Source organism: Variovorax sp. LjRoot175, assembly GCF_964253805.1.
GTDB lineage: Bacteria > Pseudomonadota > Gammaproteobacteria > Burkholderiales > Burkholderiaceae_C > Variovorax.
The window spans coordinates 5,566,718-5,678,030 of sequence record NZ_CAXURY020000001.1 but is presented as its reverse complement, the minus strand read 5'-3'; the positions used below and the strand labels follow the sequence as shown (position 1 = coordinate 5,678,030).

The 111,313-nt window shown below is 67.9% G+C and carries 105 protein-coding genes and 1 pseudogene (2 of these 106 cut by a window edge); 65 read left to right on the top strand and 41 right to left on the bottom strand.

The window, feature by feature from the left end:
• The 3 genes in view from ACSQ89_RS28135 to ACSQ89_RS28125 are tightly spaced (at most 46 nt apart) and all read left to right on the top strand, a layout consistent with a single transcriptional unit that may run on beyond the window.
• Positions 1–154, top strand: the final stretch of a protein-coding gene (locus tag ACSQ89_RS28135; RefSeq protein WP_436292065.1) for a cytochrome c oxidase subunit 3. Its footprint begins 461 nt before the window's first position; only the last 154 of its 615 coding nucleotides appear in the window; its start codon lies off the left edge, out of view; the stop codon is at positions 152–154.
• A 46-nt stretch (positions 155–200) separates the two neighbouring features.
• Complete coding sequence (locus ACSQ89_RS28130; protein ID WP_436296635.1) at positions 201–902, top strand: heme-copper oxidase subunit III family protein; 702 nt, start codon at positions 201–203, stop codon at positions 900–902.
• Positions 903–913: 11 nt separating this feature from the next.
• A complete protein-coding gene (locus tag ACSQ89_RS28125; protein ID WP_093108644.1) occupies positions 914–1,228 on the top strand; it encodes a cytochrome C oxidase subunit IV family protein in 315 nt (104 codons plus the stop codon).
• A 10-nt stretch (positions 1,229–1,238) separates the two neighbouring features.
• On the opposite strand, the gene ACSQ89_RS28120 is transcribed toward ACSQ89_RS28125, so the two are convergent.
• Both ACSQ89_RS28120 and ACSQ89_RS28115 read right to left on the bottom strand, forming a co-directional pair.
• Positions 1,239–2,870, bottom strand: a complete 1,632-nt coding sequence (locus tag ACSQ89_RS28120) for an MFS transporter (RefSeq protein ID WP_436292067.1) — start codon at positions 2,868–2,870, stop codon at positions 1,239–1,241.
• A 6-nt stretch (positions 2,871–2,876) separates the two neighbouring features.
• Positions 2,877–3,389, bottom strand: a complete 513-nt coding sequence (locus ACSQ89_RS28115) for an Lrp/AsnC family transcriptional regulator (protein ID WP_093108646.1) — start codon at positions 3,387–3,389, stop codon at positions 2,877–2,879.
• 178 nt (positions 3,390–3,567) lie between these two features.
• On the opposite strand from ACSQ89_RS28115, the gene ACSQ89_RS28110 reads away from it, so the two are divergent.
• The 5 genes from ACSQ89_RS28110 to ACSQ89_RS28090 all read left to right on the top strand — a co-directional run bounded on the left by ACSQ89_RS28110 (position 3,568) and on the right by ACSQ89_RS28090 (position 13,187).
• Complete coding sequence (locus ACSQ89_RS28110) at positions 3,568–7,173, top strand: indolepyruvate ferredoxin oxidoreductase family protein (protein WP_436292068.1); 3,606 nt, start codon at positions 3,568–3,570, stop codon at positions 7,171–7,173.
• A 208-nt stretch (positions 7,174–7,381) separates the two neighbouring features.
• Entirely contained in the window at positions 7,382–7,714 is a 333-nt protein-coding gene (gene yajC / locus ACSQ89_RS28105) for a preprotein translocase subunit YajC (protein WP_126835916.1), read from the top strand.
• Between the two features lie 92 nt (positions 7,715–7,806).
• Complete coding sequence (secD, locus tag ACSQ89_RS28100; protein ID WP_436292069.1) at positions 7,807–9,687, top strand: protein translocase subunit SecD; 1,881 nt, start codon at positions 7,807–7,809, stop codon at positions 9,685–9,687.
• A 12-nt stretch (positions 9,688–9,699) separates the two neighbouring features.
• Complete coding sequence (gene secF, locus ACSQ89_RS28095) at positions 9,700–10,653, top strand: protein translocase subunit SecF (protein ID WP_093108650.1); 954 nt, start codon at positions 9,700–9,702, stop codon at positions 10,651–10,653.
• Positions 10,654–10,781: 128 nt separating this feature from the next.
• Complete coding sequence (locus ACSQ89_RS28090) at positions 10,782–13,187, top strand: DUF1631 family protein (RefSeq protein WP_436292070.1); 2,406 nt, start codon at positions 10,782–10,784, stop codon at positions 13,185–13,187.
• Positions 13,188–13,193: 6 nt separating this feature from the next.
• Here ACSQ89_RS28090 and ACSQ89_RS28085 read toward each other — a convergent pair whose 3' ends face one another.
• The 3 genes and pseudogenes from ACSQ89_RS28085 to ACSQ89_RS28075 all read right to left on the bottom strand — a co-directional run bounded on the left by ACSQ89_RS28085 (position 13,194) and on the right by ACSQ89_RS28075 (position 16,145).
• Positions 13,194–13,709, bottom strand: a complete 516-nt coding sequence (locus ACSQ89_RS28085; RefSeq protein ID WP_093108652.1) for a DUF494 family protein — start codon at positions 13,707–13,709, stop codon at positions 13,194–13,196.
• A 68-nt stretch (positions 13,710–13,777) separates the two neighbouring features.
• Positions 13,778–14,931: pseudogene (dprA, locus tag ACSQ89_RS28080) on the bottom strand (DNA-processing protein DprA); the annotation flags it as partial.
• Positions 14,928–16,145: a LysM peptidoglycan-binding domain-containing protein gene (locus ACSQ89_RS28075; RefSeq protein WP_093108653.1), complete on the bottom strand. Its 1,218-nt coding sequence runs from the start codon at positions 16,143–16,145 to the stop codon at positions 14,928–14,930. The gene ACSQ89_RS28075 and the pseudogene dprA, both read right to left, overlap by 4 nt.
• Before the next feature lie 162 nt (positions 16,146–16,307).
• On the opposite strand from ACSQ89_RS28075, the gene def reads away from it, so the two are divergent.
• From def to ACSQ89_RS28050, 5 genes are read left to right on the top strand one after another with little or no spacing between them, the layout of a single operon-like run.
• The gene (gene def / locus ACSQ89_RS28070) at positions 16,308–16,841 is read left to right on the top strand and encodes a peptide deformylase (protein ID WP_436292071.1); all 534 of its coding nucleotides are present in this window, start codon (positions 16,308–16,310) and stop codon (positions 16,839–16,841) included.
• Complete coding sequence (locus ACSQ89_RS28065; protein WP_436292072.1) at positions 16,838–17,347, top strand: hypothetical protein; 510 nt, start codon at positions 16,838–16,840, stop codon at positions 17,345–17,347. Before def ends, ACSQ89_RS28065 begins: the two co-directional genes overlap by 4 nt.
• A gap of 7 nt (positions 17,348–17,354) precedes the next feature.
• Entirely contained in the window at positions 17,355–18,305 is a 951-nt protein-coding gene (gene fmt / locus ACSQ89_RS28060) for a methionyl-tRNA formyltransferase (RefSeq protein WP_436292073.1), read from the top strand.
• Positions 18,305–19,045, top strand: a complete 741-nt coding sequence (locus ACSQ89_RS28055) for an AzlC family ABC transporter permease (protein WP_093108657.1) — start codon at positions 18,305–18,307, stop codon at positions 19,043–19,045. The genes fmt and ACSQ89_RS28055 overlap by 1 nt, the downstream gene beginning before the upstream one ends.
• Positions 19,042–19,392, top strand: coding sequence for an AzlD domain-containing protein (locus tag ACSQ89_RS28050; RefSeq protein WP_436292074.1), 351 nt, complete (start codon positions 19,042–19,044; stop codon positions 19,390–19,392). Before ACSQ89_RS28055 ends, ACSQ89_RS28050 begins: the two co-directional genes overlap by 4 nt.
• Here ACSQ89_RS28050 and ACSQ89_RS28045 read toward each other — a convergent pair whose 3' ends face one another.
• The 6 genes from ACSQ89_RS28045 to ACSQ89_RS28020 are packed head-to-tail and all read right to left on the bottom strand — an operon-like array spanning position 19,393 to position 24,827.
• Complete coding sequence (locus ACSQ89_RS28045; RefSeq protein ID WP_436292075.1) at positions 19,393–20,367, bottom strand: Bug family tripartite tricarboxylate transporter substrate binding protein; 975 nt, start codon at positions 20,365–20,367, stop codon at positions 19,393–19,395.
• Positions 20,368–20,395: 28 nt separating this feature from the next.
• On the bottom strand, positions 20,396–21,355 hold the full coding sequence (locus ACSQ89_RS28040) for an MBL fold metallo-hydrolase (protein WP_436292076.1): 960 nt from the start codon (positions 21,353–21,355) through the stop codon (positions 20,396–20,398).
• The gene (locus tag ACSQ89_RS28035) at positions 21,352–21,531 is read right to left on the bottom strand and encodes a DUF2783 domain-containing protein (RefSeq protein ID WP_093108660.1); all 180 of its coding nucleotides are present in this window, start codon (positions 21,529–21,531) and stop codon (positions 21,352–21,354) included. The genes ACSQ89_RS28040 and ACSQ89_RS28035 overlap by 4 nt, the downstream gene beginning before the upstream one ends.
• Complete coding sequence (locus ACSQ89_RS28030; RefSeq protein ID WP_436292077.1) at positions 21,528–23,171, bottom strand: FAD-dependent oxidoreductase; 1,644 nt, start codon at positions 23,169–23,171, stop codon at positions 21,528–21,530. The genes ACSQ89_RS28035 and ACSQ89_RS28030 overlap by 4 nt, the downstream gene beginning before the upstream one ends.
• A gap of 8 nt (positions 23,172–23,179) precedes the next feature.
• Entirely contained in the window at positions 23,180–24,301 is a 1,122-nt protein-coding gene (locus tag ACSQ89_RS28025; protein WP_436292078.1) for an alpha/beta hydrolase family protein, read from the bottom strand.
• Positions 24,294–24,827 (bottom strand): VOC family protein, encoded by a 534-nt coding sequence (locus ACSQ89_RS28020; protein ID WP_436292079.1) that lies wholly within the window; start codon positions 24,825–24,827, stop codon positions 24,294–24,296. The genes ACSQ89_RS28025 and ACSQ89_RS28020 overlap by 8 nt, the downstream gene beginning before the upstream one ends.
• 93 nt (positions 24,828–24,920) lie before the next feature.
• On the opposite strand from ACSQ89_RS28020, the gene ACSQ89_RS28015 reads away from it, so the two are divergent.
• The 7 genes from ACSQ89_RS28015 to ACSQ89_RS27985 all read left to right on the top strand — a co-directional run bounded on the left by ACSQ89_RS28015 (position 24,921) and on the right by ACSQ89_RS27985 (position 32,289).
• The gene (locus tag ACSQ89_RS28015) at positions 24,921–25,832 is read left to right on the top strand and encodes a LysR family transcriptional regulator (protein ID WP_436292080.1); all 912 of its coding nucleotides are present in this window, start codon (positions 24,921–24,923) and stop codon (positions 25,830–25,832) included.
• Positions 25,833–25,928: 96 nt separating this feature from the next.
• Positions 25,929–27,122, top strand: coding sequence for a phosphoglycerate kinase (locus ACSQ89_RS28010; protein WP_436292081.1), 1,194 nt, complete (start codon positions 25,929–25,931; stop codon positions 27,120–27,122).
• 61 nt (positions 27,123–27,183) lie between these two features.
• On the top strand, positions 27,184–28,632 hold the full coding sequence (pyk, locus tag ACSQ89_RS28005; protein ID WP_093108666.1) for a pyruvate kinase: 1,449 nt from the start codon (positions 27,184–27,186) through the stop codon (positions 28,630–28,632).
• 110 nt (positions 28,633–28,742) lie between these two features.
• Positions 28,743–29,807, top strand: coding sequence for a class II fructose-bisphosphate aldolase (gene fba, locus ACSQ89_RS28000; protein WP_436292082.1), 1,065 nt, complete (start codon positions 28,743–28,745; stop codon positions 29,805–29,807).
• Positions 29,808–29,903: 96 nt separating this feature from the next.
• Positions 29,904–30,809, top strand: a complete 906-nt coding sequence (locus ACSQ89_RS27995; RefSeq protein WP_436292083.1) for a phosphoribosylaminoimidazolesuccinocarboxamide synthase — start codon at positions 29,904–29,906, stop codon at positions 30,807–30,809.
• Between the two features lie 110 nt (positions 30,810–30,919).
• Positions 30,920–31,585 (top strand): helix-turn-helix transcriptional regulator, encoded by a 666-nt coding sequence (locus tag ACSQ89_RS27990; RefSeq protein ID WP_436292084.1) that lies wholly within the window; start codon positions 30,920–30,922, stop codon positions 31,583–31,585.
• A 41-nt stretch (positions 31,586–31,626) separates the two neighbouring features.
• Positions 31,627–32,289, top strand: coding sequence for a Crp/Fnr family transcriptional regulator (locus ACSQ89_RS27985; RefSeq protein WP_436292085.1), 663 nt, complete (start codon positions 31,627–31,629; stop codon positions 32,287–32,289).
• A gap of 11 nt (positions 32,290–32,300) precedes the next feature.
• Here the strand turns inward: ACSQ89_RS27985 and ACSQ89_RS27980 are convergent, their stop codons facing one another.
• The 7 genes from ACSQ89_RS27980 to ACSQ89_RS27950 form a co-directional block, all read right to left on the bottom strand.
• The gene (locus ACSQ89_RS27980; protein WP_436292086.1) at positions 32,301–34,460 is read right to left on the bottom strand and encodes a S8 family serine peptidase; all 2,160 of its coding nucleotides are present in this window, start codon (positions 34,458–34,460) and stop codon (positions 32,301–32,303) included.
• Between the two features lie 28 nt (positions 34,461–34,488).
• Complete coding sequence (locus ACSQ89_RS27975) at positions 34,489–35,613, bottom strand: phosphatase PAP2 family protein (RefSeq protein WP_436296590.1); 1,125 nt, start codon at positions 35,611–35,613, stop codon at positions 34,489–34,491.
• Between the two features lie 16 nt (positions 35,614–35,629).
• Positions 35,630–37,429 carry an adenylate/guanylate cyclase domain-containing protein gene (locus tag ACSQ89_RS27970; RefSeq protein WP_436296589.1) on the bottom strand — a complete coding sequence of 600 codons (1,800 nt, stop codon included), beginning with the start codon at positions 37,427–37,429 and terminating at the stop codon, positions 35,630–35,632.
• A 230-nt stretch (positions 37,430–37,659) separates the two neighbouring features.
• The gene (locus tag ACSQ89_RS27965; RefSeq protein ID WP_436292089.1) at positions 37,660–38,100 is read right to left on the bottom strand and encodes an META domain-containing protein; all 441 of its coding nucleotides are present in this window, start codon (positions 38,098–38,100) and stop codon (positions 37,660–37,662) included.
• Positions 38,101–38,157: 57 nt separating this feature from the next.
• A complete protein-coding gene (locus ACSQ89_RS27960) occupies positions 38,158–39,432 on the bottom strand; it encodes a type II toxin-antitoxin system HipA family toxin (RefSeq protein WP_436292205.1) in 1,275 nt (424 codons plus the stop codon).
• A 41-nt stretch (positions 39,433–39,473) separates the two neighbouring features.
• The gene (locus tag ACSQ89_RS27955) at positions 39,474–39,770 is read right to left on the bottom strand and encodes a helix-turn-helix domain-containing protein (RefSeq protein WP_436292090.1); all 297 of its coding nucleotides are present in this window, start codon (positions 39,768–39,770) and stop codon (positions 39,474–39,476) included.
• A gap of 133 nt (positions 39,771–39,903) precedes the next feature.
• Entirely contained in the window at positions 39,904–40,824 is a 921-nt protein-coding gene (locus ACSQ89_RS27950; RefSeq protein WP_436292091.1) for a tetratricopeptide repeat protein, read from the bottom strand.
• A gap of 36 nt (positions 40,825–40,860) precedes the next feature.
• Between ACSQ89_RS27950 and purE the strand changes: the two genes are divergently transcribed.
• The 3 genes from purE to ACSQ89_RS27935 are packed head-to-tail and all read left to right on the top strand — an operon-like array spanning position 40,861 to position 43,597.
• A complete protein-coding gene (gene purE / locus ACSQ89_RS27945; protein ID WP_436292092.1) occupies positions 40,861–41,403 on the top strand; it encodes a 5-(carboxyamino)imidazole ribonucleotide mutase in 543 nt (180 codons plus the stop codon).
• Entirely contained in the window at positions 41,400–42,590 is a 1,191-nt protein-coding gene (locus ACSQ89_RS27940; RefSeq protein WP_436292093.1) for a 5-(carboxyamino)imidazole ribonucleotide synthase, read from the top strand. The genes purE and ACSQ89_RS27940 overlap by 4 nt, the downstream gene beginning before the upstream one ends.
• Before the next feature lie 5 nt (positions 42,591–42,595).
• Positions 42,596–43,597, top strand: a complete 1,002-nt coding sequence (locus ACSQ89_RS27935) for an L-threonylcarbamoyladenylate synthase (protein ID WP_436292094.1) — start codon at positions 42,596–42,598, stop codon at positions 43,595–43,597.
• Positions 43,598–43,606: 9 nt separating this feature from the next.
• Here ACSQ89_RS27935 and ACSQ89_RS27930 read toward each other — a convergent pair whose 3' ends face one another.
• Both ACSQ89_RS27930 and dacB read right to left on the bottom strand, forming a co-directional pair.
• Positions 43,607–44,947, bottom strand: coding sequence for an alpha/beta hydrolase family protein (locus ACSQ89_RS27930; protein ID WP_436296588.1), 1,341 nt, complete (start codon positions 44,945–44,947; stop codon positions 43,607–43,609).
• 118 nt (positions 44,948–45,065) lie between these two features.
• The gene (gene dacB / locus ACSQ89_RS27925; protein WP_436292096.1) at positions 45,066–46,505 is read right to left on the bottom strand and encodes a D-alanyl-D-alanine carboxypeptidase/D-alanyl-D-alanine endopeptidase; all 1,440 of its coding nucleotides are present in this window, start codon (positions 46,503–46,505) and stop codon (positions 45,066–45,068) included.
• Positions 46,506–46,580: 75 nt separating this feature from the next.
• On the opposite strand from dacB, the gene ACSQ89_RS27920 reads away from it, so the two are divergent.
• The 11 genes from ACSQ89_RS27920 to ACSQ89_RS27870 all read left to right on the top strand — a co-directional run bounded on the left by ACSQ89_RS27920 (position 46,581) and on the right by ACSQ89_RS27870 (position 55,726).
• A complete protein-coding gene (locus ACSQ89_RS27920; protein WP_436292097.1) occupies positions 46,581–47,576 on the top strand; it encodes a DMT family transporter in 996 nt (331 codons plus the stop codon).
• 5 nt (positions 47,577–47,581) lie between these two features.
• On the top strand, positions 47,582–48,286 hold the full coding sequence (gene tsaB, locus ACSQ89_RS27915; RefSeq protein WP_436292098.1) for a tRNA (adenosine(37)-N6)-threonylcarbamoyltransferase complex dimerization subunit type 1 TsaB: 705 nt from the start codon (positions 47,582–47,584) through the stop codon (positions 48,284–48,286).
• Positions 48,283–48,870: a ribosomal protein S18-alanine N-acetyltransferase gene (gene rimI / locus ACSQ89_RS27910; protein ID WP_093108682.1), complete on the top strand. Its 588-nt coding sequence runs from the start codon at positions 48,283–48,285 to the stop codon at positions 48,868–48,870. The genes tsaB and rimI overlap by 4 nt, the downstream gene beginning before the upstream one ends.
• Entirely contained in the window at positions 48,867–49,610 is a 744-nt protein-coding gene (locus tag ACSQ89_RS27905) for a uracil-DNA glycosylase family protein (RefSeq protein WP_436292099.1), read from the top strand. Before rimI ends, ACSQ89_RS27905 begins: the two co-directional genes overlap by 4 nt.
• A 32-nt stretch (positions 49,611–49,642) precedes the next feature.
• Entirely contained in the window at positions 49,643–50,467 is an 825-nt protein-coding gene (gene pyrF / locus ACSQ89_RS27900) for an orotidine-5'-phosphate decarboxylase (RefSeq protein ID WP_093108684.1), read from the top strand.
• 187 nt (positions 50,468–50,654) lie between these two features.
• On the top strand, positions 50,655–52,487 hold the full coding sequence (locus tag ACSQ89_RS27895) for a DUF1800 domain-containing protein (protein WP_436292100.1): 1,833 nt from the start codon (positions 50,655–50,657) through the stop codon (positions 52,485–52,487).
• Positions 52,488–52,498: 11 nt separating this feature from the next.
• Positions 52,499–53,956 carry a DUF1501 domain-containing protein gene (locus ACSQ89_RS27890; RefSeq protein WP_436292101.1) on the top strand — a complete coding sequence of 486 codons (1,458 nt, stop codon included), beginning with the start codon at positions 52,499–52,501 and terminating at the stop codon, positions 53,954–53,956.
• 76 nt (positions 53,957–54,032) lie between these two features.
• Positions 54,033–54,380, top strand: coding sequence for a GFA family protein (locus tag ACSQ89_RS27885; protein WP_093108687.1), 348 nt, complete (start codon positions 54,033–54,035; stop codon positions 54,378–54,380).
• Positions 54,377–54,829 (top strand): thioesterase domain-containing protein, encoded by a 453-nt coding sequence (locus ACSQ89_RS27880; RefSeq protein ID WP_093108688.1) that lies wholly within the window; start codon positions 54,377–54,379, stop codon positions 54,827–54,829. The genes ACSQ89_RS27885 and ACSQ89_RS27880 overlap by 4 nt, the downstream gene beginning before the upstream one ends.
• A gap of 60 nt (positions 54,830–54,889) precedes the next feature.
• Positions 54,890–55,405, top strand: a complete 516-nt coding sequence (locus ACSQ89_RS27875; protein WP_436292206.1) for a GFA family protein — start codon at positions 54,890–54,892, stop codon at positions 55,403–55,405.
• 75 nt (positions 55,406–55,480) lie between these two features.
• On the top strand, positions 55,481–55,726 hold the full coding sequence (locus ACSQ89_RS27870) for a GlsB/YeaQ/YmgE family stress response membrane protein (RefSeq protein WP_093108690.1): 246 nt from the start codon (positions 55,481–55,483) through the stop codon (positions 55,724–55,726).
• A 13-nt stretch (positions 55,727–55,739) separates the two neighbouring features.
• Here ACSQ89_RS27870 and ACSQ89_RS27865 read toward each other — a convergent pair whose 3' ends face one another.
• Positions 55,740–56,564: an IclR family transcriptional regulator gene (locus ACSQ89_RS27865; protein WP_436292102.1), complete on the bottom strand. Its 825-nt coding sequence runs from the start codon at positions 56,562–56,564 to the stop codon at positions 55,740–55,742.
• 121 nt (positions 56,565–56,685) lie between these two features.
• Between ACSQ89_RS27865 and ACSQ89_RS27860 the strand changes: the two genes are divergently transcribed.
• From ACSQ89_RS27860 to ACSQ89_RS27825, 8 genes are all read left to right on the top strand, one after another.
• Entirely contained in the window at positions 56,686–57,645 is a 960-nt protein-coding gene (locus ACSQ89_RS27860) for an MBL fold metallo-hydrolase (protein WP_093108692.1), read from the top strand.
• Between the two features lie 37 nt (positions 57,646–57,682).
• Positions 57,683–59,350, top strand: a complete 1,668-nt coding sequence (locus ACSQ89_RS27855; RefSeq protein ID WP_436292103.1) for an FAD-dependent oxidoreductase — start codon at positions 57,683–57,685, stop codon at positions 59,348–59,350.
• Positions 59,351–59,370: 20 nt separating this feature from the next.
• Positions 59,371–59,565, top strand: a complete 195-nt coding sequence (locus tag ACSQ89_RS27850) for a DUF2783 domain-containing protein (protein WP_214695168.1) — start codon at positions 59,371–59,373, stop codon at positions 59,563–59,565.
• A 49-nt stretch (positions 59,566–59,614) separates the two neighbouring features.
• Positions 59,615–60,571 carry a Bug family tripartite tricarboxylate transporter substrate binding protein gene (locus ACSQ89_RS27845; RefSeq protein WP_436292104.1) on the top strand — a complete coding sequence of 319 codons (957 nt, stop codon included), beginning with the start codon at positions 59,615–59,617 and terminating at the stop codon, positions 60,569–60,571.
• Between the two features lie 10 nt (positions 60,572–60,581).
• Positions 60,582–61,886, top strand: a complete 1,305-nt coding sequence (gene hmgA, locus ACSQ89_RS27840; protein WP_436292105.1) for a homogentisate 1,2-dioxygenase — start codon at positions 60,582–60,584, stop codon at positions 61,884–61,886.
• Positions 61,883–63,163 (top strand): fumarylacetoacetase, encoded by a 1,281-nt coding sequence (gene fahA, locus ACSQ89_RS27835; protein ID WP_436292106.1) that lies wholly within the window; start codon positions 61,883–61,885, stop codon positions 63,161–63,163. Before hmgA ends, fahA begins: the two co-directional genes overlap by 4 nt.
• Positions 63,164–63,256: 93 nt before the next feature.
• A complete protein-coding gene (locus ACSQ89_RS27830; RefSeq protein WP_093109907.1) occupies positions 63,257–63,619 on the top strand; it encodes a response regulator in 363 nt (120 codons plus the stop codon).
• Entirely contained in the window at positions 63,616–64,299 is a 684-nt protein-coding gene (locus tag ACSQ89_RS27825) for a hypothetical protein (protein ID WP_436292107.1), read from the top strand. The genes ACSQ89_RS27830 and ACSQ89_RS27825 overlap by 4 nt, the downstream gene beginning before the upstream one ends.
• On the opposite strand, the gene ACSQ89_RS27820 is transcribed toward ACSQ89_RS27825, so the two are convergent.
• The 4 genes from ACSQ89_RS27820 to ACSQ89_RS27805 all read right to left on the bottom strand — a co-directional run bounded on the left by ACSQ89_RS27820 (position 64,236) and on the right by ACSQ89_RS27805 (position 72,978).
• A complete protein-coding gene (locus ACSQ89_RS27820) occupies positions 64,236–66,494 on the bottom strand; it encodes a response regulator (protein WP_436292108.1) in 2,259 nt (752 codons plus the stop codon). The genes ACSQ89_RS27825 and ACSQ89_RS27820 overlap by 64 nt on opposite strands.
• On the bottom strand, positions 66,479–71,452 hold the full coding sequence (locus ACSQ89_RS27815) for a HAMP domain-containing protein (protein ID WP_436292109.1): 4,974 nt from the start codon (positions 71,450–71,452) through the stop codon (positions 66,479–66,481). The genes ACSQ89_RS27820 and ACSQ89_RS27815 overlap by 16 nt, the downstream gene beginning before the upstream one ends.
• A gap of 116 nt (positions 71,453–71,568) precedes the next feature.
• Positions 71,569–72,018: an acyl-CoA thioesterase gene (locus tag ACSQ89_RS27810; RefSeq protein WP_436292110.1), complete on the bottom strand. Its 450-nt coding sequence runs from the start codon at positions 72,016–72,018 to the stop codon at positions 71,569–71,571.
• A 45-nt stretch (positions 72,019–72,063) separates the two neighbouring features.
• Complete coding sequence (locus ACSQ89_RS27805; RefSeq protein WP_093109912.1) at positions 72,064–72,978, bottom strand: LysR family transcriptional regulator; 915 nt, start codon at positions 72,976–72,978, stop codon at positions 72,064–72,066.
• A gap of 122 nt (positions 72,979–73,100) precedes the next feature.
• Between ACSQ89_RS27805 and gtdA the strand changes: the two genes are divergently transcribed.
• The 7 genes from gtdA (at position 73,101) to ACSQ89_RS27770 (ending at position 80,520) form a co-directional block, all read left to right on the top strand.
• The gene (gtdA, locus tag ACSQ89_RS27800; RefSeq protein WP_436292111.1) at positions 73,101–74,171 is read left to right on the top strand and encodes a gentisate 1,2-dioxygenase; all 1,071 of its coding nucleotides are present in this window, start codon (positions 73,101–73,103) and stop codon (positions 74,169–74,171) included.
• A gap of 66 nt (positions 74,172–74,237) precedes the next feature.
• Positions 74,238–74,942 (top strand): fumarylacetoacetate hydrolase family protein, encoded by a 705-nt coding sequence (locus ACSQ89_RS27795; protein ID WP_436292112.1) that lies wholly within the window; start codon positions 74,238–74,240, stop codon positions 74,940–74,942.
• Positions 74,939–76,159, top strand: coding sequence for a 3-hydroxybenzoate 6-monooxygenase (locus tag ACSQ89_RS27790; protein WP_436292113.1), 1,221 nt, complete (start codon positions 74,939–74,941; stop codon positions 76,157–76,159). The genes ACSQ89_RS27795 and ACSQ89_RS27790 overlap by 4 nt, the downstream gene beginning before the upstream one ends.
• Positions 76,160–76,203: 44 nt before the next feature.
• Entirely contained in the window at positions 76,204–77,178 is a 975-nt protein-coding gene (locus ACSQ89_RS27785) for a Bug family tripartite tricarboxylate transporter substrate binding protein (RefSeq protein ID WP_436292114.1), read from the top strand.
• A gap of 58 nt (positions 77,179–77,236) precedes the next feature.
• Positions 77,237–78,199, top strand: coding sequence for a Bug family tripartite tricarboxylate transporter substrate binding protein (locus tag ACSQ89_RS27780; protein ID WP_436292115.1), 963 nt, complete (start codon positions 77,237–77,239; stop codon positions 78,197–78,199).
• Positions 78,196–79,542 (top strand): FAD-dependent oxidoreductase, encoded by a 1,347-nt coding sequence (locus tag ACSQ89_RS27775; protein ID WP_436292116.1) that lies wholly within the window; start codon positions 78,196–78,198, stop codon positions 79,540–79,542. The genes ACSQ89_RS27780 and ACSQ89_RS27775 overlap by 4 nt, the downstream gene beginning before the upstream one ends.
• A 60-nt stretch (positions 79,543–79,602) precedes the next feature.
• Complete coding sequence (locus ACSQ89_RS27770; RefSeq protein WP_436292117.1) at positions 79,603–80,520, top strand: acyl-CoA thioesterase; 918 nt, start codon at positions 79,603–79,605, stop codon at positions 80,518–80,520.
• An 89-nt stretch (positions 80,521–80,609) separates the two neighbouring features.
• On the opposite strand, the gene ACSQ89_RS27765 is transcribed toward ACSQ89_RS27770, so the two are convergent.
• On the bottom strand, positions 80,610–81,536 hold the full coding sequence (locus tag ACSQ89_RS27765; protein WP_436292118.1) for a LysR family transcriptional regulator: 927 nt from the start codon (positions 81,534–81,536) through the stop codon (positions 80,610–80,612).
• Positions 81,537–81,652: 116 nt separating this feature from the next.
• Here ACSQ89_RS27765 and ACSQ89_RS27760 point away from each other — a divergent pair, with 116 nt between their 5' ends.
• The 4 genes from ACSQ89_RS27760 to ACSQ89_RS27745 are packed head-to-tail and all read left to right on the top strand — an operon-like array spanning position 81,653 to position 85,152.
• A complete protein-coding gene (locus tag ACSQ89_RS27760) occupies positions 81,653–82,834 on the top strand; it encodes a CaiB/BaiF CoA transferase family protein (protein ID WP_436292119.1) in 1,182 nt (393 codons plus the stop codon).
• A complete protein-coding gene (locus ACSQ89_RS27755; protein WP_436292120.1) occupies positions 82,831–83,334 on the top strand; it encodes a MaoC family dehydratase in 504 nt (167 codons plus the stop codon). Before ACSQ89_RS27760 ends, ACSQ89_RS27755 begins: the two co-directional genes overlap by 4 nt.
• Positions 83,331–84,116 (top strand): class II aldolase/adducin family protein, encoded by a 786-nt coding sequence (locus ACSQ89_RS27750; RefSeq protein WP_436292121.1) that lies wholly within the window; start codon positions 83,331–83,333, stop codon positions 84,114–84,116. The genes ACSQ89_RS27755 and ACSQ89_RS27750 overlap by 4 nt, the downstream gene beginning before the upstream one ends.
• A 55-nt stretch (positions 84,117–84,171) precedes the next feature.
• On the top strand, positions 84,172–85,152 hold the full coding sequence (locus ACSQ89_RS27745) for a tripartite tricarboxylate transporter substrate binding protein (RefSeq protein WP_436292122.1): 981 nt from the start codon (positions 84,172–84,174) through the stop codon (positions 85,150–85,152).
• Between the two features lie 9 nt (positions 85,153–85,161).
• Here the strand turns inward: ACSQ89_RS27745 and ACSQ89_RS27740 are convergent, their stop codons facing one another.
• Entirely contained in the window at positions 85,162–86,208 is a 1,047-nt protein-coding gene (locus ACSQ89_RS27740; RefSeq protein WP_436292123.1) for a GlxA family transcriptional regulator, read from the bottom strand.
• A 96-nt stretch (positions 86,209–86,304) separates the two neighbouring features.
• Between ACSQ89_RS27740 and ACSQ89_RS27735 the strand changes: the two genes are divergently transcribed.
• Positions 86,305–87,621 (top strand): tetratricopeptide repeat protein, encoded by a 1,317-nt coding sequence (locus ACSQ89_RS27735; RefSeq protein WP_436292124.1) that lies wholly within the window; start codon positions 86,305–86,307, stop codon positions 87,619–87,621.
• A 9-nt stretch (positions 87,622–87,630) separates the two neighbouring features.
• Here the strand turns inward: ACSQ89_RS27735 and atpE are convergent, their stop codons facing one another.
• From atpE to uvrA, 8 genes are all read right to left on the bottom strand, one after another.
• The gene (atpE, locus tag ACSQ89_RS27730) at positions 87,631–87,873 is read right to left on the bottom strand and encodes a F0F1 ATP synthase subunit C (RefSeq protein WP_093109922.1); all 243 of its coding nucleotides are present in this window, start codon (positions 87,871–87,873) and stop codon (positions 87,631–87,633) included.
• A 131-nt stretch (positions 87,874–88,004) separates the two neighbouring features.
• Positions 88,005–88,271 (bottom strand): DUF1488 family protein, encoded by a 267-nt coding sequence (locus tag ACSQ89_RS27725; protein ID WP_093109923.1) that lies wholly within the window; start codon positions 88,269–88,271, stop codon positions 88,005–88,007.
• Positions 88,246–88,464 (bottom strand): hypothetical protein, encoded by a 219-nt coding sequence (locus ACSQ89_RS27720; protein ID WP_436292125.1) that lies wholly within the window; start codon positions 88,462–88,464, stop codon positions 88,246–88,248. Before ACSQ89_RS27720 ends, ACSQ89_RS27725 begins: the two co-directional genes overlap by 26 nt.
• A 97-nt stretch (positions 88,465–88,561) precedes the next feature.
• A complete protein-coding gene (locus ACSQ89_RS27715) occupies positions 88,562–89,257 on the bottom strand; it encodes a Crp/Fnr family transcriptional regulator (RefSeq protein WP_436292126.1) in 696 nt (231 codons plus the stop codon).
• Positions 89,258–89,335: 78 nt separating this feature from the next.
• Entirely contained in the window at positions 89,336–90,055 is a 720-nt protein-coding gene (locus ACSQ89_RS27710; protein WP_436292127.1) for a Crp/Fnr family transcriptional regulator, read from the bottom strand.
• A 55-nt stretch (positions 90,056–90,110) separates the two neighbouring features.
• Positions 90,111–90,254 carry a hypothetical protein gene (locus ACSQ89_RS27705; RefSeq protein ID WP_436292128.1) on the bottom strand — a complete coding sequence of 48 codons (144 nt, stop codon included), beginning with the start codon at positions 90,252–90,254 and terminating at the stop codon, positions 90,111–90,113.
• A gap of 159 nt (positions 90,255–90,413) precedes the next feature.
• A complete protein-coding gene (locus tag ACSQ89_RS27700; RefSeq protein ID WP_436292129.1) occupies positions 90,414–90,566 on the bottom strand; it encodes a hypothetical protein in 153 nt (50 codons plus the stop codon).
• Positions 90,567–90,582: 16 nt separating this feature from the next.
• Entirely contained in the window at positions 90,583–93,603 is a 3,021-nt protein-coding gene (gene uvrA, locus ACSQ89_RS27695) for an excinuclease ABC subunit UvrA (RefSeq protein WP_093110034.1), read from the bottom strand.
• Positions 93,604–93,763: 160 nt separating this feature from the next.
• Between uvrA and ssb the strand changes: the two genes are divergently transcribed.
• The 3 genes from ssb (at position 93,764) to ACSQ89_RS27680 (ending at position 96,425) form a co-directional block, all read left to right on the top strand.
• A complete protein-coding gene (ssb, locus tag ACSQ89_RS27690; protein ID WP_093109927.1) occupies positions 93,764–94,276 on the top strand; it encodes a single-stranded DNA-binding protein in 513 nt (170 codons plus the stop codon).
• A 574-nt stretch (positions 94,277–94,850) separates the two neighbouring features.
• Complete coding sequence (locus tag ACSQ89_RS27685; protein ID WP_436292130.1) at positions 94,851–95,324, top strand: DUF7507 domain-containing protein; 474 nt, start codon at positions 94,851–94,853, stop codon at positions 95,322–95,324.
• 120 nt (positions 95,325–95,444) lie between these two features.
• Positions 95,445–96,425, top strand: a complete 981-nt coding sequence (locus tag ACSQ89_RS27680) for an LLM class flavin-dependent oxidoreductase (RefSeq protein WP_436292131.1) — start codon at positions 95,445–95,447, stop codon at positions 96,423–96,425.
• A gap of 8 nt (positions 96,426–96,433) precedes the next feature.
• Here ACSQ89_RS27680 and ACSQ89_RS27675 read toward each other — a convergent pair whose 3' ends face one another.
• Together ACSQ89_RS27675 and ACSQ89_RS27670 are read right to left on the bottom strand one after the other, a co-directional pair.
• Positions 96,434–98,014 carry a WS/DGAT/MGAT family O-acyltransferase gene (locus tag ACSQ89_RS27675; RefSeq protein ID WP_436292132.1) on the bottom strand — a complete coding sequence of 527 codons (1,581 nt, stop codon included), beginning with the start codon at positions 98,012–98,014 and terminating at the stop codon, positions 96,434–96,436.
• A 14-nt stretch (positions 98,015–98,028) separates the two neighbouring features.
• Entirely contained in the window at positions 98,029–99,042 is a 1,014-nt protein-coding gene (locus ACSQ89_RS27670) for a Bug family tripartite tricarboxylate transporter substrate binding protein (RefSeq protein WP_093109930.1), read from the bottom strand.
• Positions 99,043–99,162: 120 nt separating this feature from the next.
• Here ACSQ89_RS27670 and mnmA point away from each other — a divergent pair, with 120 nt between their 5' ends.
• Positions 99,163–100,272 carry a tRNA 2-thiouridine(34) synthase MnmA gene (gene mnmA / locus ACSQ89_RS27665; RefSeq protein ID WP_093109931.1) on the top strand — a complete coding sequence of 370 codons (1,110 nt, stop codon included), beginning with the start codon at positions 99,163–99,165 and terminating at the stop codon, positions 100,270–100,272.
• On the opposite strand, the gene ACSQ89_RS27660 is transcribed toward mnmA, so the two are convergent.
• Genes ACSQ89_RS27660 through ACSQ89_RS27650 form a run of 3 tightly spaced genes read right to left on the bottom strand, consistent with a single transcriptional unit; the run spans position 100,269 to position 101,895 of the window.
• Complete coding sequence (locus ACSQ89_RS27660; protein ID WP_436292133.1) at positions 100,269–100,754, bottom strand: NUDIX hydrolase; 486 nt, start codon at positions 100,752–100,754, stop codon at positions 100,269–100,271. The two genes, mnmA and ACSQ89_RS27660, sit on opposite strands and share 4 nt — an antisense overlap.
• Entirely contained in the window at positions 100,755–101,180 is a 426-nt protein-coding gene (locus tag ACSQ89_RS27655; protein WP_244503994.1) for a DUF4019 domain-containing protein, read from the bottom strand. It abuts the gene before it with no gap.
• A gap of 43 nt (positions 101,181–101,223) precedes the next feature.
• Positions 101,224–101,895, bottom strand: coding sequence for a response regulator transcription factor (locus tag ACSQ89_RS27650; RefSeq protein WP_436296634.1), 672 nt, complete (start codon positions 101,893–101,895; stop codon positions 101,224–101,226).
• Positions 101,896–102,108: 213 nt separating this feature from the next.
• Between ACSQ89_RS27650 and ACSQ89_RS27645 the strand changes: the two genes are divergently transcribed.
• The 5 genes from ACSQ89_RS27645 to ACSQ89_RS27625 all read left to right on the top strand — a co-directional run bounded on the left by ACSQ89_RS27645 (position 102,109) and on the right by ACSQ89_RS27625 (position 107,541).
• A complete protein-coding gene (locus ACSQ89_RS27645; protein ID WP_436292136.1) occupies positions 102,109–103,224 on the top strand; it encodes a Re/Si-specific NAD(P)(+) transhydrogenase subunit alpha in 1,116 nt (371 codons plus the stop codon).
• A 13-nt stretch (positions 103,225–103,237) separates the two neighbouring features.
• Positions 103,238–103,567, top strand: a complete 330-nt coding sequence (locus tag ACSQ89_RS27640; protein WP_093109934.1) for an NAD(P) transhydrogenase subunit alpha — start codon at positions 103,238–103,240, stop codon at positions 103,565–103,567.
• Complete coding sequence (locus tag ACSQ89_RS27635) at positions 103,564–104,988, top strand: NAD(P)(+) transhydrogenase (Re/Si-specific) subunit beta (RefSeq protein ID WP_436292137.1); 1,425 nt, start codon at positions 103,564–103,566, stop codon at positions 104,986–104,988. Before ACSQ89_RS27640 ends, ACSQ89_RS27635 begins: the two co-directional genes overlap by 4 nt.
• Positions 104,989–105,079: 91 nt before the next feature.
• Complete coding sequence (locus tag ACSQ89_RS27630) at positions 105,080–106,756, top strand: long-chain-fatty-acid--CoA ligase (RefSeq protein WP_436292138.1); 1,677 nt, start codon at positions 105,080–105,082, stop codon at positions 106,754–106,756.
• Between the two features lie 11 nt (positions 106,757–106,767).
• The gene (locus tag ACSQ89_RS27625; RefSeq protein WP_093109937.1) at positions 106,768–107,541 is read left to right on the top strand and encodes a 5'-methylthioadenosine/adenosylhomocysteine nucleosidase; all 774 of its coding nucleotides are present in this window, start codon (positions 106,768–106,770) and stop codon (positions 107,539–107,541) included.
• Here ACSQ89_RS27625 and corA read toward each other — a convergent pair.
• Positions 107,534–108,520: a magnesium/cobalt transporter CorA gene (corA, locus tag ACSQ89_RS27620; protein ID WP_093109938.1), complete on the bottom strand. Its 987-nt coding sequence runs from the start codon at positions 108,518–108,520 to the stop codon at positions 107,534–107,536. The genes ACSQ89_RS27625 and corA overlap by 8 nt on opposite strands.
• Positions 108,521–108,730: 210 nt before the next feature.
• Here corA and ACSQ89_RS27615 point away from each other — a divergent pair, with 210 nt between their 5' ends.
• Together ACSQ89_RS27615 and hpf are read left to right on the top strand one after the other, a co-directional pair.
• A complete protein-coding gene (locus ACSQ89_RS27615; protein WP_436292139.1) occupies positions 108,731–110,842 on the top strand; it encodes an ATP-dependent helicase in 2,112 nt (703 codons plus the stop codon).
• 247 nt (positions 110,843–111,089) lie between these two features.
• Positions 111,090–111,313: the 5' portion of a ribosome hibernation-promoting factor, HPF/YfiA family gene (gene hpf, locus ACSQ89_RS27610; RefSeq protein ID WP_093109940.1), read on the top strand. The gene runs 106 nt beyond the window's last position; the window shows 224 of its 330 coding nt (coding positions 1–224); its start codon is at positions 111,090–111,092; its stop codon lies off the right edge, out of view.

Sequence of the window (111,313 nt, the reverse complement as noted above, 5' to 3'; positions counted from 1 at the left end):
ATGGCGGCCGGCGGCGCGCCTTGCCGATCTCGCATGGCGCATCGGGCTCGTCGCGCGCTACTGGCACTTCATGCTGGCGGTGTGGCTATTGTTGTTCGCCATGCTGGGCTGGCTGACGCCGGAGGTGGCGCGCTTCATCTGCGGCACCGCCTGATCGATAGAGGAAGCTTGCCATGAACACTGCCGCATCGATCGCGCAAATGCCCGTTGTGCCCGTTGTGCCCGTTGTGCCCGTGACCCCCGCCGCCGCAGCCGAAGGCCTGCGCGGGCTGATCGCCGACTGGTCCTCCGACCGCGAAGCCTTCCACGTCTCGTGGGGCAAGGCGATGATGTGGATCTTCCTCTTGAGCGACACCTTCATCTTCAGCTGCTTCCTCGTCGGCTACATGACGGTGCGCGTCTCGACCGTCGTGCCCTGGCCCAACCCGAGCGAGGTGTTCGCGCTCCATGTGGCCGGTGCCGACGTTCCGCTGCTCCTGATCGCGATCATGACGTTCGTGCTCATCAGCAGCAGCGGCACGATGGCGATGGCCGTCAACTGCGCTTACCGCGGCGACAAGGTGAACGCCGCCACGCTGATGCTGGTGACCGCCACCTGCGGCGAGATCTTCGTCGGCATGCAGGCCTTCGAATGGTCGAAGCTGATCATGGAAGAGGGCGTGCGGCCCTGGGGCAACCCGATGGGCGCGGCGCAGTTCGGCTCGGCCTTCTTCATGATCACCGGCTTCCACGGACTGCACGTGTCGGGCGGCGTGGTGTTCCTGTTCATCATCGCCTTCAAGCTGCTGCGCGGCGACTACGACCGCGGCGGCAACTACCAGATCGTCGAGATCGTCGGCCTGTACTGGCACTTCGTCGATCTGGTGTGGGTGTTTATTTTTGCGCTCTTCTATCTCTGGTGAGGACTTCGACCATGAACCCCGGCACCGGCCAGCAACATCCGATCAGCCTCTACCTCAAGATCTGGGGGCTCCTGTTCGTGCTCAGCACGATGTCCTACCTGGTGGACTACCTCCATGTGCAGGGCTATCTGCGCTGGGGCCTGATCCTCACCTTCATGCTGCTGAAGGCAGGCCTGATCGTCGCGGTCTTCATGCACATGGCCTGGGAACGGCTGTCGCTGGTCTACGCCATCCTGCTGCCGCCGCTGGCCCTGCTGGTGCTGGTGGGCCTGATGGCGGCGGAGGCCGGCCACACCTTGCTGGCGCGGCTGCTCTTTTTCAATTGACGGCTTGCGCTCAGCGCCGCACCACGTAGCGCGTCACCACCGGCACCGTTTCGCCCTGGTGGAAGGCCAGGCGCCGCTCGCGCAGCGCCATGTCGGCCGCGGTCGCGCGGTGGAAGCGGCGCAGATGCTCGGTCCACGATTCGTCGACGATCTCCTCGACGTAGCGGCCCGGCTCGGCGATGTCGTGCAAGAGCTCCCAGCCGATCGCGCCCTGGCCGAGGCGCGCGCGGCGCGTCTGCTGCATCACGATGTGGAAGGCGGCGGCGCGCGCGGGGTCGATCATGTATTCGACGGTGATCACCACCCGCCCTTCCTCGCGCGGCGCCTCCGCCGGCGGGCCCGCGGCCCAGCCCTTGCGCGCGGGGCTGGTGTCATCTTCCTCGCCGACGCCGTCGGTCACGTAGCGCAGCGCGACCAGCATGCACGCCGTGCCGCTCACGGCCGCGATCCCGAGGCTGATGTAGAGCGAGGAGAGCTCGGCCACCTGGCCCCAGAGCGCGGCACCGAAGGCGCTCGCGCCCATGATGGCCATCTGGTACATCGACATGCCGCGCGCACGCACCCAGTCGGGCAGCGCGAGCTGGGCCGAGACCGAGAGCGAATTGGCGACCGTGATCCAGGCCATGCCGCCGAGGAACATCGCCGGTACCGCGATCCAGGCGTTGGGCGCCACCGCCATCACGGCCGTGGCGCCGGACTGCAGCATGGCGCCGCGGATCACCAGCTGGTCGCGCGCGAGCGCCTGGCGCAGCCGCGGCAGGAACAGCACCGCCACGATCGCGCCCGAGCCCATGGCCGCCAGCAGCAGCGTGAAGGTGCCGGCCCCGCCGCCTTGCAGGTTGCGCGCCAGAAGCGGCAGCAGCGCGAGCAGCGCGGTCGAGTGCAGGAAGAAGATCGAGATGCGCGTGAGCACCGCGCGCATGCGCTGCGACTGGCGCACGAACTGCACGCCGACGCGCATCGCGCTGATCAACCGTTCGCGGCCCAGCGGATTGGGCTTGTGCTCGCGCCGCCAGCGCAGCACGATGAAGCCCGAGGCCACGCACAGCACGGCGTTGAGCCCGAACACCCAGACGCTGCCGGCGCTCGCGATCAGCGTGCCGGCCAGCAGCGGCCCGACGATGCGCGAGGCGTTCATCGCCAGCCCGTTGAGCCCGAGCGCGGCCGGCAGGTGGGTGCGCGGCACCAGCTCGGGCACGATGGCGGAGAACACCGGCCAGCGCAGCGCCAGGCCGATGCCGTTGGCGAAGGTCAGAGCCAGCAGCAGCGGCGCGCTCATGAGGTCCAGCACCACGGCGCCGCACAGCACGATGGCGGCGCCGGCGAGCCAGAACTGGGTCGCGACCAGCCAGCGCCGCCGGTCCAGGATGTCGGCCAGCGCGCCGCTCGGCAGCCCGAGCAGGAACACCGGCAGCGTGGAGGCCGATTGCACCAGCGCAACCCAGATCGGCGAAGTGGTCAGCGAGGTCATCATCCAGGCCGCCGCCACGTCGTTCATCCACATGCAGATGTTGGCGACCAGCCAGGTGCTCCACAGCATGCGGAACACCGGCTGCTTGATGAGCGGTTCGAAGGGGCCGATGCGCGGCGGCTGCGCGCGCGTCGGGGCGACGGGGGTTTCCTCGGTCGAGATCGGTGGCATGAGCCGCTATTGTCCCGCGCCCGGCTTCCCGGACTTCGCCGGCTTCTTCGCCAGGTGGCCCAGCGGCAGCGCGCGGCTGGCCTTGACCTCGCCGAGAGAGAAGCTGGTGTGCAGGTCTTTCACGTTGGGCAGGTGCATCAGGCTGTTGAGCGCGAAGCGCGAGAAGCCATCCAGGTCCTCGGCCACCACCTGCAGTTCGAACATGCCGGTGCCGCTGATGTAGTGGCAGGCCACCACCTCGGGCAGCTTGCGGATCGCTTCCTCGATCTTGCGCGTGACCTCGCCGGTGGCGCGGTCGGTGTCCAGGCGCACGAAGGCGAGCACGCCCAGGCCGATCTTGTGGCGGTCGATCTCGGCGTGGTAGCCGCGGATGTAGCCGGCGGTTTCCAGCGCGCGCACGCGGCGCCAGCAGGGCGCCGCCGAGAGCCCCACGCGCTGCGCCAGTTCGGCGTTGGTGAGCCGGGCGTCGGCCTGCAGTTCTTGCAGGATCGCGAGGTCGAACTTGTCAATACTTTCCATTAAGGCCTAGTTTAAGCAAGATCCTTCCAAAAAGCCTGCTTGAACGGGCAAAGAACGCAAACACCTATCAAGGCGGCAGGCATACACTTTGCGAGCATGATGGCTGCGGGAAATGTTCTACCCGGACGCCTCGCCCACCCAATCGCCACGCCCACAAGGCACAGCCACGGAGACAACGATGAACGCACCGCTGCCGGAGCACATTCGCAAGGCCCTAGAAACGGTCACGCTCGACGACAAATACAGCCTGGACTACGGACGCGCTTTCATGAGCGGCGTGCAGGCCCTGGTCAAGCTGCCGATGCTGCAGCGCCTGCGTGACAAGCAGGCCGGCAAGAACACGGCCGGCTTCATCAGCGGCTACCGCGGCTCGCCGCTCGGCGGCTACGACCAGGCGCTCTGGAAGGCCAGCAAGTACCTGAAGGAACAGCACATCGTGTTCCAGCCGGGCGTGAACGAAGAGCTTGCGGCCACCGCGCTCTGGGGCACCCAGCAGCTCGGCTTCTCGCCCGCTGGAACCAACAAGTACGACGGCGTGTTCGGCATCTGGTACGGCAAGGGCCCGGGCGTGGACCGCTGCTCCGACGTCTTCAAGCACGCCAACATGGCCGGCACCACGCCCTGGGGCGGCGTGATCGCGGTGGCCGGCGACGACCACATCTCCAAGAGCTCGACCGCGGCGCACCAGAGCGATCACATCTTCAAGGCCTGCGGCACGCCGGTGTTCTTCCCGACCAACGTGCAGGAGATCCTGGACCTCGGCATCCATGCCTTTGCGATGAGCCGCTTCGCCGGCATTTGGTCGGGCATGAAGACGATCCAGGAGATCGTCGAGTCGAGCGCCACCGCGATGATCGACCCGGAGCGCGTCGAGATCGTGATGCCCACCGACTTCCAGATGCCGCCCGGCGGCCTGCACATCCGCTGGCCCGACCATGCGCTGGAGCAGGAAGCGCGGCTCATGCACTACAAGTGGTATGCCGCGCTGGCCTACATCCGCGCCAACCGGCTCAACCACAACGTGATCGAAGGCCCGAACGACCGCTTCGGCATCATGGCCAGCGGCAAGGCCTTCAACGACACGCGCCAGGCGCTGATCGACCTGGGCCTGGACGACGCGGCCTGCCGCCAGCTCGGCATCCGCCTGCACAAGGTGGCGGTGGTGTGGCCGCTGGAGGCGCAGCTCACGCGCGCCTTCGCCACCGGCCTGCAGGAAATCCTGGTGGTCGAGGAGAAGCGCCAGGTCATCGAATACCAGCTTAAGGAAGAGCTCTACAACTGGCGCGCCGACGTCCGGCCCAACGTGGTCGGCAAGTTCGACGAGGGCGAGGTGTACGAGGCCGAGGGCTACTCCGGCGGCGAATGGTCGATGCCCAATCCGACTTCGCACACGCTCTTGCGCTCCAACGCCGACCTGAACCCGGCACTGATCGCCAAGGCGATCGCCCAGCGCCTGAAGAAGAGCGGCCTCCTGGCTGCCGCCGGCGCCGATATGGCCGCGCGCATCGATGCGCAACTGGCCATCCTGGAGGCCAAGGAGCGCGCCATGGCCGCGCCACAGGCCACCGGCGTCTCGGACGCGGGCCGCCAGCCCTGGTTCTGCTCGGGTTGCCCGCACAACACCAGCACCGTGGTGCCCGAGGGCTCCCGCGCGATGGGCGGCATCGGCTGCCACTTCATGGCGACCTGGATGGACCGTTCCACCATCGGCTTCACGCAGATGGGCGGCGAGGGCGTGCCGTGGGTCGGCCAGCAGCCCTTCACGACCGACCAGCACATCTTCGCCAACCTGGGCGACGGCACCTACTTCCACAGCGGCCTGCTCGCCATCCGCCAGAGCATCGCGGCCGGCGTCAACATCACCTACAAGATCCTCTACAACGACGCGGTCGCCATGACCGGCGGCCAGCAGGTCGGCGAGCGGCCCGAGGGCCACTCGGTGCTGCAGATCGCCGAGAGCCTGCATGCCGAAGGCGCGGTCAAGGTGGTGATCGTCACCGACGAGCCGGAGAAATACGAAGGCGTGAACGTGCCCGGCCAGGACGTGAAGGTGCGGCATCGCGACGAGTTGGACGAGATCCAGCGCGAGTTCCGGGAGATCAAGGGCACCACGGCCATCATCTACGACCAGACCTGCGCCACCGAGAAGCGCCGCCGCCGCAAGCGCGGCACGGCCGTCGATCCGGCCAAGCGCGTGGTCATCAACGAGCTGGTCTGCGAAGGCTGCGGCGACTGCAGCGTGCAGAGCAACTGCCTGTCGGTGGAGCCGCTGGAGACCGAGTTCGGCCGCAAGCGCACCATCAACCAGAGCACCTGCAACAAGGACATGAGCTGCCTGAAGGGCTTCTGCCCGAGCTTCGTCACCGTCGAAGGCGGCCAGCTCAAGAAGAAGGCGAAGGACAAGTCCGCCACGCCCGCCGAGCTGGGCGCGCTGGCCGAGCCTGCATCGCCTTCGCTCGCCGGCGGCAAGGTCTGGGGCGTGGTGGTGGCGGGCGTCGGCGGCACCGGCGTCATCACCATCGGCCAGCTGCTGGGCATGGCGGCCCACATCGAGGGCAAGGGCATCGTCACGCAGGACGCGGCCGGCCTGGCGCAGAAGGGCGGCGCCACCTGGAGCCACGTGCTGATCGGCGACACGCAGGACGACATCCGCACCACGCGCGTGGGCACCGCGGCGGCCGACCTGGTGCTGGCCTGCGACCCGCTGGTCAGCGTCAATGCCGAAACCATGGCGCGCATGCGCGAAGGGCGCACCCATGTCGCGCTCAACAGCCACAGCACGCCGACGGCCGCCTTCGTGCGCAACGCCAACTGGCAGAACCCGCAGGAAGCCTGCGCCGCCGAGATCGCGCGCGCGGTGGGTGCCGAGGGCGTCGGCGCCTTCGACGCGGATGCGGCCGCGACTTCGCTGATGGGCGACACCATCTACGTCAACCCGATGATCCTGGGCTATGCCTGGCAGAAGGGCTGGATCCCGCTCGAGCATGCCTCGCTGATGCGCGCGATCGAGCTCAACGCGGTGGCGATCGAGAACAACAAGGCCGCCTTCGAATGGGGCCGCCAGGCCGCGCAGCGCCCCGAGGCGGTGCAGAAGCGCGTCTCGCCCGGCCAGGTCATCGAGTTCAAGAAGCGCGACACGGTCGAGAGCCTGGTCGCGCGCCGCGCCGAGTTCCTCACCGGTTACCAGAACGCGGCCTATGCCGGGCAATACAAGGCCTTCGTCGCCAAAGTGCAGCAGGCCGAGTCGGCCCTGGGCAAGACCAGCCTGACCGAAGCGGTGGCACGCTACCTGTTCAAGCTCATGGCCTACAAGGACGAGTACGAAGTGGCGCGCCTGCATACCGACCGCAGCTTCCTCGACCGCGTCGAGGGCATGTTCGAGGGCGACTTCAAGCTCAACTACCACCTGGCCCCGCCGATCATCGCCAGGCGCAACGCCAAGGGCGAACTGCAGAAGCAGAAGTTCGGCCCCGCGATGCTGACCGGCTTCCGGCTGCTCGCCAAGCTCAAGGGCCTGCGCGGCACGGCGCTCGACGTCTTCGGCCGCACCGAGGAACGCAAGACCGAGCGCGCGCTGATCGCCGAATACCGCGCCAGCATCGACGAGGTGCTGGCCGGGCTGAACGCCGGCAACCACGCGCTTGCCCTGGAGATCGCCAGCCTGCCCGAGCAGATCCGCGGCTACGGCCACGTCAAGGAGCGCAACCTGGCCGCGGCGCGCACGCGCTGGGCCGAGCTCGTGGCCAAGTGGCGCGACCCGCGGTCGCAGCGCGCCGCGGCCTGAGGCCGGCGCCGGCAGGTCGCCGGGCCTTGCCCTGAAAGCCCCGAACGCCCCGCCGGGTTAGCCCCGGCGGGGTGAACGCCGCCGAATACAATGTTCGATGCTGTGCGCGGCCAGGCCCCGCGCTGCGCGGCTGCGTCATGCGGCCGCGGAAGCGTGAACCCCGGCTGGGGTTTCACGCTCTTATCACTTCCCTCTGCTGGAGACTTCCTTGTTCATTTCCTCTGCTTTCGCCCAGACCGCGCCTGCTGCTGCCGGCGGCGGCGACATGATGTCCTCGCTCGGCAGCATGCTGCCGCTGGTGCTGATGTTCGTGGTGCTGTATTTCGTGATGATCCGCCCGCAGATGAAGCGCCAGAAGGAAGCCCGCGCCATGATCGACGCCCTGGCCAAGGGCGACGAGGTGGCGACCGCCGGCGGCCTGCTCGGCAAGATCACCCAGCTCGGCGACCAGTACCTGACGGTGGAGATCGCCAAGGGCGTCGAAGTGCAGCTGCAGCGCAGCGCGGTGGTCCAGGTGTTGCCCAAGGGCGCAATCAAGTAACCCATCCCCGTTCGCCCTGAGCTTGTCGAAGGGCCTCTCCCGGCTTCGACAAGCTCAGCCCGAACGGTTCGGCTCAATTTCCAAGCGCGATCATGAACCGTTACCCGGTCTGGAAGTACGCGATCATCGTGATCGTGCTGCTCGTGGGGCTGATCTACGCCCTGCCCAATTTCTTCGGCGAGGCGCCTGCGGTGCAGGTGTCCGCGGGCAAGTCGACCGTCAAGGTCGATGCCGGCACCCAGGCCCGCGTGGCCGAGGCGCTGAAGGCCGCCGGCCTTACGCCCGACCTGTTGACGCTGGACGCCACCTCGGTGCGCGCGCGCTTCGCCAGCACCGACGACCAGCTGAAGGCGCGCGACGTGCTGCAGCGCGCGCTGGTGCCGGATCCGAGCGACCCGCCCTACATCGTGGCGCTCAACCTGGTGTCGCGCTCGCCGGCCTGGCTCGCCGCGCTGCACGCCTACCCGATGTACCTGGGCCTGGACCTGCGCGGCGGCGTCGACTTTCTCCTGCAGGTCGACATGAAGGGTGCCATCGACAAGCGGGCCGAGTCCTTCGCCAATGACCTGCGCTCCGGCCTGCGCGACAAGAACGTCCGCGGCACCTCGGTCACCCGCAACGGCCAGACCATCGAGGTGCGCTTCCGCGATGCCGCCGGGCTGGAAGCGGCCAAGGCGCTGATCCAGGACCAGTTCACCGACCTCGCGACGACCGACAGCCAGGAAGGCAGCGAGTGGAAGCTCGTCGCCACCATCAAGCCCGAGGCCGCGCGCCGGCTGCAGGACGCGGCGCTCAAGCAGAACATCACGACCCTGCACAACCGGATCAACGAGCTCGGCGTGGCCGAGCCGGTGATCCAGCAGCAGGGCCTGGACCGCATCGTGGTGCAGCTGCCGGGCGTGCAGGACACGGCCAAGGCCAAGGACATCCTGGGCCGCACCGCCACGCTCGAGATGCGCCTGGTGGACGAGTCCGCCGAAGGCCGCGCGGCCGAAACCGGCAGCGGCCCGGTGCCCTTCGGCTCCGAGAAATTCCTCGACCGCGAAGGCCGCCCCGTCATCGTCAAGAAGCAGGTGCTGGTGACCGGCGAGAACCTTACCGATGCGCAACCCGGCTTCGATTCGCAGACCCAACAGCCCAAGGTCGACCTGACCATGGACGCCAAGGGCGGCCGCATCATGCGCGACGTGAGCCGCGAGAACTTCCGCAAGCGCATGGCGATGCTGATCTTCGAAAAGGGCAAGGGCGAGGTCCTGACCGCACCGTCGATCAACGGCGAGCTCGGCAACCGCTTCCAGATCTCGGGTTCGATGACCGTGGTCGAGGCCAACGACCTCGCGCTGCTGCTGCGTGCCGGCTCGCTGGCCGCGCCGATGGAAATCATCCAGGAACGCACCATCGGCCCGAGCCTGGGCGCCGACAACATCCAGAAGGGCTTCGACAGCGTGATGTACGGCTTCGCCGCGATCATGGTGTTCATGTGCCTCTACTACGCGCTGTTCGGCGTGTTCTCGTCGATCGCGCTGGCGGTCAACCTGCTGCTCCTGGTGGCGGTGCTGTCGATGCTGCAGGCCACGCTCACGCTGCCCGGCATCGCGGCCATGGCGCTCGCGATCGGCGTGGCCATCGACTCCAACGTGCTGATCAACGAGCGCGTGCGCGAGGAGCTGCGCGGCGGCGCCTCGCCGCAGGCGGCCATCCATGCGGGCTACGACCGCGCCTGGGGCACGATTCTCGATTCCAACGTGACCACCCTGATCGCGGGCATCGCGCTGCTGGCCTTCGGCTCGGGCCCGGTGCGCGGCTTCGCCGTGGTGCACTGCATCGGCATCGTCACCTCCATGTTCTCGGCGGTGTTCTTCTCGCGCGGCCTGGTGAACTTCTGGTACGGCAGCAAGAAGAAGCTCAAGAGCCTGTCGATCGGCACGGTCTGGAAGCCGGACGCCAGCAAGGCCACGGCCGACGCCAAGTAAGGGAACACAAAAATGGAGTTCTTCCGAATCCACCGGACCATCCCGTTCATGCGCCATGCGCTGGTGCTGAACGCGATCTCCGTCATCACCTTCCTGCTGGCGGTGTTCTTCCTGTTCCATCGCGGGCTGCACTTGTCGGTCGAGTTCACCGGCGGCACCGTGATGGAGGTCGCCTACCAGCAGTCGGTCGACGTCGGCAAGGTGCGCGAAACCATCGGCAAGCTCGGCTACCCCGACGTGCAGGTGCAGAACTTCGGCACCTCGCGCGACGTGCAGATCCGCCTGCCGGTGCAGAAAGGCCAGACCTCGGCCCAGCAGAGCGAGCAGGTGATGGCCGCCCTCAAGGCGGTCGACCCATCGGCCACCCTGCGCGGCAACGAATTCGTCGGCCCGCAGGTGGGCGAGGAGCTCACCACCAACGGCCTCAAGGCGCTGGGCATGGTGGTGGTCGGCATCATGATCTACCTGGCCTTCCGCTTCGAATGGAAGTTCGCGCTCGCCACCGTGCTGGCCAACCTGCACGACGTGGTGATCATCCTGGGCTTCTTCGCCTTCTTCCAGTGGGAGTTCTCGCTGGCGGTGCTGGCGGCGGTGCTGGCGGTGCTGGGATATTCGGTCAACGAGTCGGTGGTCATCTTCGACCGGGTGCGCGAGAACTTCCGGCGCTACCGCAAGATGACGACGCGCGAGGTCATCGACAACGCGATCACCTCGACCATCAGCCGCACCATCATCACGCACGGTTGCACCCAGCTGGTGGTGCTTTCGATGTTCTTCTTCGGCGGCCCGACGCTGCACTATTTCGCGCTGGCGCTGACCATCGGCATCCTGTTCGGCATCTACTCGTCGGCTTTCGTGGCGGCGGCGATCGCGATGTGGCTGGGCGTCAAGCGGGAGGACCTGGTCAAGGGGCCGATCAAGCGCGAGGGCGATCCGGACGATCCGAACGCAGGCGCCACCGTGTGAACGGCGCGCCCTCGGCCCCGACTTTCGTCTGTTGGGGTTGCTGCCGAGCGGGGTCTGCTCTTGTGCGGTTACGCTTCCCGAGGCAAGCTCGCGCCTGAAACGTTTTTAATTAGCCGTCGCTACTGTCCATGATCTCGCGGTCTCCAGCTTCCTCCCAGCAACTCGCTCGCGAGACGCGCGAACGCTTCGTCGCCGCCACCGAAGGTGCGATCCCGCCGGTCGCCCACGCGATCCGCGAGCGGCTGGCCGCCCTCGCCGGAATGACCGGCAACGTGCGCCAGATGCAGGAGAACCGCGACGACTACATCGCTTTCCAGGCCCAGGGGTCGAGCTGGGTGCCGCTGTCGCAGACTGCATGGCGCAAGGCGCTGATCGGCAGTACCGGCAGCGGGCCTTCGGTCAACTCGCTGTCGCGCCTCGAACTGATCGGCGACGAGGTGGTGGAGACCGGCATCCTGTACTCCCGCCTGGCCCAGGCGATTCAGGACAAGGCCAGCTTCGAGCTCAACGACCTGCGGCTGCGCATCCAGCATCTCGAAGGCACGGCCGAGCTCAACGCCAAGGACATCCTCAAGCCCGAGGCGCTGGCCAAAGTGCTGGTCGACCAGTGGCTGGCCGCCGGCCTGAGCCGCAGCCTCTGGACCAAGGTGCAGGACGTGGTGCAGCACCAGCTGGTCGACGTGATCGTCAAGGCCTACAAGGAATCCAATGCCTTCCTGATCGAAAAGGGCGTGATGCCCGAGATCGATCTCAAGAGCTTCGTCAAGCGCACGGGCAGCGTCAGCTCCGGGACGGCGACGCTCGGGACCAGTTTTGCCCATGCCGGCAGCGCGCCGATGGGCGTGGGCGGCCCGCCCGTTGCCTTCGGGGCGCCCCCGGGCAGCTTCGCGCCGGCGGCGATCGGCGTCGGCCGCGGACCGGGCACTGCCGGCGGCGACACGCTGGTCGCGACCGGCGGTTCGCCGCTGGTCCTTGCACGCCAGCGGGCGCAGGGCGTGCTGCTCAATCTCAAGCGCTTCGTGACCGCGCGCATCGGCGGCGATCTCTCCCAGCAGCGCGCAGCGGCGGCGGGCAGCATGGCAGCAGGCGGCGGTCACGGTGGTGGCGGGGGTGGCGGGGGTGGCGGGGGTGGCGGTGTGGGCCTCGGCGCACCAGCCTTCGCCGCCGCGATCGCCGATGCGGAAGCGGCCTACCAGATGATGTCCTCGCAGTACGTGGTCGGCGACGAGGCGACGGCGATTCACCAGACCGCGGCCGAAATGCGCCGGCGCACCAGCGAACTCAAGAAAAAGGCGCCGACCACCGCCGACAAGGCCACGGTCGAGATCGTGGCGCTGATGTTCCAGGCCATCCTCGCCGAGGAGCGCATCCCGTTCTCGGCGCGCGTGTGGTTCGCGCGGCTGCAGATGCCGGTGCTGCGCGTCGCGATCGCCGAGCCGGAATTCTTCGGCACGCTGCAGCACCCCGCGCGCATGCTGATCGACCGCATGGGTTCCTGCGTGATGGGCTTCGACGCCGCCGCCATTTCGGGCAGCGCACTGGAGGGCGAGATCCGCCGCGTGGTCCAGGTGATCGAGCAGTACCCCGAAACCGGCCAGCGCGTGTTCAAGCTGGTGTTCGACGAATTCGTCGCCTTCCTCAACAAGTACCTGACGCAGAGCGACGCCACCCAGCGCCTGATGAGCGTGGCGCAGCAGGTCGAGCAGAAGGAGACGATGGCGATCCAGTACACCATCGAGTTGCGCAAGATGCTCAATGACATGCCGGTGCGCGAGGAGATCCGTGAGTTCCTGTTCAAGGTCTGGGCCGAGGTGCTCGCGATCGCGGCGCTGCGCCACGGCGCCCAGGACGAGCAGACGGTGACGCTCAAGCGCGCCGCTTCCGACCTGGTGTGGGCTGCGAGCGCCAAGCCCAACCGCAACGACCGCGCCCGCGTGATCCAGGACCTGCCCCAGCTGCTGCAGCGCCTGCGCCAGGGCATGAGCCTGCTGGGCATCGTCGGCGATCCGCAGGAGGCGCACATCAAGACCATCGGCGCCACCTTGTCCGATGCCTTCCTGTCGAAGACCGAGGCCATTCCGCCGGCCAAGATCGAGGCCATGGCCAAGCGCCTGGCCAACCTCGAGGATTTCGTTTCCGACGACGACGGCGCGACCGACCTGCCGCTGGACGCCGCGAGCATCGAGCTGCTGCTCGGGGTCGATGCGGCATCGCTCGAGATCGTGCCCGACACCGGCACCAAGGTCGGCGAGGACATGCTCGCGTGGGCGCGCGAACTCCAGGTCGGCACCTGGTTCATGCTCGACCACAACGACCGCGTGAGCCAGGTGCAGTTCGTCTGGCGCAGCGAGCGCAAGCAGTTGCACCTGTTCGCGTCGAGCGACGGGCGCAGCTTCCTGGTCCAGGTCGGGCGCTTGGCGTCCTATCTGCAGGCGGGTCTTCTGGTGCCGGCCGAGGAGGAAACGCTCACGGTGCGGGCCACGCGCGAGGCGCTGGCCAAGCTGGATGCCAATCCGGAGCGGCTGCTGAACTAGCCGGCTTCAGTGCGCGACGCGGCCTGTCGTGTCGTCGCAAAGTTCGTCGAGCACCAGCGCATCAGGCTCGACGCCGGTGCTCCAGTGCACCATCAGCACGATGATCTTGAGCTCGTCGAGCGCCAGCGGGTCGCCCGATGTGGCCATGGCGCGATCGATCACGATCTCGCGCATGCCGGGGGGCAGCACGCTCGCGGACTCGAGGAAGCTGATGAAGCCCAGGCATTCGGCGCCCAGGTGTTCCTGCTCGGCGGTCGAATAGACGCGCATCGAACCCGGCGATTCGGGCAAGGCGGCATCGTTCGGGCTGCGCGCGCTCACCGTGGCGCTGGTCCCGTCGGCGTGCCGGGTCAGTTGCACGCCCTGGGTGGCGAGGCTCAGGCCGTCGAGCCAGCGCAGTGCGTCGCGGATCTCTTCCGCATCGAAGCCCTGCGCGCTGAGCTTGCGGCCCAGTTGCTCGGGCTCGGGACACGCATCGCCGCGCCAGTAGTTTTCGTAGACATACACGAGCACTTCGAACATGGGGCCAATATAGCCCACTCGGCGCGCCTGGCCCGCTGCATTGTTCGAACGCGACGCCGCCAGCCCTGCGCAACGCGCTGGAACAGGCCGCCGGGCAGGCGGGCGACGCTGACGGCGAGTTCGAGCTCGAGCAGTTGCGCCTGCAGCTCGGCGGCGCTGAAGCCGGTGCGTGCGCACAGCGCATCGAGGCTCACCGGGTCGTAGCCCATGTCGTGCAAGAGCCCGTGTTCCGCGTCGGCATCGGCGTCCTGCGCCGTCGGATTCGCAGCAGCAGAAGCCGTGGCGCCGTCCAGGCGCAACTCTTCGAGCACGTCGCCCACCGTCTCGACCAGCTTCGCACCCTGGCGGATCAAGGCATGGCAGCCGCGCGACAGCGGCGAGTGGATCGAGCCGGGAATGGCGAACACCTCCTTGCCCTGCTCGGTCGCGAGCCTGGCGGTGTGATTAGCGAGCCCGACTGCAGCGCGGCCTCCACCACCAGCGTGCCGCGCGAGAGGTCGGCAATGATGCGGTTGCGCTTGGGGAAGTTCTGGTTGAGCGGCGGCGTGCCGAGCGGGAACTCGCTCACGATCAGGCCGCAGGCTGCGATGCGGTGCGCCAGCTCGCGGTGCCTGGCCGGGTAGACGCGGTCCAGTCCCGTGCCGACCACGGCCACCGTCACCGGGCGGCCCGGGTCATCGGGTGCATCGAGCGCGCCCTCGTGGGCCGCGCCGTCGACGCCGAGCGCAAGCCCCCGACACCACCGGAATTCCGGCTTCGCCGAAGGCCCGGGCGAAGGCGCGCGCATTCGACGCGCCCTGCTGCGTCGGATTACGGCTGCTGACCATGGCGACGCTGTTCCCGAGCTGCGTGAGATCCAGCGCTGGCGCGCCCAGCAGGTAGAGCATCAGCGGCGGGTCCACCATCTCGAGCAGCGAGGCGGGATAGCCGGGATCGCCCAAGGTCAGGATGCGCCGCGTGGCGCCTTCTTCGGTGCCTTGCAGCCATTCGAGGGTCTGGTCGAGCAGTGCCGGAGTTCGTCCGGTGCGCGAAGCAGGGCCTGCGCCTGCGCGTCCGTCACGAGCTGCTGCAGCGCCGCCGGCGACTGCACGAAAACGCCCGCAGGCAGCCCGAAGGCCGCGAGCAGCTTGCGCGCTGCCGTGTTGCCGATGCCCGGCGCCAGCGTGAGCCGCAGCCAGCCCGCGAGTTCTTCACATTCACGCGACGGCGAGAGAGGTGTCAGGGGTTGATCAGCAGATCGCCGATGCGCGGGGCGTCGTTGATTTCGAGCACCAGCGCGTACGAGACCCGCTCGAACGGACGGAACACCATCAGCAGGCCGATGCGCTCGTTGGGCAGCTTCAGCGTCTCCTTGCCCGATCCGGTCTTGTCGATGATGGTTTCGCCGTTCTTGAGGATGGCCAGCACGTGGCCGTTCTCGATGCCGTCGAGGGTGCCCTTGTTGATCGCGACCACCTGGTTCTGGGCCGCGAACTGCACCGCGTTGCCGTAGACCGAGACGATGCGGCCTTCCTCGATGGGCTGCTGGGGCGCGCGCGGCACGTAGCTCAGCAGCTGGCGGGGCGGTTCGGGCAGCAGGCGGTCGCCGGCGCGCATTTCCTCGCGCGCCGCCACGATGTCGACGGTCGCGGGCACCACGCTCTTGAGCTCCTTGCCTTCCACCATCTCGGTGACGCTCGACTCGCCGCGCTGCAGCTGGGCCTTGCCGAGGTACTGCGCCTCGTAGCCGAGGATCTCGCCGGTGCCGGGGTCCTTCAGCGGCGTCGCGTTGCGGAAGATGCGGAAGGTCTTGATCGGGCCGGCGGTTTCCACCAGCGGCGAGTTGACCTCGCCCCGCGCATAGGCGCGGTCGCCGCGCGCGAGCAGCACGCGGCTGTCGTTGCCCGCCACGATGCGCGGCGCCGTGAGCAGGGTCTCCTGGTCGACCACGATCGGCTCGCTCAGGAAGGGTTCGATCAGGCTGGGGTTGAGCGTCGGCAGCGCCATGCCCGACAGCGATTCGAAACGTGTGCGGGGCGTCAGCTTGATGGTGCCTCCGTCGGCCACGCTCGAGCCGCCGCGGCGGGTGCTCAGGCGGGCGCGGCCGCCGGTCTTGTCGAGATAGAGCACCTGGCCTGGATAGATAAGGTGCGGATTGCGGATCTCGCCCATGTTCATGCCCCAGAGCTCGGGCCAGCGCCAGGGGCTGCGCAGGTAAAGGCGGGAAACGGCCCACAGCGTGTCGCGGGGCTTGATCGTGTATTCGTCGGGCGCGTTCGGCGCCAGCTCGCTGAGCGGCACGCCGGTCTGCGCCGTCTGCTGGGCCGTGGCGCGCTGCTGCGGCGTAACGGGGTAGTTCTGCGCGAGGGCCGTCGTGCCGCTGCCCACCATGGCGATCATCGCCAGCGTGGCGAAGATGTTCGGACGCAGGCAGTCGTTGATTCGGAGTTGTTTCATGGTTTGATGGTGTGCACGCACTACGCCCAGGGGGGCGTACGAATCCTCACAATTTGCAACGAATTTTGCGCTGAAGCCCTTGAAGGGGCAACGTTTATCAGGTCGCAGCGCGTCGTACCGTCGCGGAAATGGCGAAAATAACGACAATTTTTCCTCGCATTCATGGCCAAAAGAACCATCCTGAGCTATCCCGACAAGCGCCTGCACACGGTCGCCAAGCCGGTGCAGGGCGTCGACGCGCGCATCAAGACGCTGGTCGCCGACATGATCGAAACCATGTACGAGGCGAACGGCATCGGCCTGGCCGCCACGCAGGTCGACGTGCACGAACGGCTGGTGGTGATCGACATTTCCGAGGAGCGCAACGAGCCGCTGGTGCTGATCAATCCCGAGATCGAATGGGCGAGTGAGGAAAAAGTACTCAACGAGGAGGGGTGCCTCTCGGTGCCCGGCATCTACGACGGCGTCGAGCGTGCAACCGCGGTGCGCGTGACCGCCCTCGACGCCAACGGCGAGCCCCAGACCATCGAGGCCGAGGGCCTGCTGGCAGTCTGCATCCAGCATGAGCTCGACCACCTGCTCGGCAAGGTTTTCGTCGAGTACCTCTCTCCCCTCAAGCGCAATCGCATCAAGAGCAAGCTGCTCAAGCAGCAGCGCGAAGACCAGAAGCTCGAACAACGGGAAGGACGGCGGTGAGCGTCGTCGCCCGCGCCTGGCCCGCCGCGCTGCTTGTTGCGGTGCTGGGGTTGGCGGGCTGTGCGGGCGAGCCGACGCGGATCGCGCCGGGCACCTTGAAGGCCGACGCGCTGCAACAGCTCGGTGCGCCCACCGCCGCGTACCCGCTGTCGGGGGGCGGCGAGCGGCTCCAGTATTCCCGTGCGCCGGCCGGCTTCGAGGTGAACAACGTCGATCTCGACGCCGGCGGCCGCGTGGTCTCGATCCGTCAGGAACTCGACGATCGCCTGTTCGACCGCACCATCCAGCCCGGCGTCGGTGTCTGGCGCGAGGCCGACGTGCTGCGCATCTACGGCCGCCCGTTCGAGATCACGCGCGTGAGCGCCTTCGACGGCGTGATCTGGAGCTGGCGCTACAAGATGATGAACGCGCCCCGCCTGCTCTACATCTATGTCGACCCTGCCGGTGTGGTGCAGCGCTACCACACGGGCGACGACCTGATGCGCGATCTCTTCGAGCGGATGTGAGGGTCGCATGAGGGTTGCGTTTGCGGGCACGCCCGAGTTCGCCCGCGCCGCGCTGGAGGCGATCGCCGCCGCGGGCTTCGAGATCGTGCTGGTGCTGACCCAGCCCGACCGCCCCGCCGGCCGGGGCATGAAGCTGCAGGCCTCGCCGGTCAAGCAGTTCGCCACAGCGAACGGCTGGCCGGTGGCGCAGCCGCGCAGCCTGCGCCTGGACGGCAAGTACCCCGAGGATGCCGCCGCGGCACGCGCCGCCATCCTCGAGGCCAAGCCCGACGTGATGGTGGTCGCCGCGTATGGCCTGATCCTGCCGCAGTGGGTGCTCGATGCGCCGCGGCTCGGCTGCCTCAACATCCATGCGAGCCTCTTGCCGCGCTGGCGCGGCGCGGCGCCGATCCATCGGGCGATCGAGGCCGGCGATGTCGAGACCGGCGTCACCATCATGCAGATGGATGCCGGGCTCGACACCGGCGACATGCTGCTCGCCGAATCGCTCGCCATCGGCGAGGACAGCACCGCGCAACTGCACGACCGGCTCGCCGCGCTCGGCGGCCGGCTGATCGTCGATGCGCTGAAGCAGGCCGAGGCTGGAGCGCTGCAGGCGAAGCCGCAGCCGGGCGAAGGCGTGACCTATGCGCACAAGGTCGAGAAGCACGAGGCGCAGGTGGACTGGACGCAGGATGCCGCCACCATCGTGCGCCGCATCCGCGCCTTCGATCCCTTTCCCGGCGCGAGCAGCGCGCTCGACGGCGAAACCATCAAGCTCTGGGCGGCGCGGGTTCAGCCCGGGACGCCTGCGGACCCAGCGGGCAAGGTGCTGGCAGCCGGCGCGCCGGGCATCGCCGTCGCTGCCAGGGATGGCGTCGTCGTGATCACCGAGCTGCAGCGGCCCGGCGGCAAGCGCCTGGCCGCGGCCGATTTCCTGCGCGGCTTCGACATCAAGCCGGGGCAGGTCTTCGGCTGATGTTTTTTTCTCCTTCCATCCGCCGCCAGCCGGAGTTCCGCCAAGGCGCGACCGAAATGTCCTCGGTCGCCGTCGGCATCGGCGCCTGGGGCCTGATGACGGGCGTGGCCATGGTGAAGTCGGGCATGAGCGTCTTCGAGTCGGTCGCGATGACCTTGCTGGTCTATGCCGGCAGTTCGCAGCTGGCCGCCATTCCGCTGTTGATCGCGGGCGCGCCGGCCTGGGTGGTCCTGGCCACGGGCTTCTGCGTCAACCTGCGCTTCGTGGTCTTCAGCCTGCATCTGCGGCCCTACCTCATGCACATGCCGCGCTGGCGCCGCCTGACGCACGGCTACCTCACGGCCGACATGAGCTACGCGATGTTCACCGGCCGCTATCCCGAGCCGCCCGCGAGCGAACCCGAGAAGCGGGCGCAGGAGGCCTATCTGACCGGCAATTACTTCGTGACCTGGTCCTCGTGGATGGGCATGAGTCTGCTCGGCATCGTGCTGGCCAACCTGATTCCGCAGAGCTGGGGGCTGGGCTTTGCCGGCGTGCTGAGCCTGGTGGCCATCGTCTGCTCGATGGCGACGACGCGCCTGCGCATCCTGGCCGCGCTGATCGCCGGCGCCACGGCGGTGGCGGCCTACGCGCTGCCGCTCAAGCTCAACATCGTGGCCGGCATCGGTGTCGCGGTGCTGCTGTGTTTCTGGCTCGAGAAGCAGTTCGGGCTGGACCCCGACGCGGAGGACGACAAGTGAGCATCGGCAACGGCGGCGCCACCGACTTCTGGACCCTGGCGGTGATCGTCGGCCTGGCCGGCGTTACGGTGCTGACGCGCTGCTTCTTCTTCATCCTCGACCGGCCCTGGGGCCTGCCGGACTGGGCGCACCGCGCGCTGCACTATGCGCCGGCGGCCGCGCTCGCCGCCGTGATCGTGCCCGAGATCGTGATGTCGCAGGGGCACCTGATTTCGAGCTGGAAGGACGCGCGGCTCTATGCCGCAGCGGCCGGCGCCGCCTACTACTTCTGGCGCCGCGGCGTGCTGGGCACGATGCTGGCCGGCATGGCGGTCTATCTGCCCCTGCATTTGGGGCTGGGCTGGTAGCTAGTCCAACTGGACGCCGGCCGCCTTGATGATTTTTCCCCAGCGCTCGCTCTCGGCGCGCGACAGCTTGTAGAAGTCCTGTGGCGTGCCCGGCAACGCCTCGAAGCCGAAGTCCGCGAACAGCTTGACCACCTTCGGCGCCTTCATCGCCTTGTGCAGCTCGCCGTTGATCCGGTTCACCGCTTCCTGCGGCATGCCGGCCGGGCCGATCAGGCCGTGGAAGGCATAGGCATTGACGTCCTTGAAGCCGACTTCCGAGAAGGTCGGCACATCCGGCAATGCGCTCGCGCGCTGCGGCAGCGCGATCGCGAGCACCCGCACCTTGCCCGACCGGATGATCGGCAGGCCTGAGGCGAGGTCCAGCATCATGGTCGGCACCTGGCCGCCCATGATGTCGGTCATGGCCGGCGCGGCGCCCTTGTAGGGCACGTGGACGATGCCGAGGCCGGCCTTCTGCTTGAAGAGCTCCATCGCCATGTGGTGCGGCGTGCCGTTGCCGGGCGAGGCATAGCTCACCTTGTCGGGATTGGCCTTCACGTAGCTCACGAACTCGGCGACCGTCTTGGCCGGAAAGTCCGGATGCACCACCAGCGCGACCGGGAAGCGGCCGATCGTGCCGATGTAGCTGAAGTCGCTCGCCGGCTTGTAGGGCAGCTTGGCGAACATGTGCTCGTTGAACAGCAGCGCCGCGTTCTCGGCCTGCATGATCGTGTAGCCGTCGGGCTTGGCCTGCATCAGCACCGACACGCCGATGTTGGTGGAGGCGCCCGGGCGGTTGTCGATGACGATGGGCTGGCCGAGCGAAGGCTGCATCGCGTCGGCCAATGCCCGCGCGAGGTTGTCGGTGCCGCCGCCGGCGGGGTACGGCACGATCCAGCGCAGCGGCTGGCTGGGGTAGGCGCTCTGGGCCGGCGCATGGCTGGTTGCGGCCAGCGCGAGGCCGGCGGCGGCCAGCAGTTGCAGGAATCGTTTCATCGCTTTTGTCTCCGGGTTAGAAAAGAAATCAGCCGCGCAAGGCTTGCCATAGCTCGCGGTCGCGCTCTGCCGTCCACACGACCGGGTGCTCGATGCCGCGCAGCTCGTCATAGGCCCGCGACACGTCGAAGGGCAGCACGTGCTGGAACACGGGCCAGTCGCCGAAGCGCGGCTTCATCGCTTCTTCGGCGCGTTCGAAGCAGCCGCGCAGGCTCTCGCCCGCGTCGATGCCCGAGCGCACGCTCGCGAGCAGCGTCGACAAGAAGGCCTTGGTGAGCGCGATCGCCTCGGCGCAGGCGGCGGCGCCCTGCAGCACCGCGCCGCGTCCCGGCACCAGCACCGCGGGCTCGAGCGCGGCCACGGCGTCCAGCGTGCCAGCCCAGTCCTGGATATAGGCGTCGCCGGCGTACACGCCGCAGCGGTTTTCCACCACGTCGCCCGAGAACAGCACGCCGCAGTCGGGCAGCCAGGCGACGGTGTCGCCGCCCGAGTGGCCGCGGCCCAGGCACATGAGCCGCACCTCGCGCGCGCCCAGCCACAGGCTCATCTCGCCCTCGAAGCTCATGCTCGGCACGGTGAGGCCGGGAATCTCTTCCACGCCGGCGAAGAGGCGCGGGAAGCGCCCCACCTCGGAGTCGAAGTCGGCCTGGCCGCGCTCGCGCACCCAGTCGAGCGTGCCGCGGCTGGCGATGATGGCCTGCACCTCGTCGAAGGCGCTGGCACCCATCACCCGCACCGCGTGGTAATGCGTGAGCACGATGAACTTGATCGGCTTGCCGGTCACGCGGCGGATGTCGGCCAGGAAGTCGCGCGCCATGCGCGGCGTCGGGCGCGTGTCGATCAGCACCACGTGCTCGTCGCCGACGATGAAGCCGCAGTTGGGATCGAAGTCGCTGATGTAGCCGTAAACGTTGGGCGCGAGCTCGCGCACTTGCGGCTTCTGCTCGCGCGTGTCGGAGGCCGAGGCGAAAGAGACGGTCGTGTTCATTCGCGTGCCGCCTTGATGCATTCCAGCAGCGCGGCCTGGTCGCCGCACTGGTTGGCCAGCAGCAGCACGAGGCGGGCGTTGAGGTCCGCGCTCTGGGCCTCGCTCAATCCCTCGTGGGCGGCGAGCCACTCGGTGTAGAAGCCATCGGGGTCGGGGATGTGGGGGTCGGTGATCATGCGTCTTGCGCCAGTGCGGTGTGGAGGGCGGTCGCGATCGCCGCCGGCGTGGGATCGGTGAGCAGCGCGGCGCGGTAGGCGTCGGGTCGCACGAGGCAGAAGCTGCCGGGCGAGCCGACACCGAGTTGCCGCGCGAGCGCGTCATCGGGATGCAGCGTGGGCAGGCTGCTCTCGCCACCTACGGCGACGAGCTGCAGCGGCAGCGATACCGCCACCTCGGCTGCAGCCTCGGCCTGCGCGCGCGCCGGTGCGAACCAGATCCCGAGGCACTTCGTTCCCTCGGCCAGCAACTGCATCGGCGTGGTCGGCCGGCCGTCGCTCCAGCGAAGCGGCAGGTTCTGCAGCGTGCGCCCGCCTTCGGGCAGGTGCCGCGCCGCCGGGTAGTCGTTGGCCACCGACATGCGGCCCGTGTTGACGAGCGCTCGCGCAAAGGGGTAGCGCGCGGCCAGCGCCACCACCGCTCGCCGCAGCGTGTGTTCGGCCGGCGAACGCGGCGCCAGGAAGCGGGCGGTGCGGCTCGTGACCTGGAGGTTCTGCGCGGCGGCGGGGCGGCGCTCCGCGTCGTAGGTATCGAGCAGCGCGTCGCCGGCCTGGCCCTGCATGACCAGCGCCAGCTTCCAGCCGAGATTGGCAGCGTCCTGGATGCCGCTGTTGCCGCCGCGCGCGCCGAAGGGGCTCACGACGTGGGCCGAATCGCCGATGAAGAACACGCGGCCGTGGCGGAAGCGGTCGAGCAGATGGTCGCGGTAGCCGTAAGGGCCGATCCAGACGAATTCGAACTCCACGCCCGGCCCGAGCTGCTCGCGCAGCCGCGCGCCGGCCACCTCGGGCTTGCTGATGTGGGCGGTGTCGCAGTCCTCGGGCATCTGGTAGTCGATGCGCCAGACGCCGTCGGCCATCAGGTGCTGCCAGACCGCGCGGCCCTCGTTGAAGGGCGCGTCGACCCAGGTCCAGCGCTCGACAGGCAGCGGCTTCTTGAAGCGCACGTCGCTGATGCACCAGCGGTCGGTGCTGCGCGAGCTGTGGGCGTCGAGCCCGAGCTGGGTGCGGATCGCGCTGTTGGCGCCACTCGCGTCGATCAGGTAGCCGGCCTCGATCGCGTAGGGGCCGGCGGGCGTCTCGACCTCGACGCGAGCGCCGTCGCCGCCGGGCACGATGCGCGTCACGCGGTTCTTCCATCGCAGGTCCGTGAAGCCGAGTTCGAGGATGCGGTCGACCAGGAACCACTCGAGGTAGAACTGCTGCAGGTTGATGAAGGGCGGCTGTGCGGAGACGCTGTCGGTCTTCAGGTTGAAGTTGTAGACCTCCTCTTCGCCCGAGAAGGTGCGGCCAAAGGACCAGGTGACGCCCTTGTCGGCGATGCGCCGGTAGATGCCGAGCCGCTCGAAGATCTCCAGGCTCTTCTGCGCGTAGCAGATGCCGCGCGAGGAGGCGCCGCGCACGCCGACCGTGTCGTCCTCGTCCAGCAGCACGGCGCGCACGCCGCGCTGCGCGAGGTCGCAGGCCAGCGTGAGGCCGGCTGGACCGGCGCCGACGATGACGATCGGATGGCGCACGAGCGTATCGCTACCCAGCTCGGGCGGCGGCTGGAAGGGCCAGCGCGGCAGCTCGTAGTCGGGCGCGAAGTGGAAGCTTTCCATCGCGGCGCTCACAGCGCGTGGGCCCACTCGGCGATGGCGTCGGCCGCGCGCGTCACCAGTTCGGGCTGGCCCGCCAGGTAGTGGTTGCCGCCGACGATGTCGACGTTGCGGATGCGCGCGCCGCCGGCCTGGAGCCAGGCATCGCGCGTGCTCGGGAAGGTGGACTGGTCGGCCGTGTAGGTCAGCAGCAGCTTGGGGCAGGTGGTGCGCGCCAGGTTCGAGGGCCCATCGGCCTGCGAGCGCGAGGACCATTGCGAGAGAAAGGCGGTCAGCGAAGTGGTGCGGCCCATCGCGTTGGCCGAGTAGTTCACCTGCCGCGCATCGCCCCAGACGCTGCCGGGTGCGCGGTCGTTGCGGTCGATCGAAAGGTCCACGCAGCGCGGATCGGCGTGCGTGCGGTAGACGATGAAGGCCTGGTCGCGCGGCGCGCCCGGCGTGCTGCGCAGCAGGCGCAGGCGCTCAATGGCCCAGTTCTCGAGCCGGTCGAGCCTGGCCTTCTGGGCGGCGCTGAGGCGCGCGAGGAATTGGGCGCTGTAGGGCAAGCCGTGGCGCGCGTCGTACATGTCGAGCTCCGGGTCCACCGACAGCGGATCGTGCTCATCGGTGACGGAGGGATCGATCCAGTCGCGCATCAGCTTCGAGCGGCCCTGGTGCGCCGCGCACAGGGCAATGCCATCCGCCGGCGGCAGGTCGTCGGGATGCAGATGGGTCGGGTCGCCGTCCGGGAAGTGATGTGCCGTGAGCTTCTCGGCCTGCGCCTGGTAGAAGCTCGCCAGCGCGGCGCCGCCCGAGTTGCCGATGAGCAGCACCTTCTCGTAGCCCGCGGCGCGCAGGAATTGCACGCCGGCACCCAGGTCCTGGATCGCGCGCTCCATCAGCAGCGCCGTGTCGTTGCCCATGTAGCGCGAGTTGAGGCCCATGCAGCAGATGCCGCGCTCGGCCAGCGGCGCGATCAGGTAGTGCCCCATGAAGTTGCTCGCGGGGTGCATCACGATGGCCGCGATCTTCTTCGGGCCGGCCGGCGCGCGGTACGCGCCGTAGATGCGCGGGCGCAGCATCTGGAGGCCCGACTGGCTCTCCATCACGGCGCCGGGCTTGACGTCGATGACGGCGAGTTGGAGCTCAGGCATGCGCCGCCTTCCTCTGCAGTTCGGCCTTGCGCAGCGTCCAGGCATCGAGGTCGGCATGGGCGCGCTTCGCATGCGCGTCCATCTCGGCCTGCGGCACGGTGGGCGTGGTCAGCTCGACGCGGATGCCGTTGGGGTCGAAGAAGTAGATCGACTCGATGATGTGGTGGTCGGTCAGGCCCAGAACCTCGACGCCGGCCGCCTCGAGCCGTGCCTTGGCGGCCAGCAGGTCGGCCACCGAATCGACGCGCAGCGCGATGTGGTTGACCCAGGCCGGCGTGTTGGGCGAAGGCAGCGCGGCCACGTCGTCGCCGAGGTCGAAGAAGGCGATGTAGGAGCCGTCGCGCATCTGGAAAAAGATGTGGACGTAGGGGCAGAACTCGCCGGTGCTCGGCACATGGTCGCTCTTGATCACGTGCACCAGCGGCAGGCCCAGCAGGTCCTCGTAGAAGCGGCGCGTCTCCTCGCTGTCGCGGCAGCGCCAGGCGAAGTGGTGCAGTCCGCGCACTGGCACGGGCGAGGGGGTCATGGCTTGTCTCCGGTGAAGGCTCGGAAACGAATTGGGCCGCCGTTCTTCTTATGATTCAATCGAAATAAATTCATTGATTGATGAACTGAGGCCATGAATCTGACCCTGCGCCAATTGCGCGCCTTCGACGCCGTGGCCGACACCGGCAGCTTCACCGCCGCGGCCGCCCGGCTGCACCTGACCCAGTCGGCGCTCAGCGTGCTGGTGCGCGAACTGGAGCGCGAAATGGGCGTGCAGCTCTTCGACCGCCACACGCGGCGGGTGCTGCTCTCGGAGGCCGGACGCGAATTCCAGCCCTCGGTGCAGCGCCTCTTGGCCGATCTCGCGGGCGCGGTGGCCGGCGTGACCGAGCTGCGCGACCAGAAGAAGGGCGTGCTGCGGCTCGCCGCGCCGCAGCTCATGGCCTGCACGCTGATGCCGCGCGTGATCGCGGCCTACAGCGCGCGCTACCCGGACATCGACGTGCGCCTGGCCGACACGCTGCCCGAGCACCTGCTGGCCGGCGTGCTCTCGGGCGAGGTGGAGTTGGCGGTGGGGCAGGACGTGGCGGTAGATCCCGCAGTGATCAAACGCCGCACGCTCTTTCGCGACCGCCACTGGCTGATCTGCCCGCCCGACCATGCCTTCGCGCGCCGGCGCCAGGTGCGCTGGAGCGAGCTCGGGCCCTACACCTTCATCGCGCCGACGCGCGATTTCCGCCAGCGCGTGCTGCCCGAGCTGGACGCCGACGCGCGCGAGCTGATGCTGCGCGCCACGACGCAGGAGGTCTCGTACATGACGACCGCGTTGGGCATGGTCGCTTCGGGCCTGGGGCTCACGGTCTGCCCGACCTACTCGGCCTCGCTGGTCAAGGCCCACGGGCTGCACATGGTCAAGCTCGACCGGCCCGATTTCCATCGCGAGGTCTGCGTCTACGCCGCATCGCGGCGCTCGCTGTCGCCGGCGGCCGCCGGTTTCGTCGAGATGCTGGAGCAGTTCGTGCGGAAGCCGGGCCTTGGCGGTTGATCGACACCAGGGCGTCACCGGCGAAACCTACAAACCTACAATGGCCTCTCGCCTTTTTTCAAGGCAGTCCCCTCCGCTTCTCATCACGCCCATCCCATGAACGTTCTTCGATTCACCGACCTGTGTGCGCAAGGCAAAGTCGCCGGCCAGCGCGTGTTCATCCGAGCCGATCTCAACGTGCCGCAGGACGATGCCGGCCGCATCACCGAGGACACGCGCATCCGCGCCTCGGTGCCCTGCATCAAGCTGGCGCTCGACGCGGGGGGCGCGGTGATGGTCACCTCCCATCTCGGCCGTCCGACCGAGGGCGCATTCAAGCCCGAGGATTCGCTGGCGCCGGTCGCCAAGCGCCTGGGCGAGCTGCTGGGCCGCGAGGTGCCGCTGGTGACCGACTGGGTCGACAGCGTCCAGGTGGCGCCCGGTCAAGTCGTGCTGCTGGAGAACTGTCGTCTCAACAAGGGCGAGAAGAAGAACGACGAGACGCTCGCACGCAAGCTCGCCGCGCTGACCGACATCTACGTCAACGACGCCTTCGGCACCGCGCACCGCGCCGAGGCCACGACCTACGGCATCGCCCAGTACGCCAAGCTGGCTTGCGCCGGCCCGCTGCTGGCGGCCGAGATCGACGCCATCACCAAGGCGCTGGCGCAGCCCAAGCGCCCGCTGGTCGCGATCGTTGCGGGCTCCAAGGTCAGCACCAAGCTCACCATCCTGAAGAGCCTGGCCGACAAGGTCGACCAGCTGATCGTCGGCGGCGGCATCGCCAACACCTTCATGCTCGCGGCCGGCCTGCAGATCGGCAAGTCGCTGGCCGAACCCGACTTGCTCGATGAAGCCAAGGCCGTGATCGAAGCGATGCGCGCGCGCGGCGCCGCGGTGCCGATCCCGGTCGACGTGGTCACGGCCAAGAACTTCGCGGCCGATGCCGCCGCCACGGTCAAGGCCGCCGACCAGGTTGCCGACGACGACCTGATCCTCGACATCGGCCCGAAGACCGCCGAGATCCTGGCCGCGCAGCTGCGCGAAGCCGGCACCATCGTGTGGAACGGCCCGGTGGGCGTGTTCGAGTTCGACGCCTTCGCCAAGGGCACCGAGGCCATCGCGCGCGCCATTGCCGAGAGCAGCGCCTTCTCGATCGCGGGCGGCGGCGACACGCTGGCCGCCATCGCGAAGTACGGCATCGAGGACAAGGTCGGCTACATCTCGACCGGCGGCGGCGCCTTCCTCGAAGTCCTGGAAGGCAAGACCCTGCCGGCCTTCGAGATCCTGGCCAAGCGCGCAGCCGGCTGAATACCCTCTATCGGCCGGCCGAGAAAGTGTATACAGTATGGAATACAAACCGGAGACCTGAATGAGCACGCCCCGCCTTCCCCGCCACGCCACCAAGATCGTCGCCACGCTCGGCCCGGCATCGAGTTCGCCCGAGCTGCTCGAGCAGATGATCCATCACAAGGTCAGCGTGGTCCGGCTCAACTTCAGCCACGGCACGGCGCAAGACCACATCAACCGCGCCGCCATGGTGCGCGAGGCGGCCCGCCGTACAGGGCGCGAGGTGGCGATCATGGCCGACCTGCAGGGCCCGAAAATCCGGGTCGGCAAGTTCGCCGAAGGCAAGGTCTGGCTGGAGGCCGGTGCGAAGTTCGTGCTCGACGCCTCGCGCACCGAGCTGGGCGATGTCAGCGAAGTGGGGCTGGACTACAAGGACCTGCCGCGCGACGTGAAGCCCGGCGACAGCCTGCTGCTGAACGACGGGCTCATCGTGCTCACGGTCGAAGCCGTCAAGGGCGACGCGGTCCACACCACGGTGCGCCTGGGCGGCGAGCTCTCCAACAACAAGGGCATCAACAAGCAGGGCGGTGGCCTCACGGCGCCGGCGCTGACGGCCAAGGACATGGAGGACATCAAGACCGCGATGAGCTTCCAGGCCGACTACGTGGCGGTGAGCTTTCCGAAGAACGCGACCGACATGGAAATGGCGCGCCAGCTGTGCAACGTGGCGGCCGCCGAGTTCGGCCACAAGCCGGGCCTGATCGCCAAGATCGAGCGCGCCGAGGCGATCCCCAAGCTGGAGGAAATCCTGCGCGCCAGCGACGGCATCATGGTCGCGCGCGGCGACCTGGCGGTCGAGGTCGGCAACGCGGCCGTGCCGGCGCTGCAGAAAAAGATGATCCGCATGGCGCGCGAGATGGACAAGGTCGTCATCACCGCCACGCAGATGATGGAGTCGATGATCACCAATCCGGTGCCGACGCGCGCCGAGGTGAGCGACGTGGCCAACGCCGTGCTCGACGGCACCGACGCCGTGATGCTCTCGGCCGAAACCGCTTCGGGCCGCTACCCGCTCGAGACGGTGCAGGAGATGAGCCGCATCTGCGAGGCGGCCGAAGCCGCCGAAGACCTGCAACTCGACGCCGACTTCAGCGGCCAGTCCTACGCCCGCATCGACCAGTCGATCGCGATGGGCGCGCTGTTCACCGCGCACCATTTGGGCGCCAAGGCGATCGTCGCGCTGACCGAATCGGGCTCGACCCCGCTGTGGATGAGCCGCCACCGTGCCCACATCCCGATGTACGCGCTGACCTCGCGCCTGGCCACGCAGCGCCGCATGGCGCTCTACCGCAACGTGCGGCCGCTGCTCATGGACCCGGAAAGCGACCGCGACACGGCACTGCTGCAGGCCGAGGCGCACCTCAAGAAGCGCGGCATCGTGCAGACCGGCGACGTCTACGCGATCACCTGCGGCGAGCCCATGGGTGCGCCCGGCGGCACCAACATGCTCAAGATCTGCAGGGTTGGCTGAGGGGCGGCGCCGTCCCGGCGTGGGCGTCGGTCCTGTCCGACAGGGGTGCTCGGTAGAATTGAGGCAGTCTTTTTTCTTCTTCCATCCCAACATTCCCGCGAGGTACACCCATGGCTCTCGTTTCGATGCGCGAACTGCTCGACCATGCCGCCGCCAACGGCTACGGCATTCCGGCCTTCAACGTCAACAACCTCGAGCAGGTGCAGGCCGTCATGTCGGCGGCTGACGAAGTCGGTGCGCCGGTCATCCTCCAGGCGAGCGCAGGCGCGCGCAAGTATGCGGGCGAGCCCTTCATCAAGCACCTGATCGAAGCCGCGATCGAAAGCTGGCCCAAGGTGCCGCTGGTGATGCACCAGGACCACGGCCAGAGCCCGGACGTCTGCAAGGGTGCCATCGACCTCGGCTTCAGCTCGGTCATGATGGACGGCTCGCTGCAGGCCGACGGCAAGACCATCGCGAGCTACGACTACAACATCGAGGTCACCAAGAAGGTGGCGGACATGGCGCACCGCGTGGGCGTCACCGTCGAAGGCGAGCTGGGTTGTCTCGGCTCGCTCGAAACCATGAAGGGCGACAAGGAAGACGGCCATGGCACCGACGCCACGATGACCATGGAGCAGCTGCTGACCGACCCGGAGCAGGCCGCCGATTTCGTCAAGCGTACCCAGATCGACGCACTGGCCATCGCCATCGGCACCAGCCACGGTGCCTACAAGTTCACGCGCAAGCCCACCGGCGACATCCTGGCGATCAACCGCATCAAGGAAATCCACCGCCGCATCCCCAACACCCACCTCGTGATGCACGGCTCCTCCAGCGTGCCGCAGGATCTTCTGGCCGAGATCCGCAAATACGGCGGCAACATGAAGGAAACCTACGGCGTGCCGGTCGAGGAGATCCAGGAAGCCATCAAGCACGGCGTGCGCAAGATCAACATCGACACCGACATCCGCCTCGCGATGACGGCCGCGATCCGCAAGTTCTTCACCGAGAACCCCGAGAAGTTCGATCCGCGCGAATACCTGAAGCCCGCGCGCGAAGCCGCAAAGCAGATCGCCAAGCAGCGCTACGTCCAGTTCGGCTGCGAAGGCCAGGGCCCGAAGATCAAGGGCGAGACCCTGCAGGTCGTCGCCGCCAAGTACGCCAAGGGCGAGCTCGCGCAAGAAGTGGTCTGATATTTCCGCTGGCGCGCAGAAGCCACCCTCGCGGTGGCTTTTTTCTGCGCGCACAATCTCCGTCGTCCTTCGCCTATCCGACACAGTCACTCCGTCATGACCACCGTCCACACCTCCTCCATCCAGAGCCTTCCGCTGCTCGCGCGCGGCAAGGTGCGCGACAACTACGCGGTCGGCGAGGACCGCATCCTGATGGTCGCGAGCGACCGCCTCTCGGCCTTCGACGTCATCATGGGCGAGCCGATCCCCGGCAAGGGCGTGATCCTCACGCAGATGGCGCTCTGGTGGTTCGACCGGCTGGGCCACCTGTGCCCCAACCACCTGACCGGCGACGCGCCCGAAAGCGTGGTGACGCCGGAAGAGGCGCCCCAGGTCAAGGACCGCTCCATGCTGGTCAAGCGCCTCAAACCGATCCCGGTCGAGGCCGTGGTGCGCGGCTACCTCGCCGGCAGCGGCTGGAAGGAATACCAGGAGAGCCGCGCCGTCTGCGGCGTGCCGCTGCCCGAGGGCCTCAGCAACGCGAGCAAGCTGCCGCGGCCGATCTTCACGCCCGCGGCCAAGGCAGCGGCGGGCGCGCACGACGAGAACATCAGCTACGACAAGGTGGTCGAAGTCGTCGGCCCGGCGCTCGCGCAACAGATCCGCGAGACCAGCATCGCGATCTACGAGGCGGCCGCGGCCATCGCGCTGGCCAAGGGCATGATCATTGCCGACACCAAGTTCGAATTCGGCCTCGACGAGGCCGGCACGCTGGTGCTGATGGACGAGGTGCTGACGCCCGACAGCTCGCGCTACTGGCCGATCGAAGGCTACGAAGCTGCACTCGCGGCCGGCACGAATCCGCCGAGCTACGACAAGCAGTTCGTGCGCGACTGGCTCGAGGCCACGAAGATCAACGGCAAGCCCTGGGACAAGACGCCGCCGTCGCCGCGCCTGCCGGCCGAGGTGATCGAGAAGACGGCAGCCAAGTACCGCGAGGCACTGGAGCGGCTGACGGGCTGAGCGGCAGCGCGCCCGAGGTGAATAGTTCACAAATCCGGCGGCAATAGTTCCAACCCGTCGGAAGCGCGATTTCGGACACTTTCCTCACCAAAACGGATGAGGAAAGCGCCATGACCCCGCAAACCGACTCGGATATCCAGATGACCCGGAGCCAGATCGCCGCGCCCGTGCCCGACGCTCTGCAGGCCGCCATGCTGGCACGCGTGCTCGACGAGATCGACCACGGTCTGCTGCTGGTCGACCTGACCGGCCGCATCCTGCATGCCAACCATCCGGCGCGGCGCGAACTCGCCGCGGGGCGCATGCTGCGCAGCGTCGAGGGGATGCTGTGCACCGGCGAGATCGCCTCGCAGTCGAAGATCCGGCGCGCGCTCAAGGATGCGGAGCACGACTGCCGCAGCATCGTCGAGCTCGAGCATGCGGGCGAGCCCTTGTCGCTGGCTTTCATCCCCTTGGCCATGCTGCACGGCGCCGCGTTGGTCGACACCGTGCTGATCATGTGCGGCCGCCGCTCCGGCTGCGAAATGCTCACGATGCAGATGTTCGCCCGCGCCAAGCGCCTGACCCGCACCGAGCAGAACGTGCTGGCGCAGCTGTGCGCCGGGCGCAGGGCCGAAGAGATCGCCTGCCTGCAGGGCATCCGCCTGTCCACGGTGCGCACCCACATCAAGAACGTGCGGCAGAAAACCGGTCGCGGCAGCATTCGGCAGGTCGTCAACGACGTTTCGCGCATGCCGCAGATCGTGTCGGCGCTGCGGCTGACGGCGCAAGACTGAAAGACCTTGGGGCGGCGCCGCGCGGACCGTATAGTCCGCGCATGCCGCCCAAGCCCGCTGCATCCCGCGCCGAAGACCCGCCTGCCGACGCATTGCCGCCGGAGCTGCGCAAGCTCGCGGCGCTGGGGGTGCAGCGCCGCTACCGCATCCACACCGTGCTGATCGAAGAGGGTGGTCGGGGTGACTCGATCTACATCGTGCTCTCGGGCCGGCTGCGCGCCTTTGTGTCCGATGCGCGCGGGCGCGAGGTCACCTTGGGGCTGCATGGGCCGGGCGAGTACGTCGGCGAAATGTCGCTCGATGGCGGTCTGCGCTCGGCAAGCGTGCAGGCCGTGGAACCCACCGTCTGCGCCGTGGTCGCGCGCGAGACGATGCTGCGGCACATCGCGGACGAGCCGGAATTCGCGCTGGCGCTCATCGTGCGGCTGATACGGCGGGCGCGGCTGGCGACGGAGAGTGCGCGGAGCATGGCGTTGCTGGATGTCTATAGCCGGCTCAGAAAGTTTCTCGAAGAGCGGGCCCAGGCGCAAGCCGATGGCACGCGTCGCGTCGCGCAAAGGTTGACGCACCAGGCGATCGCCAGCGAAATCGGATGTTCGCGAGAGATGGTCAGCCGGTTGATCAAGGACTTGGAAGGCGGCGGCTACGTCGATACCGCCGGGCGACAATTGGTACTTCTGCGAGACCTTCCAGCCCGCTGGTAGTTCGCGACATTTCAGTGCTCGTGCGCAGCCGCACTTGGCGCTGCCTGGGTGAAACACGGGACATTCAACCAACCGGCGCCGATACGGGCTGTCATGATCGGCGCCTGAGTCCCTGGCCCCGCTGGCCGTCGGTGGCCCTGGTTGGGATCGTCCAGCAACTGATCGACGATGGACGCGCTGTCCATCCCCGGATGACTGCCTCCGAGGGCCGGTTTTCGGGCGAAGAGATTCAGAATGGCGCGGGCCACCTGCGGAGCGGCGACGCTGGTTCCGTTCATGCGAACGGTCGAGCCGCTCAGCGTGCCCGCGGCCAAGAGGCCCGGCATCGGCTCCGAGAGATCCCCTGGCGCGACGAGGTCGGGCCAGCACCGGCGGCCACCCTGGACCACGGTCGGACCCGCAGCGGTGTATGGCGACAGCCTGCCCGAGAGCGCATAGCACGCCCCCGCGACGATGGGCAGGCGCCCATGCGCGACGCTGTTTCCGGTGCCGCGACGTTTCACGGGATCTTCGTCGACGTCATCGGCTGTACTCGGCAGGCGTGGTCTCGTTGATGAGAAATAGGACTGCCTCGCACGATAAGGCGCGTAGGGCGTCGCCTCGTCACGCTGGATCCGGGCGTCGAATGCGACGGGCTTCTGGTCCTTGCCGACGGCCAGTTTGATCTTCCACATCCCGCTGGGTGCGGGCACGCCAGTCCCGCTCTCGAAATGCGTGGGCAGCAAGGAGGCGAGCACCGCGCACTTCGCGTTCGCTGCTGCAGCGTGGCGGACGCTGCCGAGGGCGCAGCATGAAGACGTTGGCATGTCGCCATCAAATACCGTTCTGCCCGGCCGTGCCTCGATGCTGTCCCCGTTGGGCTTGACGAGTTCGATGCAGACATCGTCGAGCCTGCTGGCATCGAACCACAACTCGCAAAAACTCTCCGTCGGATCCTCGGCACGGACATGCCAGGCGAGTTCCGTGATGGCGCCTGGACGAATCTCACCGGCGGCATGGACTGCAGCGTCGAAATGATTGCCCGCGGGCAGCACCAGCGCGAAGTTGCGCCCTTTGCTGCGTTCGCGCCCGATCAAGCTGTCGAGGGCGCGCTCGAACAGGCTGGAGCCGTCATGGGGCCCGCCTGTCGCACCAAAGCTCAGGTTCACCACCACCTGGGCAGAGTCGTCCACCTTGGACAGCGCGTACTTCAATGCATCGAGCACATGCTTGGCGAGCCCTCCGCCCGATGTGTCCAGCGCCGTGGAGGGAGGCAGCTGCACCATGATGATGTCCGTATCGTCGGCACCCGCACTGTCGAGCTTGCCGCCCATGTGACGCGGCGGGAGCGATCCTGCAGCCAGGTCGGCGACATGCGTACCGTGTGCCGAGACATGGCGCACGCGGTCGTAGCCGAGCTTTCGATAGGCGTCGGCTTCGGACTGCGCATCCGGCGCTTCTGCGATCAACTCGTCGATCACGGCGGCTGCAAGTTCGCGTCCGTAGGAGAAGCCGGGGGCTTCGCGCCACTTCGTCGCGCTGAAGCTGCTCTCGGCTTTCGACGTGCCGAGGTCAAGCTCCTTCATTTCTCCATCATGGAACACGGCGACGCGCAACGGATCCTGATCCCAAAAGTATCGAACCCTCGTCGAGTTGCCGTCGGCTTTTCTGAAGGCGCGATTCAAGAAGGCCAAGCCATCGTCGATGACGACCATGACCTTGCCCTTCAACCGCCCGTTTTCGCCGATCTCGACAGCGGACGATGCATCCTGTGCCGCGTCGATGAACGACGCCTTCGGGGGAAGCCATCGCTCGCGGTCCGGCTCCCCGGGTGCATCGCGCGCCGTGGAGTACTCGACGCGCACGTCCTTGAGCTTGCCTTGTGCTCTCCATCGGCTCACGTCGTCGAGGTGGGCGGAAACGCTGTAGATCTTGTTGTCGTCTGCGCCATCGGCGACCTCGTGAAAGACAACGCCTGCGTACTCGGCAAGAAAGCGGTTGTCGAAGGGCGGCTGAAGCTCATCCTTCAATTTCTCGCTGCATTCGATGATCAATTGAACGGACCTTGCGGGCAGCCTCCTGCCGCCCGCGGGACGGGACTTGCTCCTTGCGGGGGCCGAACCCGTCAGCAAGGCCCATTCCATGTACAAGTCCGCGGTTTCTACCGGGAAGCCTGGGTTGTGTTCGGCCATGCCTGTCTCCGTGCGCTCACTGGGGGACTCAATAAGACTTCTCCTTCCGCGCTTTCATCCACAGCCAGGCGAGCATGTCGGATTTCTTGACCGAGACCTTCGGGGCGTGTGCGGCAGGAGTGATTGCCGGTACATCGCAAAGAACGATGCCTTCGTTGGTGGCGCGAGATACCGCGGTTGTCGACTCGCCCAGTGCATCGCCGTTGCACGTCAGGCAATCCACTTCGATTGCCGCTCCCGGGTCGCCCGCTCGCGCAGCAAAGTATTCGGCCAAGCGTTGGCCGAGGAACTGTCCGGCGGCACTGTCGACGGGGAAGTGCAATCCCGCCACCTCGCGGTTCTCGGCGATGCGCAGTGCCAGCTTGTGGAGCCGTTCGTTCTGGCCTGGCACGCCGGGACGCAGGCGGGCCATCATGGCGGCGAAGAAGAGCGACTCGGTCGCGTGTCCGCTCGGCCAGGCAAAGTAAGCGGGCGTCTGAATCGGCGGCTGCATATCGACAGTCCAGGCGGCCGGGCGGGGGCAGGCGAACTCATGCTTGAAGCGCTGAATCAACAGCATCGCCACATGCAGGAGCACAAGACTCAGTTCAATGGTGTGGCGATTTCGCTCAGGATGGAGATTGCAGACGCTTGCCCAATAGGCGAACTGGGGTGTGACCTGCGTCATGATCTCTGCCATCCGGTCAGCACGATCTGCACGGCGCTCAAGCACTGCGCTGACCTGCTTCCTGAACACTTCCTTGTCCGGCCGCGTCAGGGTGATCAGGGGAATCTGCCCGTACTCCAGGGTTGCACTGACAGCTGCGCCCACCACTGTGCTTTCGATGCGCAGATCGCTGAGGCACTCCTGAGTCAGGAGGTGGAAGCGGGTTTGTGCATCGTTGAGCGCCAGGTGGTCGACATCCGGCCCCTCGGGGTACTCCGAGGGCTCGACAGGGTCGGTCTGGCCGGCGGGAGATATGTACTGTCGGCTGATCTCCAATGCGGTGTTGAGCATCGGATTGGCCATGGCGCCCGAGTAGCCCGCAAAGGTATTCGCCGGGGTTGTGAGATTCATGCCGGTCATGCCGGTCATTCCCGTCATTCCCGTCATTCCCGTCATGCCGGTCATGCCCGTGAGGCTGGACATGTTGGCGGTGCTGAACTTGTTCATGGCGGTCTGCTCCTGGTTAATTTTGCGGAATGCCGGCGCTGCGCATGCTTTCCACGATGTCCTGCAACTGAGGTGAACTGGCCATGGGCGAGCGGGCGACGAACTGCTCGATCGTGAAGTGCGGCTCGATCTCCAGCAGCGCAGTCGCAACCTCGCGTGCACGAGCCTCACGTCCCATCATCGCGCTCGCGGCAATGAGCGTCTTGTACGTCGAGGCATGCAGGCGCTGGGAGCGAAGCGAGCGTTCCGCCAGCTCCGCGGATTTGGCAAACTCGCCTGCCGACAGGTAAGCCGTGGCCGCCAGTGATTCGTAGTAGTAGCGTGCAGGATGCAGCGGCGATAGCAGCAGGGCACGGTCCGCTGCCTGCTTGGCCTGCTCGCCGAGGCCTCGCCACGCATTCAGTGTTGCCATGAACAGCCAGGCCAGCGCTTCGTTCGGGTTCTCGGCGATTGCGATCTGATATGCGCGCTCGGCTGCATCGAAGTCCTTGAGCAGGTAGCCTTCGATCTGTCCCTTGATGGTCATGGCCAGCGACAGCGACGGGTCGCGCTCGAATGCGCGTTCGACCTCGAACATCGCGCGCTTCGCCTCGTGCTGCGGGTCCGCGAGCCAACCTTGCGACACGCCGATCGCATACCACTGCCCAAGCCAGGCCCTCGGTGCACCGAACCGTGGCCGTCGCTCGGTCAAGTGCTCGAGCAATTCCCTGGATCGGGCGAAGTCGATGCGCGACTGCCGGTGCATGAGCGCAATCCCTCCGATCAGGAGCGCATAGTCGTCAAGGGCGGCCGGGGGTTGGTTGCGCGCGTGTCCGATGTGCGATTGGAGAATGGCGCTGTAGGTGCCCTCGGCGATCATCGCGGCCAGTTCGCTCTCTGCATCGAACAGATCGCTCAGGGCCGTCGTGCGACGGCCGGCCCAAAGGACCGACCCGTCGCGGAGGTCCGTCAGCGTCGCACTCACAAACAGGTGGATGCCGTTCACGTGGAATGTGCCGGTGAGGGCGTACCGGGCGCCCAGACCCCTTTCGATCGTGCCGGGGTCGACGACGCGACCTTTGAAGGCGGCGCACGAAAGGCGCGACAGGACATGTAGATCCGTGCGCGCGAGCTGATGGATGACGGCATCGCAGATGAGGTCGCCCACCACCGCGTGTTTCGGGTCTTCGCCGTGGGCTTCGAAGGGCAGCACGGCAATGACCTGTCGGTCCGAGACCGGTTCGGCAACCGGGCCGGGCAGCGCTTCGTCCTTGCAGGAATGCATGCGATACACCCGCACCGTTTGCTCCATATGCTTCAGATAGCACTCGCCCAGGTCCTCGATGTCGACGTCGAGACCGTCGACCAGCTCCTCACGTGCCTCGACAGTCATCGTTGTCTGGTTCGGACCGGCCAATGTGGCGACCCGGGCCGCCAGATTGACCCCCTTGCCGTAGATATCGAGGCCGTCGATGTACACCTCCGCCGCATGCAGGCCCGCGCGCAGCGCCATCGTCCGGCCCGCGCCGATCGGCTCGTTGTGCTCGGACATGTAGGCATGCATGGCGCGCGCGGCCGCGGCGGCATTGCGCGCCGATTCGAACTCCACCATCAGTCCATCGCCAAGACTCTTCACCAAACGCCCCTCGTGGGCAGGCAAGATGAGCTGGTTCACATGCGCGAGAAATGCTTGCCAGCGCGCGATGACACCCAGTTCGTCTGCCTGCATCAGGCTCACGGACTCCACGAGGTCGACCACAAGCACGACCTTGCGGCGGCGTTGCAGGCTGAACCCGGGATCGTCGACAGACGGCATCTTGTTGTTACCCGATGACAAGGTCATCCCCTCGTGGGTGGAGAAACACACGGCAAAGCGTGTAAGCCATTTGTGTCACATCGACAGCCAAATGTCCATGGCCTGAGACTGTTTCCGAGTTGATCCCGAATGCCTATCGGGAGGAGAGGGCCCCAGGAAAGCGCCAAGTTGGGGCGCGAAGGCGTGCGGCGATGCGCGTGGGGCGCGGCGACGGCCGCGGGGGCTTTGTTTTGGGGTGGCCTGCCTCGCGCTCAGCGCAGCCCGCCGCTGCTCAGCGTCGCGACCGTCCGCCCACTCGCATCCAGCAAGGAAAGCTTCGAACTCCCCTGGAGCCTGTAGCTCGCCGTGGCCTGCAGTGCCGCGAAGAACTGGGTCTCGTTGATGTTCACCGCCTCGCTCGGGCAGGCCATGCGCGTCGCCCCCAATTGGCGCAGCCTGAGCGTGCTGCCGCTGCGCTCGTAGGTGCCCGACACGCGGTTGCAGCCGCCCGAACCGCTGACCCGTCCGCTGCTGCGGTCGAACTGGATCTGCGCGTTGCGCCGCGGATCGCTGCTCGGCTCTATCAGCTCGCTGCCGAGCTGCTCGAGTTGCCAGACCGGTCCTTCGATCGGCTCGTCGAGACTGATGCCGCTGCCGCAACCGGCCGCGAGGGCGGATGCGAGCAATGCAGTCGTGAAGAACAAGGAACGCATGGCCGGACTTTCCTTTGGCAACAAATTGAAATACGCGCCAATCGTATGCGAGCGCGTTCAGCGCGCCAACGCGACCCCGCCCGCGAGCCGGGATTGGATGCAGCGCTGCACGCTGCCCGGCGCGTCGCGCAGGAGCGCCGGCCAGTCGGCCTGCGCCTGGCGTACGGTGTTCTTCGCGATCGCGACGAGCCGCGCCGGCCGCAGCAGGCCGGCGTTGCGCAGCAGCGCGTCGAAGGCCGGCCAGTCGAAGGCGGCAAGCTTGGCATCGATGGCGCGGTTCACGCCGTAGTCGGTGGCCGGCACGCCCTCGAAGAAGGCAGCCACGCACACCGGGTCGTAGAGCGGCGCCAGGGTGGGCGTCATGCCGTCGGGATAGCGCAGCGCCCAGTTCTTCGAGTGTGCATCGCTGTTGCCGAGCAGGATGAAGGCGACGATGCGGCGCACGCACTCGCGCACGTCGGCCACGGGCTCGGGCGACAGGCGGTCGAGCACACGCAGCATCTGCGGCCAGTCGACGTCAAGGCCGCGGCCGTACTTCCGGCGCGGCTCGTACTGGAGCACCTGCGCGAACTCCTCCATGTGCACACGACCGCCCTCGCTCGAGCGGTCGAAGCGACGCACTGCGAGGATCTGGTCGAAAGGGATCTGCTCGGGCAGCTCCGCGTCGGCGCGCGAAATCACGCTTGCCTCGGCGCAGTTGAGGCCCAGCGCGCCGCAGAGACGGTAGCCCGCGAACTCGTTGGCCACCAAGTCGGGATGGCGCACCGTCGGCAGCTTGAGGATGAAGGAGCCGGCCGCGCCATGGCGCCGCACCACGTAGCGCCGGCCCTCCTGCACGGCGGAGAACTTGACGACCACACCGGGGATCGAGGCCGCGTCCTCGACCGGCGCCTCGACGAAGCCGGGCTGCAGCACGTCGAGCCCGAGCGCGGTGTGCCAGTGGCGCACGGTGTCGGGAATGCCTTCGGCCGGCGGCACTGGCTCGACCTCGATCGCGCCCACCAGATCGTGGCCAGCGGCAGCCAGCAGCTCGAATTCGTCGTCGGCGCTGCAGCCGCGCTGCTGCGCGAGGCGCTCGCGGTTGTGGCCTTCGGGCAGCAGATTCTGGAAGTAGGTGGGCCAGTGGCCGTCGCTGCGCGACAGGCGGACGTCGCGTGCCGACGAGAGAATGGCCCGGGTCGCCGCCTCGTCCGCCCCGCGGTAGGCCAGCGACAGGGTCGGCCGCGCCGGATCGGCCACGTAGTCGGCGTCGAAGGAGACGCGCAAGATGTCGCCGTACTGGGACAGGTAGCCGATTGTTCGCCTCCCGCCGCCGGGCAGGTGCAGCGACATCCGCAGGTAGCGGATGCTGGTGGTGAAGGTTGAGCTTGTGCTCACTTGGCTTCAAGAGTCTGTGTGATGGAGGGCGGCGCCCCGACACCCGCCGGCTGGCCCAGCACGCGGCCACCCGAGCGCACGAAGTCCTCGAGTTGTGGGCGCAGAGCGGCCGGCACAGGCATGAGCTCGAGGCCCAGCGCGCGTGCCATTTCGAGCAGCGTCGAAAGCCGGGGATCGATCTGGCCGCTTTCGGTGCGCTGGACGGTCATGCGAGAGAGGCCGGCACGTTCGGCCAGGGTTTCCTGGCTCCAGCCGGCCGCCTTGCGGGCGTTTTCCAGTTCGTCGATGAGCATCAAACTACTCAAATCTTATAAATTGAGTAGTTATAGTAGCTATTCCCGCGTCGAGGCGCAACAAAAAAGCTACTCGAAAGTAGCTTTTTCATGAATATGAGTAGTTTGATGGTCTTTTCTGAGGCGCTCGGTCTCAGCTCAGCACCACGCTGCTCAGGCGGCGCCGGTAGCTCGCCACGGTCGGATCGTCCGGCGGAATCTGGCCGTCCGCCACCTTGGGCTTGGGCGGCTCGATGATGTCGAGGATCGCGATGTAGGTCTTGCGGGCCAGCTCTTCGTTCCAGCCCTTGTCGCGCATCAGGATGTCGAGCAGCTCGTCCATGGCCTCGGTCCATCGCTGCGCGCTCATCAAGAGGCGCGCACGGTCGAAGCGGGCCTCGAAATCGCGCTTGTTGGCCGCGATGCGGGCTTCGGCGCCGGCGAGCGTCGGTGCCGCACCGGTGGCCGGCGTTGCGAAGTCGATCGCGTCCATCCAGCGCTGCAGCGCGTCGAAACGGCGCACCAGCGAGGTCTTGGCGATCACCGGCGCGAAGGCGACCTTGGCATCGTCGACGCGGCCCTCTTGCAGCAGCAGCTTGATGTAGTCGAAGCGCGCGTCGTCGTTGGCCGGGTCGGTCGCGACCGCGTGCTGCAGCCGTTCGAGCGCACCTTCGGTGTCGCCCTCGGCCAGCGCTTCCTGGGCAGCTTCTTCCTGCTCGGTGGCCTCGGCCTCGTCGGCGCCCGGCACATGTTTGTCGAGGAAGCTGCGGATCTGGTCGGCGGGAATCGCGCCGACGAAGCCGTCGACCGGCTGGCCGTCCTTGAACATCACGCAGAAGGGAATGCTTCGCACGCCGAACATCTGGCTCAGCTGCTGCGAAATCTGCGGCACCTTGTCGGCATCGAGCTTGGCCAGCGTGAAGCGGCCGTCATACTCGAGTTCGAGCTTTTCGAGCACCGGGCCGAGCTGTTTGCAGGGGCCGCACCACTCGGCCCAGATGTCGAGCAGCACCGGCGTGGTCATCGAGCCGTCGATCAGCTCGGTCTGGAAGTTTTCGAGGGTGATGTCGATCATCGCGGGAACCTGGGGGTGAAACGTAAAATTGAAACCATGAAGCAAGCAATTCAGGTCGGCGTGGTGATGGGCTCGAACTCCGACTGGGAGACGATGCGCAACGCGGTCGAGATTCTCCAGCAATTCGGCATCGCCCACGAGGCGCGGGTGGTCTCGGCCCACCGCATGCCCGACGAATTGTTCGCTTATGCCGAAAGCGCGGCGCCGCGCGGCCTCGCGGCCATCATCGCCGGCGCGGGCGGGGCGGCCCACCTGCCGGGCATGCTGGCGGCCAAGACCACCGTGCCGGTGCTCGGCGTGCCGGTCGCGAGCCGGCACCTGCAGGGCGTGGATTCGCTCTACAGCATCGTGCAGATGCCAAAGGGCGTGCCGGTCGCGACCTTTGCCATCGGCAACGCCGGCGCGGCCAATGCGGCGCTGTTCGCGGTTGCGATGCTGGCCGTGGCCGATCCGGCGCTGCGCGCCCGGCTCGACGCCTTCCGCGCGCAGCAGACCGAGGTGGCCCGGTCGATGGCCCTGCCGCCGGTCGATCCGCCGGCGATATCGCCTTTCTCGCCCCAGGGCGGAGGCGCGCTGTGAGCGCGATCCTGCCGGGTGCCACGCTCGGCGTGCTCGGGGGCGGTCAACTCGGCCGCATGTTCGTGCATGCGGCGCAGCGCATGGGCTACTTCACGGCGGTGCTCGACCCCGATGCCGACAGCCCCGCAGGGCGCGTGAGCCACCACCACATCCATACCGACTACACCGATGTCGACGGCCTCGCGCGGCTCGCGGGCTTGGCCGATGCCATCACGACCGAATTCGAGAACGTGCCGGCGCCCTCGCTGGAACATCTCTCGGTCGCGCGTCCGGTATGGCCGGCGGCGACCTCGGTGGCGATCGCGCAGGACCGCATCCGCGAGAAGAGCCACTTCGTCGGCTGCGGCGTGGACTGTGCGCCCTACGCGATCATCGAGTCGGCCGACCACATGGCCGTGCCGCCGAACCTGCTGCCCGGCATCCTCAAGACCGCGCGGCTCGGCTACGACGGCAAGGGGCAGCAGCGCGTCGGCACGCGCGAGGAACTCGCAGCCGCCTGGAGCGCGATGGGCGGCGTGCCCTGCGTGCTCGAAAAGCTGCTGCCGCTGGATTTCGAATGTTCGGTGATCGTCGCCCGCGGCGAAGATGGCCAGGTCGTGCACTTCCCGCCGCAGCGCAACCTGCACCGCGACGGCATCCTCGCGGTGACCGAGGTGCATGCCGGCAACATGGGCGAAGCGCAGGCGCGGCACGCCGTCGATTCGGCCGTCGCCATCGCGGAGGGCCTGGACTATGTCGGCGTGCTGTGCGTCGAGTTCTTCGTCCTGGCCGACGGATCGCTGGTGGTCAACGAGATGGCGCCACGCCCGCACAACAGCGGCCACTGGACCATCGAGGCCTGCGACATCTCGCAGTTCGAGCTGCAGGTGCGCACCCTCGCCGGCCTGCCGCTGAACGCGCCGCGCCAGCACAGCCCCGCGCTCATGCTGAACCTGCTGGGCGATCTGTGGTTTGCCGATGCCGAGGCCTCGGGCGGACCCAGGTCGTCGGAGACGGCGGTCGAGCCCCGCTGGGCCGATGTGCTCGCGCTGCCTGGAACGCATCTCCATCTCTACGGCAAGACCGAGGCGCGCCGCGGCCGCAAGATGGGCCATCTCACGATCACGGGCGAGAACATCGACACGGTTCGCAGCACCGCCGACTTCGCGGCTGCGCTGCTCGGACTGCCGATCCCTCTCTCGGAGTGAGCGCCATGATTCGCGACGGCCAGTCGCCCGCTGCCATCGACGAGGCCGTGCGCGTGCTGCGCGCCGGCGGCTTGGTCGCCTTCCCGACCGAGACGGTCTACGGTCTGGGCGCCGATGCGACCAGCGATGCGGCCGTGGCTGGCATCTTCAAGGCCAAGGGCCGGCCCAGCAACCATCCGCTGATCGTGCACGTGGCGGCCGGTGTCAAGGGGACCGAAGCGTTGTCCCGCTTTGCCCAGCCGCTGCCGGCCTTCGCCCAGAAACTCGTGCTTGCCTTCTGGCCCGGCCCGCTGACGCTGATAGTCACGCGCCAGCCCGGCGTGGCCGCGGCGGCGGCCGGCGGCGAGGACACCATCGGCCTGCGCTGCCCCGCGCACCCGGTGGCGCAAGCGCTGCTCGCGGCCTGCGCCGAGCAGGGCGTGCCGGGCGTGGCGGGGCCGAGCGCGAACCGCTTCGGCCGCGTGAGCCCCACCACCGCGCAGCACGTGCAGCAGGAGTTCGGCGACGAGCTGCTGGTGATCGACGGCGGTCCCTGCGAGGTGGGCATCGAATCGACCATCGTCGACTGCAGTCGCGGCGCGCCGGTGCTGCTGCGGCCGGGCGCTATCACGCGCACCCAGATCGAGGCGGCCTGCGGCGAGGCCTTGCGCGACAAGCACGAGCTGGCCGCCCCCGACCCGCGCGCCTCGGGCACGCTCGAGGCCCACTACGCGCCGAGCGCCAAGCTGCGGCTGATGGATGCGAAGGCCATGCAGACCGGCCTCGACGTGCTCGGCGCCAGCGCGGCGCACATCGCGGTCTGGTCGCGCAGCGCGCTCAAGAGCCGTTCGCAGCACATCCTGCAGCGCCGCATGCCCGACGATGCCGCCACCGCCGCGCAGCAGCTCTTCGCGGTGCTGCGCGCCTTCGACGCCGAGGGCGTCAAGCTGATCTGGGTCGAGACGCCGCCGGCCGGTCCCGAATGGGAAGGGGTGCGCGACCGCCTGCAACGGGCCGCTGCGGCCTGATCGCCCCCGTTACTTGACTGTGTCGAACAAGGCCCGCGCCCGCGCGTGGCAGAACGGCGGCTCGTAAGTGCCGTGATAGGCGCCAAAGTAGGTGGCGTAGGCAGGCGTCGTCGGATCGGTCGGCGCCGTGCCGCCGGGCCCGAAGCTCGCCTGGATCTGTGCGTCGACATCCACCGTCGACACGGTGGTCACGCCGCGCGCATCGAAGTCCGCCTTCATGGGCACCATGTGCACGGCCGGCGGCACCGTGGGATCGCCGGCGCCGCCGCACAGCAGCGTCTTGGCGCGCGGGCTCCAGCCGAACAGGTCGTTCTTCTTCGCGTCGAGGAAGAGCGCGTTGTTGGGGTTGGTCTGCACGTCCGTCAGGAACGCGCTGTGGAACAGCGCGTCGCGTGCCTGGGCCGGCGTCTCGCCGTTGGCACCGGGCAGCGCGCCGCTCGTCACCAGCGTGGTGAAGTTCAGCGTCGGGCTCGGCAGCAGGTTTTCGATGGTCGCTGCGTAGGGCGCCTTGAAGACCGTGTTGACGTCCGTGTAGACGTCGCCGTAGATCTTTTGATAGGAGGTGACGGTGAAGGGAACGAAGAACTGGTAGCCCGCGATCGCCGTCGTGAGCTTGAACGATCCCGACATGTTGTACGGACCTGCCAGATGAGCCCCGGCCACCACGTTGAATTCGAGCGGGCTGTCGCGCTCGGCGGCCCGGTGTGCCGCCATCGACGAGTGCCCGCCCTGCGAGTAGCCGGTGAACATCACTTTGCCCGAGAAGGAGCCGCCCGTCGCCACCAGCGCCGTGCGCGCGGCGCGGATCGAATCCAGCACCGAGCGGGCCTCCGAATCGGCATGCAGGTAGGGGTGGTACGAGAAGCTCGACCTGGCATAGCCCAGGTAGTCGGTGGCGACCACGGCGTAGCCCTGGGCTGCGTACATCGCCGTCAGCAAGAAGGTCTCCGGATCCTGCGGATTGGCCAGCGTGCGCGGCTTCTGCACGTCGGTGCCCTTGGCGTAGGCCACCAGCGGTGCGTTGTTGGCGCAGCTGCCCGCGGGCATCAGCAGCACGCCGGATGCGTTGGTGGCTTCGCCCTTGGGGCCCACCGTGCTGTAGTTGAGCGCCACCACGCTCACGTCGCACTTGGCCTTGCCGCTGATCGGCTGCAGGCCGTTCTGCGCGGTGCCGGCATCGATCTGCGCGGCCGACAGCGTCGTCACGGTCACGGCCGGTTCCTGGAGCGCGCCGGTGCCGGTCCCGCCGCCGCCGGCTCCGAAGTTGAAACCGGGGCCGTCGCCGCCGCCGCCGCAGGCGGCCAGCAGGCTGGCCATGGCGACGGCGCTCAGAAGATGCAGACGCTTCATGGATGTCTCCGGGAGTCTTGTTGTGAAGGGCGCACCGATCCTAGGCTTGCGATCTGCAAAGCAAGACAAGGGAAACCCGGAGCCGGAACGGCGTGGAAGTCGCGTTGGCGACGCTCGGTCAGTTGTCCTGCGCGGCCCAGTCGACCAGCGCATCGAAGGCGGGCCGCGCCGCCGCTGCATTGCCGTTGTTGGCGATCGCGACCACCACCCAGCGCCGGCCGCTCACGCCGTGCACGTAGCCCGCAACGCCGGCCGCATCGCGCAGCGTGCCGGTCTTGAGATGCGCCGCGCCGCCCGAGCGCAGCGCGCGCTTGCGCAACGTGCCGTCGACGCCCGTGGCGGGCAGCGAGGACACCAGCTCGGGCATCACCGGCGAGCGCCAGGCCACCTGCAGCATCTTCGCGAGCGCGGCTGCGCTGATGCGCTCCTCGCGCGAGAGCCCCGAGCCGTTGTCGAACACCGGCTGGCCTTCGCCGGTGCCTATGCGCTCGTTCCACCACTGGCGCATTGCGGCGCGCGCACCCTCGAGCGTGCCGCGCTTCTTTTGCTGCAGGCCGAGCGTGAGGAACAGCTGCTGCGCCATCACGTTGTTGCTGTACTTGTTGATGTCGCGGATCACTTCGGCCAGCGGCGGCGAGACGGCTTCGAATGCGGGCTTGAGACCCGCCGGCACCTGGCCCTCGCGCACCTGGCCCCGGAGCTTGGCACCCATCTCGGCCCACAGCCCGCCGACCGCGCGCACTGCATAGCTGCGCGGATCTGCATACGCCACCGGCCACACCTTCTCGCCGCAGGCGGCGGGGTAGCTGCCGGCAAAGCTCACGCGCGCCGGATCGGTGAAGGCCGGCGCCAGCGCGGCGCGCCAGTCGCCGCATTCACCGGCCGACAACGGCACCGTGGCCTGCGTCGCCACGCCGGCCAGGTAGGGCTCGAAGTTGACCTGGGCCGTCTGGCTGTCACGGTTCGGCACGAAGGTCATCACCACCGACTTGAAGTTGATCAGGAGCGCATCGGGCGCGACGTTGTAGGGGCGCAGGCCTTCGCCGTCGAAGGCGGCCGGATCGGCATCGGGAACCTCGAAGGCGCTGCGGTCCAGCACGATGTCGCCGTTGATGGTGTGGATGCCCAGCCCCTGCACGCGGCGCAGCAGCAGCCACAGGCGCTCGAGCACCAGCTTCGGATCGCCCTGGCCCTTGATGTAGAGGTTGCCGGCCAGCACGCCGTTCTGGATCGGACCGTCAACGTACACGGGCGTGGTCCAGGTGAAGGCCGGGCCGAGCAGGTCGAGCGCGGCGTAGGTGGTGACCAGCTTCATGACCGAGGCCGGGTTGACCGGCACCTGCGCCCGCCACGCGAGCCGCGGGGCATGCGCGGCGTCGGCGTCGGCCACCAGCATCGTCACGGCATCGCGCGGCACCTTGGCGCGGGCCAGTGCGGCCTCGACCTCGGGCGGGAGGTTCTGGGCGATGGCGGGCACCGAACCCAGCGCCGCCAGCGCCAGAACCAGGGACAGCATGCGAACGGCGCGGCGCGCGGCAAGGGGCAGGGCAAAAGGCATCGCGCGATTATCCCGGCCGGCAGTGTCATGGGCCCATCGCAGCGCGGTGCATGGCCGTCCCTCGATAATCGCGTGATGCCCGCCGCACCCCGCTTCTCCGCTCGCACCATCGGCATCGGCGCGGCCGTCGTCACCGTCCTCGTCTGGACCGCCTTCATCGTGATCGCGCGGGCCTCGGCCGGGCGCTCGCTGACCCCCTTCGACATTGCCTTCGCGCGCATCTGCGGCGCGAGCCTGGTGCTCATGCCCTGGGGCGCCTGGCTGGTGATGCAACAGGCGCGCCGGAACGATCCGTCGGCGGGCTCGCTCTTCGGCTTGTCGCCCGCTTCACTGCGCATCACCGCGACCGCAGGCGCTTTCGGCGGCCTGGCCTATGCCCTGCTCGCCTACACAGGCTTCTTCTACGCGCCGGCCACCCATGCCGCCGTGCTGATGCCGGGCAGCCTGCCGCTCTGGACGGCGGTGCTCGCGGCAATCGTGCTGCACGACCGCATCACTACAGCCCGCGCGTTCGGCCTCGCGCTGATCGTCGTCGGCGACCTGCTGGTCGGCGGCGCCAGCCTGCTGCATGCCCTCGAGGGCGGCCAGATCTGGAAGGGCGACCTGCTCTTCATGAGCGCGGCTTTCTGCTGGGCCTGCTACAGCGTGGTGGTTCGGCGCCACGGGCTCGACGCGGTGCGCGCCACCATCGCCATCACCGTGTTCGCCTTCGTGACCTACGTGCCGGTCTATGCCCTGCTGGCCGCCGCCGGCGTGGTCGCGAGCCGGCTCGACAGCGCGCCGGTGGGCGAGATCGTGTTCCAGATGCTGTTCCAGGGCGTCGGCTCGGTCGTCATCTCCGGCATTACCTTCACGCGCATGATCCAGTACTTCGGGCCGGTGCGTTCGACCATGATCACGGCCGTGGTGCCGGGCCTCTCGGCCCTCGCTGCCGTGGTCTTCCTCGGCGAGCCGCTGCACTGGAACCTGATCGCCGGGCTGCTGCTGGTTACGGCCGGCATCCTGTTCGGCGTGCAGCGCGTTCGCGCCGCGGCAGCAGCAAGGCCGGCCGCCGCGCCGGCGCGCGGATGACGGCCATGGCGACGGCGCTCAAGCTCCTGGCCTTCGACACCAGCACCGAAGCGCTTTCGGTCGCGGTGCGCCACGGCGACCGGCTGTTCGAACACGACGGCGCCGGCGGCGCGCAATCCTCGACCACGCTGATCCCGCTGATCCAGCAGCTGCTGGCCGAAGCCGGCCTCGCGCTGGCCGAACTCGATGCGATCGCGTTCGGGCGCGGGCCCGGTTCCTTCACCGGTCTGCGCACCGCCTGCTCGGTGGCGCAGGGCCTGGGCTTCGGCGCCGGCGTGCGCCTGTTGCCTATCGACACGCTGCAGGCGGTGGCCGAGGAGGCGCATCACCGTTTCGGTGCCATGCACGTGGTCGCCGTGCTCGATGCCCGCATGGACCAGGTCTATGCCGCGCGTTACGAGTTCGGGCGCGCAGCGGCGCCCGCCGGCGAAGCGGAATTGCTGGCGCCCGAGCAGGTCGAGGTGCCGTCCGGTTGGGCGCTCGCCGGCAATGCCTTCGCGGCCTATGGCGAGCGCCTTCCCGCAGCCGTGGCGCGCCACGAGGTGCTGCCCACCGCGGCCGCGATGCTGCGCCTGGCCCCCGAATTGCTTGCAGCCGGCCGAACGGTCGCACCCGCCGAGGCCTGGCCGCTCTATGTTCGCGATAAAGTGGCGCAGACCACCGAAGAGCGTGCCGCCCTCAAGGCGGCAATGACCGATTCATCATCATGAGCGCAGTCCTGCAACAGCCGCGTGAAGCCCGTCTCGAGCCGATCACGATCGAGCGGATTCCGGCTGTCTGCGCGATCGAGAAAACCGCCTTCACCCACCCCTGGACGCCGGCCAACTTCAGCGACTCGCTGGCCGCCGGCTACCACTGCCAGTGCCTGGTCGTTCCTTCCGCACTCGGCACCGAGCCCTCGTCCCCGCCCGCGGGCGGGCCGCGCGCGCTCTGGGGGCGGCCTGCGGCCCGGACCGGCGACGAAACCATCATCGGCTACTTCGTGGCCATGAAAGGCGTCGACGAAGTCCATCTGCTCAACCTCACGGTCGCGCCGGCCTTCCAGGGCCAGGGCTGGGCGCCGCTGATGCTCGAGGCGCTGGCCGGCTGGTCGCGCGGCCAGAACGCCCAGTGGCTGTGGCTCGAAGTGCGCGCGAGCAACCTGCGCGCGCTTGCCATCTACGAGCGCCAGGGCTTTCGCCGCGTGGGCGTGCGCAAGGGCTACTACCCGGCGGAGGGCAACGCACGCGAAGACGCGGTGGTGATGAGCCTGCGGCTCAACGAATCGACCAGCGCATGGGGTGCGTTGAAATGAGCGCCGGCACGCTGAATCTCGACGCGCGGCAGCGCGCGATGCTCGACGAGATGGGCGTCAAGGTCTGGTGGCCGGTGGCGGAGCCTGCCGAGGCGCAGGCGGTCGAGGTGGTGGTCGCGGTGCCGCGCGTCGAAGCCGAAGCCATGCCGGCGGCGCCGCGTGCGCCGGTGCCTGTGTCCGCTCCTCCTGTCCGTCCGTCCGCTGCGCCGTCCCACGGTGCGACCGTGCTGATCGATGCGCCGCGTCGTCTCTACGGCGATGAAGACAAGGCCGTGCAAGGCGGGTGGCTGATCGTCGCCGACATGCCGCCCGAGCTCGACGGGCGCCACTGCGAACCCTTCGCGGGCGATGCCGGCCGGCTTTTCGACAACATGCTGCGCGCGCTGCAGTTGCATGGCGCAGCCACGCCCGTGCATCTGATGCGTACGCACCGTGGCGTGGCCTCGGGCCAGCCGGGCAGCCCGCGCCCGATCGCCGAGGCCTTTGCGGCGCCCGCCGCCGCACTGGCGCCGCGCGTCGTGCTCGCGATGGGCCCGCTGGCGGCGCAGAGCCTGCTGCAAAGCGGCGAGCCGCTCGGCAAGCTGCGCGGCCGCGCGGTGCGGCTGGCCATCCCGGATCTGGAGGACGTCGCGGTCATCGCGACCTACCACCCGGCCTACTTGCTGCGCAATCCGGCCGACAAGGCGCGTGCCTGGGCCGACCTGTGCCTGGCGGCCGAGCAACTGCTGCGCTCGGGCTGAGCGCTGCCGGTGGCGGCCTAAAATTCCGCCCCATGACCTTTCTGGACAAGCTGCGCGCCGCCGAGCGCCAAAACGGCTCGCTGCTGTGCGTGGGCCTCGACCCCGAGCCCGCGAAATTCCCCGCCCATCTGAAGGGCGACGCCGGCAAGATCTACGACTTCTGCGCGCGCATCGTCGATGCCACCGCCGACCTGGCGATCGCCTTCAAGCCGCAGATCGCCTACTTCTCCGCCCACCGCGCCGAAGCCCAGCTCGAACAGCTCATGGAGCACATGCGGCGCAACGCGCCGCATGTGCCGGTGATCCTCGATGCCAAGCGCGGCGACATCGGGTCCACGGCCGAGCAGTACGCGCGCGAGGCCTTCGAGCGCTACGGCGCCGACGCCGTCACGCTGTCGCCTTTCATGGGCTTCGATTCGGTCGAGCCCTACCTGCGCCACTACGGCAAGGGCGCCTTCCTGTTGTGCCGCACCAGCAACCCGGGCGGTGCCGACCTGCAGGGCCAGCGGCTCGCGGGCCTGGAAGGAGAACCTTTTTTGTATGAACACGTTGCAAGACTCGTCCAGGGGCCTTGGAACCTGAACGGCCAGCTCGGCCTCGTGGTCGGTGCCACCTACCCGGCCGAGATCGAGCGCGTGCGCGCGCTGGCGCCCACGGTTCCGCTCCTGATTCCCGGCGTCGGCGCCCAGGGCGGGGATGCGGTCGCCACCGTGCGTGCAGGCTGGCGCGCCGATGCGCCGATCGTGGTCAGTTCATCGCGCGCCATCTGCTACGCCTCGGCCGGCGCCGACTTCGCCGAAGCCGCTCGGCGCGAGGCGATCCGCACCCGCGACAGCCTCGAAAAAGCCAAGCCCTGAGCGACTTTTCGCGTCGCCGGCAAGGGCGCGGTTGTATCGAAGTGACGGAAAAAGTCACATTTCAGAACAATTGTTGTCGCAGTCGCCGCCCCTACACAGCCTTTAGAGTCCTCGCAGCCCGGCGCGGGTCCGGCATGGCGCTTGCCTTGAGAAGAACGGCGCAAGGGCGCCGAGGAGCGAGGAACTCATGGTGGAAGATATTGCGACCGGTCGCTCCGAGGCGACCGACGAAGTGCTGCGCGTGTCCGAAACGCACGCAGTTCCCGAGGCGCCGGCGGCGCACAACAATCCCCTGCCCCTGGCTGCCGCGCTGGCTGCCGCAGCGGCGCTCGCTGCCTGCGGCGGTGGCGGCGGCGGAGGGGGCGGCAGCAGTTTCGCCGGCATGGGCGGCGGCGACGTCCAGGCCGGCTCCCTGACGCCCCTGGCCAGCACGCCGACCGGCCAGACCTACATCTACACGCAGGCCAAGACCGACGACGAGGCCGCGCGCTTCCTGCTGCAGTCGCAGTTCTCGGCCTCCGAGGCCGAGATCGCCGCGGTGCGTGCCAAGGGCTACCTGCCCTGGCTCGGCGAGCAGGTCGATAGGGCGCCCACGCAGACCGGCTGGGACTGGATCGCGAGCAAGCCCTACAACACCGTCTACACCGACGACATGATCTGGAACCAGCTCATGACCGCGCCGGACGGGATGCGCAAGCGCATGGCGCTGGCGTTCACCGAGATCTTCGTGGTCTCGGCCAACGACCTCAGTTCCAACTGGAACGACCACATGATGGCCCAGTACTGGGACATGCTGGTCGCTGGCGTCACCGGCAACTTCCGCAAGCTGCTGGAAGACGTGACGCTCAACCCGGCGATGGGCTACTACCTCAACACGCGCGGCAACCAGAAGGAAAACGCGCAGGGGCGCCAGCCGGACGAGAACTACGCGCGCGAGGTCATGCAGCTCATGACCATCGGGCTCTACCAGCTCAATGCCGACGGCACGGTCAGGACCGGTGCCGACGGCACACCGCTGGACAGCTACACGCAGGACGACGTGACCAACCTGGCGCGCGTGTTCACCGGCTACGACCTCGACATCCCCGCCGCCGAGCGCAACACCTTCACGCCGCCCGGCGCCAGCTACACCATCGAGAGCAACGCCTGGACCAAGCGGCCGATGGCGCTCACGGCCTCCCGCCACTCGATGCTCGAAGCCAAGTTCCTCGGCGCCACCGTGCCGGCCAACACCGAGGGCAAGGCGGCGCTCAAGATCGCGCTCGATACGCTGTTCAATCACTCGAACGTCGGTCCCTTCATCAGCAAGCAGCTGATCCAGCGCCTCGTGACCAGCAACCCGAGCGCGGCCTACGTGAAGCGCGTGGCGGACGTGTTCGCCAACAACGGCGCCGGCGTGCGCGGCGACATGAAGAGCGTGTTCGCCGCCGTGCTGCTCGACAACGAGGCGCGCAGCCCGGCCGGCCTCACGGACCCGAACTTCGGCCGCTTGCGCGAGCCGATGCTGCGTCTCGTGCAGTGGGGCCGCACCTGTGGCATCGGCTCCACGCTGGACACTTGGAAGATCGGCAACCTCTCCCGCCCCAACGACCAGCTGGGCCAGAGCCCGCTGCGCTCGCCCTCGGTCTTCAACTTCTTCCGGCCCGGCTACGTGCCGCCCTCGACCGCGATAGCCAGCGCCAAGCTGGTGGCACCCGAGTTCCAGATGGTCAACGAGACCAGCGTCGGCGGCTACCTGAACTTCATGCAGAACGTGGTGCCCAACGGTTTCAACAGCAAGGATGTGATCCCGAGCTATGCGGCCGAGAAGGCGCTGGTGCTCGATCCGGCCGCGCTGGTGCGGCGGCTGAACCTGCTTTTCACCGGCAACCAACTCACCGCCGCCACGCAGGCGCTGGTCGTCAATGCGCTCGCCACGCCGGCGGTCACTTCGACCAGCAGCGACGGCGTCAAGAACAACCGCGTCTATGCCGCGGTGCTGATGGTGATGGCCTCGCCGGAATACCTGATCCAGAAATAAGGAAGCGCGCGATGTACCTGATCAATCCCGCAGCCCACACCCGGCGCGCCTTTCTGCGCCGCTCCGGCCAGCTCGCCATGGCGGGCACCGCACTGCCCTTTGCGCTCAACCTGGCCGCGATGGGCGAGGCCGCCGCGCAGGCGGCGCCCGGCGACGACTACAAGGCGCTGGTCTGCGTCTTCCTGTTCGGGGGCAACGACTATGCGAACACCGTCATCACCTACGACGATCCCAGCTACAACGCCTACAGTGCAATCCGGGGCGGCGGGGCCGGGCAGACCGCGGGCGGCGTCGCGATCGGCAAAGGTCAACTGACGGCGCTCGCTCCGAATACGGCGCTGCCCGATGGACGCCAGTACGCGCTGCATCCCTCGATGACTGCGTTGGCCACGCTGTTCGACCAAGCCAAGATGGCGGTGCAACTCAACGTCGGCCCGCTGGTGGTGCCGCTCACGCGCGCCCAGTACAACAACAGCAACAAGAAGCTCTATCCGCAGCCGCCGAAGCTGTTCTCGCACAACGACCAGCAGTCGACCTGGCAGTCGTCCTCGCCCGAGGGCTCGACCGTCGGCTGGGGCGGCAACATCGGCGACCTGATGCTCTCGCAGAACACCAACTCGCTCTTCACCTGCATGTCGGTGTCGGGCAACGCGGTGTTCCTCTCGGGCGATACCGCGCTGCAATACCAGGTGAGCACGAGCGGCGCGGTCGGCATCAGGAGCGTGAAGGACGCCAACGTCTACGGCTCGAGCTCGGTCAAGGCAGCGATGGCGCAGCTCGTGCAGCAGGCGCGCGGCCATGTGATGGAGAACGAATACAACAAGATCACCAAGCGCGCGGTCGAGGCCGAGGGTTCGGTCACTTCGGCCATCGGCGCGGGCTTCGCGGCCGGCACCTTCCCGGCCGGCCTGGGCAGCCAGCTCGCGATGGTCGCGCGCCTGATCCGCGGCCGCAGCACGCTGGGCGCCAAGCGACAGGTGTTCTTCGTCTCGATGGGCGGCTTCGACCTGCACGACAACCTGATCGCCAACCAGCCCGTCCTGATGACGCAGCTGAGCGACTCACTCGCGGCCTTCTATCAGGAGATGGTCACGCAGGGCATGGCCGACAAGGTCACAGCCTTCACCGCCTCCGATTTCGGCCGCACGCTCGCTTCCAACGGCGACGGCTCCGACCACGGCTGGGGCGGCCACCATTTCATCGTCGGCGGCGCGGTGAAGGGCAAGCAGATCTACGGCACGCCGCAGGTGGTCAGCATCAACAACGACTCGAAGCTGGCCGGCTACGAAGGCCATGTGGGGCAGGGCCGGCTGATTCCGACCACCTCGGTCGACCAGTACGGCGCCACGCTCGCGAGCTGGTTCGGCGTGCCGGCGGGCAATCTGGAAAGCATCCTGCCGAACCTCAAGAACTTCGGCGGCAACGTCAACGGCATCGACTACCCGAAGAACGTGGGCTTCATGGCCTGAGGGCGCCTGCCTACATCGGAAGCGGGGCGCGGTCTGCATACTCTGCAGTCCGCGCTTTTCTTTTCAGGAGACTCCGATGAAGTACAGAGGCAGCTGCCATTGCGGCCGGATCGCCTTCGAGGTCGAGGGCGAGATCAAGGGTGCGATGGCATGCAATTGTTCGATGTGCCAGCGCAAGGGTTCGCTGCTCTGGTTCGTGCCGCGCGACAGCTTCACGCTGCTCACCCCGCGCGAGGACATGGGCACCTACCTGTTCAACAAGCATGTGCTCGAGCACCACTTCTGTCCCACCTGCGGCATCCATCCCTTTGCCGAGGGCAGCGATCCCAAGGGCAACAAGATGTCGGCGGTCAACATCCGCTGCATCGAGGGCATCGAGCTCGAATCGGTGCCGGTGACGCATTTCGACGGGCGTTCGCGGTGAGCCCCGGCGAGCTGCAGGACTATTTGCACGCGCACATTCCCCTGTCGAAGGCGATGCAGGTCGCGGTGCTCGCGCTGCATGAAGACGAGGTCGTGCTGAGCGCGCCGCTGGCGCCCAACATCAACCATCGCGAGACCGTGTTCGGCGGCAGCGCCTCGGCCGTCGCCATCCTGGCGGCCTGGTCGCTGCTGCATACGCGGCTGCAGCGCGCCGGGATCTCGAGCCGGCTGGTCATTCAGCGCAATACCATGGACTACGACCTGCCGATCACCGGGGAATTCACTGCGCGCTCGCTCATTGCCCAGCCGCAGGCATGGCCGGCCTTCCTGCGCATGCTCGATCGCAAGGGCCGGGCCCGCATCGCCGTCGCCGCCGTACTCGAACAAGGGGGCCGGACGGTGGGCCGCCTCGAGGGCGAGTTCGTGGCGCTGGGGGCGGCCGCGGCCTGAGAGCGCCCGCGTTTGCGTTTCGGGCGCGGCCGCGCCAAAGTACGGCGCACCATGAGCGCCATCCCGACCGACCCCGACCCCTTCCCGCTTGAAGGCGGCTGCACCTGCCGCGCGGTTCGCTACCGCATGACGACGCGACCGCTCTTCGTGCACTGCTGCCATTGCCGCTGGTGCCAGCGCGAGACGGGCTCGGCCTTCGCGCTCAACGCGATGGTCGAGGCCGAGCGCGTGCAACTGCTTCAGGGCGAGATCGAGCTCGTCGTGACGCCGTCGGAAAGCGGCAAAGGGCAGAAGATCGCGCGCTGTCCGCACTGCCGCGTCGCGCTGTGGAGCCACTACGCGGGTGCTGGCGATGCCGTGTGCTTCGTGCGCGTGGGCACGCTCGACGCGCCGGACCACCTGCCCCCCGACATCCACATCTTCACGATGTCGAAGCAGCCATGGGTGCTGTTGCCGCCGGGCACGCCGGCCGTGGCCGAGTACTACAGCCGCGCCGAGCACTGGCCGGCCGAGAGCCTGGAACGCGCCAGGGCGCTGAAGGCCTCGCGCCCGCCCGCCGGGCCGACGGCCGGTTGATTGCCAGCTCCGACGGCCGCTGATACCCTGCGCCCGGGCGGCGCCGCCCATACATGTTCAATCAGGGAGTAAAAAATGAGCCTTTTGTTGTTTCTTGTCGTGGGTCTCGTGGCGGGCTGGCTGGCCGGCGTGCTGGTCAAAGGGGGTGGCTTCGGCCTCGTCGGCGACCTGGTCGTCGGCGTGATCGGCGCCTTTCTCGGCGGCCTTCTTTTCAGCTCGGCCGGCGTTTCGCTGGGCGGCGGCCTGTTGGGCAGCATCGTCGTCGCCACCATCGGGGCGATCGTGCTTCTGCTGATCGTCCGCCTCCTCAAGCGGGCCTAGCCGCCCCGATCTCTCAGGCGCGTGCGGCGCCGAGCCGCTGCGACACCTCGCCGGCGCATTGCTTCAGTGCGCGGGCGACCGGCCCGTCCCATTTCGCATCGAAAACGCCCGCGGGCCCGATCGCGGTGATCGCCAGCGCGATCGCGCCGGTGTGGTCGAACACCGGCGCGGACATCGCGCTCACGCCCGGCACGATCTCGCCTTCGGAGCGGCTGATGCCGCGCGCGCGCACCTCGTGCAATTGCGCCTCGAAAGCTTTCCAGTCCGGCAGCGGCGGGGGCGGCGGCATGCCCACATGCGGCGCCGGCGCCGCGCTGCTCTTCTCGCGCTGGCGCTCCTTGTCGAGCAGGCGCTTGACGATCGCGCCATCGAGGTAGGCGGCGAAGAGGCGGCCCGAGGCGGTGCTGGTCAGCGAAAACACCGTGCCGTGCCGCATGCTCACGTGCAAGGCCGCCGGCGACTCGGACACGCGCACGATGGTGGCGCCGCGGTCGCCCCACACCGCGATGGCCGCGGTGTGCCCGATCTGCTGCGCGAGCTCGGCAACCAGCGGTGTCGCGATGTGGACCGGATCGGCCTGCTGCAGGCTGATCAATCCCAGTTGCAAAGCCAGCGGGCCGAGCAGATAGTGACCGCTGCTGCGGTCCTGTTCGATCAATCCGAGGCGACCGAAGCTGACCATGTAGGGATGCGCCTTGGCGGCCGACATGTCGGCCTCGCGCGCGAGGTCCTTCAATGCCATCGGCCGGCCGTGGTGCACCAGGGCGCGCAGCAGCTGGCCGCCCACTTCGATGCTCTGGATGCCGCGCTGCGCGCGATCGTTGCCGTCAGCGGCCATATCCGTCTCTTTGTTCGTTCATGCAGAAGACATTAGACATTAACTGATCTCCGGTTTACACTCCGCTTAATTCGTTCCCTGCGAATTCGTTCGTGTTAGACAAACACCCTAGGAGACCCCGATGAGCCAGACCAAGGTTTTCGCCAGCCAGGCCGATCTCGAAGAAAAGAAGATCACCTTCAGCCAGATTTCCGAGCATGCCTGGGCCTACACCGCCGAGGGCGACCCCAACACCGGCATCGTGATCGGCGACGACTGCGTGCTGGTGGCCGACACCCAGGCCACGCCCGCGATGGCGGCCGACGTGGTGCGCCGAATCCGCGAAGTGACCGACAAGCCCATCAAGTACGTGGTGCTCACGCACTACCACGCGGTGCGCGTGCTGGGCGCGACCGGCTACAAGCCCGAGCACATCATCGCCAGCCAGGATACGCGCGACCTGATCGTCGAGCGCGGCGAGGAAGACAAGGCGAGCGAGATCGGCCGCTTCCCGCGCCTGTTCCAGAACGTCGAGACCGTGCCGCCGGGCCTGACCTGGCCGACCATGACCTTCACCGGCAAGATGACCTTGTGGCTGGGCAAGCTCGAAGTCCAGCTGCTGCAGCTCGGCCGCGGCCATACCAAAGGCGACACCGTGGTCTGGCTGCCGGGCGAGAAGACCTTGCTGTCGGGCGACCTGGTCGAGTTCGACGCCACGCCCTATGCCGGCGACGCTTACTTCAAGGACTGGCCCAAGACCCTGGACAACATCGCCGCGCTCAAGCCGAAGGCCCTGGTGCCAGGCCGCGGCGCTGCGCTCACCACGCCGGAAGAAGTGGCCAAGGGTCTCGCCGGCACGCGCGACTTCATTGCCGACGTGTACGCCAGCGTTTCGGAAGGCGCCAAGTCCGGCAAGGACCTGAACGCGGTCTACAAGGAGACCTACGCGAAGCTCAAGCCCAAGTACGGCCACTGGGTCATCTTCGACCACTGCATGCCCTTCGACATCACGCGCTGCTACGACGAGGCCACGCAGTACGCCGACCCGCGCGTGTGGACCGCCGAGCGCGACGTCGAGATGTGGAAGACCCTCGAAGGCTGAGCCGGGAGGAGCAAGACAAAGATTCGGAGACAGGAACGTGAACGCCATTGCTGCTTCAGCTGCCGCGCCCATCGACTACCAGAACCTGCGCTACGACTACAGGCACCACCCCGACCAGGACGCCGCCACGCCCGCCCGCCACCCCGTCGTCGTGGTCGGCGCCGGCCCGGTTGGCCTGGCGCTGGCCATCGACCTGGCGCAACGCCAGGTGCCCGTGGTGCTGCTGGACAACGACAACAAGCTGTCCACCGGCTCGCGCGCCATCTGCTTTGCCAAGCGCTCGCTGGAGATCTTCGACCGGCTCGGTTGCGGCGAGCGCATGGCGGCGAAAGGCGTGTCCTGGAAGCTGGGCCGCGTGTTCCTGCAGGACGCGCAGATCTACGAGTTCGACCTGCTGCCCGAAGAGGGCCATCAGCGCCCGGCCTTCGTCAACCTGCAGCAGTACTACGTCGAGGGCTACCTGGCCGAGCGCGCGGCCGAGCTGCCGCTTTTGGACATCCGCTGGAACCACAAGGTGGTCGGCGTCGAGCAGCACGAGGACCACGCGCTCCTGACCGTCGAGACGCCGGACGGGAGCTACCGGCTGCAGGCCGACTGGCTGGCCGCGTGCGACGGCTCGCGCTCGACGGTGCGGCAGCTGATCGGCCAGGAAAGCAAGGGCCGCATCTTCAAGGACCGCTTCCTGATCGCGGACGTGAAGATGAAGGTCGACTTCCCGGCCGAGCGCTGGTTCTGGTTCGATCCGCATTTCCACCGTCACCAGAGCGTGCTGCTGCACATGCAGCCCGACAACGTGTGGCGCATCGACTTCCAGCTCGGCTGGGAGGCCGATCCGGAGGCCGAGAAGAAGCCCGAGAACATCATCCCGCGCGTCAAGGCGTTGCTGGCGGCCTCGCCCTTCAGGGACGCGGAGTTCGAGCTCGAATGGGCCAGCGTCTACACCTTCGCCTGCCTGCGCATGGAGGCCTTCCGCCACGGCCGCGTGCTGTTCGCGGGCGATTCGGCGCACGGCGTCTCGCCCTTCGGTGCGCGCGGCGCCAACTCGGGCGTGCAGGACGCCGACAACCTGGCCTGGAAGCTGGCCGCGGTGCTGCGCGGCGAGGCGCCGCAGGCGCTGCTCGACAGCTACGCCCGCGAGCGCGAGTACGCGGCCGACGAGAACATCCGCAACTCCACCCGCGCCACCGACTTCATCACGCCCAAGAGCGAGCTGAGCCGGCTGTTCCGCGACGCGGTGCTGCAGCTGGCGAGCCGCCACCCCTTCGCCCGTACGCTGGTCAACAGCGGGCGGTTGTCGGTGCCGGCCACGCTGCATGGCTCGACACTCAACACGCCGGATAGCGGGGACTTCGAAGGGCGCATGGTGCCCGGCGCGGTGGCGGCCGATGCACCCTTCATTGCGAGCGGCGGCCAGCGCAACTGGCTGTTGCGCTCGCTTGGCGCCGACGGCCGATTTGCCGCGCTGGTGTTTGGCGACGGCGCCGCCGCCGAGGCCAGCCTGCGCGCGCTGGCCGAGGCCGAAGCACCGGTCAGCGTCGTACGCATTCCGCTCGACGACGCCCATGCCCTGGCCGCGCAGCGCTACGACGCCCGGCCCGGCACCACCTACCTGCTGCGGCCCGACCAGCACGTGTGCGCGCGCTGGCGCAGCCCCACGGCCGCCGCCATCCGCGCCGCCCACGCGCGTGCGCTCGGCAAAACCTGAGACCCCAGGAGACCACGACCATGCCGAACGACCACCTGATCCTGACGCCCCACCTGGATGCTCCGGACGACTTCTACGAGGCCCTGCTCGACGCGCACCAGGGCCTCAGCACCGAGGAGAGCCACGCCTTCAATGCGCGCCTGGTGCTGGTGCTGGCCAACCACATCGGCTCGCTGCCGGTGCTGCGCAAAGCCCTGGAGGCGGCGCGCGCCTGACGATCCGGCAATGCATCACACGAAGTTTCAATCTACTGGAGACAAACCCATGATCCGCAAGACCCTCGCCGCCCTCGGCCTGGCTGCCCTGTCCCTCGCTGCCATCGCCCAGGACGGCAAGCCCATCGAATGGGTGGTCGGCTACGCCGCCGGCGGTGGCTCCGATTCGGTGGCGCGTGCGACCGCCGAAGCCATGAGCAAGAGCCTGGGCGCGCCCATCGTCATCAACAACAAGCCGGGTGCCGCCACCAACATCGCGGCCGAGTACGTGGCGCGCGCCAAGGACGTGGAGCACACCCTGCTGACCGCCGACTTCGCGACGCTGGCGGCCAATCCCTTCCTCTTTTCCAAGCTGAGCTACGACGCCGAGAAGAACCTCAAGCCGGTCGGCCTGCTGGCGCGCTTCCCGCTCGTGCTGGTGGTCGGCCCGCAGGTGCCGGCGAGCAACTGGAAGGAGTTCGTAGCCTGGGCCAAGGCCCAGCCGGGCGGTGTCAACTACGGCTCGGCCGGCGTCGGCAGCCCGCATCACCTGGCCACCGAGCTGCTGCGCGAGAAGGCCGAGCTCAAGCTCACCCACGTGGCCTACCGCGGCGCGGCACCGGCGATGCAGGACGTGCTGGGCGGGCAGGTGCCGTTCATGCTGGTCGACACCGCCAGCGGCAACCAGTTCGTGCAGGCGGGCAAGGTCAAGGCCATCGGCGTGGCGAGCGCCAAGCGCATCGCCTCGCTGCCCAACGTGCCGACGCTGATGGAGCAGGGCCTGGCCGGCTACGAGGCCTATGCCTGGCAGGGGCTTACCGTGCCCTCCGGCACGCCCGAGCCCACGGTGGCGCGCTACGCCAAGGCCCTGCAGGAGGCGCTGGCCTCGCCGGCCGTCAAGGCGCGCTTCGACGCACTCGGCGTGGAAGGCCTCCCCGGCTCGCCGAGCGACATGGCAAGCTACGTGAAGGCCGAGCGCGAACGCTGGGGGCGCCTGATCAAGGCCAACAACATCCGCGTGGATTGAAAGGATCCCCATGAGCACCGACGCATTGCGCTACCAGAGCGGCTTCGGCAACGAATACGCGAGCGAGGCCGTGGCCGGCGCCCTGCCGCAGGGCCGCAACAGCCCGCAGCGCGCGCCCTTCGACCTCTACCCCGAGCTGATCTCGGGCACTGCCTTCACCGCGCCGCGCCACGAGAACCGGCGCAGCTGGATGTACCGGCGCCAGCCCTCGGTGGTCTCCGGCCGCTACCAGGCCTATGCGCAGCCGCACTGGCAGACCGGCGCCGACCGCGATATCGCGCTCGCGCCCGAGCCGATGCGCTGGCATCCGCTTCCGCTCGACAACGCCGATGTCGATTTCATCGACGGCATCCATACCTTGGCCGCCAACGGCGACGCCGAGGCGCACAGCGGCGTGGCTGCGCACGTTTACCTCGCGAGCCGTTCGATGGAACGCCGCGCCTTTGTCAATGCCGACGGCGAGATGCTGCTGGTGCCGCAGCAAGGCCGGCTCGCGATCACCACTGAGATGGGCGTGCTCGAGGTCAAGCCCGGCGAAATTGCGCTCCTGCCGCGCGGCATCGCGTTCAAGATCGCCTTGCCGGATTCGGATCAGGGCCCCTCGCGCGGCTACGTCTGCGAGAACTACGGCGCCCAGTTCCGCCTGCCCGAACTGGGCCCGATCGGCTCCAATGGCCTGGCCAATGCGCGCGACTTCCAGGCGCCGGTGGCCGCTTTCGAAAGCGAGGCCGGTGGCTACGAGCTGGTGAAGAAGTTCGGCGGCCGCTTCTGGCGCGCGCCGATGAAGCAGTCGCCCTTCAACGTCGTCGCCTGGCACGGCAACCTGGCGCCGGTGAAGTACGACACCGCCAACTTCATGACCATCGGCTCGATCAGCTTCGACCATCCGGACCCGTCGATCTTCACCGTGCTCACCTCGCCCTCGGACACGCCCGGCACGGCCAACTGCGACTTCGTGATCTTCCCGCCGCGCTGGCTGGTGATGGAAGACACCTTCCGTCCGCCCTGGTACCACCGCAACCTGATGAGCGAGTTCATGGGCCTGGTCTACGGCGAGTACGACGCCAAGCCCGGCGGCTTCAAGCCCGGTGGCGCCAGCCTGCACAACGCGATGGTGCCGCACGGCCCCGACGAGGAAGCCTTCGACAAGGCCAGCCGCGCCGATCTCAAGCCGCAGAAGCTGGACAACACGCTGGCCTTCATGTTCGAGAGCCGCTTGCGCTTCATTCCCACGGCCTGGGCGCTGCAGAGCTCGGCGCTGGACACCGACTATGCCGACTGCTGGGCCGGCCTCAAGGATCAATTCAAGCCATGAACAACGCACTGAACGCCACCCACGACCCGGCACTGCGCAGCTGGGTCGCCTCGGCCAACCAGGCCGGCTGCGACTTTCCGATCCAGAACCTGCCCTTCGGCCGCTTCCGGCCCGCGGGCAGCGGCGAGGCCTTTCGCATCGGGGTTGCGATCGGCGACCAGGTGCTCGACTTGAAGGCGACCGGCCTCGTCCATACGGACGACATGAACGTGTTGATGGCGAAGAGCCCGACGGAGCGCCAGGCCCTGCGTACCGCGATCTCCGCCGGCCTGGCCGAAGGGAGCGAGCAGGCCCCCGAGTGGGCCAAGGCCCTGCTGGCCCAGTCGGCCGCCGAGATGACGGTGCCCTGCCGCATCGGCGACTACACCGACTTCTACACCGGCATCCATCACGCCCGCACGGTCGGCAGCCTGTTCCGTCCCGACCAGCCGCTCCTGCCCAACTACCAGTGGGTGCCCATCGGCTACCACGGGCGCGTCTCGTCGATCGGCGTCAGCGGCCAGCGCTTCAAGCGCCCGCAAGGCCAGACAAAGGCGCCCGATGCCGCAACGCCTTCCTTCGGCCCTTCGAAGCGGCTCGACTACGAGCTCGAACTCGGCTTCCTGGTCGCCCAGGGCAATGCGCTCGGCGAGCCGATCGCCATCGCCGAAGCGGAAGCGCACCTGTTCGGTGTCACCCTGCTCAACGACTGGTCGGCCCGCGACATTCAGGCCTGGGAGTACCAGCCGCTCGGGCCCTTCCTGTCGAAGAACTTCGCCAGCACGCTCTCGCCCTGGATCGTGACGATGGAGGCGCTCGCGCCCTTCCGCGCCGCCTTCGAGCGCCCGGCCGGCGATCCGCAGCCGCTGCCCTACCTCGATGCACCCGCCAACCGCGAAAGCGGCGCGCTCGACATCACGCTCGAGGTGTGGTTGCAGACGGCGAAGATGCGCGAAGCCGGCGAGGGCGCCGTGCGCCTCACGCACGGCAACGCCCGCGACGCCGCCTACTGGACGGCCGCGCAGCTCGTCACGCACCACACGGTGAACGGCTGCAACCTGCAGCCGGGCGACCTGCTCGGTTCGGGCACGCTCTCGGGCCCGAAGCCCGATGAGGCCGGCTCGCTGCTCGAGCTCACGCTGGGCGGCAAGCAGCCGATCCTGCTTCCCAACGGCGAGCGCCGTAGCTTCCTCGAAGACGGCGATACGCTCAGCCTGCGGGGCTTCTGCGAGCGCGAAGGCGCGGTGCGCATCGGGCTGGGCGAAGTCAGCGCGACGGTCGAAGCGGCCGGCGCCTGAGCGTTCACGGCCTCGGTTCGGACGAGGCACGCTCCTACGCGGCGTTCCGCGACCGGCCCCGATACTGCAAACCCTTGTTTCAGGGGTATTGCCGTGAACGTGCTGATCGTCGACGACAACAAGGCCGCGGCCGATCTGCTGCGGGAACTGCTGGCGCTGCAGGACCATGAGGCGCATTGCACCTACACCGCGCAACAGGCGATCGCCGCCGCCGCCGAGAAAGCCTTCGATGCGGCGCTGGTCGATCTGGTGCTGCCGGATCTCCCCGGCGCCGAGCTTGCGCGGCGCATGCGTGCAAGCGCCGGGAACAAGCCGCTGTTGCTGATCGCGATCTCGGGCTTCGGCGCCGACGAGGCCGGCGGCACGACCACGCCGGGCCTGTTCGACCATCATCTGCAGAAGCCGATCGACTTCGAAGATCTGGATCGCATCCTGGCGCCGCCTGCCGCACGATGAAGGCAACCCCCGGAGCCCGCAGTTGGATGGCTGCCGGCGTGCGCCACGAACTGCTCACGCGCGTCTTCCCGGCGCTGCGCCACGACCTGGCGTCGCCGGTGTCGGTGATCCGGATGGCCATGCTGATGTTCAAGCGCCAGGCGACGGTGAAGCCCGCCGACACCGCGGCCTGGCAGGAGAGAGTGGCGCTGGTGGAAGGCCAGGTCGGTGCGCTGGCGACCGGCGTGCGTTCCCTTCGCGACTGGGAGCTGGCCGTCAGCGACGAGGGCGTGACCCGCAGCGCGCTGGTGGCCCAGTGCACCGGGCTGATGCGCGCCGCCTTCGAACTGAACGGCATCCGGCTGCATGTCGGCGAGGGGCTGGCGCCCGGAGCGGGCGAGCAGCGCTTTCCGGCCGGCGCCGCGCTGCGCTACATGTGTCTCGGCGTCCTGAGCTATCTGCAGGACGGCGCACCGCAGCTCGGCGCGGTGCACATCGAACCCGAAGGCCGCGACATCGTGCGCTTCAGCGCGACACGCGGGGCAGCCGAGCTCGCGGAGCTGGCGGATCCGCACCGGGCGCCACGCAAGCTGGCGATCGATGCCGTCGCGCTGCAGTTGCTGGCCGAAGACCTGGGCTACTTCGTGGCGCTGGACGGTGATACGGTGCGCCTCTCGCTGGTGCGCCGCTCGAACCAGTGATGGATGCAGGCCAGGAGCGCATTCGGCTCCGCGGGCTTGACGAAGTGGTGATCGAAGCCGGCGCCGAGCGCGGCCTGGCGGTCTTCGTTCTGGCCGTAGCCGGTCAGCGCGATCAGCAGCGCGTCTTCGGTCTCGGGCAACTTGCGCATCCGGCGCGCGACCTCGTAGCCGTCGAGCAGCGGCAGTCCGATGTCCAGCACGACGACGCTGGGCCGGTACGCCGCGACGATCGCGAGCGCCTCCTCGCCATCGCCCGCCGTGCGAACCTGGTGGCCTTCGAGCTCGAGGACCGCCGCGACGCCTGCGGCCGCGTCCCGGTTGTCGTCGACGATCAGGATGCGCTGGGGCTCGAGGCGCGGCGCTGACGGGAGCGCGGACGCGATCTGCCCGGCTTCGGGCACCGCCGCAACGCGCGGCAAGCGGATCTTGAACTCGGAGCCCCGGTCCCGCCCCTCGCTGAAGACCTCGATCTGGCCGCCGTGCATCTCCGTCAGGCGCCGTGCCAGCGTCAGCCCGACGCCCAGCCCGCCCTGGGCGCGGTCGAGGCCGCGCTGGCCTTGCGCGAAGAGGTCGAAGATGCGCGTCAACAGTTCCTCGTCGATGCCGATGCCCTGGTCGCGCACCGAGACGACGATGTCGTCGTCCTCGAACCAGGAGGCCAGCGCAATATCGGTTCCCTCCGGGCTGTACTTGGCAGCGTTGTGCAGCAGGTTGGCGATCACCTGCGTGAGCCTGGCCACGTCGCCCAGAAGCCATGCCGGCTCTTCGGGTATCGCGACGCTCAACACCTGGCGACGGCTGTCGATGAAGGGCTGCACCGTTTCCACGCCTTGAACGATCACCGTGTTGAGATCCATCGTCTCGCGCTTGAGCGCGATCTTGCCCTGGCTGATGCGGGCCACGTCGAGCAGCTCTTCGATCAGACGCGTCATCTGCCGCAGTTGCCGATCGGCGATGTCGAGCGCCCACGTGACCCTGGGGTGCGGCGCGGCGACGCGGCGGATCACCTCGACGGCGGTATGAATGGGCGCCAGCGGATTGCGCAGCTCGTGCGACATCATCGCGAGGAACTCGTCCTTGCGCTGGTTGGACTGCTGCAGCTCTTCCTGCGCCGCCTGCCGCTCGAGGATTTCGCGCTGCAGGATGCGGTAGAGGCGCGCGTTCTCGAACGCCGTCGCGGCCCGGGCCGCCAACTCGTCGACCATCCCGGCTTGGGCGCCGGCGCTCGAGTCGTCCGGATTGCCGGATGCGACCAGAACCGCGCCCAGAACACGTTCCCCGAAGACCATCGGCACGGCCGCGGCCGAGCGCAGCAGCGGGAACTCGGCGTCCGCCGGAGCGAGGCCGAACGATGCGGCCGTGAGCGGCTTCAGCGCTTCTTCCGCCACGGTGGTTCGCCGCCCGCGGTTCGCCGCGGCGTGCAGCGCGGCGCGGATGCCCGGGGCGAGCGCCGTTTCGGGGCCTGCGAACCACTGAAGCCTCGCGTGGCCCGGCCGCACCGCCGCGGCAAGCATCTCTCCCGCGCCGAGCTCGGGGTCGATCAGGAGCAGCACGGCGAGCGGGGCCAGGCTGGGCACCAGCAGTTCGACCAGCTGGTTCATCGCGACCGTGATCTCCAGCGAGCTACTGAGCGCGCGACTCGCATGGGCGAGAAATGCGGAACGCCTGTCGTTCTCCTCCGCGACGCGGCGAGCCGCCTGCGCCGCCATCATTGCGGCCCGCGCATCGGCCTGGCGCCGGACCTGGCGCCGCATCAGGTACAGCGAGACGAAGACGCTCACCTTGCTGCGCAGGACCTCCGGCACCACGGGGGAGAGGATGTAGTCCACCGCGCCGAGCGAGTAGCCGCGCGCGGTCTGCATCTCGTCGGCGTAGGAGGTGATGAAGATGATCGGCGTATGGGCGCTTCGCCGATGCTGGCGGATCAGCGTCGCCGTCTCGAACCCGTCCATGCCGGGCATGTTGACGTCCAGCAGGATGACCGCGAACTCGCGCTGCAGGATCTCCCGCAGCGCATCGGTGCCCGAGCGCACCAGCACCAGGTTCTGGCCGAGGTCTTCGAGCACGGTCCGGAAGACCAGCAGCTTCTCGGGCAGATCGTCGACGACCAGGATGTCGGCCTTCTCGTCGAACGGCCCCCCGTCGGAGCCCCGTTCCTCGGGCAGTGCAGGAGGCTCTTCTACTTGCACAGCCACCCCCGCAGAACGGCGAGCAGATAGGTCGTGTCCACCGGCTTCGACAGGTAGTCCCAGGCCCCCGCTTCGATGCACTTCTCGCGGTCGCCCTTCATGGCCTTCGCCGTCACCGCCACCAGCGGCAGCTGCTTGCCGCGCGGCAGGCGGCGCAGCTCGCGCATCGTCTGCATGCCGTCCATCTCCGGCATCATGATGTCCATCAGGACGATGTCGATGCCGGCATCCTCCTGCACCAGCCGGATCGCATCGCGGCCGTTCTCCGCCGACACGATGAGCATTCCCTGTGCGTCGAGGATGGTCGCCAGCGCAAAGATGTTGCGCATGTCGTCGTCGACGATCAGCACCTTCCTGCCGGCCAGCGTGCCGGCGCCGGCGTTGACCGCTTCGACCGCTCTCCGTTCCTGCTCGGACATCGAAGCCAGGCCCCGATGCAGGAAGAAGGCCGTTGCGTCGATCAGCCGCTCCAGCGAATCCGCGACGCGCATCGCCGAGCCGCCGTGGCCGTGCTCCCACCCCGGCACGCGGCCGCCCGCAGCCGCGCTGTACAGGACGACCGGCAGTTGCCGCGTCGCCGGGCGGGCCTCGACGAACTCGGCGGCATCCGCGCGGCCGAAGCCGGCCACCATGCCGTCGGTCACGAGGCAGTCCACGTCGTTCTGCGCCAGCGCGTCCCTGGCCGCCTCGGCGGTTTCCACGACCACGCTGTCGATCTCGCTGCCGGCCAGGGCCGCGACATAGTGATCGCGCAGCGACGAGGGGCGCATGGCGACCACCAGCTTCCTGGCGTCCGCCTGAACGAAGCCGTAAAGATGCCCGAGCCCGGCATCGATTTCGTCGATCGATTGCAGCGGCTTGGCCAGAAAGCCGACGGCGCCGGAGTTCAGGGCCCGCTCCCGCGAGTCGTCCGTCGAGACCACGCAGACCGGAATGTGCCGCGTGGCAAGGTCGGCCTTCAGGCGCTCGAGGATGCGCCAGCCTTCCATGTCGGGCAGGAAGATGTCGAGCGTGATGAGTGCCGGGCGGTAGTCGCGCGCGAGCGCCAATGCGCCGGCGCCGCTGGGGCTGACCAGGCCCTTGAAGCCGCTCTTGCGCCCGGCCTGCAACAGCATCTTGGCGAAGGCGAGATCGTTCTCGACGATCAGGAGCACCTTGTCCCCGGAAAGAATGCTGTCGCGGTCGTCGTCGGCGATGTTGAGCGACGGGAGCAGGTCGGCTGCATCGCCGCGTTCGGCGGTCTGGACGGGCTTGGCCCCTGCGGCAACGATGCGCCGGGCCGACTTCTGCGGACCCGGACCGGGCCGCAGTTCCGCGACCCGGTTGCGTTCGGCGCGGCGAGGAACTTCCGCCCGCGCCGCCGCCGTGCGGCCCAGCCGTGCACTGCGCGCCGAGCTGTAGCTTTGCGGCAGGTACAGCGTGAACGTGCTGCCCTGCGCGGGCGTGCTCACCAGGCGGATCTCGCCGCCCAGAAGGCGCGCCAGTTCACGGCTGATCGCGAGGCCGAGGCCGGTGCCGCCGTATTTTCTCGAGGTCGAGCCGTCCGCCTGCTGGAAGGCCTCGAACACGATCTGCTGCTTGTCGGCGGAAATCCCGATGCCGGTATCGGACACGGCGAAGGCCATGACCTGGCCGGCCCGGTTGAGCTCTTCGTTGTCGCGCGACCAGCCGCTGTCCACGGCCTCGACCGTCAACGCGACCGAACCCTGGTGCGTGAACTTGAACGCATTCGACAGCAGGTTCTTGATGACCTGCTGCAGGCGCTTGACGTCGGTCACGATCGTCTCGGGCAGCGGCCCCGACGCGTGGATGTCGAAGCCGACGTGCTTGGCCTCGGCGACGTGGCGGAAGCTGCGCTCGACCGAGCGCTGCAGGTCGTCCAGCCGCAGTTCGCTGACCTCCACCGCGACCGTTCCGGATTCGATCTTCGACAGGTCCAGGATGTCGTTGATCAGCATCAGCAGATCGTTGCCCGAGAGGTGGATGGTCTTCGCGAACTCCACCTGCTTGGCCGTCAGGTTGCCCTCGCTGTTCTTGCACAGCTGATCCGACAGGATCAGCAGGCTGTTGAGCGGCGTGCGCAGTTCGTGCGACATGTTGGCCAGGAACTCGGACTTGTACTTGGAGGTGAGCGCGAGCTGCTCCGCCTTTTCCTCCAGCGCCTGGCGCGCCTGCTCCACCTCCTGGTTCTTGCGCTCCACCTCCTGGTTCTGGTGCACCAGCAGCCGGGCCTTCTCCTGCAGCGCCTCGTTGGTCTGCTGAAGCTCGAGCTGGCGGTTCTGCAGCTCCTCGGCCAGCGACTGCGACTGGGTCAGCAGGTCCTCGGTGCGCATGTTGGCGGCGATGGTGTTGATCACGATGCCGATGGATTCGGTCAACTGGTCCAGGAGGGCCTGGTGCGCGGGGTTGAAGCGCTCCAGCGAGGCCAGCTCCAGCACGCCCCGCACCTCGCCTTCGAAGATCACCGGGAGCACGATCACGTCCATGGCCGCGCCTTCGGAGAGGCCCGTGACGATCCGGAAGGCCGTGCTCGGCACGTTGGTCAGAAGGATCTTGGACTTCTCGACCGCGCACTGGCCGACGAGGCCCTGGCCCAGCTCGATCTCCTTGCCGTGCGAAGTCTGGCCGCCGGAGGCGTAGCTGGCGAAGAGCTTCAGCTTCGGCGTGGCCGTGGCGGTGTTCAGCACGTAGAACTCCGCCTGCTGCGCACCCACCACCGGCGCCAGTTCGGACAGGATCAGCTGCCCCACCGTGAGCAGATCCTTCTGGCCCTGAAGCATGCGGCTGAACTTGGCGAGGTTGGTTTTGAGCCAGTCCTGCTCCGTGTTCTTCTGCGTCGTGTCCTTCAGGTTGCGGATCATCTCGTTGATCGTGTCCTTCAGCGCCGCGACCTCGCCCTGGGCCTTCACGGTGATGGAGCGGGTCAGGTCGCCCTGCGTCACGGCGGTGGCCACCTCCGCGATGGCGCGCACCTGGGTCGTCAGGTTGGCCGCCAGCTGGTTCACGTTCTCGGTCAGGCCCTTCCAGGTGCCGGCGGCGCCGGGCACCTTCGCCTGGCCGCCCAGCTTGCCTTCGACGCCGACCTCGCGCGCGACGGTCGTCACCTGGTCGGCAAAGGTGGCAAGCGTCTCGGTCATGCTGTTGATGGTCTCGGCGAGCGCCGCGATCTCGCCCTTGGCCTCGACCGTGAGCTTCTGTTGCAGATCGCCGTTGGCCACCGCGGTCACCACCTTCGCGATGCCGCGCACCTGGCCGGTCAGGTTGCCGGCCATGGAGTTGACGTTGTCCGTGAGGTCCTTCCAGGTCCCCGAGACATCGCGCACCTGGGCCTGGCCGCCGAGCCGGCCCTCGGTGCCGACCTCGCGCGCCACGCGCGTCACTTCGGCGGCGAAGGACGAGAGCTGGTCCACCATCGTATTGATGGTGGCCTTCAGCTCCAGGATCTCGCCCTTCACGTCGACCGTGATCTTCTTGGAAAGGTCGCCGGTCGCCACTGCCTTGGTCACGTCGGCGATGTTGCGCACCTGCGATGTGAGGTTCGATGCCATCAGGTTGACCGAGTCGGTCAAGTCCTTCCAGGTGCCGGCCACGCCTTGCACATCGGCCTGCCCGCCCAGGATGCCCTCGGTGCCGACCTCGAGCGCCACCCGCGTCACCTCGGCGGCGAAGGAGCGCAGTTGGTCGACCATCGTGTTGACCGTGTTCTTCAGTTCGGAGATTTCGCCCTTCACGTCCACCGTGATCTTCTTGGACAGGTCGCCGGCGGCCACGGCCGTGGTCACCTCGGCGATGTTGCGCACCTGGGAAGTCAGGTTGCCGGCCATGAAGTTGACCGACTCGGTCAGGTCCTTCCAGGTGCCGGCCACGCCCTGCACGTCGGCCTGTCCGCCCAGGATCCCTTCCGTTCCGACCTCGCGCGCCACGCGCGTGACTTCGGCCGCGAAGGAGCGCAGCTGGTCGACCATGGTGTTGACCGTGTTCTTCAGCTCGAGGATCTCGCCCTTCACGTCGACGGTGATCTTCTTGGAGAGGTCGCCGGCCGCCACTGCCTTGGTCACGTCGGCGATGTTGCGCACCTGGCTGGTCAGGTTGCCGGCCATCGAGTTCACCGAATCGGTCAGGTCCTTCCAGGTGCCCGAGACGCCTTCGACCCGCGCCTGCCCGCCCAGGGATCCTTCCGTTCCGACCTCGCGCGCCACCCGCGTCACCTCCGATGCGAAGGAGCGCAACTGGTCGACCATGGTGTTGATCGTGTTCTTCAGGGTCAGGAATTCGCCCTTGACGTCGACATCGATCTTCTTCGACAGGTCGCCCTTGGCCACCGCGGTTGTCACGTCGGCGATGTTGCGCACCTGGTCGGTCAGGTTTCCGGCCATGGAGTTGACGGAATCGGTCAGGTCTTTCCAGGTGCCGGCCACGCCTTTCACCTTGGCCTGGCCGCCGAGCTTGCCCTCGGTGCCGACCTCGCGCGCCACGCGCGTGACCTCGGCCGAGAAGTTGCCGAGCTGCTCGACCATCTTGTTGATGGTCTTGGCCGTGCGAAGAAACTCGCCTTCGAGCTTGCGCCCGTCGACCTCCAGCGCCATGCTCTTCGACAGGTCGCCCTGGGCCACGGCGCCGATCACGCGAGCCACTTCGGTGGTCGGGTGCACGAGATCGTCGATGAGCGCATTCACGCATTCGACCGATTCGCCCCAGAAGCCGCGCGTTTCGGAAAGCACCGCACGCTGCTTGAGCTTGCCTTCCTTGCCGACCACCTGGCGCAGGCGGACCAGCTCGGCGGCCAGCGTGGCGTTCTGCTCGACCAGGTCATTGAAGACGTCGGCCACCTTGCCCGAAAGCCCGGTCCAGTGCACGGGCAGCCGGACCTTGGCATCGCCTTTGCGGAACCGGGTCAGCGCATCCAGAAGCGTTGCCATCTCCTCCAGTGAGCTGGTCGCCACGGATTTGTCCAGAACGTTCATCTCTTGCCCCTCTCGGAGTGAGGAAAAAGTGCCTTAGACGAAAGCGGCGTGCCTCGGCACGCCGCAGTGTAGCCAGGGAGCGCCCGCTGCGGCATAGGCAGCCGGAGCGTTTGCGGCTAGCCGCCGCCCGAAGCGGCGCGCGAGGCCTCGAGGTGTGTACGTGCCCGCTCCGCCAGCGCCATCTCGTCCGGGGTTCCCGGCGTGAAGCTGTCGACCGGCAGCGGCCGGCCGTGCGAGTCGACCGAGACGAAGACGACCAGGCACTCGGTGGTCTTCTGCATCTCGCCGCCCTTCATGTCGCCGCTGCGCACCTCGACCGAGATGTTCATGCTGCTGCTGCCGGTGTAGGCGAGCCGCGCCTCGACCTCGACCAGGTCGCCGATCATGATCGGCCGGTGGAAGCGGATGCTGCCGATGAACACCGTCACGCAGTAGCGCTTGGACCAGCTGGTCGCGCAGGCGTAGCCGGCCTCGTCGATCCATTTCATGACGGTGCCGCCGTGGACCTTGCCGCCGAAGTTGACGGTGCTGGGTTCGGCCAGGAAACGCAGGGTGATCGAGCTCATGGAGTGCCTGGGCGATGAGTTGATGTCGTGGGGCGCCCGCGGCGATTATGTGAGCGGCGAAGCGGTTTGGGCGCCGAAAAGTTGAGCCACCGTGCGCCTGAGCCACGCATTGCCCGGATCGGCGTGGAAGCGCTCGTGCCAGTGCTGCTTGACGGCATAGGACGGCAGCGCGAAAGGCGGCTCCAGCAGCTTCACCGGCTCCTGCGTGGCCAGTACCTCGCCGAGGATGCGCGGCACGATCACGACCAGCTCGGTGTGGGCGACGATGCGTGCCACGCTGAGAAAACTCGACAAGCGCACGACCACGTTGCGCGCCAGGCCGAGGCGGGCGATGGTCTTGTCGACGATCGCATGGCCGGTGCCCGAGGACGAGATCACCGCATGCGCCTCGGCCTCGAAGCGCTTCTTCGTGAGCCGCTCGCCGATGCGCGGATGGTTCCGCGCCACCAGGCAGACGAAGTTCTGCATGAAGAGCGTCTGCTGGTAGAAGCCGGCATCGAGCTGCGGCATGAAGCCCACCGCCAGGTCGACCTCGCCGTCTTCCAGCCGGCGGCCGCTCTCGGTCGAGATGATCTCGGTCTCGATGTGCACGCCGGGCGCCGTGCGGCGCAGGTGGTCGAGCAGCCCGGGCAGGATCACCACCTCGCTGATGTCGGTCATGCAGATGCGGAAGTTGCGACTCGCCGCGCCGGGGTCGAAGCTGCTGCGGCTGCCGCGCGCCTGCTCGAGCTGCGCGAGCGCCTCCCGCACGTGGGTGTAGATGCGCTGGGCATAGGGCGTGGGCTGCATGCCTTGCGCGGTGCGCGCGAACAGCCGGTCGTCGAAATGCGCGCGCAGCTTGTTGAGCATGGTGCTGGCCGCGGCCTGCGCCATGTCGAGGCGCTCGGCCGCCTTCGAGACGCTGCCGGTCTTGTAGACCTCGTCGAAGACCGCGAGCCATTCGAGATCGAGCTTGGACATGGGATTTCCTTCGCAATGCAGCCACCATTATCGAAAATCGAGATTCCGAGTATTGAGTACACGTCTTGAACAAATAGTGGTGCGGGAAAACAATGCGGCCATCCCCCCGGAGACATGCCCAGATGAATACCGCCCCCCAGGCCGCGCGCACCGACGCCGCCGAGCGCCGCGACTACTACGAGCGCATCCGCCCGCTGCACCTCACGCCGCTGTGGGAATCGCTGCACGCGCTGGTGCCGCGCGAGCCGCAGACGCCCTGCGTGCCGGCGCTCTGGCGCTACGACGAGATCCGCCCGCTCCTGATGGAGTCGGCCGCGCTGATCACGGCCGAGGAGGCGGTGCGCCGCGTGCTGGTGCTGGAGAACCCGGCGATCCCGGGCCGTTCGTCGATCACGCAATCGCTCTATGCCGGCCTGCAGCTCATCATGCCGGGAGAGGTCGCGCCCTCGCACCGGCATGTGCAGTCGGCGCTGCGCTTCATCGTCGACGGCAAGGGCGCCTACACCACGGTGGGCGGCGAGCGCACCACCATGTACCCGGGCGACTTCATCATCACGCCCTCGTGGGCCTGGCACGACCACGGCAACGAGGGCATCGAAGGCGTGGCCGAGCCGGTGGTGTGGCTCGACGGGCTCGACATCCCGATGCTGCGCTTCTTCGACGCCGGCTTCGCCGAGAACGACGACGCGAAGGTGCAGCATGTCGCGCGGCCCGAGGGTCACAGCCTGGCGCGCTTCGGCCACAACATGGTGCCGGTGCGCCATGACCACAGCGCGCCCACGTCGCCGATCTTCAACTACCCCTATGCACGCAGCCGCGAGGCGCTGGCGCAGCTGCAGATGCAGGAGGCGCCCGACGCCTGGCTGGGCCACAAGTTGCGCTACATCAACCCGCTGACCGGCGGCTCGCCGATGCCGACCATCGCGACGAACCTGCAACTGCTGCCGAAGGGCTTCGCGGGCAAGACGCACCGCGCGACCGACGGCACGGTCTACAGCGTGGTCGAGGGCCGCGGCACGGCCGAGATCGGCGGCCAGCGCTTCGACTTCGGTCCGCGCGACACCTTCGTCGTGCCCTCGTGGGCGCCGCTGCGCCTCGCGGCGAGCGAGGAGGTGGTGCTGTTCAGTTTTTCCGACCGGCCCGTTCAACAGGCGATGGGCGTGCTGCGCGAAGCCTTTCTCGACAACGCCTGACCCGCGCTGCCCCGGCAGCCTTCTCCTTTCTCGATCCCCATGCGCCGCACCGCGGCAGGAGTTCTCATGTCTTTCGTCCTCACTCCCCCGGCCGTCGTCGGCCTTCCCGTCGCCGGCTCGTCCGACCTGTTCCCGGTTCGCCGCGTCTACTGCGTGGGCCGCAACTACGCGGCGCATGCGCGCGAGATGGGCTTCGACCCCGACCGCGAGCCGCCCTTCTTCTTCTGCAAGCCGAACGACGATGCGTCGATCGTGCCGGTGCCCGCGGGTGAAACGGTGGGCATTCCCTACCCAGGCCAGACCACCAATTACCACTATGAAGCCGAGCTCGTGGTGCTGATCGGCGAGGGCGGCCGCGACATCGCGGTCGAGGACGCGGCGAAGCACATCTACGGCTATGCGGTCGGCCTCGACATGACGCGCCGCGACCTGCAGATGAAGATGCGCGAGCAGGGCCGGCCCTGGGAGATCGGCAAGGCCTTCGACTTCTCGGCGCCGGTCGGCGTGGTGCGTCGGTTCGCCGAGTCGGGCGAGGTCGCGGCCGGCGCGATCACGCTCGAAGTGAACGGCGAAACGCGCCAGAAGAGCGACATCCGCAACCTGATCTGGTCGGTGAACGAGGTCATCGCGAACCTGTCGACGCTGTTCGCGCTGCAGCCCGGCGACCTGATCTTCACCGGCACGCCCGAAGGCGTGGGTGCGGTGCAGCGCGGGCAGACCATGCAGGTGCGCATCGACGGCCTCGAGCCGATCGCAGTGCGAGTGGAATGAGCAAGACGCAGAACTCCAAGCCTTCGGTGCTGCTGGTCGGCGGCGGCATCGGCGGCATGGCGGCGGCGCTGGCGCTGGCTCGGCTCGGCATTTCGATCGACCTGCTGGAGCAGAGCGCGGCCATCGGCGAGATCGGCGCCGGCCTGCAGCTGGGCCCCAATGCCTTTGCCGCACTCGATGCCCTGGGCGTCGGCGAAGCGGTGCGGCGCGGCTCGGTCTTCACCGACCGGCTGGTGATGATGGATGCCGTCGACTGCAGCGAGGTGGCCTCGGTGCCGGTGGGCGAGGCCTTCCGCGCGCGCTTTCGCAATCCGTATGCGGTGAGCCATCGCGCCGACCTGCATGGCGCGATCCACGAGGCGGTCAAAGAGCATCCGCTGATCCGCTTCCACACCTCGGCGCAGGTCGGGCACCTGGACATCGGCGGCAGCGGCGTGACGGCGGTCACGCGCGACGGCCGGCGCTTCCATGCCGATGCGATCGTCGGCTGTGACGGCGTCAAATCGGTGGTGCGTGCCAGGCTCGTCGGCGATGCGCCACGCGTTTCGGGCCACGTGGTCTACCGCGCCGTGGTGCCGGCCGCCGACATGCCCGAAGACCTGCGCTGGAACGCGCCGGTGGTCTGGGCCGGCCCCAACTGCCACCTGGTGCACTACCCGCTGCGCCATGGCGAGCAATACAACCTGGTCGTGACCTTCCACAGCCGCGAGCAGGAAGAGTGGGGCGTGACCGAGGGCAGCAAGAAGGAGGTGCTGTCCTACTTCGACGGCGTGCATGCGCGCCCGCGCCAGCTGCTGGACCGGCCCACCTCCTGGCGCCGCTGGAGCACCGCCGACCGCGATCCGGTCGCGAACTGGAGCGAAGGCCCGGCCACGCTCTTGGGCGATGCGGCCCATCCGATGATGCAGTACCTCGCGCAGGGCGCCTGCATGGCGCTCGAAGACGCGGTGACGCTGGGCGCGGCGGTCGAGGCCTGTGAGTTCGACCTGCCTGCCGCCTTCCAGCTCTATGCGTCGGCCCGCGTGGCACGCACGGCCCGCGTCGTGCTGTCGGTGCGCGAGATGGGCCGGCTCTACCACGCCAAGGGCGTCGAGCGCCTGGTGCGCAACAGCCTGTGGACCGGCCGCACGCCCGAGCGCTTCTACGACGCGGTCGAATGGCTCTATGCGTGGGATCCGGCGCAATGCTTGGCCGACGCGCCGCGCACCGCGGCCTGAGACGGCCCACCTTATTTCAACGACACACCACGGAGACAAACTGCATGAAACCCATCCTCCCGCTGATCGCCGGCCTCGCCGCCGCCTTCTTCACCGTCGGCGCCGCGGCGCAATCGGCCGCCGACTACCCGAACAAGCCCGTCACGCTGATCACGCCCTTCGCCGCCGGCAGCGGGCCGGACGCTGTGCTGCGGCTGGTCTCCGACAAGCTGGGGCGGCTCTGGAACCAGCGCGTGGTGGTGGACAACAGGCCCGGCGGCGGCGGCTTCATCGCGATCGACCAGGCCCGGCGCGCGGCGCCCGACGGCTACACCCTGCTGCAGCTCGACAGCGAGCATGTCGCCGCGCTGCCGCATCTGTACAAGTCGCGCAACTTCGTGACACTGCAGCACTTCGACCCGGCGGCCTCGCTGTTCCGCACGCCCTTCTTCGTCGCCGTGGCCAGCGACTCGAAGTGGAAGAACATGAGCGACCTGGTCGCTGCCGCCAAGTCCAACCCGCTGAGCTACGGCTCCTGGGGCGTCGGCAGCGCCGGCCACCTGGGCGCGCAGCAGCTCGAGTCCCTGACCGGCGTGCACATGCAGCATGTGCCCTACCGCGAGGTCTCGCAGCTCTACGCCAACGTGGGCTCGGGCGATGTGCCGTGGAGCTTCGCGACCATCCCCTCCAGCCAGGGCGTCTACAAGGCCGGCAAGCTGCGCTACATCGCGATTGCGGCGCCCCAGCGCATTCCGCAAATGCCCGATGTGCCCACCATGGCCGAGGCGGGCGGCCCGGCGAGCCTGTACGTGAGCTCCTTCGTCTCGCTGCTCACGCCCAAGGGCGTGCCGCCGGCGATCAGGGCCAGGATCCATGCCGACGTCGCCAAGGTCATCGCCGACCCCGAGATCCGCGCGCGCTTCGACACCTTCGCCTTCGAGCCGCTGGCTTGGTCGCCGGAGGAGATCCAGCGGCAGGCCGAGGCCAAGTCCAAGGTCTATGGGGAACTGGTTCGCCGGGGCAATATCAGCCTCGAGTAACGCCTGGTCACAACTCGGCCTTATCCTTCGTTTCTCTTTCCATTCCCGCTTCACTCCCATGCAGTTTTCCAAGAGAGCTCTTTTGATCGCCGCCTGCGCGCTGCCGCTGGCCGCCGCGGCGCAGAACGGCGCCTGGCCCACCAAGCCGATCCGCCTGATCGTCGGCTTCCCCGGCGGCTCGACGCCGGACATCGCGGCGCGCACCATCGCCGAGCCGCTGGCCAAGGCGCTGGGCCAGCCCGTGGTGGTCGACAACAAGCCGGGGGCCTCGGGCAACATCGCGGCCGACCAGGTGGCCAAGGCGACCGACGATCACACGCTCGGCGTGGTCATCAACGGCAACCTCACCTCGTCGAAGATGCTCTATTCCAGGCTGCCCTACGACCCGGCCAAGGACTTCACCTACCTCTCGCTGCTCACTACCGCGCCGCTGGTGCTGGTGGCGCAGAACAGCCTGCCCAGCGGCGCAGCCTTCGTCGACGCGGCGCGCAAGAGCGACGACAAGTGGAGCTACGGCTCGGTGGGCGTCGGCTCGGTGGGCCACCTGGGCATGGAGCTGCTCAAGGGCCGCGTGCCGGGCCTGAAGGCCGTGCACGTGCCCTACCAGGGCAATCCGCAGGTCATGACCGACCTGATCGGCAACCAGATCCAGATGGCCCTGATCCCGCCCGGCGTGGCCATGCCCCAGGTCAAGGCCGGCAAGGTCAAGGCCATCGGCATCACGAGCGGGCGCAGCACCCTGGTGCCCGAACTGGCGCCGCTGGCCGATGCCGGCGTGAAGGACTTCAACCTCGAGGTGTGGACCGCGCTGCTCGGCCCGGCCAGTCTTTCCAAGGCCGCGCAGGAGCGCATCTCGCGCGAGCTCGCCGTCATCATGAAGGCGCCCGAAGTGCGGCAGAAGCTGTTCGAGCAGGGCTGGCAGGCGGTCGGCACCTCGCCGGACGGTATGCGCACGCGCGTGAAGGAAGAGGCGGCGATCATGAGCAAGATCATCTCGGCCAACAACATCAAGCTGCAATGAGCGCTTCCATCGTCGAGCCTGAGCGCAGCCTGCCGGTCTTCGGCGAATACGACGTGGTCGTGGTCGGCGGCGGCCCGGCCGGCATCGCGGCGAGCGTGAGCGCCGCGCGCCATGGCGCGCGCACGCTGCTGGTCGAACGCTATGGCTTCCTCGGCGGCATGGGCACGGCCGGCGGCGTGACCAACTTCGCGGGCCTCTACGGCAAGCGCAACGGGGAGATGACGCAGCTGGTGCACGGCGTGGTCGACGAGCTGCTCGCACGCATGGATGCGATGGGCGGCCTCAACAAGCCGCAGGACGGCATGCAGGGCCGCATCCGCGTGCGCTCCTACGACACCTCGATCTACAAGTGCGCGGCCGATCAGCTGCTGCTCGATGCGGGTGTCGAGCTGCTGTTCCACGCCTGGGCCGCGGCCGTGGTGATGGAAGGCCCGCGCATCGCCGCGCTGGTGGTCGAGACCAAGTCGGGCCGGCAGGCGATCCGCGCCAATGCCTTCATCGACGGCAGCGGCGATGCCGATGTCGCGGTCTTCGCGGGCGTGCCTTTCGCGGTCGGCGACGGCCATGGCAGCGGGCTTTTTCCGTCCACCATGTTCCGCGTCGGCCACGTCGATGCGCAGCGCGCGCTGGCCGCGGTGGGCGAGTTCAAGGCCATCAACGACCTGATGGCGAAGGCGCGCGAGCGCGACCCCGAGGCCTACCGCTTCCCGCGCGAAGGCGCGATCCTGCGGCCGCAGATCGATCCGCGCGAATGGCGCGCCAACGTCACGCAGATCCGCAACGCCAAGGGCGACGCGATGAACGGCGTGGACGCGCGCGAACTCAGCGACGGCGAGGTCGAGGGCCGGCGCCAGATCGGCGAGTACTTCCGCTTCTTGAAGGCCGAGGTGCCGGGCTTCGAGCAATCGGCCATCGTCGAGATCGCGCCGCAGGTCGGCATCCGCGAGACGCGGCGCATTGAGGGCCTCTATGCGCTCACCGGCGAAGACATCCTCTCGTCGGCGCGTTTCGAGGACAGCATCGGCATCAACGCCTGGCCGATGGAGATGCATGCCGCCGGCAAGATCGAATGGGCCTTTCCGCGCGACCAAACGCGCACCTACAACCAGCTGCCCTGGCGCATGCTGGTGCCGCGCGGCGTCGACAACCTGCTGGTGGCCGGGCGCTGCGCCTCGATGACGCACGAGGGCCAGTCGGCCGCGCGGGCGAGCGGCGGCTGCTTCGTGATGGGGCAGGCGGCGGGGACGGCTGCGGCCACGTTGGGTGCCGGAAGCTTTGCCGGCGTCGACGTGCCGGCCTTGCAGCGCAAACTGATCGCCGACGGCGTCGACCTCGACCACTGAAGCGCGCGGGCTGACAGCCGCGAGACAGCACCGCGGCATCCTCTTTGCTATCGTCATCGGATGACCGATCCCGCCACCGCAGCCCGCCTCGTCAACCAGCTCGTCGACCTGATGCACCTCGAACCCCTGGGCGATGACCACTTCAGGGCTCAGAGCGAGGACATCGGCACCCCGGCCGTGTTCGGCGGCCAGGTGCTGGGCCAGGCGCTGGTGGCGGCGAGCCGCACGGTCGCCGCCGACCGGCCGGTGCATTCGATGCACGCCTACTTCCTGCTGCCCGGCGAGCATGCACCGATCGAGTACGCAGTCGACCGCGTGCGCGACGGCCGCAGCTTCACCACCCGGCACGTGGTGGCGCGCCAGCGGGAGCGCATCATCTTCGAGATGTCGGCCTCCTTCCAGACGGTGGATGAGGGCATCGAGCACCAGCTCGCGATGCCCGAGGCGGCCGGGCCGGAAGGCTTGCAAAGCGAACTGGAACAGCGCCGCGCGCTCGGCGAGCGGCTGCCCGAACGCTGGCGCAATAACGCGCTGGCGCCGCACGGTATCGAGTACCGCCGCGTCGAACCCGACGACCTGCTCACGCCCGCGCCGCGTCCACCGCACAGTGCGCTCTGGCTGCGCGCCATCGCGCCGCTGCCCGACGACCCGATCGTGCACCGCGCGCTGCTGGCCTACGCCTCCGACCACGGGCTGCTGCGGGCCGCGATGTTGCCCCATGGGCTGAGCTTCATGAGCGGGCGGGTGCGCCCCGCCAGCCTCGACCATGCGATGTGGTTCCACCGCGATTTCCGCATGGACGACTGGCTGCTCTATGTGCTCGATTCGCCGAGCGCGGGCGGTGCCCGCGGCCTGTGCCGCGGCAGCCTGTTCACGCGCGACGGGCGGCTTGTGGCCTCGACCGCGCAGGAAGGCATGCTGCGCGTGCTGCCCGAAGGAAGCCCCTTGTCGAGCGCCGGCGGCGCGGCGCCGATATAAGAGCGCGCCCGACGAAGGCGCCCGGCAGACTGAAGGCGCTGTTCGGCGAGACGCGCATCGGCATGCGCTGAGGCGTCGCGGCGCCTGCGTCACGAACTGCCGCGTCCTGCGCCACGGGCCGGCGACCTCTGCGAGAGCCTGCCGGCGATCTCGCGAAAACGCATCGCCGTCGCGCTTTCGCTCTGCGGATGCGAGGCCATGGCGATTGCGATCGAGGCCGATGCGGGCAAGTCGCCGATCGGGCGGAACACCACCCTGTCGGGCGACAGCCGCTGCGCGACCGAGGGCACCAGCGCCACGCCCATGCCGCTTTGCACCAGGCTGATCACCGTCTGGACCTGCGTCGCTTCCTGCACCGCACGCGGGCTCAGGCCGGCCTGCTGGAAGGCCAGCATCACCATCGCATGCAGGCCCGGCACCCGTGTCGACGCGTAGTCGATCAAGGGCTCGCCGGCCAGATCGCGCAGGCTGAGCCGGCGCTTCTTCGCCAGCGGGTGCCCGGCCGGCAGCACGGCGCAGAATACGTCGCGCTCCACCACTTCGAAGCGCAGCGAACTGGCCGACGCGGTCGGGTAGCGCACCAGCCCGATGTCGATCCGGTCGGCTTCGATCATCGCCAGCAGTTCGAGGTTGGTCGATTCGCGCAGCACCAGTTCGACCTGCGGATAGCGCGCCCTGAAGGCCGGCAGCAGCCGCGGCATCAGCGAATAGGTGGCCGAGCCGACGAAGCCGACGCGCAGGCGCCCGCTCTCGCCGCCGGCCGCGGCGCGTGCGGCCGCCGGCAGGTTCTCGGCCTGGTCCAGACACAGCCGTGCCGTGCGCAGTGCAGCATGGCCGGCGGCGGTGAGCTGCACGCCGCGCGCGAGCCGCGTGAAGAGCGGCGTGCCCACTTCCTCTTCCAGCTTGCGGATCGCCACCGACAGCGGCGGCTGCGCCATGTGCAGGCGCTCGGCCGCGCGACGGAAGTTCAGCGTGTCGGCCACGGCCACGAACTGGCGCAGTTGTCGCAATTCCATTGATATGCAGGATGTATCGCAGAGGTCTCGAATGGTATTGGACGCATTAGGTCGCGATTCCTACGATCGGACCATTCCTGAAAACCCGAGCGGCCCGAGACACCGCCATCCCGACGATGAATCCATCGAAGCTGCCCCTTGCCGGGGTCCGCGTGCTCGACCTGAGCGCCGTGGTGCTCGGCCCGTATGCGAGTCAGAACCTGGCCGAGTACGGCGCCGACGTGATCAAGATCGAGCCGCCCGAGGGCGACTCCACGCGCCGCACCGGCCCCAGCACCGAGGCCGGCATGGGGGCCATCTTTCTCGGTGTGAATCGCGGCAAGCGCAGCGTGGTGCTGGACCTGAAGCAGGCCGATGCACGCGAGGCGCTGCTGAAGCTGGTCGACACCGCCGACGTGCTGATGCACAGCATCCGGCCGCAGAAGCTCGAGGCCATCGGGCTCGATCCCGACACGCTGCTGGCCCGCAATCCGCGGCTGGTCTACGTGGGCCTGCACGGCTTCGCCGAAGACGGCCCCTACGGCGGCATGCCGGCGTACGACGACATCATCCAGGGCTTGTCGGGCTGCGCCGCGCTGATGGAACGGCAGTCCGGCATACCGCAGTACTTTCCGACCGTTGCGGCCGACAAGACCTCGGGCCTGGTGGCCACGCACGCGATCCTCGCCGCGCTGTTCCGGCGTGAGCGCACGGGCAAGGGCGCCTACGTCGAGGTGCCGATGCTGGAGGCCATGGCCTCGTTCAACCTGGTCGAGCATTTCTACGGCCACCATTTCGTGCCGCCGCTGGCCGATACCGGCTATCCACGCCTCTTCGCCCGGCATCGCCGGCCCTATCGCACGGCCGACGGCTACCTCTGCGCCATGCCCTACACCGACGCGCACTGGAAGCGCTTCTTCATCGAAGGCGGCATGCCCGAGGCGGCGGCCGACCCGCGCTTCGCCGACATCGCCGAGCGCACGCGCCACATCGATGCGCTCTACACGCTGGCGGCGGAAGTCATCGCCACGCGCAGCACGGCCGAGTGGCTCGAGGTGTTCGCGCGGCTCGAGGTGCCGGCCTCGCGCATGAATCGGCTCGAAGACCTGGCCGAGGACGAGCACCTCAAGGCGACCGGCTTCTTCAAGACCATCGAAGACCCGGCCATGGGCCGCTTGCGCTTCCCCGGCGCGCCGGTGCGCATCGACCGCGAGCAGTTGCCCGTGCGCATGGCGCCGCGCCTCGGCGAGCACACCGACGAGGTGCTGCGCGAAGCAGGCATCTCGCCTTTCCACACACGCCAGCCGGCCCCGATATGACAGATCCGACCACCACCCCCTACCCTTTGCTCGGCCACGGCTTCTTCTGGCAGGATCTCGCGCCGGGGCAGCGCTTCCAGACCTTCCGCCGCACCCTGACCGAGACCGACCTCGTCAACTTCATCTCGGTCACCGGCATGCTGGAGGCGATCTTCATCGACGCCGAGGGCGCGGCCGGCGCGATCGGCGGGCGTCCGGTGCCCGCGGCGCTGACCTACTCGATCATCGAAGGCTTCCTGCTGCAGACCATGATCCAGGGCACCGGTCTCGCGATGCTCGAATGCACGCAGAAGGTGCTGGCGCCAGTGCGCGTCAATGACACCATCCACGCCATCGTCGAGGTCGCCGGCGTGCGGCCCACCTCCAAGGGCAACCGCGCGATCGTCGATTCGGACGTGCAGGTGTTCAACCAGCACGGCCAGGCGGTGCTGCGCTACACGGCGCGCCGCATGCTCGCCGGCCGCCCCGAGTCCTCCCTCCCTGAAGGCTTGCAAGCATGAATGCCATCACCCAGGCCGCCTCCATCCGGGATCGCGTCAGCGACGAGGAATGGAAGGTCCGCACCGATCTCGCCGCCTGCTACCGCCTGGTGGCGCGCTACGGCATGAGCGACCTCATCTACAACCACATCACGGCCAAGGTGCCGGGCAGCGAGAACCGCTTTCTGATCAATCCCTTCGGGTTGCTCTACACCGAGATCACGGCCTCGTGCTTCTACACACTCGACCTGGACGGCAACACGGTCGACAAGCCCGAGGGCGAGTTCGGCGCGTTTCCAGTCAACCGCGCCGGCTTCATGATCCACAGCGCGGTGCACGGCGCGCGCAGCGACCTGAAGTGCGTGATGCACACCCACACGCGCGCCGGCATGGCCGTGTCGGCGATGAAGCACGGGCTGCTGCCGCTCACACAGACCGCGATGCGCTTCTACGGCGCGCTCGGATTCCACGACTACGAAGAGCCGACGGTCGACATGTCCGAGCGCGAGCGCATCGCGCGCGACCTCGGTCCCCACAGCGCGATGGTGATGCGCAACCACGGGCTGATCGCCTGCGGCCCGAGCGTGCAGGACACCTGGAACCTCATGTACTGGCTCGAGACCGCCTGCAAGGTGCAGATCGACGTGCTCGCGAGCGGCGCCGAGATCAGCATGCCGAGCCCGGAGCTCGCGGCCACCATGGCCAAGCGTTACGGCCCCAAGGGAAAGATCAATTTCGCGCCGATGGAATGGCCGGCGCTGCTGCGCCAGCTCGACCGCGAGGCCCCTTCCTACAAGACTTGAGCGGCATCGGATCGCACGCGTTCATTCATTCATACAAATACCGGAGACAAAACCCATGAAGACCCTGTTCAAGGCCCTTGCTTTGGCCGCCTGCGCCCTCGGCTTCGCCGCGCCGCCGGCGCAGGCGCAGGACAAGTACCCCTCGAAGCCCGTCAAGATCATCGTGCCCTACGCACCGGGCGGTCCGAACGACATCGTGGCGCGGCTGCTCGCGAGCAAGCTCGGCGAGATCGAGGGCCAGTCCTTCATCGTCGAGAACAGGCCGGGCGGCGGCTCCAACATCGGCGCCGAGTTCGTGGCCAAATCGCCGGCCGACGGCTACACGCTGCTCGTTGCCGCGACCTCGCACGCGATCAACATGACGCTGTTTCCGAAGGCCCAGCTCAAGTACGACCTGCTGAGCGATCTGGCGCCGGTCTCGATGATCATGACCGGCCCCCTGGTGCTGGTGACGCGGCCCGACTTCCCGGCCGGCAACCTGAAGGAACTGGTGGCCGTGGCCAAGGCCAAGCCGGGCGAACTCTCCTTCGCTTCTTCGGGCAACGGCTCGTCGACCCATCTGGGCGGCGAGATGCTCGCCAGCGCCGCCGGCATCAGGACGATCCACGTGCCGTACAAGGGCAGCGGCCCGGCGCTCACCGACGTGATGGGCGGCCAGACCACCTACATGCTCGACACCATGATCTCGGCCACGCCCTTCGTGAGCGCCGGCAAGCTCAAGGCGCTGGCGGTCACGGGCAAGAAGCGCTCGCCGGTGCTGCCCGAGGTGCCGACCGTGGCCGAGCAGGGCTATCCCGGCTTCGAGGCGGTGGCCTTCATCGGCATGCTTGCGCCTGCGAAGACGCCCGCGCCCATCGTTGACAGGCTCAATGCCGACATGCAGAAGGTGCTGGCCATGCCCGACATCAAGGACAAGCTGGCCGCGCAGGGCTTCACCGCCGAGTGGATGAAGCCTGCCGATTTCGGCGCGTTCCTGAAGAACGAGGTGCCGAAGTGGGGCGCGATCGTGAAGAGCGCCAACGTCAAGATCGATTGAGCGTGCCCTTCACCGCGTCCCGGCCAGCGCCGCGCGCAGGCCGCCGAAGCGCCGCCGGTACTGCGCCGGACTCAGGCTCACCGCGCGGCGGAACATGCGACTGAAGAAGGCCGCGTCGTCGTAGCCCACCTCTCCCGCGATCGCCTCGACCGGCGCTTCCGTGGTCTCGAGCAGGTGCTTGGCTTCCTCGATGCGCAGGGTCTGCACGTATTCCATCGGCGTCATGCCGGTCGCGAGCTTGAAGCGGCGCTGGAACGAGCGCTCCGCCAGCCCGCTCAGCGCGGCCATCGCGGCCACCGGCGCGGCTTGCGCATAGTGGTCGCCAATCCAGGTCTGGCAGCGGCCGATGACCGCGTCCTCCGCCTGCCGCGTGCTCGCCACGCGCGCGAAGGGCTGCTGGCCCACGTGGTGCCAGTCGATCAGGTTGAGCTTGGCGACCTGCATCGCGGCCTCGATGCCGACATAGCGCGCGATCAGATAGAGCGCCAGGTCCATCCATGAACTGCCGCCGCCGGTCATCACCAGGCGCTGGCCCTCGCCGGAGGTGATCAGCGCGCAATGCGGTCGCACGCGCGCGAGCGGATAGCGGCGCTGCAGCATCTCGCAGAATGCCCAGTGCGTGGTGGCGTCCTCGTCGTCGAGCAGGCCTGCTTCGCCCAGCAGCATGGCGCCCGAGCAGGAGGCGGCGACCAGCGAGCCGGCCGCATGGCAGCGCCGCATCCACGCGACCTCCCGGGCGAACAGTCCGTCGAGCGGCCCGTAGGGCGAGATCATGAGTTCGGGCACGCAGACCACCGCCGGCGCAATGACCTCGTCGAAGCTGCGGTGCGCCTCGATGGGCACGCCGTTGGCGGCACGCACGATGCCCGGTTTCGCGGCGACCAGCACGGGTTCGAGCAGCTCGGCGCCCGGCCGGCCGTCGACGACCATCGGCCAGTCGCGGCCCGCACACTTCAGGAGGTCGAACATGCCGTAGACCACCGAGGCTGCGCTCTCGGCGGTGACGAGGATGGCGATCACGGGCCGATCGCCGGAAGAAGCAACTGCGGAGCTCATCGATTGGCGGAATCGTCAGCCTTGTTGCGGGAATCGCTGCGGGGGTTTCGCCCGGGCGAACTTACGCTTCTTGCGTCTTTCGTACAAGGAGCCACCATGACCCAACACGACGCGCGCGGCCTGGCGCTTTCCACCGACCAGCCGGCTTCCGTGGCCGCCTACGAGCAGGCGCTCGACCTCTTCAACAGCCTGCGGCTCGATCCGGTCGCGGTGCTGCAGCCGGCGCTGGAACAGGATCCGGACTTCATTTCCGGCCACCTCCTGATGGCCGGCTTCATGCTCAGCGCCATCGATGGCCAGGCGCTGCCCGCCGCGCGCGAGAGCCTGGCGGCCGCGGCCGCGAGCCGCCGCCGGCCGAACGAGCGCGAGCAGTCCTTCCAGGCGGCCCTGCAGGTCTGGGCCGACGGCGACATGGGCCGCGCCAACCGCCTGCTCGACCGCCATCTGATCGACCATCCGCGCGACCTCTTCGCGCTGCAGCTCACGCACATGGCAGACCTGGTGCTCGGCCAGTCGACCATGCTGCGCGACCGCATCGGCCGCGCGCTGGACCAATGGAGCGAGGACGACGTCGGTTACAGCTACGTGCTGGGCATGCATGCCTTCGGCCTCGAGGAATGCAACGAATACGCGCGCGCCGAGGCGCTGGGCATGGAGGCGCTGGCGCGCAATCCGCAGGACGCCTGGGCCGTGCATGCAGTGGCCCACGTCTACGAGATGCAGGGTCGCGTGGCCGAGGGCATCCGCTGGCTCACGACCGACACCTCGCTCTGGCAGCAGGACAACGCGCTCGCGGTGCACAACCACTGGCATCTGGCGCTGCAGCATCTGCGCAACGACGACCACGCCTCGGCGCTGGCGCTCTACGACCGCGCGATCGCGCCCGGGCCGGCCTCGATGGCGCTGGACCTGGTCGATGCGAGTGCGCTTTTGTGGCGGCTCGGGCTGCGCGGCGTCGATGTGGCCGGGCGCTGGCAGGCCCTGGCGCCGCGCTGGCGCGACCAGGCCGCCTGGGGCTGGTCGGTCTTCAACGACGTGCATGCGATGCTGGCCCTGGTCGGCGCCGGCGAGCCCATACAGATCGAGGCCGGGCAGCGCGCGATCGCCGCCGTGCCGGCCACGGCGCCCGCGCCGTGGTGGCGCGAAGCGGGCACCGTCTGCGAGGCGGTCATGGCTTTCGGCGAAGGCCGCTACGGCCACTGCGCGCAGCTGCTGTTTCCCTTGCTGCCCGTCGCCCACGGCTTCGGCGGCAGCCAGGCGCAGCGCAGCCTGATTTACCTGACGGCGATGGAGGCCGCGCGCCGGGCCGGCGATGCCGCGCTGTGGGAGGCGCTGCAGAGCGAAGCGGCAGCGCGCACGGCAGCGGCGGTTCCGGAGCGGCCGTACCGCGAGATCGAACTCAAGGCCGCTTGAGCCCGCACCTCAACGGAAGGGGTTGGCAGTCGCGAACCAGAGGCCGATGCCGGTCGCGATGATGAAGGCACCATCGGTCACGCCCGCGATCAGGAAGAACAGGGTCTGCAGCGTGTCCTTGAGCTCGGGTTGCCGCGCTGTGCCTTCCAGCAGCTTCGACCCGACGATGCCGATGCCGATGCAGGAACCCACGGCGGCGATGCCGATGAGAAACGCGACGGCGAGGGGGAGGATGTCGAAACCTGAGGTCATGGTGCTCTTTCGCGGCCTTTGAAGTTCGGCCTGGTGGCTGCCGGAACCACCCCGGTTCCGGCTTGCATCCAATGTCTCAGAGCGGGTGCGCGGCGTCGATGACCTCGCAGGTCATGGCCGCTGGCCGGGCCTCAGGGGCGCGGAGCGTCATGGCGCAGATCGAACTCGCGCAGCATCACGGGTTCGGTGGAACCTTGTGCGACACGGCGCCGCACGGCGTCATCGATGTCCTGCGCGTGCAGCGCATAGGTGTCCAGTGCTTCGTCGTCGGTGGCGGTCGACCGATAGCGGTAGTGCAAGGTTTCCTTGCCGACGCTGGCGCCTACGAGCTGCCCCTCGACCTCGACCCAGAAACGGACGGTGCCGGAAGCCTCATGAAAGAAGGGCGGCTGCGACATCGCTGCTCCTGGAATGCGTTCCGCGGTCATCGATCCAGAGGGTGGCCTTGCGCTCGATCGCGCTGATGGCGTCACCCCCATGAGCGAACTGCTTGCACGACACGAGGTGGCACATGCAAACGTCGTCGACGAAGAGTTCCGCACCGGCCGCCACGGTGCCCTCCAGGGAAACATGGGTGAGGCGGCTGCGCACCTCCCATCCTTGGTACGGAAGGCGTTTGGAAGCGAAAACATAGTCCATGCCCCCTTGTAGGCGATCGGGTGCGCCCTGTCTGTTCGCGACCGCACATTCAGAGCAACTCGGCGTAGGCTCTCTTGTCTGCGGCGTAGCAGGCGCATGCCATCGCTTCGAGCCCGGGGCGGTCCAGCACCTTCAGATCGCCACGGCTGTATTGGATCAATCCGTCACGCTGCAAGGCGCCGGCAGCCTCCGTGATGCCGACGCGGCGCACGCCCAGCATGTAGGCCAGGAACTCCTGCGTCACGCGGAAGCTGTCCGAATGGGCGCGGTCCTGGCTCATCAGCAGCCAGCGCGCCAGGCGCGGGCCGATCAGGTGAAAGCGAAGGCACGCGGCCGAATCGGCCAGCTGGGACATCAGGACGTGGATGTAGCGGTGCAGGCCGCGCTGCAGGCCCGCGTTGCGCGCCAGTTCGCGCTGGAAGTCGGGGGCGGCGATGCGCCATGCAGCACCCGGGCCCTGAACCACCGCATGCAGGGGCGTCGTCGCCACGCCGAGGGCCAGTTGCGTCCCCAGCATGCCTTCGCGGCCCACCATGCCGACTTCCAGGCCTGGATGGCCGTCGATCCGTGCGATCACCGAAATGAAGCCATCGACAGGGAAGTAGACATGCCGGGTCGGCTCGCCGGGCTCGCACATCACCTCGGCCAGCACCAGCTGGACCGGCTCGCAGATGGCGAGCAGACTCTGGCGGTCGCTGCGGGAAAGCAGCTCGATGAGGTGGTTTTCGGCGGCAGGCAAAGGCACTCCGGTGATGGAAGGGCTTCCAGTCTGCGCGCCGCGCCGCGGCGCGACTGTCTGCCAGCGCACAGAGCAGCCGCGGGATCAGATCGCCAACCGCTCCGGAAGCAGCCGGTCGTACTCCTTCTTGACCACCGCGTAGCATTCGCAAGTGCGCTTCTCCAGTCCCTCGCGGTCCAGCACCGTGATGCGGCCGCGCGCATACCGGATCAACCCCGCCTTCTGCAGCTTGAGGGCGCCCTCGGTCACGCCTTCGCGGCGCACGCCGAGCATGTTGGCGATCAGCTCCTGCGTCATCACGAGCTCGTTGCCTTGCAGGCGGTCCAGGCTCAGCAGCAGCCAGCGGCACAGCTGCTGGTCCAGCGAATGGTGCCGGTTGCACACCGCCGTCTGCGCCATCTGCGTGATCAGCGCCTGGGTGTAGCGCAGCAGCAGGTGCAGCACCGCACCGGCCCGGTTGAATTCGTCCTTCATCATCTGCGCCTTCAGTCGCCAACCCTGGCCTGCGCTCTGCACCACGGCGCGGCTGGGCGTGGATTCGCCCCCCATGAAGAGGGAGATGCCGACGATGCCCTCGTTGCCGACGACGGCGATCTCGGCCGAGGCGCCGTTCTCCATCACATAGAGCAGCGAAACGATGGCGGTGGTCGGAAAGTACACGTGGCTGAGCGTGCTGCCCGACTCGTAGAGCACCTCCCCGAGCGGCATGTCCACCCACTCCAGTTGCGGCAGCCAGCGCTGCCACTCGGCGTCCGGCAGCATGGCGAGCAGGTGGTTCTTGCGGGGGTCGGGGGGCGTGGCCATTGCGCAGTATGTTCGATATCGCACAAAGCTGCGAGGGCGCCCGAAGCGCGGATTCTCAGGAGGCTTTGATGAAGCGCGCAGGGGCGCTGGCCTCGCTGTCGACGTCTCTGCAGAGGTCCTGATCGAGCACCGGCAGCGTGCCGTCGACGAGCCGTGCTTCGACGATGCTCACCACCCTGCGGTGCACGAGCGTCGGCATCGTGCGGCCGTTCAGGTAGTCACGAACGAGGCATTCGGCGGCAAACAGGAAAAGGGCGATGAGATGGCTCCATGCATCGAGGGCATGCCAGCGTATTCCGAACCTGCCGTTTTTTCAGTGCGATAGCGCACGGATGGGCCGTCCGCTGGCGCGCGATCGTCAGGGAAAGAAGTAAGCGACGCCTGCCAGAAACAGAAGCACCAGCAGCATGAGCACGCCGAAGACGATCCAGGCGGCTGCAAATGCCGATGCCTCCGTCTGCAGGTCGTCCGGCTCCTCAGGGCCTGAGTCAGGAGGAGTGATTTGGGTCATCGCCGACTGTAGCCTGTCAGGGCAGCAGCCGCTTCAGATATCGACCGGTATGGCTCGCCTCGTTCGCCGCGATCTCTTCAGGCGTGCCCACACCCACCACCGTGCCGCCGCCCGCGCCGCCTTCGGGACCCATGTCGATCAGCCAGTCGGCGGTCTTGATGACGTCGAGGTTGTGCTCGATAACGACGATGGTGTTGCCGGCGTCGCGCAGCTGGTGCAGCACTTTCAGCAGCAGCTCGATGTCGGCGAAGTGCAGCCCGGTGGTCGGCTCGTCGAGGATGTAGAGCGTGCGGCCGGTGTCGCGCTTGCTGAGTTCGAGCGCGAGCTTCACGCGCTGCGCCTCGCCGCCCGACAGCGTGGTCGCGGCCTGGCCCAGCTTGATGTAGCTCAAGCCGACGTCGAGCAACGTGCGCAGCTTGCGCTCGATGGTCGGCACGGCCTTCAGGAACTCGTGCGCGGCCTCGACCGTCATGTCGAGGATCTGCGCGATGTTGCGGCCCTTGTACTGCACCTCCAGCGTCTCGCGGTTGTAGCGCTGGCCGTGGCAGACCTCGCAGGGCACGTAGACGTCAGGCAGGAAGTGCATCTCGACCTTGACCACGCCGTCGCCCTGGCAGGCCTCGCAGCGGCCGCCGGCGACGTTGAAGCTGAAGCGCCCGGGCCCGTAGCCGCGCTCGCGTGCGGTGTTGGTCTCGGCCATCAGCTCGCGGATCGGCGTGAAGAGGCCGGTGTAGGTGGCGGGATTGCTGCGCGGCGTGCGACCGATCGGCGACTGGTCGACGTTGATGACCTTGTCGAAGTACTCGATGCCCTCGACCGCCTCGTGCGCGGCCGGCTCTTCGTGGGCTCGGTAGAGGGTGCGCGCCACGGCGCTGTAGAGCGTGTCGTTGACCAGCGTCGACTTGCCCGAGCCGGAGACGCCGGTCACGCAGGTCAAGAGGCCGACCGGAAAGGCCACGCCCACGTTCTGGAGGTTGTTGCCGGTGGCGCCGATCACGCGGATCTCCTGCAGGTCGGTCTGCGATGCGAGGTGCGCCGCCTCGCGTGCCGCGCGCCGTTCGGCCGCCGGGCTCTGCGGAAAGCGCGAGGCCTTCTTGCCCTCGTTGAAGGCCGGCTTGGCGACTGCCGGCAGCCAGGGCGTGCGGCGCTTGGGCACCGCGATCTTCTTCGCGCCCGACAGGTACTGGCCGGTCAGCGAATCCGGATGGGCCGCGACCTGGGCATAGCTGCCCTGCGCCATCACGCGGCCGCCGTGCACGCCGGCGCCCGGGCCCATGTCGATCACGTGGTCGGCGGCGTGGATCATGTCCTCGTCGTGCTCGACCACGATCACGCTGTTGCCGATGTCGCGCAGATGCCTGAGCGTGCCGATCAGCCTGTCGTTGTCGCGCTGGTGCAGGCCGATGCTGGGCTCGTCGAGCACGTACATCACGCCGGTGAGGCCGGAGCCGATCTGCGAGGCCAGGCGGATGCGCTGCGCCTCGCCGCCCGAGAGCGTCTCGGCGCTGCGGTCCAGGCTCAGGTAGTTGAGGCCCACGTCGTTGAGGAACTTGAGGCGCAGCCCGATCTCGCGCACCACCTTGTCGGCGATCTCGGCCTTGGCGCCGCGCAGGTGCAGGCCCTGGAAGTAGGCGAGGCTTTCGCGCAGCGTCGCGCGGCTGATCTCGAAGATCGCCATGCGCCGCGGCTCGGGGCCCGACTCGTCGAGCAGGAACACGCTGCGCGCCTCGCGCCGAAGCCGCGTGCCGCCGCAATCGGGGCAGGGCTGCATGTTGCGAAAGCGCGCGAGGTCTTCGCGCACCATCGCCGAATCGGTCTCGCGGTAGCGCCGCGCCATGTTCGGGATCACGCCTTCGAAGGGGTGCTTGCGCACCAACTTCTTGCCGGCCTGCTGGCCGCTGTCCATCACGTAAGAGAACTTGATCTCTTCCTGGGCCGAGCCGTGCAGCACGGCCTGCTGCACCGAGGCGGGCAGCTCTTCGAAGGGCGTGTCGACGTTGACCTTGTAGTGCTTGGCCACGCTCTCCAGCATGCTGAAGTAGTAGCCGTTGCGCCGGTCCCAGCCCTTGATGGCGCCGCTCGCCAGGCTCAGCGACGGAAAGGCGACCACCCGCGCCGGGTCGAAGACTTCGCTGTGGCCGAGGCCGTCGCAGCTCGGGCAGGCGCCCACGGGCGAGTTGAAGGAGAACAGGCGCGGCTCGAGTTCGGCCAGCGAGTAGTGGCAGATCGGGCAGGCGAACTTGGCGTTGAAGAGGTGCTCTTTGGTGCTGCCGTCCTCGTGCATCTCCAGTGCGATCGCGCGGCCCTCGGCCAGGCGCAGCGCGTTCTCGAAGCTCTCGGCCAGGCGCTGCTGCATGTCGGGCCGCGCGCGCAGCCGGTCGATGACGACGTCGATGTCGTGCTTCTCGGTCTTCTTGAGCTTGGGCAGGTCGTTGTATTCGAAGGTCTCGCCGTTGACGCGGAAACGCACGTAGCCCTGCGCCTGCATCTCGGCGAAGAGCTCGAGGAACTCGCCCTTCTTCTCGCGCGCGACGGGCGCCAGGATCATGAGTCGCGGTTCATCCGGAATCGCGAGCACGGCATCCACCATCTGGCTCACGGTCTGCGCCTGCAGCGGCAGGTCGTGGTCGGGGCAGTAGGGCGTGCCGGCGCGCGCATAGAGCAGCCGCAGGTAGTCGTGGATCTCGGTCACCGTGCCCACGGTGGAACGCGGGTTGTGGCTGGTCGCCTTCTGCTCGATGCTGATCGCGGGCGACAGGCCCTCGATCACGTCGACATCGGGCTTGTCCATCAGCTGCAGGAACTGCCGCGCATAGGCCGACAGGCTCTCGACGTAGCGGCGCTGGCCCTCGGCATAGAGCGTGTCGAAGGCCAGACTCGACTTGCCCGAGCCCGACAGGCCGGTGATCACCACCAGCTTGTTGCGCGGGATGTCGAGGTCGACGTTCTTGAGGTTGTGCGTGCGTGCGCCGCGGATGCTGATGCGCTGCTGCGCGAGCACGGCGCCGAGGTAGGCATCGTCGTTGGGGGAATTCACGGGGCGGTCGGTCTTGGGCAACCGAGCATGATAAGTCCCCGGCGATTTCAGGGCACGCGGCGGGATTCGGCGGACTTTTTCGGCTCCTCGGCCGGCGCGACCGGCTGCGGCACAATCTCCGTTTTCCTCCTCTTCCATCCATTCATCAGGGGCAGTGCATATGGCATCGGTCAACAAAGTCATCCTCGTCGGCAATCTCGGGCGCGATCCGGAAACGCGCACCTTTCCCAGCGGGGACCAGATCTGCAACGTGACCCTCGCCACCACCGACAAGTGGAAAGACAAGCAAAGCGGCGAGATGCGCGAAGCCACCGAGTGGCACCGTCTCGTGTTCAACGGCCGCCTGGCCGAGATCGCCGCCCAGTACCTGCGCAAGGGCTCGCAGATCTACGTCGAGGGCCAGATCCGCACCCGCAAGTACAACGACAAGGACGGCGTCGAAAAATACGCCACCGACATCCGCGTCGACCAGATGCAGATGCTCGGCAGCCGCCAGGGCCAGGGCGGGCCTTCGGGCGGCGACGACGACGGCGGCTACTCGCAGGGGTCGCAAGGCGGCGGCTATTCGCGTCCTCCCGCGGCGGCACCTCGCGCTGCGGCACCGGCACCACGGCAGGCGCCGGCCAAATCCTCGTCGGGCTTCGACGATATGGACGACGATATTCCGTTCTGACGAAATCTTTCAGAGGTCTCGAAAAGAGGCGCAGGGCTTGACGGCCCTGCGCCTTTTTTGTTGCACCTCGATATGCCCATGACGCCAAGCACGAGAGGCGAAGGTCAGCGGTATATCAATTGACTGCGCATTTATTGCGACCAGCAAGTCTTTGGGACAAATCCTGCGGTGCCCAGAACAGTCGTGCAAATCTGTTTTTTCCTGACGGACGGCCTAAACAGACCACATCGCTCGGTTAGTCCGTCCAGCCGGCACTTTCCGTAGAACGACCTCGTTCTCACCTGTCACGCCTCGCTCACCCTCTCACAGGGTATCCAGCAGGTGGATTGCACAAGAAGTGTGAAGTAAGTCGCAAGAACTACTTCTTGGCCTGAGCCAATTCTGATGAATTGTCGCGGCAATTCTGTCGCGCCAACCCTCCCCCGCACCATCCGCACCCGCTGACAAGAGCGCAAAGCGTTGCGTCGCCTGTCAATTATTCCTTTTGGAATTGCTGTCCTTTTTGCAGTCCTGCGGTCCGGGTTTCTCTATTCATGCGTGAGGGAGTTCGGACCTTGAGAAAAGTCCGTCCGTCATGATGGAGCGCAACGCAATTGAGGTTTTCCGCCGCAGCACCCTTTGGTTTCTGTGGATATGGCTTGCCTTTGCCGGTGCCCAAGCGTTTGCGGCGACCACGGCAGTTAATACCGCAACCATTGCGCCGCCGGCGGGGGTGACGGATACGGTAGGCGGTTGCGACTCCGCGACGCCGCCGAACTGCACGGGAAACAAGACCTTGTCCGCCACGATCGATGTGTGGGCGGTGACGGTGAGCAAGAGCGCCAACCCTGCGAGCGGCAGCGCGGTGCTGGCGGGCCAGACGATCACGTACACGGTGACGGCGACGGGAGGGGCGACGACGCAGCCGGTGGTGCTGACGGACACGCTGAGCACGGGCCTGACGTTTGGAACGGTGAGCGCGCCGGGCGCGTTCGTGGCCGTGCTGCCTGCGGGCGGCGTCGTGGTCGTGACGATGCAGTGCACCGTCACGGCAAGCGGTCTCCCATGAACCTGGCTTGATCGAGCTCGCCTAGCAGAGCGGCTTCAAGGCTGCAATGGCCCTTCGCGTTCGCGGGCCCCGCACTTCGGCCCAAGATACCGGCCCTGCTTCGTTCGCTCCGGCCGATCCATGACCCCACTTTCCATCCTCGACCTGTCGCCCATCACCGAGGGCAGCACCGCCGCGCAGTCCTTCCGCAATTCGCTCAGCCTGGCGCAGCATGGCGAGAAGCTTGGCTACCGGCGCTACTGGCTGGCCGAGCACCACGGCATGCCGGGCATCGCGAGCGCCGCGACGGCCGTGCTGCTGGCGTATATCGGCGCCGGCACTTCCACCATCCGCATCGGCGCCGGCGGTGTGATGCTGCCCAACCATTCGCCGCTGGTGATCGCCGAGCAGTTCGGCACGCTCGAGTCGCTCTATCCCGGCCGCATCGATCTCGGTCTCGGCCGCGCACCGGGCTCGGACCAGCGCACCGCGCAGGCGCTGCGGCGCGACCTGCAGTCCGATGCCGACCGGTTTCCGCAGGACGTGGTCGAGCTGATGGATTTCATGTCGAAGGAGCCGAAGCAGCCGGTGCGTGCGGTGCCGGGCATGGGACTCGAAGTGCCGATCTGGATCCTGGGCTCGAGCACCTTCGGCGCGCAGCTTGCGGCTCACCTCGGGCTGCCCTACGCCTTTGCTTCGCATTTCGCGCCGCAGCAGCTGATGCAGGCGATCCGCATCTACCGCGAGACCTTCAAGCCCTCGAAGCAGCTGGACAAGCCTTACGTGATGCTCGGCTTCAACGTGTTCGCGGCCGAGACCGACGAGGAGGCGGTGTTCCGTTCGAGTTCGTGGCAGCAGGCCTTCGTGAACCTGCGCAGCGGGCGGCCGGGGCGCCTGCCGCCGCCGGTCGAGAACTACCGCCAGCGTGTCGGGCCGGCGGAGAACGCCTTGCTCGATTCGGTGCTCTCGTGTTCGGCCGTGGGATCGCGCGAGACGGTGCGCGCCGGCATCGAGGCCTTCGTCGAACGCACGGGGGCGGACGAGCTGATGATCACCTCGCAGGTGTTCGACCACGAGGCCCGGCTGCGGTCCTACGAGATCCTGGCCGAGCTGCGCGAATAGACAAGTCCTCAGTTCAACGCGGCAGCGCGCTTCGCTGCAGCTGCCTTGCGCGGCGCCCGCGTCCCGGCAGCGCGCACCGCCTTCGCAACGACCTTCTTCTTCGGCGCTGCCCGCTTCTTCGCCACTGGCGCAGCAACAGGCGCGGCAACTGGAGCAGCAACAGGCGCAGTCGCCGCCTGCCCCACGATCAGCCCGAAGAGCTTCTTGTGCTCCGCGACCACATAGTCGCCCAGATCGGCGATGTCCGGCACCGCGCGCCGGCAGGCCGTGAGCCCGAACTCGAGCGAGCCGTTGTAGCTCTGCACCGTCATGTTGAGCGCCAGCCCGTGCCCCGGAATCGACACCGGGAAGTAGGTCGCCAGCTTGGCGCCCGCGAAGTAGAGCGGGAACGACGGGCCGGGCACATTGGAGATCGCCACGTTGGCCATCGGCGGCAGCTTGTCCGCGAGGCCGGAGCGGCCGTAGAGCGAGGCCAGGCCCGACATCAGCGATGGCACGCCGAGCGACGGGAAGTCGGTCGGGATCGCGGCCTTCACGTTGCCGGTGAGCTTCTTGCCCTCGCTCGACGATTCGTGGATGGCGGCGAGGCGTTCCAGTGGATCTGAAATGTCGGTGGCCAGGCTGACCAGCATCACCGACACCTGGTTGTTGAGATCGGTGTTGCCCTCGCTGCGCAGCGATACCGGCACGCCGGCCATGAGCGGCTTGGCGGGCTTGCAGCCGTAGTCGGCCAGGTAGCGCTTGAGCGCGCCGGCGCAGATGGCCAGCACGATGTCGTTGAGGCTGGTGTTCGTGGCTTTGGCCATCTGCTTGACCTCGGCCAGCGGCACCGAGCGCCCGGCGAAGGAACGCTGGTTGGTGATCGAGACGTTGAGTGGCGTCCTGGGCGCGGTCTTCAATCCCTTGGGCAGCTCGAAGCTGCGCTTGCCGGTGGTTTCCGAGACCGGCAGCAGCACGCTCGTGATCGCCTTGGCGGTGGCGGGGATCGACTGGATCAGCTTCACGTACTGCTGCACGGTGTTGCTGAGCGCCGCGCTCGCGAGCTCGGCCATGCCCAGCTGCGATGAATCGGGGCGACGGTTGGCGCGCGGCGCCTTCACCGGTGCTGGCGTGGCGGAGATGTCGAACAGCGCCTTGGCCACCGCGACACCGGCCTGCCCGTCGATGGCCGCATGGTGCATCTTGCTGTAGAGCGCGACCTGGCCGGTCTGCAACCCTTCGATGATGTAGATCTCCCAAAGCGGCCGGCTGCGGTCCAGCAGCGTGGAGTGGAGCCGGCCGACCAGGCGCTCGAGCTGTGCCATGGTGCCGGGCCTCGGCATGATCACGTGACGGATGTGGTGGTCGAGATCCAGGTCGTCGTCGTCCACCCACACTGGGTTGGCCAGGTCGAAGGGCATCATCGCGAGCTTGCGCACGAACACCGAAGCCAGGTGCAGCCGGCCGCTCAGGTACTTCTTGGCGTCCTCGGCGAAGTCGCCTTCGTAGCCTGCCGGCAGGTCGATGAGCTGCAGGCTGCCCACGTGCATCGGCGATTCGGGTGTTTCGAGGTGCAGGAACGATGCGTCCATGCCGCTGAGGTGAATCATGACGGGCTCCTTGATCAATCAGGCTTGATGCCGGCCTTGGTGACGATCTCTTTCCAGGTCTTCTGCTGGGCCGAGATGAAGGCGCCGAACTGCTCCGGCGTATCGCCCACGCCCAGGGCCGAATCGTGCGCGAAGCGCTCGGTCACGGGGCCGGTCTTCAGGGCCTTCAGGCTTTCTTCCTGCAGCCGCTTCACGATCGGCGCCGGCGTCGAGGCCGGTGCAAGCAGGCCATACCACTGCGAGGTCTCGAAGCCCTTGTAGCCGCTCTCCGCGATGGTGGGCACGTCGGGCAGGGCGGCGATGCGCTGCGCCGAGCCCACGGCCAGCGCGCGCAGCTTGCCCGACTTGATGAAGGCCGAGACGCTGGGCATGCCGTTCATCGCCACCTGCGTGCGGCCGGCCAGCAGGTCGGTCATCTGCGGGCCACTGCCGCGGTAAGGGATGTGCGTCATGAAGAAGCCGGCCGTGAGCTTCAGGTACTCCATGCTCAGGTGGCCGGCGCTGCCGTTGCCGGCCGACGAGTAGTTGAGCTTGGCCGGGTTGGCCTTGGCGTAGGCGATGAACTCCTTGAAGGTCTTCACTGGCACGTCCGGATGCACCACCAGCACGTTCGGCACCTTGGCCAGCAAGGTCACGGGCACGAAGTCCCGGTTCACGTCGTAGGGCTGGTTCGGCAGCATGTAGGGGTTGACGGCCAGCGTGCCCACATGGCCGAGGATCAGGCTGTAGCCGTCGCCTGGGGCCTTGGCGATCTCCTGCATGGCGATGGTGCCCGCGCCGCCGGGCTTGTTCTCGACGTAGACGCTCTGGCCCAACTGCTTGGTGAGCTCGGCCGCGACCGAGCGCGCCACCACCTCGCTGGAGCCGCCGGGCGCGAAGGGCACCACGAGCCGGATGCTCTTCTGCGGCCAGGCGCCCTGGGCTTGCACGGCGTGGGCGCCGCCCGCGGCGAACAGCGCGAGCGACTGGCAAACCAGCCGGCGCGAGACCGGGGGCGGCCACGCGGGGCCGAGGGGAAGGCGGTTCATGCGTGTCTCCAGTTGAGGCAGCCCATTGTGGGAGCCTGCTGCCTCCCTGCGGGCATGGGCCGCTCGGTGATTTCCCGGATGCGGGCACCGGCTTGCCGAGGCTGGGACAATCGCCTCCTCATGGAAAAACAGCGCATCGTGGTGGGCCTGAGCGGCGGAGTGGACTCCGCGGTCACGGCGCACCTGCTCAAGCAGCAGGGCCACGAGGTGGTCGGCATCTTCATGAAGAACTGGGAAGACGATGACGACAGCGAGTACTGCTCGTCGAACATCGACTTCGTCGACGCCGCGAGCGTGGCCGACGTGCTGGGCATCGAGATCGAGCACGTCAACTTCGCGGCCGACTACAAGGACCGCGTGTTCGCCGAGTTCCTGCGCGAATACCAGGCCGGCCGCACGCCCAACCCGGACGTGCTGTGCAATGCCGAGATCAAGTTCAAGGCCTTTCTCGATCATGCGATGCGGCTCGGCGCTTCAATGATCGCCACCGGGCACTACGCGCGGGTGCGCCGCAACGCGGCAAGCGGGCGCTACGAGCTGCTCAAGGGGCTCGATCCGGCCAAGGACCAGAGCTATTTCCTGCATCGCCTGAACCAGCCGCAGCTCTCTAAGACGCTGTTCCCCGTCGGCGAACTGCGCAAGACCGAGGTGCGCCGCATCGCCGACGAGATCGGCCTGCCGAACGCAAAGAAGAAGGACTCGACCGGCATCTGCTTCATCGGCGAGCGGCCTTTCCGTGAGTTCCTCAACCGCTACATCTCCAAGGAGCCGGGCCCGATCCGCGACGAGCGCGGCCGCCAAATCGGCGAGCACCAGGGCCTGAGCTTCTACACGCTGGGCCAGCGGCAGGGACTCGGCATCGGCGGTATCAAGCCCAAGGGAGCGCAGCGCGGGGCGGGGGATCACTCGCCCTGGTTCGTGGCGCGCAAGGACGTAGCGAACAACACGCTGTGGGTGGTGCAGGGCCACGACCATCCATGGCTGCTGTCGCCGGCGCTCGAAGCCGACGATGCGAGCTGGGTCGCGGGCAGCGCGCCGCCCTCGGGCGCCTATGCCGCGAAGTCGCGCTACCGCCAGGCCGATGCGGGTTGCGAGCTGGGTGAAGGCGCCAACGGCGCTTTCCGGCTCGCCTTCGCCGAGCCGCAGTGGGCGGTGACACCGGGGCAGTCGGCGGTGCTCTACGACGGGGATGTGTGCCTTGGTGGCGGGGTGATCGCGCGGGCCGGCTAGATTTGCGACGGTGCGGCGACCGACACGTGGGTGTGGATCAGGTCCAGCGAATAGCGTTGTCCTGCCAGGTAGTCCTCCACGCATTGCAGCAGCAGCGGGCTGCGATGGCGCGCCACGCTCGAACGGATCTCGTCGGCCGTCATCCACAGGGTACGCACGATGCCTTCGTCCAGCGGCCGGCCCGGCTCGAAGGCGCCGAGCGTGCCCGCGAAGGCGAAGCGCATGTAGGTCACGTCTTCGTCGCCGAGGAAGCGCGCCATGTAGATGCCGACGAGGGCAGCCGGCGTGAAGTGGTGGGCCGTTTCTTCCAGCGTCTCGCGCGCGCAGCCCTCGGCCGGCGACTCGCCCGGGTCGAGATGGCCGGCCGGCGTGTTGAGCTTGAGGCCGGCCTTCGTACGCTCTTCGACCAGCAGGAAGCGTCCGTCCTGCTCGATCACCGCGGCGACGGTGACGTTGGGTTTCCAGCGAGCGACCGAGGCCATTCAGCGCAGCACGTAGCCCGAGAAGCGCCAGACGCGGTCGCTGCCCAGTTGAAAGGTCACCAGCTCGCGCACGGTGGTCGTGCTGCTGTTGGCGAAGCGGGTCTCGTACTCGATGTTCACATACTGGCCGGCCAGCTCGGGATCGCCATCGCCGACGACCTGCCGGTTGATCGCGACCCAGGTGCGTTGCTGCGCGGCGCCGAGCGGCGTGCGGGCCTTGGCGACCTGGCTCATGAAGTCGCTGCGGCTGACGCGCTTGCGGGCGGCCGGCGCGGCGCCGTCCCAGAGCTCGCCGGTCTTGTTCTGGTCGATCATCTGGATCGCCTGCAGGCCGCCGCGCACCAGCTCGCTCGGGTCCACCTCCTGCGCGGCCGCGAGGTGCAGCCAGCCGCCGAGCAGCAGGGCCGCGGACAAAAGTCGGGTCATTCGACTCATCATCGTGGTGATGCTCCTTCGATCGGGGACCGGCTCATTCGGACGCGCCCGCCATGGGGTACGGCGACTCGATCCCATTCTGGTCGATGAACTCGAGCCGGTAACCGAGGCCATAGACGGCCGACAGCACGAGGCCATTGGCGGGGCGCAGGTCCAGCTTCGAGCGCAACCGTGACATGTGCGTGTCGAGCGAGCGCGAAGTGACCGTTGCATCTGCGCCCCACACGGCCTCGAGCAGGTGCTCGCGCGACAGCAGGCGGCCGATGTTGCGGAACAGGAAGATCGCCAGCGTGTATGCGCGGTGCTTGAGCTTGGCCGCCTGGCCGTGGATCAGCAGGGCGTGCTTGAGTGGGATGAAGCGATAGGGGCCGCAGACAGGTTCCGTTTGGAACAGCGCCGGATAGGTGCGGCGCAAAAGCGCCTGCACCCGCGCCTGGAGTTCGGCCACGCGGATCGGCTTGGCCATGAAGTCGTCGGCGCCGAGCGTCAGCGCCTCGACCATGTCCTCTTCCTTGCGCCGTTTGGCCACGAAGAGGATGGGGAGGCTGCTGCCGAGCTTTTCGCGTATCCATCTGACGACGTTCGACCCGTCGACGTCGGGAAGCCGCCAGTCGAGGATCAGCATGACGAAGCTTTGCTGGTAGAGGGCACGCTGCAGGGAGCGCCCGTCTTCGAAACCATGACATTCATGCCCGATCACTACCATGGCATGCCGAACCAGTTCGAGCTGGCGCGGCTCGTCGTCGAGCGCTCCAATTCGCATCTTTCATCCCCCTGATTTCTTTCCGTCATGCCGGCGATCTGTGCGCCGGTCATTCGCGAGGCGCTACTGTACAGAGGGATGCGGTCCTCGGCCAGTTCTTTGTCATCTTCATGTAAGCTCGGCCCGAATTCCAACGCTGCCCCGAGGAGATCCCCCATGCTGATAGGCGTGCCGGCCGAAACTGCGCCAGGCGAAACCCGTGTGGCCGTCACTGCGGAGACGGCCAAGAAGCTCGTTGCACAGGGTCACACCGTGCGCATCCAGTCCGGCGCCGGCGTGGTGGCCAGCGTCACCGATGCGGCCTACCAGGCCGTCGGCGCCGAGATCACCGACGGCAACGGCGCCTTCGGCGCCGACATCGTGCTCAAGGTGCGCGCGCCGAGCGATGCCGAGGCGGCGCTCATGAAACCCGGCACCGTCGTCATCGGCATGCTCAACCCCTTCGATGCCGCGGGCCTGCAAAGGCTCGCGACGGCCGGCCTCACCGGCTTCGCGCTCGAAGCCGCGCCGCGCACCACCCGCGCGCAGAGCATGGACGTGCTGTCGAGCCAGGCCAACATCGCCGGCTACAAGGCCGTCATGATCGCGGCCGACAAGTACCAGCGCTTCTTTCCGATGCTGATGACGGCCGCCGGTACCGTGAAGGCGGCGCGCATCGTGATCCTCGGCGTCGGCGTCGCCGGCCTGCAGGCCATCGCCACCGCCAAGCGGCTCGGGGCCGTCATCGAAGCGAGCGACGTGCGCCCGAGCGTCAAGGAGCAGGTCGAGTCCTTGGGCGCCAAGTTCATCGACGTCTCGTACGACACCGACGAAGAGAAGGAAGCGGCGCAGGGCGTCGGCGGCTACGCCAAGCCGATGCCCCAGAGCTGGCTCGATCGGCAGAAGGTCGAAGTGGCCAAGCGCGTGGCCGCGGCCGACATCGTCATCACCACCGCGCTGATCCCGGGCCGGCCCGCGCCGGTGCTGGTGACCGAAGAGATGGTCAAGGCCATGAAGCCCGGTTCGGTCATCGTCGACCTGGCCGCGCCGCAAGGCGGCAACTGCCCGCTCACCGAAGCAGACCGCACCGTCATCAAGCACGGCGTCACGCTGGTGGGCGAAACCAATCTGCCCGCGCTGGTCGCGGCCGACGCGTCTTCGCTCTACGCGCGCAACGTGCTCGACTTCCTCAAGCTCATCGTGAACAAGGAAGGCGCGCTCAACATCGACCTCGAAGACGACATCGTGGCCGCCTGCCTGATGAGCAAAGACGGTCAAGTGACCCGGAAGTGACAAGGAAAAGACCATGGATCCCGTTTCCCACACCGTCATCAACCTGATCATCTTCGTGCTGGCCATCTACGTCGGCTACCACGTGGTCTGGACCGTCACGCCGGCGTTGCACACGCCGCTGATGGCCGTGACCAATGCGATCTCGGCGATCGTGATCGTCGGCGCCATGCTGGCGGCGGCGCTCACCGAGAGCGGCCTCGGCAAGACCATGGGCGTGCTGGCCGTGGCGCTGGCCGCGGTCAACGTCTTCGGCGGCTTCCTCGTCACGCGGCGAATGCTGGAGATGTTCAAGAAGAAGGACAAAAAGGCAGCGCCCGCGGCCGACAAGGGGAATGCAGCATGAGCATGAATGTCGCCACGCTGCTGTACCTGATCGCATCGGTCTGCTTCATTCAATCGCTCAAGGGCCTGAGCCATCCCACCACCTCCATTCGCGGCAACCTGTTCGGCATGGTCGGCATGGCGATCGCCATCCTGACCACCGCGGCCTTGATCGTGCAGATCTCGGACGGCAAGGCCATGGGCATGGCCTGGGTGCTGCTGGGCCTGGTGGCCGGCGGCGGCTACGGCGCCTACCGCGCCAAGACCGTCGAGATGACGCAGATGCCCGAGCTGGTGGCCTTCTTCCACAGCATGATCGGTATGGCCGCGGTCTTCATCGCCGTGGCGGCGGTGGTCGAGCCCTGGGCCTTCGGCATCGTTCCCAAGGGCGAGCTCATCCCCGCGGGCAACCGGCTCGAGCTCTTCCTCGGCGCGGCCATCGGCGCCATCACCTTCAGCGGCTCGGTCATCGCCTTCGGCAAGCTCTCGGGCAAGTACAAGTTCCGCCTGTTCCAGGGCGCGCCGGTCCAGTTCAAGGGCCAGCACATGCTGAACCTGGCGCTGGGCTTGCTGACCATCGCGCTCGGCCTGGTGTTCGTCTTCACCGAGAGCTGGACCGCCTTCTTCCTGATGGTGCTGCTGTCCTTCGTGATGGGCGTGCTGATCATCATCCCGATCGGCGGCGCCGACATGCCGGTGGTGGTCTCGATGCTCAACAGCTACTCGGGTTGGGCCGCGGCCGGCATCGGCTTCAGCCTCAACAACGCGATGCTGATCGTCGCCGGCTCGCTGGTGGGCTCCTCGGGTGCGATCCTGAGCTACATCATGTGCAAGGCGATGAACCGCTCGTTCTTCAACGTGATCCTGGGCGGCTTCGGCGGCGAGGCGGCGGTGGCTTCCGGCGGCGCCAAGGAGCAGCGCCCGGTCAAGAGCGGCAGCGCCGACGACGCGGCCTACATGCTCTCCAATGCCGAGACCGTGATCATCGTGCCGGGCTACGGCCTGGCGGTGGCCCGGGCCCAGCATGCGGTCAACGAGCTGGCCGAGAAGCTCACCCACAAGGGCGTGACGGTGAAGTACGCGATCCATCCGGTGGCCGGACGCATGCCGGGCCACATGAACGTGCTGCTGGCCGAGGCCGAGGTGCCCTACGACCAGGTGTTCGAGATGGAGGACATCAACGGCGAGTTCGCGCAGGCCGACGTCGCGATCATCCTGGGCGCCAACGATGTGGTGAACCCGGCGGCGCTCACCAAGGGCACCCCGATCTACGGCATGCCGATCCTGGAGGCCTACAAGGCCAAGACGGTGATCGTGAACAAGCGTTCGATGGCTGCGGGTTATGCCGGTCTGGACAACGAGCTGTTCTACATGGATAAGACCATGATGGTCTTCGGCGACGCCAAGAAGGTGGTCGAGGACATGGGCAAGGCGATCGAATAAGGACGCCTTGCGCCCGCGCCTCCGCCTTGCCGGCATCGCCGGCGGCGGCCCCGTTGACCAGAACTCAGAATTTCGTTGAGGAGACCCATCCATGACAGACCGCCCCTGGCTCACCAGTTACCCGCAAGGCGTGCCCGCCGATATCGATGGCTCGCGCTATCCCTCCCTGGTGGCGCTCATGGAGGAGAGCTTCTCGAAGTACGCGGAGCGCACCGCCTACAGCTTCATGGGCAAGGATCTGAGCTACGGCGAGGTCGACAAGCTGAGCCGGGCCTTCGCGGCCTACCTGCAGGGACTTGGGCTCGCGAAGGGCGATCGCGTCGCGGTCATGATGCCGAACTGCCTGCAGTACCCGATCGCGGTGTGCGGCATCCTGCGCGCCGGTCTGATCCTCGTGAACGTCAACCCGCTCTACACGCCGCGCGAGCTCGAGCACCAGGTGAAGGATTCCGGCTCCAAGGCGATCGTGATCATGGAGAACTTCGGCGCCACGCTGCAGCAATGCATCGCGTCCACGCCGGTCAAGCACGTCGTGCTGAGCGGCATGGGCGATCGGCTCGGTCTGCTCAAGGGCGCGCTGGTCAATTACGTGGTGCGCAACGTCAAGAAGATGGTGCCCGACTTCAGCCTGCCCGGCGCCGTGCGCTTCAACGACGCGCTCGACAAGGGGGCAGGGCGCGGGCCGACGCCGGCGCCGATCGGGCCTGACGACGTCGCGGTGCTGCAGTACACGGGCGGCACCACCGGCGTGTCCAAGGGCGCAGTGCTGCTGCATCGCAACGTGATCTCCAACGTGCTGCAGTCCGAGGCCTGGAACGAGCCGGTCATGCAGAAGGTGCCAGCCGGCGAGCAGCCCACCAGCGTCTGCGCCCTGCCGCTCTATCACATCTTCGCGTTCACCGTGAACATGATGCTCAGCATGCGCACCGGCGGCAAGCTGATCCTGATTCCGAATCCGCGCGACATCCCGGCCGTGCTGAAGGAGCTGTCGAAGCACACCTTCCACAGCTTCCCGGCCGTCAATACCCTGTTCAACGGGCTGGCCAACCATCCGGACTTCGGCACCGTCGACTGGAAGAACCTCAAGGTCTCGGTCGGCGGCGGCATGGCGGTGCAGGGCGCGGTGGCCAAGCTCTGGCTCGAGAAGACCGGCTGCCCGATCTGCGAAGGCTACGGCCTCTCCGAAACCTCGCCGTCGGCCACTTGCAACCCGACCACCAGCACTGCCTACACCGGCACCATCGGCGTGCCGCTGCCCAGCACCTACCTGAAGCTGCTCGACGACGACGGCCATGAGGTGCCGATGGGCCAGCCGGGCGAGATCGCCATCAAGGGCCCGCAGGTGATGGCCGGCTACTGGCAGCGTCCCGACGAAACGGCCAAGGTCATGACGGCCGACGGCTACTTCAAGTCCGGCGACATCGGCGTGGTTGACGAGCGCGGCTTCTTCAAGATCGTCGACCGCAAGAAGGACATGATCCTGGTCTCGGGCTTCAACGTGTATCCGAACGAGGTCGAAGAAGTGGTCGCGCAGATTCCGGGCGTGCTCGAATGCGCGGCCGTGGGCATCGGCGACGAGAAGACCGGCGAGGCCGTCAAGCTCGTGATCGTCAAGAAGAACCCGGATCTCACCGAGGCCCAGGTGCGCGACTTCTGCCGCGCCAATCTCACCGGCTACAAGCAGCCCAGGGTAGTGGAGTTCCGCACCGAGCTGCCGAAGACGCCGGTTGGCAAGATCCTGCGGCGCGAGCTGCGCGACAAGAAGTAGCGGGCACTTCCATGGCGGGGCCGGTCGCGATCGTTGCCGCCATGCAGGAAGAGCTGGGCGCGCTGCTCGCGGCGATGCCCGACGAGCAGCGCGTGCGCGTCGCCGGGCGGGATTTCTGGGTCGGCCATTTGCATGGGCAAGCCGTCGTGGCGGTGCTGTCGCGCATCGGCAAGGTCGCAGCGGCCACCACGGCCACTGTGCTGCTCGAGCGCTTCGGCGTGCGCGCCATCGTCTTCACCGGCGTTGCAGGTGGGCTCGGGCCCGGCGTGCGGGTGGGCGACGTGGTGGTGGCGACCAAGCTGCTGCAGCACGATCTAGACGCCTCGCCGATCTTTCCCAAATACGAGGTGCCGTTGACCGGGCATGCGCGCTTCGCGGCCGACACCGCGATCAGCGATGCGCTGGCCGCCGTGGCCGCCGGCCTGCTGCGCGATCCGGTCGCGCTGCTCGGGCAGACGGTGGTCGACGACTTCGGCCTGCAGGCGCCCCGGCTGCATCGCGGCCTGCTGGTGAGCGGCGACCGCTTCGTCTCGACCGCCGCCGAAAGCGATGCGCTCCGGCGCGAGTTGCCCGACGCGCTGGCGGTCGAGATGGAAGGCGCCGCGGTGGCGCAGGTGTGCCACGATTACCGTGTGCCATTTGCCGCGGTGCGCACGATCTCGGACCGCGCCGACGACGCGGCGCATGCCGACTTCCTGCGCTTCGTCGCCGCCGTCGCGAGCCGCTACAGCCTCGCGGTGATCGACGCCTGGCTCGCCACGCTGTCCGGCCGATCGGCTACTTGAGCCAGCCGCGGCGGCGGAAGTACCACATCGGCACCAGGGCGCTGGCGACCATCAGCACGATCGCGTACGCGTAGCCGTAGCCCCATTCCAGCTCCGGCATGAGCTTGAAGTTCATGCCGTACACGCTCGCGATCAAGGTCGGCGGCAGCAGCGCGACGCTCGCCACCGAGAAGATCTTGATGGTCTTGTTCTGGTTGATGTTGATGAAACCGACGGTCGCATCCATCAGGAAGTTGATCTTGTCGAACAGGAAGGCGGTGTGGTTGTCGAGCGACTCGATGTCGCGCAGGATCTGGCGCGCCTCCTCGAACTGCTCGGCGTTCAGCATGCGGCTGCGCATCATGAAGCTCACCGCGCGGCGCGTGTCCATCACGTTGCGGCGGATGCGGCCGTTCAGGTCTTCCTGCCGCGCGATCGCGGCCAGCACCTCGCCGGCCAGTTCGTCGCTGACGTTGCCTTCCAGCACTTTCTTGCCCGCGACTTCCAGCTCGTCGTAGATGTTCTCGAGCGAGTCGGCCGAGTACTCGGCGTCGGCATCGAAGAGCTTCAAGAGCACTTCCTTGGCATCCTCGATCAGGCCGGGTGCGCGGCGCGCGCGCATGCGCAGCAGGCGGAACACCGGCACGTCTTCGTCGTGAATCGAGAACAGCACGCCGCGGCTGCGCAGTTCGGTGTTGTGCTGGTTGAGGATGAAGGCGACGCGCACGGAGCGCGGGTTCTCGGCGTCATCGATCAGGAAGTCGCTGCGCACGTGCAGCTCGCCGTTGTCTTCTTCGTAGAAGCGCGCCGACTCCTCGATGTCCTCGTCCATCGCATCCTCGGGGATGGACAGGCCGTAGTACTGCTTGATCCAGCGCTTTTCTTCGAGTGTGGGCGATTCGAGATCGACCCAGATCGGCTGGAACTGAGAGAGCTCTTCGAGGGCCTCGATTTCTTCCTGGACAAGGCGGCCGTTGGCGAGCGTGAAGATATTGAGCATGGCTCACTCCCGGTGAATTTTTGTGGCGGTTGGCGAGGGTTCGGGGCGCTTTCAAGTCCCTGGCCAACAACGCATCACAGGGGAGTTGAAAGCTGCCGAGGCGGAACGGTTTCCATGCGAAGTCTCCGGTTGCAGCGAGGCGCGATTATGTCATCGGCCTCCGGCGCTTTTCTGCCGGCATCTGGATGGACATCCAGTAAAGTCGCGGCGATGCAAAGCCTCGCGACACCCGCACCCACGAGCCAGGCCGAGCGCCTCGCGGCCGCGCTCGCCAAGCTCAACGACGAGCAGCGTGCGGCGGTGGAGCACGGTGTCGGCACTGCCCTCGGCGAGGCTCCGGAAGACCAGCGGCCGCTGCTCGTGATTGCCGGCGCGGGCTCGGGCAAGACCAGCACGCTCGCGCATCGCGTGGCCCATCTGATCGCGCGTGGCGCCGATCCGCAGCGCATCCTCTTGCTGACCTTTTCGCGCCGCGCGGCGCAGGAGATGGAGCGCCGTGCCGGGCAGGTGCTGGCGCGCGTGCTCGGCCTGAAATCCGATGCGCCGCCGGCCCTGCCCTGGGCCGGCACCTTCCATGGCATCGGCGCGCGCCTGTTGCGCGAACACGCGGCGCAGATCGGCCTGCACGAGAACTTCACCATCCACGACCGCGGTGATGCCGAGGACCTGATGGGCCTGGTGCGCAACGACATCGGCCTCGCGTCCATGGAGCGGCGGTTTCCGCGCAAGGGAACCTGCCTCTCGATCTACTCGCGCGCCGTCAACAGCTGCGCGCCGCTGGCCGAGGTGCTCGCGCATGCGTTTCCGTGGTGCGCCGAATGGGAGGCCGAGCTCAAGCGCCTCTTCGGCGCTTACGTCGAAGCCAAGCAGGCGCAGCAGGTGCTCGACTACGACGACCTGCTGCTGTACTGGGCCGAGATGGTGGCGGAGCCCGCGCTGGCGGCGCAGATCGGCGCGCGCTTCGACCACGTGCTGGTCGACGAGTACCAGGACACCAATCTGCTGCAGGCCGCCATCCTGCGCGCGCTCAAGCCCGACGGCCGCGGCCTCACCGTGGTCGGCGACGACGCGCAGTCGATCTACTCGTTCCGCGGCGCGACGGTGCGCAACATCCTCGACTTTCCGCAGCAGTTCACGCAGCCCGCGCGGGTGGTCACGCTGGAGCGCAACTACCGCTCGACCCAGCCCATCCTCGATGTCTCCAATGCGGTGATCGCCGCCGCTGCGGAGCGCCACGCCAAGACCCTCTGGACCGACAAGCCCTCGGCCGGACGGCCGCAGCTGGTGCTGGTGCCCGACGAAGCACAACAGGCCCGCTTCGTGGCCGAGCGCGTGCTCGCGCACCGCGAAGGCGGTCTGGCGCTGAAATCGCAGGCCGTGCTGTTCCGCAGCTCGAGCCACAGCGCCGCGCTCGAGCTCGAGTTGGCGCGGCGCAACATCCCCTTCGTCAAGTACGGCGGCCTCAAGTTTCTCGAAGCCGCGCATGTGAAGGACCTGCTGGCGGTGCTGCGCTTCGCCCAGAATCCGCGCGGGCGCATGGCGGGCTTTCGCGTCACGCAGCTGATTCCAGGCATCGGGCCGGTCAGCTCCACGCGGCTGCTCGACGCGATGGCCGAGGCTTCAGACCCCGGTGCCGTCGTGCAGGCCTTCGTGCCGCCTGCCGCCGCGAAGGAAGAGTGGGCGCGATTCGCGGCCATCTTTGCCGAATTGCGCGCGCCCACGCTCGCCTGGCCGGCCGACATCGAGCTCGCGTTGCAGTGGTATCTGCCCCACCTCGAGCGGCTTCACGACGATGCCGGCCTCAGGCGCGGCGACGTCGAGCAACTCGCGCGCCTGGCCTCGGGCTATGCCTCGCGGGAGCGCTTCCTGACCGAACTCACGCTCGATCCGCCCGAAGCGACGAGCGACCGCCCGGGTCCGCCGCTGCTCGACGAGGACTACCTGATCCTCTCGACCATCCACTCCGCCAAGGGGCAGGAGTGGCGCTCGGTGCACGTGCTCAACGTGGTCGACGGCTGCATCCCGGCCGACGTGGCGCAGGGCGCACAGGAGCTGGAGGAGGAGCGGCGCCTGCTCTACGTGGCAATGACCCGCGCGCGCGACCACCTGCACCTGCTGGTGCCTCAGCGCTTCTATGTCACGCAGCAGGCTGCGCGCGGCGACCGACATCTGTACGCCGGCCGCACGCGCTTCATTTCGGCCGCCGATGCCGAGCGCTTTGAACAGCAGACCTGGCCGCCGCCGCCCGAACGCGCACCCCATGTACCGCCGCCTGCGGCCACGATCGATCTGCTGAGCCGCATGCGCGCCGCGTGGCGCTGAGCGCCGCGCGAGGTCTTTAGCGCTATCAAATCGATAGCGCACCGTGAGCGTGGGCGGGCGATGCCGGGGTTTGCCATGGAAGGGATTGCAATTCGATGACAGCATGGGCATAGTGAACTGACCTTCTCCCTTTCCTCTCCCTCGCCCTTCCTTCTTCTCTCCTTCCCCCGCCTTTCCCCATTTCGCCGGCCACGCTTCACCCTGAAGCGGGGTCTTTTTCCCCAACCGTCAATCCAGGAGGTCATTCATGAATTTGACGATCAGCGGTCATCACCTCGACGTCACCCCCGCCTTGCGCAGCTACGTTACGAGCAAGCTGGACCGAATCACCCGCCATTTCGACCAGGTGGTCGATGTGAAGGTGATCCTCACGGTGGAAAAGCAAAAGGAAAAGGAACGTCGGCAACGCGCCGAATGCAATATTCACGTCAAGGGCAATGACATGTTCGCGGAATCGAGCCACGCTGATCT

Coding starts and splice junctions, on each gene's coding strand:
- ACSQ89_RS27750 (WP_436292121.1), top strand. CDS start 83,331: ATGAATGCCATCACCCAGGCCGCCTCCATCCGGGATCGCGTCAGCGAC.
- ACSQ89_RS28115 (WP_093108646.1), bottom strand. CDS start 3,389: ATGGAAAGTATTGACAAGTTCGACCTCGCGATCCTGCAAGAACTGCAG.
- ACSQ89_RS28130 (WP_436296635.1), top strand. CDS start 201: ATGCCCGTTGTGCCCGTTGTGCCCGTTGTGCCCGTGACCCCCGCCGCC.
- ACSQ89_RS28020 (WP_436292079.1), bottom strand. CDS start 24,827: ATGACCCCCTCGCCCGTGCCAGTGCGCGGACTGCACCACTTCGCCTGG.
- ACSQ89_RS28090 (WP_436292070.1), top strand. CDS start 10,782: ATGATCTCGCGGTCTCCAGCTTCCTCCCAGCAACTCGCTCGCGAGACG.
- ACSQ89_RS28045 (WP_436292075.1), bottom strand. CDS start 20,367: ATGAAACGATTCCTGCAACTGCTGGCCGCCGCCGGCCTCGCGCTGGCC.
- pyk (WP_093108666.1), top strand. CDS start 27,184: ATGAGCACGCCCCGCCTTCCCCGCCACGCCACCAAGATCGTCGCCACG.
- ACSQ89_RS27645 (WP_436292136.1), top strand. CDS start 102,109: ATGCTGATAGGCGTGCCGGCCGAAACTGCGCCAGGCGAAACCCGTGTG.
- ACSQ89_RS27850 (WP_214695168.1), top strand. CDS start 59,371: ATGCCGAACGACCACCTGATCCTGACGCCCCACCTGGATGCTCCGGAC.
- ACSQ89_RS27770 (WP_436292117.1), top strand. CDS start 79,603: ATGACCGATCCCGCCACCGCAGCCCGCCTCGTCAACCAGCTCGTCGAC.
- ACSQ89_RS27980 (WP_436292086.1), bottom strand. CDS start 34,460: ATGGCCGAACACAACCCAGGCTTCCCGGTAGAAACCGCGGACTTGTAC.
- ACSQ89_RS27675 (WP_436292132.1), bottom strand. CDS start 98,014: ATGATTCACCTCAGCGGCATGGACGCATCGTTCCTGCACCTCGAAACA.
- def (WP_436292071.1), top strand. CDS start 16,308: ATGGCCAAAAGAACCATCCTGAGCTATCCCGACAAGCGCCTGCACACG.
- ACSQ89_RS28030 (WP_436292077.1), bottom strand. CDS start 23,171: ATGGAAAGCTTCCACTTCGCGCCCGACTACGAGCTGCCGCGCTGGCCC.
- ACSQ89_RS27825 (WP_436292107.1), top strand. CDS start 63,616: ATGAAGGCAACCCCCGGAGCCCGCAGTTGGATGGCTGCCGGCGTGCGC.
- ACSQ89_RS27780 (WP_436292115.1), top strand. CDS start 77,237: ATGCAGTTTTCCAAGAGAGCTCTTTTGATCGCCGCCTGCGCGCTGCCG.
- ACSQ89_RS27795 (WP_436292112.1), top strand. CDS start 74,238: ATGTCTTTCGTCCTCACTCCCCCGGCCGTCGTCGGCCTTCCCGTCGCC.
- ACSQ89_RS28035 (WP_093108660.1), bottom strand. CDS start 21,531: ATGATCACCGACCCCCACATCCCCGACCCCGATGGCTTCTACACCGAG.
- ACSQ89_RS28055 (WP_093108657.1), top strand. CDS start 18,305: ATGTTTTTTTCTCCTTCCATCCGCCGCCAGCCGGAGTTCCGCCAAGGC.
- ACSQ89_RS28125 (WP_093108644.1), top strand. CDS start 914: ATGAACCCCGGCACCGGCCAGCAACATCCGATCAGCCTCTACCTCAAG.
- ACSQ89_RS27745 (WP_436292122.1), top strand. CDS start 84,172: ATGAAGACCCTGTTCAAGGCCCTTGCTTTGGCCGCCTGCGCCCTCGGC.
- hmgA (WP_436292105.1), top strand. CDS start 60,582: ATGAGCACCGACGCATTGCGCTACCAGAGCGGCTTCGGCAACGAATAC.
- ACSQ89_RS27810 (WP_436292110.1), bottom strand. CDS start 72,018: ATGAGCTCGATCACCCTGCGTTTCCTGGCCGAACCCAGCACCGTCAAC.
- ACSQ89_RS27625 (WP_093109937.1), top strand. CDS start 106,768: ATGGCGGGGCCGGTCGCGATCGTTGCCGCCATGCAGGAAGAGCTGGGC.
- ACSQ89_RS27955 (WP_436292090.1), bottom strand. CDS start 39,770: ATGCTCATCGACGAACTGGAAAACGCCCGCAAGGCGGCCGGCTGGAGC.
- ACSQ89_RS27790 (WP_436292113.1), top strand. CDS start 74,939: ATGAGCAAGACGCAGAACTCCAAGCCTTCGGTGCTGCTGGTCGGCGGC.
- ACSQ89_RS27725 (WP_093109923.1), bottom strand. CDS start 88,271: ATGTCGCAGCCGCCCTTCTTTCATGAGGCTTCCGGCACCGTCCGTTTC.
- ACSQ89_RS27815 (WP_436292109.1), bottom strand. CDS start 71,452: ATGAACGTTCTGGACAAATCCGTGGCGACCAGCTCACTGGAGGAGATG.
- dacB (WP_436292096.1), bottom strand. CDS start 46,505: ATGCCTTTTGCCCTGCCCCTTGCCGCGCGCCGCGCCGTTCGCATGCTG.
- ACSQ89_RS27680 (WP_436292131.1), top strand. CDS start 95,445: ATGACCCCACTTTCCATCCTCGACCTGTCGCCCATCACCGAGGGCAGC.
- ACSQ89_RS27705 (WP_436292128.1), bottom strand. CDS start 90,254: ATGCCGACGCTCGTGCACCGCAGGGTGGTGAGCATCGTCGAAGCACGG.
- ssb (WP_093109927.1), top strand. CDS start 93,764: ATGGCATCGGTCAACAAAGTCATCCTCGTCGGCAATCTCGGGCGCGAT.
- tsaB (WP_436292098.1), top strand. CDS start 47,582: ATGGCGACGGCGCTCAAGCTCCTGGCCTTCGACACCAGCACCGAAGCG.
- ACSQ89_RS27865 (WP_436292102.1), bottom strand. CDS start 56,564: ATGGCCGCTGACGGCAACGATCGCGCGCAGCGCGGCATCCAGAGCATC.
- ACSQ89_RS27760 (WP_436292119.1), top strand. CDS start 81,653: ATGAATCCATCGAAGCTGCCCCTTGCCGGGGTCCGCGTGCTCGACCTG.
- ACSQ89_RS27640 (WP_093109934.1), top strand. CDS start 103,238: ATGGATCCCGTTTCCCACACCGTCATCAACCTGATCATCTTCGTGCTG.
- secD (WP_436292069.1), top strand. CDS start 7,807: ATGAACCGTTACCCGGTCTGGAAGTACGCGATCATCGTGATCGTGCTG.
- gtdA (WP_436292111.1), top strand. CDS start 73,101: ATGAATACCGCCCCCCAGGCCGCGCGCACCGACGCCGCCGAGCGCCGC.
- ACSQ89_RS27765 (WP_436292118.1), bottom strand. CDS start 81,536: ATGGAATTGCGACAACTGCGCCAGTTCGTGGCCGTGGCCGACACGCTG.
- rimI (WP_093108682.1), top strand. CDS start 48,283: ATGAGCGCAGTCCTGCAACAGCCGCGTGAAGCCCGTCTCGAGCCGATC.
- ACSQ89_RS27930 (WP_436296588.1), bottom strand. CDS start 44,947: ATGAAGCGTCTGCATCTTCTGAGCGCCGTCGCCATGGCCAGCCTGCTG.
- ACSQ89_RS27905 (WP_436292099.1), top strand. CDS start 48,867: ATGAGCGCCGGCACGCTGAATCTCGACGCGCGGCAGCGCGCGATGCTC.
- ACSQ89_RS27885 (WP_093108687.1), top strand. CDS start 54,033: ATGAAGTACAGAGGCAGCTGCCATTGCGGCCGGATCGCCTTCGAGGTC.
- ACSQ89_RS27615 (WP_436292139.1), top strand. CDS start 108,731: ATGCAAAGCCTCGCGACACCCGCACCCACGAGCCAGGCCGAGCGCCTC.
- ACSQ89_RS27965 (WP_436292089.1), bottom strand. CDS start 38,100: ATGCGTTCCTTGTTCTTCACGACTGCATTGCTCGCATCCGCCCTCGCG.
- ACSQ89_RS27630 (WP_436292138.1), top strand. CDS start 105,080: ATGACAGACCGCCCCTGGCTCACCAGTTACCCGCAAGGCGTGCCCGCC.
- ACSQ89_RS28075 (WP_093108653.1), bottom strand. CDS start 16,145: ATGAAACAACTCCGAATCAACGACTGCCTGCGTCCGAACATCTTCGCC.
- ACSQ89_RS28010 (WP_436292081.1), top strand. CDS start 25,929: ATGAACGTTCTTCGATTCACCGACCTGTGTGCGCAAGGCAAAGTCGCC.
- ACSQ89_RS28120 (WP_436292067.1), bottom strand. CDS start 2,870: ATGCCACCGATCTCGACCGAGGAAACCCCCGTCGCCCCGACGCGCGCG.
- atpE (WP_093109922.1), bottom strand. CDS start 87,873: ATGACCTCAGGTTTCGACATCCTCCCCCTCGCCGTCGCGTTTCTCATC.
- secF (WP_093108650.1), top strand. CDS start 9,700: ATGGAGTTCTTCCGAATCCACCGGACCATCCCGTTCATGCGCCATGCG.
- ACSQ89_RS27985 (WP_436292085.1), top strand. CDS start 31,627: ATGCCGCCCAAGCCCGCTGCATCCCGCGCCGAAGACCCGCCTGCCGAC.
- ACSQ89_RS28110 (WP_436292068.1), top strand. CDS start 3,568: ATGAACGCACCGCTGCCGGAGCACATTCGCAAGGCCCTAGAAACGGTC.
- ACSQ89_RS27650 (WP_436296634.1), bottom strand. CDS start 101,895: ATGGTAGTGATCGGGCATGAATGTCATGGTTTCGAAGACGGGCGCTCC.
- ACSQ89_RS27775 (WP_436292116.1), top strand. CDS start 78,196: ATGAGCGCTTCCATCGTCGAGCCTGAGCGCAGCCTGCCGGTCTTCGGC.
- purE (WP_436292092.1), top strand. CDS start 40,861: ATGAAGCAAGCAATTCAGGTCGGCGTGGTGATGGGCTCGAACTCCGAC.
- mnmA (WP_093109931.1), top strand. CDS start 99,163: ATGGAAAAACAGCGCATCGTGGTGGGCCTGAGCGGCGGAGTGGACTCC.
- ACSQ89_RS27870 (WP_093108690.1), top strand. CDS start 55,481: ATGAGCCTTTTGTTGTTTCTTGTCGTGGGTCTCGTGGCGGGCTGGCTG.
- ACSQ89_RS27635 (WP_436292137.1), top strand. CDS start 103,564: ATGAGCATGAATGTCGCCACGCTGCTGTACCTGATCGCATCGGTCTGC.
- ACSQ89_RS27950 (WP_436292091.1), bottom strand. CDS start 40,824: ATGATCGACATCACCCTCGAAAACTTCCAGACCGAGCTGATCGACGGC.
- ACSQ89_RS27740 (WP_436292123.1), bottom strand. CDS start 86,208: ATGAGCTCCGCAGTTGCTTCTTCCGGCGATCGGCCCGTGATCGCCATC.
- ACSQ89_RS27700 (WP_436292129.1), bottom strand. CDS start 90,566: ATGACCCAAATCACTCCTCCTGACTCAGGCCCTGAGGAGCCGGACGAC.
- fmt (WP_436292073.1), top strand. CDS start 17,355: ATGAGGGTTGCGTTTGCGGGCACGCCCGAGTTCGCCCGCGCCGCGCTG.
- ACSQ89_RS27990 (WP_436292084.1), top strand. CDS start 30,920: ATGACCCCGCAAACCGACTCGGATATCCAGATGACCCGGAGCCAGATC.
- ACSQ89_RS27920 (WP_436292097.1), top strand. CDS start 46,581: ATGCCCGCCGCACCCCGCTTCTCCGCTCGCACCATCGGCATCGGCGCG.
- ACSQ89_RS27785 (WP_436292114.1), top strand. CDS start 76,204: ATGAAACCCATCCTCCCGCTGATCGCCGGCCTCGCCGCCGCCTTCTTC.
- ACSQ89_RS27995 (WP_436292083.1), top strand. CDS start 29,904: ATGACCACCGTCCACACCTCCTCCATCCAGAGCCTTCCGCTGCTCGCG.
- ACSQ89_RS28025 (WP_436292078.1), bottom strand. CDS start 24,301: ATGCCTGAGCTCCAACTCGCCGTCATCGACGTCAAGCCCGGCGCCGTG.
- ACSQ89_RS27895 (WP_436292100.1), top strand. CDS start 50,655: ATGGTGGAAGATATTGCGACCGGTCGCTCCGAGGCGACCGACGAAGTG.
- fba (WP_436292082.1), top strand. CDS start 28,743: ATGGCTCTCGTTTCGATGCGCGAACTGCTCGACCATGCCGCCGCCAAC.
- ACSQ89_RS27860 (WP_093108692.1), top strand. CDS start 56,686: ATGAGCCAGACCAAGGTTTTCGCCAGCCAGGCCGATCTCGAAGAAAAG.
- ACSQ89_RS27805 (WP_093109912.1), bottom strand. CDS start 72,978: ATGTCCAAGCTCGATCTCGAATGGCTCGCGGTCTTCGACGAGGTCTAC.
- pyrF (WP_093108684.1), top strand. CDS start 49,643: ATGACCTTTCTGGACAAGCTGCGCGCCGCCGAGCGCCAAAACGGCTCG.
- ACSQ89_RS27975 (WP_436296590.1), bottom strand. CDS start 35,613: ATGAACAAGTTCAGCACCGCCAACATGTCCAGCCTCACGGGCATGACC.
- corA (WP_093109938.1), bottom strand. CDS start 108,520: ATGCTCAATATCTTCACGCTCGCCAACGGCCGCCTTGTCCAGGAAGAA.
- ACSQ89_RS27685 (WP_436292130.1), top strand. CDS start 94,851: ATGATGGAGCGCAACGCAATTGAGGTTTTCCGCCGCAGCACCCTTTGG.
- ACSQ89_RS27670 (WP_093109930.1), bottom strand. CDS start 99,042: ATGAACCGCCTTCCCCTCGGCCCCGCGTGGCCGCCCCCGGTCTCGCGC.
- ACSQ89_RS27655 (WP_244503994.1), bottom strand. CDS start 101,180: ATGACCCGACTTTTGTCCGCGGCCCTGCTGCTCGGCGGCTGGCTGCAC.
- ACSQ89_RS27890 (WP_436292101.1), top strand. CDS start 52,499: ATGTACCTGATCAATCCCGCAGCCCACACCCGGCGCGCCTTTCTGCGC.
- ACSQ89_RS27660 (WP_436292133.1), bottom strand. CDS start 100,754: ATGGCCTCGGTCGCTCGCTGGAAACCCAACGTCACCGTCGCCGCGGTG.
- fahA (WP_436292106.1), top strand. CDS start 61,883: ATGAACAACGCACTGAACGCCACCCACGACCCGGCACTGCGCAGCTGG.
- ACSQ89_RS27735 (WP_436292124.1), top strand. CDS start 86,305: ATGACCCAACACGACGCGCGCGGCCTGGCGCTTTCCACCGACCAGCCG.
- ACSQ89_RS27960 (WP_436292205.1), bottom strand. CDS start 39,432: ATGTCGCTGCACCTGCCCGGCGGCGGGAGGCGAACAATCGGCTACCTG.
- ACSQ89_RS27755 (WP_436292120.1), top strand. CDS start 82,831: ATGACAGATCCGACCACCACCCCCTACCCTTTGCTCGGCCACGGCTTC.
- ACSQ89_RS28040 (WP_436292076.1), bottom strand. CDS start 21,355: ATGAACACGACCGTCTCTTTCGCCTCGGCCTCCGACACGCGCGAGCAG.
- ACSQ89_RS27845 (WP_436292104.1), top strand. CDS start 59,615: ATGATCCGCAAGACCCTCGCCGCCCTCGGCCTGGCTGCCCTGTCCCTC.
- ACSQ89_RS27710 (WP_436292127.1), bottom strand. CDS start 90,055: ATGGCCACGCCCCCCGACCCCCGCAAGAACCACCTGCTCGCCATGCTG.
- ACSQ89_RS28015 (WP_436292080.1), top strand. CDS start 24,921: ATGAATCTGACCCTGCGCCAATTGCGCGCCTTCGACGCCGTGGCCGAC.
- ACSQ89_RS28085 (WP_093108652.1), bottom strand. CDS start 13,709: ATGTTCGAAGTGCTCGTGTATGTCTACGAAAACTACTGGCGCGGCGAT.
- ACSQ89_RS27935 (WP_436292094.1), top strand. CDS start 42,596: ATGATTCGCGACGGCCAGTCGCCCGCTGCCATCGACGAGGCCGTGCGC.